This is a genomic window from Salinimicrobium sp. 3283s, from assembly GCF_039602225.1.
In the GTDB taxonomy this organism is placed as follows: Bacteria; Bacteroidota; Bacteroidia; order Flavobacteriales; family Flavobacteriaceae; genus Salinimicrobium; species Salinimicrobium profundisediminis.
In genome coordinates this window covers 2364004-2479346 of the sequence record NZ_CP143631.1, presented here as the reverse complement: position 1 = coordinate 2479346, position 115343 = coordinate 2364004, and the positions used below count along the sequence as shown (strand labels likewise).

Below are 115343 nucleotides of genomic sequence, written 5' to 3'. Positions count from 1 at the left end.
AACGCAACTGCAGAAATTCCTTTTAAAAAGCTGATCTGGTCAATTGCAGTGGGTTGTACACTATTTAAATCACGAGGTACGCCATCCACAAGCACGAGGTACTCGTTCATTCCCCACAAATTACCATGAAAACCAGGAACAAAGGCTTCCATATTTTCAAGTGGGTAAGTAATATAGTTTTTATCAAGTAATTCCGGCAAATTAACATAAGATATACCTCCTAAAAGGTCATCAACGTTTTCTTTTCGATACGCCACCTGAACGAGTTGTTCTACCTCTAGCACTATCTCTTGCAGTCCTGGTGTGGCGGTAACGAATTGGACTTCGTTACCCAAAGTGCTAATAGATAGTTTGGCATTTGGAGATACCTGCAGGGAAAAAATTCCCATGCTATCTGTCTGGGTGGAAATATTATCCTGCTCACTTGTAACAATAGCCCCTTTAACCGGCAAACCTTTTTGTGTTCGGATAAGGGTAGTTAAATCAAGTTTGGTGGCAGTTTGTGCGGAAAGTATCACAGGAAGTAAAACCGTAATAGCGCACAAAACAATTTTTAGTGTTATATGTTTCATTAGTTGGTGTTTCGACGTTAAGATCATTTAATACTTAAGAGTTAGGTCCTATTAATACCACTACCATCCGGGGTTTTGATAAAATTCAGGACAGATACTTACATCAGATACTTTTAAAGGCAACCAGTAATGCCTATCAGTGAAGTCACGTACAAGAATAACTTCTTCCTTAAGATTCACTACACGATTTTCTCGTGGATTTTCATAATCAAAGGATGCAGGTCTATCAAATTCATGGGAAGTTTTAATGGTATAAGGATATTCAGTCAACAATAACCAACGTCTAAGATCATTAAAACGATGTCTTTCAAAAGCTAATTCCACAGCACGTTCACGCCTCAATTCTGGCAAAAAGTCTTCTGCTGAAGCAGTAAATTTGCTATGAACAGGATCTACCCCCGCCCTGTCGCGAATAGTATTAACAGCTTCCAACGCTGTTTTACTAAAATTTGAAGATTTACCCGCGGGAGAACCATACCCTGTTAGGGAAGCCTCTGCATACATAAGGTATATATCTGCCAAACGCATATATGGCACCATAAGGTGAAGAGCATAGCCGTAATCGTACTCCCTATCATATTGATTTGCAGTAAGTGGAATAAATTTTTGGTTTACATAACCTGTTCGGCTTCCAAAATTCACATCTCGATAACTCCCTCCAGTATATAAATTTGCATAACGCACTGCATTTTCATTTACTTCGGGTGGTAATGATCCTTCTACAACCTGCACCCCATCATACAGTATATCATGATAAAATCGTGGATCACGACCTTCCCAGGGATGGGCAGGATCATATCCAGATTCAGGGTCAGCTTGAGTTATATCTTCTGGAAGAGGCATCCCATTCGCCATACCATAAAAACTTACGTAATTTGCCGTAGGTAAAAATTTGATATCCCCTCCTCCTACTACAGAAGGCAGATACTGTTTACTAATACCCCAGTTAGATCCATTTGCTTCAACATAAGGAGATCTAAAAATCGCTTCTGTACCTCCAGGAATAGCCCAGTTTTGGCCGGTAGTATAAAAGTTCTGGCTATATTCATCAAAAGGAAGAAGTGAATATTGGGTTTCGCCATTTTCAACCAGAGATAATAATTCACCAAAGGCAGATGCCGCCCGTTGACTATATTCATTGTTATATGAACGGCTTCCTGTAGACTCATAGTTCATTAAAGGGCTGGCAGCCCAAAGAAGGTTTTTACCCAGGTAACCCAGTGCCATTATTTTGTTAATGCGCAAATCATTCTTTCCTAGTGTACGTCTACCTACAACCGTATTGTCCCAGTTTACAGGCAAAAGATCGGCCGCCCTTCTAAAGTCAATCGCAGCCAATTCTGCAGTCTCATGGTAGCTAAGGCGGGGTTCGCAAATTTGCTCATCTGAAGGCAAGACTTCCTGTATATAAGGAAGACCTCCAAAATACTGGATCAATTGAAAATGAAACCACGCTCTAAAGAACAATAGCTGACCTTCAATTATATCTCTTTCTTCCTGCGTCGCATTTGTCATGAGATCCAAATTGGCAAGACCAATATTAGCTTTCCTAATTCCGTACCATGCAAGTGGCCATAAGCCCTTGTTCATTCTACCTCCAGCTACATTAGTATTGGCTCCATTTTTATCCATCCAGCCAGCTCCCCAGCCATCATGTTCTGCCTGCCAGCCCCAAAAGTTTCCGTCTTCAATTTTCACCCCAAAGTGGAAAGTATTTGCTGCAGATTGAATCTCATCATCTCCCCAATTGAATGAGGTGGTCCAGTAACTTGTAGTAAAGTTGGGAATAGCCATATAAAGCTCTTCAACAAATCCCTGATAGTTCTGGAAATTCTCAAAAGCGGCCTCTTCTGAGACAACCGATTCTGGTGTTCTCTCCAGATAGTCCTCACAGGAAACCATCATGAGCAATCCTATGAAAAAGCTGCTCTTAACAATTGTTTTTATATATGCTTTCATAAAAAACGATTTTAAAATGTAACGTTGAATCCTAGGTTAAACCTTTTAACTGTTGGGTATGCTCCTTGAGAAGCCCAACCTGTTCCCGCAAAGTTCGATTCCCTATCGTCTGGCATATCGGTCCACAGCAAAAGGTTATTACCATTTATATAAACACGAAGGTTTTGAAGACCAAAACTTTTTACCATATCGTGCTGAAAACGATAAGCAATTTCAGCATTCTTTAAACGGAGGTAGGAACCATCGTAGAAATAACGATTCCCAATATTGTATCCAGATACGACTGAATTCCAGCGTGGCATTGGTGTATCAGCATTAGGAGTATCTATTGACCAGTAAGTTCCCTGATCATAAACCCTGTTCGATTGACCAGCAAGGCTGTTGAATACCACCTGGCGGGTAACATTATTTACTCCATAGAACTGGGTAAAGATGCTAAAGCCTTTCCACTCAATCCCTACATTTGTGCTGTAGGTATTTTGAGGAACTCCCGAATATCCAAACGGAGCAGCATCAAAACTATCTATAACCCCATCCCCATTATAGTCAAGGATCTGGTAATTACCCGGAATTTTATTCAAGTTATTAGTATTATGAGTGGTACTCCCATAAAGTTCATCCCAGGTATTGTAGTACCCACTATTGATATGTGTGCGGGCCTGCCCCAGAGCATATCCTGCATCCTTTTGATAATCGGCTAACAATTGCGGATCATCTCTTTCCAGCACCTCATCTTCGGCATGGGTCATGGCAAAGTCTGCCCAAACATTCAACCCATTACTAAAGGTATGGTTCAAACCTAGAGTAATTTCATAACCCTGGGTTCTAACCCTTCCCAGGTTTGCTGCAGGAGCACCTGTACCAAAATAAGAAGGTATTGCTCTGTCACCCGACATTAGGATATCCTCCCGGTCATCTCTAAATATATCTACTGAACCATCTAAAAGACCTTTAAACAATCCAAAATCCATACCCAGGTTATACTTGTATACGGTCTCCCAGCGAACAAATGGGTTCCCTACCTGTTGCTGTATATACCAGGCATAAGGACTCAATTCACCTCCTTCGCCCACTAAACCAAGTTGAGAGTTCCCTCCGTACGCCCATTCATCCATATATAGAAAACGAGCACCTATATTATCATCCCCTACTTCTCCATAAGAGGCCCGTAACTTCAGCATGTCGAGGAAAGAAACAGATTGCATAAATTCTTCTTCAGTAATGGTCCACCCAATACCTCCGGAAGAGAAGAAAGCAAATCTGTATTCAGGAGCGAACTTTTCAGAACCATTGTAGGCTCCGTTATACTCCAGCATATATTTACTCTTATAATTATAGGTCGCCCTAAACACCCAATCTTCCCGATATGCGGGGATTCCGTTACCTCTTGCATCTTTTTGGCGGTTCATAAGTCCCATCAGGTTAAAATTGTGATCGTCTGCAATGGTGTTTGCATAATCCAACTTCAACTGATAGAAAATTTTACGCCATGTCAAATCATTATCTACAGTTCCGGTCGCAGGAGACCATCTTGGTCCAGGGTTATAAAAGTCAATTCCGGTTGTAGAACTAATTCCTTCTGCAAGGGTCACCTCTCCTGTTTCTGGATCAATCCACTTTTGCTGAGCATCGTTGTACAGGTCATTCACCCCTCTCTCATTTTCTATAAAGGTGTTATCAACGGCCAAAGTTCCATTGAACTTCAATCCTTTCAATATCATACCAAGATCCTGGTCCAGTACAAAGGTTGTAGAGATACGGGCAGTAGTTTCTTTCTCTACACCGCTAAGAGAAAGTATGCGCACAGAATTAAGTCCTTTTTGAGCATTTGGAGCATAGTATCCATAATTCCCATCAGAGTATCGCGGCATGAAAAGGGTTGGATCTCCATTATATGCAGCATCCCAGAACGGATACTCGTTACCACCACCCCATGGGCTTTTGCGAACCCCGTAGGTACCACCCAAATCTGTACGAAGTGTGGTTGTAGATGTAAGTTGAAAATCTAAATTACTTCGGAAGTTAAGACGGTTATATTCATAACCTGGATCATACCCCCGGTCATTTTCAAAATCTCTGAATAAATCCCCTTCATTCTGGAAATCGATAGTAGCAAAATATTTAACGAAATCTGTACCTCCACGGATGTTTACGTTAGCATTATAAGACATAGCATAATCCTTAAAGAGGGTCTTTTGCCAATTAACATCAGGATAACGCTCTCTTTCTGCCAGGTTGGCCGGATTACGATATTTATCCCTTATTTCTTCAGGAATCATTTGCCCCCAACTGGCGGGGTTAGTAGAAAGTTCATATTCGATAGCCCTGTTTCTTATACCTATAGCATCATAAGCATCATAGGTACCCGGTAACTTAGAAACCAACTTCATGGTAGAGCTAAAGTTTGCAGTGATTTCAGCCTTACCAGAAAGTCCTCTTTTTGTAGTTACAATAATAACCCCATTAGCCCCTCTGGAACCAAATACAGCAGTAGCCGATGCATCTTTTAAAACAGACATGGATGCAATTGAACTAATCGACATGTTATTAAAAAATTCGGGGCGCTCTACCCCATCCACCAGGATAAGGGGAGAGGTGCCATTCCAGCTATTCTGCCCCCTTATTACAATTTGAGGCGCTTCCCCACCTGGTAGCCCTGTACTGGCCGATGTTATTAACCCCGGCAATGCACCAGTTAGCGCAGAACCAACATCAGACACCCCTCCGGTACGCTCCAAAACTTCACCAGTAGTTTGAGTAACAGCTCCCACTACAGTTTCTTTTCTTTGTGTACCGTAGCCCACAATTACAACTTCTTCAAGCGCATCTTGATCTGGCTCAAGCACCACATTAACAACAGATTGTCCTGCCACTGATTTTTCTACAGTTCCAAACCCCACATAACTAAAAACAAGAACTGCATCTACAGAAGAAACCTCTAATGAGTAATTTCCATCTATATCTGTAGCAGTACCTTTTTCAGGAAACCCTTTTTCAAAAACATTAGCCCCAGGAAGACCAAAACCATCTATAGACGAGGTTACCGTTCCTGTTACAATAGCCTGTTGCTGAATTGGATTCTCCAATCCAACACCAAAACTGTCTACTCTATTGGCCGCTAATAGGGAGCCAGAAAAGAAAAATTTTAAAAATATCCCTAAGAAAATATATCTTATCAGATATGAAAATTTAAATAGATGTAAAGTCATATTGCCAAAGTGTTAATTTATGTTATAATATGAGTCTTTAGAAGTTTCTGCTACAAAACAAATGCACGAAAACGATTGAATTATAGTTTAGAATTAACCTCGATTTATTAGTGTAGATTTTACACTTAGTAAAAGTCATAAAGATTTTTAGATTTTCCAAATTTATTTTCACACAATTTTAACTACATGTAAACAACTAGTACATGAAGAATTGGAGTTATGAGGTTATGATTAAATTCAAATATGATAGAAATGTTAAATAAGTTTTATAATATTGCTTATTAAATACAAACTATGATTCACGATTACAGTTTTGAAGATAAAGTCTTGCTGGCTGTAGATTGTATAATTTTTGGATTTGATGAAGAAGATTTACAAATCCTTTTGATCAAGAGAGATTTTGAACCTGAAAAAGGTAATTGGTCCCTTATGGGAGGATTTCTAAAAAAAGACGAAGATCTTGACCAGGCTGCTAATAGAATTCTTCATCATCTTACCGGAATTAATAATGTCTATATGGAGCAGCTTTACAATTTTAGTAAAGTAAATCGTGATCCCGCAGAAAGAACATTGTCCGTGGCTTACTATGCGCTCATTAATATTGCCGAGCACAGACAGGAGTTAACAGAAAATTATTCGGCAAAATGGTTTAAAATATCCGACTATCCCAGCTTGATTTTTGACCATAACCAAATGGTTCAAAAAGCCATCGCCAGGCTTCGTTACAGAACCTCAACCAACCCTATTGGTTTTGAATTACTTCCTGAAAAATTTACAATGCGTCAATTACAGAAGTTATACGAGACCATCTTAAACGAAAAGTTAGATAAAAGGAATTTTATTAATAAAATCAAATCTTTGGATATTCTGGTGAAATTAAATGAAAAAGATATGGTTTCTTCTCGCAAAGGTTCTTTCCTTTATAAATTTGATGCAAAAAAATATAATGCAAAAGTGGAAGAAGGTTTTTCTTTCAGGTTGTAATAAATCTATTTTCTTTTGTTGTTATCCCTCACTTTAACCAGGCTAGGGTTCTAAAGCTTAACTGGGACTAATTTCAGCACCCTTTGATCTTCAACTTTACAAATCTAATATAAGCGGCTTTTTTGCCTTCTATCCCTAATTACTCAGACAAATACTTCGGAATAAAAGTAACATTTACTCGCTTAATTCAAAATTATCCTTCTAAAATGCCATTTTTGAAAGGTTTTATTTCAGAAAAGTTTATTTTGGTGCAGATTTGATATAAGCTCCGGTGAAATATTATGTAATCATTTTTTTTATGTTCCTGCTCCTCCCCCTCCAGGCACAGGAAAGATCCCTGGTTCAGGGAATCGTGAAAAACAATGATTCGCTGCTTAAAAATGTGCACATCAACAATGTTTCTTCAGGAAAATTTTCTGTTTCGGGGGAGCAGGGGTTGTTTCAGCTAAAGATAAAAACCGGTGATACTTTGGTATTGTCTCATGTAGGAATGAATGACCTTATAAGCTTCATAAAAGCTGAAGACCTTCAGAAGTCACCATTGTTCTTTCAGATGATTGAAAACTCCCAGGAATTAGGAGAAGTAGTAATTGATGAAAATTCAGAAATTAATGCGGTAAGCCTGGGAATCATTCCGAAGAAAATAGAAAAGCTCTCCATGAACGAGAGGAGATTGGAAACAGCCGGCGATTTTAAATTTATTCACCTGCTGGGCCTGCTGGGAGGTTCTTTAGAGATTGATCCTATTCTAAATGCCATTAACGGCCGTACAAAAAAGCTGAAGAGAAATATCAGGATAGAAAAAGAACAGCGAAATATCGCATTTTTGGAGATCCACTACAAACCTTATATGCTGGAGACAATGCAATTGACCAGCGGAGAAGTCACCTTGCTCATCGATTTTGCCTTGGAGAAAAAAGAACTACAAGCCTTGTTGGATGAAAAAAATGATGCTGCTATAAAACTTTTTCTTCACGATTGTTGGTTTCACTTGAGCAAACGAATGGAATCATCTAATTAGCATTTTCCAACAACTATTAAAATTGCTGTTAAACATGGCTAATAGCTGCACTTTTATTGCATTTTTCTAATAAATTTAAGACCCATGATTAACTAGCTGAATAATTTTCTTTCATTTGCTATGCGTGCATAATAAAATTTTCTTAACTTTGAAATTGTATGAAAGAAAAAACCATTGATTACGTTCTTCGCGCGACCTGGATTGCTATTGCTAAAATGTACAATGAAGAGGCCGGAAAAGAAGGAAGTACAATGGCTACAGGCTTTGCTCTTTTGAGTATAGATCCCGAGGAGGGCACCCCTTCTACCTCCCTGGGCCCAAAAATGGGAATGGAAGCCACCAGTTTGTCGCGAACCCTTAGAACCATGGAGGATAAAGGTCTCATAAAGCGGAAGAAAAATCCGGTAGACGGGCGTAGTGTCTTAATTTACCTCACCGATTTTGGAAAAGAGATGCGCGATTATTCTAAGAAAGTGGTACTTACTTTTGACCAGGCGGTAAGAAATGAAATCCCTCAAGAAGATCTCGATAAGTTTATTGAGGTAGCTTCAAAAATCATGGATCTTATTGCCACGCGTAAAATTTACAATGAATCATAAAATCGTTCAGGCGATTATCAAAATAAATAACAACATGAAAAGACGAATCAACAAAGTTGCAATTATAGGTTCGGGGATTATGGGGAGTGGTATTGCCTGCCATTTCGCCAACATTGGCGTAGAGGTGCTACTACTAGATATTGTTCCCCGGGAACTGACCGAAAAAGAAAAAAAACAGGGTCTTACCCTGGAAGACAAACAGGTGAGGAACCGTATTGTTAACACAGCACTGCAGGATGCTTTAAAATCGAAGCCCTCTCCTATTTATCATAAAGACTTTGCCAATCGCATTAAAACCGGAAACCTGGAAGATGATATCTCGAAGGTATCGGAAGTTGACTGGATCATGGAGGTTGTTGTGGAGCGCCTGGATATTAAAAAACAGGTTTTTGACAATCTTGAAAAGCACCGCAAACCGGGAACATTGATCACCTCCAATACTTCAGGAATCCCAATTCAGCAAATGAATGAAGGCCGAAGTGAAGATTTCCAGAAACACTTCTGCGGAACACACTTTTTCAACCCTCCGCGATATTTAAGACTGTTTGAAATTATTCCGGGGCCAGATACTTCCGAAGAAGTTTTGGAATTCCTCAATGAGTATGGAGAGAAATTCCTTGGAAAAACTTCGGTAGTCGCAAAAGACACTCCGGCGTTTATTGGGAACAGGATTGGCACTTACAGTATCATGAGCCTTTTCCACATGGTGAAGGAGCTTGATCTTACTATTGAAGAAGTTGACAAACTTACAGGTCCCGTTATAGGAAGACAAAAATCTGCCACTTTTAGAACTGTAGACCTTGTAGGACTTGACACGCTTAAACATGTTGCTGAAGGCCTGCATAAAGGAGTGCCTACCGATGAAGAGCACGATCTTTTTGCCATGCCCGACTATATTAATACCATGGTCGAGAATGAGTGGTTTGGAAGTAAAAGCGGACAGGGTTTCTACAAAAAGATCAAGAACAAAGACGGTTCAAGTGAAATCCAGTCACTTGACCTTAATACACTTGAGTACCGGGCACAAAAAAAGGCAAATTTTGCTACTCTTGAATTAACGAAAACGATTGATAAAGTTTCAGATAGGTTTAAAGTTCTGGTTGACGGTAAAGACAAAGCCGGGGAGTTCTACCGAAAGAATTTTGCTGCTATTTTCGCCTACGCCTCTAAAAGAATTCCTGAAATCACCGATGAACTCTACAAAATAGATGACGCCATGAAAGCCGGTTATGGCTGGGAACATGGTCCGTTTGAAATTTGGGATGCCATAGGTGTTAAAGAAGGTATGGAAATTATGAAAGCTGAAGGCAAAGAGCCTGCAGCCTGGGTAAACGAAATGCTTGAAAAAGAAAATAAAGGCTTCTATACCGTTAAAGACGGTAATACCTGGTATTACGATATTCCGGCAAAGGAGTACAAAAAGATTCCGGGGCAGGATGCATTTATCATTCTGGATAACATCAGGGAATCCAAAAAAGTATTCAGTAACAGCGGAGTTGTAGTTGAAGATCTTGGCGACGGCATCCTGAATGTGGAATTCCGCAGTAAGATGAATTCGATTGGCGGAGATGTTCTTGACGGACTCAACAAAGCCATTGATCTTGCTGAAAAAGAATACCAGGGGCTGGTTGTCGCCAACACCGGAAAAAACTTTTCTGTAGGAGCTAATATTGGGATGATCTTCATGATGGCTGTGGAGCAGGAATATGATGAGCTTAATATGGCTATAAAATATTTCCAGGACACCATGATGAGAATGCGCTACTCCTCTATTCCAACAGTTGCAGCACCACACGCTATGACTTTGGGTGGTGGATGTGAACTTTCACTACACGCAGATAAAGTTGTCGCTGCAGCCGAGACTTACATCGGACTTGTTGAATTTGGAGTTGGGGTAATTCCCGGCGGTGGAGGTTCCAAGGAAATGACCTTGCGTGCTGCCGATACCTTCCAAAAAGATGATGTGGAGTTGAACCGACTTCGGGAACATTTTCTCACCATTGGTATGGCAAAGGTTTCAACCTCAGCTTACGAAGCTTACGACCTGAATATTCTTCAGAAAGGAAAAGACATTGTGGTAATTAATCCAGATCGCCAGCTGGCAATTGCTAAAAAGCATGCGCTGCTCATGGCAGAGAATGGTTATACCAAACCTGTAAAGAGAACAGATATTAAGGTATTGGGTAAACAAGCACTGGGTGCCTTCTTAGTAGGTACAGACCAGATGTACGCCGGTAAATACATTAGCGAACACGACAAGAAGATCGCCAACAAACTGGCTTACGTAATGGCCGGAGGTGACCTTTCTGAAAACTCTTATGTGAGTGAACAATACCTGCTCGATCTGGAAAGAGAAGCATTCCTTTCTTTAACAGGAGAAAGAAAAACCCTGGAGAGATTGCAGCATATGTTGCAGAAAGGGAAACCGTTGAGAAATTAGTATTGAGTAGTAAATAGAGCTAGTAATGCACAAACTGAGCGACCTTAAGATCTGGAACAAAGCCATGGATGTGGCTGAATTGACATACTTACTTTCAGCTAAATTTCCTTCAGAAGAAAAATTTGGCTTAACAAGTCAAATAAGGCGCAGTGCAATTTCAGTTCCTTCTAATGTTGCCGAAGGAGCTGGTAGATCTACAAAGGGAGAATATAAAAATTTCTTAAGTATTGCTAATGGATCTTCTTATGAACTTCTAACTCAACTCATTTTATCTCATCGACTCAATTTGGTGCCTGAAGAAGATACCAGAGAAGTTATTTCGGAGGTGATTGAAATACAGAAAATGAATTATGCATTGATAAAATCGTTAGAAAAGTGAGTAGTCTCAATACTCACTACTAACTACTAAATACTGAAAAATGAACAAAACAGCTTACATCGTAAAAGGATACCGAACTGCAGTGGGAAAATCGCCGCGGGGGGTATTCCGATTTAAAAGGCCAGATGAATTAGCGGCAGAAACTATCCAGTTTATGATGGATAAGCTGCCCGAATTTGATAAAAAACGCATCGATGACGTGATCGTTGGTAATGCTATGCCCGAAGCCGAACAGGGACTTAACGTAGGGCGTTTTATCTCCCTCATGGGGCTAAACACAGAAGACGTTCCCGGGATGACGGTGAACCGTTACTGCGCCTCAGGTCTCGAAACCATTGCTATTGCAACAGCCAAGATCCAGAGCGGAATGGCTAATTGTATTATTGCAGGTGGTGCAGAAAGCATGAGCTATATCCCAATGGGCGGTTATAAACCAGTTCCCGATTATAAACTGGCTAAAGCCGGAAAGGAAGATTATTACTGGGGAATGGGATTAACTGCGGAAGCAGTTGCTCAAAAATACAAGGTTTCAAGGGAAGACCAGGATGAGTTTGCATTCAACTCTCATCAAAAGGCTCTAAAAGCCCAAAAAGAAGACCGCTTCCAGGATCAGATCGTACCAATCACCGTAGATCAAACTTATGTGGATGAAAATGGTAAAAAACAAACGAAATCTTACACCGTCAATAAAGATGAAGGACCTAGAGCCGATACTTCAAAAGAAGTTTTAGGAAAACTAAGACCTGTTTTTGAAGAAGGTGGTAGTGTGACTGCAGGTAACTCTTCTCAAATGAGTGATGGTGCCGCTTTCGTCATGGTAATGAGCGAAGAAATGGTGAAAGAACTAAACCTGGAGCCGGTGGCAAGACTTGTTAGCTATTCGGCTGTTGGGGTTGAACCAAGGATCATGGGAATTGGACCCGTACATGCCATTCCTAAAGCAGTTAAACAAGCTGGGATTCAACTTAATGACCTTGAGATGATCGAGCTTAACGAAGCTTTTGCATCTCAGTCTTTAGCAGTGATTAGAGAACTTGGACTTGATATGAACCGCATGAACCCTAACGGAGGCGCTATTTCGATGGGTCACCCGTTGGGATGTACAGGAGCCAAACTATCAGTGCAGTTGTTCGATGAAATGCGCAAACGTGACCTGAAGAATAAATACGGAATGGTAACCATGTGCGTAGGTACAGGACAGGGAGCCGCAGGAGTTTTTGAATTTCTGTCGTAAAAAAAGAGACTAGAAACTAGAGTCTAGATACTAGACTTTTCAACTAAAATAAAAACCAGTCTAGACTCTAGGTTCTAGAAGTCTAGGTTCTAAAAAAAACAAAATGAGCACACAAACAGATAGCAACAAAAAAGACCTTCTTCGCGGAGGGCAGTTTCTGGTAAAGGAAACAAAAGCAGAGGATATTTTTACTCCCGAAGATTTTTCGGATGAGCAAAAAATGATGCGCGAATCGGTACAGGAGTTCGTGAATCGGGAAGTAATGCCGAAGAGAGAAGAGTTCGAAAAGAAGAATTACGACCTCACAAAAGAGTTAATGGAAAAGGCCGGGGAAATGGGCTTTTTGGGAGTTTCAGTTCCTGAAGAGTACGACGGCCTGGGAATGGGATTTGTAACTACCATGCTGGTAGTGGATTATATTTCAGGGGCTACGGGATCATTTTCGACTGCTTTTGGAGCCCATTCGGGGATTGGAACGCTTCCAATTACCCTCTATGGTAATGAGGAACAAAAGAAAAAATATCTTCCGAAGCTCGCTACTGGAGAATGGTTTGGGGCCTATGCATTGACCGAGCCGGGAGCTGGTAGTGATGCAAATTCAGGAAAGACAAAAGCAGTTCTTTCTGAAGACGGAAAGTATTACAGCATTACAGGTCAAAAAATGTGGATCTCCAATGCCGGGTTCTGCAATATGATGATCGTCTTCGCACGAATTGAAGATGACAAAAATATCACCGGATTTATCGTGGAATATGATCCTGAAAATCCAAATGGTATTTCTCTTGGGGAAGAGGAAAAGAAACTTGGTATCCACTCCTCCTCTACCCGTCAGGTATTCTTTAATGAGACAAAAGTGCCTGCAGAGAATATGCTTTCAGAAAGAGGAAACGGATTCAAAATTGCCATGAACGCCCTTAACGTGGGCCGTATTAAACTTGCGGGAGCCTGTCTTGACGCCCAGAGAAGATCTATTGATGCTTCAGTAAAATATGCAAATGACCGCGTACAGTTTAAAACTCCTATTTCCCAGTTTGGTGCGATACAGTCTAAACTTGCAGAGATGGCAACTTCAGCTTACGCAGGGGAATCGGCTTCATATCGTGCTGCAAAAGATATTGAAGACAGGATTTCTATCCGCCAGGCCGAAGGAAATTCCCACCAGGAAGCCGAATTGAAAGGGGTTGAAGAATACGCTATTGAATGTTCTATCCTTAAAGTGGCAGCTTCAGAAGATCTTCAGAATTGTACCGATGAAGGTATCCAGATCTTTGGAGGAATGGGCTTCTCGGCCGATGCTCCTATGGAATCTGCCTGGAGAGATGCGCGTATCACCCGTATATATGAGGGTACAAACGAGATCAACCGTATGCTTTGCGTAGGAATGCTCGTAAAAAAAGCTATGAAAGGCCATGTTGATCTTTTAGGGCCTGCTACCAAAGTGGGAGAAGAACTCACTGGAATTCCATCTTTTGACAAACCCGATTTTTCTGAACTTTTTGCTGAAGAAAAAGAAATGGTGAAAAAGCTGAAAAAGGTATTCCTGATGGTTGCCGGTAGTGCAGTTCAAAAATTTGGACCTCAGCTGGAAGATCACCAGCAATTGCTTTTAGCTTCCGCAGATATCCTTATCGAAATATACATGGCAGAATCTACCATTTTAAGGACAGAGAAAAATGTGAACCGCTTTGGTGCCGATACTCAAAAAGAGCAAATTGCGATGGCAAAATTGTACCTGTACCACGCTGTTGACATTATTAATCAAAAAGCCAAAGAAGGAATTGTTTCTTTTGCTGAAGGTGATGAACAAAGAATGATGTTGATGGGGCTAAAAAGATTTACAAAATATGAAAATCAGCCAAACGTCGTAGAATTGCGTAAGGTGATTGCCGATAAAGTAATTGGAGAGAATAAATATCCTTTCTAAATTAATTCTGCATCAATTAAATCTGATCAAGGTCGCCAATGGCGGCCTTTTTCTTTTGTTATTTCTTTAACAGGTTATTTCCTCTTCATTTTATAGCTTGAAAAGAAAGGAAAAACAATCCTATGGGAGACACAACAAGGAACATCCTCATCTTTTTAGTCGCTTTATTGGTTCTTTATTTCCTGGTCCACTTTCTACTGAAGAAACTTGGAAAAGACCCTGCTAATATTCTACCTCACAATATTGCAAGTCGCCTGAAGGTTCCCATGATCGTTCTTTTTCTTGCAGTTGCAATCCAGGCAGGGCTCATAAACAGGGAAATTATAACAGATGAAAATCAGATAGATTTATTCCAGCAAATAAGGTCTATCCTGCTTATTTTCAGTTTCACCTGGTTCATTGTAGTTGCTATAAGAATTGCCAAAAATCAATTTTTAAAACAATTTGATGTCAATACGGCCAATAATCTCCGTGCCCGTAAATTTTACACCCAATTCAATATAATAGAGAGGATAGCCATCTTTGTGGTTGTTCTTTTTGCCCTTGGTATAGCCCTACTCACATTTGATGGAGTAGAAGAAATTGGGGTAAGTATTTTAACTTCTGCGGGGATAGCAGGTATTGTACTGGGGCTTTCAGCTCAAAAAGTATTTGGAACCATATTCGCCGGAATTCAAATAGCCATCGCCCAACCTATACGTATTGATGATGTTGTTATCGTGGAAGGGGAATGGGGGCGTATTGAGGAGATCAAACTCACTTATGTGGTTGTACAAATTTGGGACAAACGCCGGCTGGTACTACCTACAACCTACTTTATTGAAAAACCCTTTCAAAACTGGACCCGTAATTCATCTGACATTTTGGGAACCGTTTATATTTATACCGATTTTGATCTTCCTATTGACAAGTTAAGAGAGGAACAGACGCGGCTTTTAAATGCAACCGATCTTTGGGATCGAAAAGTTGATGTTATTCAGGTGACCGATCTTACTGAAAAAACCATGGAACTAAGGGCATTAATGAGTGCAAAGGATGCTCCTACCGCCTGGGACCTACGGGTGTATGCCAGAGAAAATCTCCTGAAGTTTATTCAGGAAAACTTCCCCGACAGTTTGCCACGTACACGTCTTGAAGTTAAAGAAGAGCGTCCTCGTCAAGAAGGGCCTTCAAATTTGCCTCAGAAGTAATATTCTGAGAAAAATTCATTGCCGTCTCAATCAACGCCAGGTGTGAATATGCCTGCGGAAAATTACCCAAAAGACGCTTAGTTTTAAAATCAAGGTCTTCACTAAACAACCCAAGGTGGTTACTGTAAGAAAGCAATTGATCAAACATTTTCATTGCCTTTTCCTTTTCTCCAATCTTGTAAAGGCTGTTTATAAACCAGAATGTACAAATAGTAAAGGATGACGATGGGGTACCAAAATCATCTTTGTTCTTGTACCTGAATAAAAGTCCGTTATAGCTAAGTTCTCTTTCAGTAGCTTTTACTGTGCTTATGTAGCGTGGATCTTTAGCTTTTATAAATCCGTAGTTCTCCATTAACAAGGTAGAAGCATCTAAGTCTTTAGAACCATAAGATTGGGTGTAAGCCTGCACCTCCTCGTTCCATCCCCGGTGATAAATATCATCATAGATCTCCTGTCTAAGGTTTTTCCACTTTTGATCATTTATCCCATTTCTAAGGATTTCCCCAATTTTTACTGCCCTGTCTACTGCTACCCAACACAGCAATTTGGAGAAGGTAAAATGCCGCTCTTCGGTCCTGAATTCCCAAATACCCTTGTCGGGTTGTTTCCAATGCTCCTCCACAATACGCACAATACCTCTTACAATGGTCCACAACTCTTCGCTGTTCTCCAGAGTAGTCTCAAATCTCAAAAACTGCTGATAAATGACCTCCATTAAAATCCCGTAGATATCATTCTGCTTTTGAATATAAGCTGCATTTCCAACCCTTACTGGCTTGGAGCCTTCATAGCCTTCAAGGTGATCAAGAATATGTTCGGTCAATTCCTTTTCGCCATTGATGCCGTACATAATTTGCAGCTTTTCATTCTTATTGGGAATGAGGTCGATGATAAACTGCAGAAAATGCTCTGCCGATTCCCGGTGGCCCAGGCTTGTCATAACCTTTATAACCATAGAGGCATCCCGAATCCAGCAGAAACGGTAATCCCAGTTACGTACTTCGCCAATAGTTTCAGGTAAAGAAGTTGTCACAGCGGCAAGCACTGCCCCGGTTTTTTGATAGCTCATAGCCTTTAAAACAAGAGCACTGCGATTTACAGCTTCGTCGTAGAAAGGAAATTTGGTGGTAGATTCACTCCAGTTCATCCAATACGTCTTGGTGCGCTGGAATTTCAAATACGCCCTTTCCAGGTTCTGTTCCCTCAGTTTTTCATGATATCCCAGTAAGAAATAGGCATGATCTTCAAGAGTGATTTCCTCGGCATGCAACACCTTATCAAGTTCGAGACTCGTGTAGAGATAAAGGGAGTCGTAAGTGCCCTTTTTGGTGAAACTCTTAAGGTAATAACGGTGGTTCTCGGTAAAGGTTTCCTCCCGGGCATAATCAAGCCGGGGCTGGTAATGCACTTTAACCCTGGGTTTTCCCTTGAGAAGGTGAATATACCTCACCACATCTGGTGGCGTGTAAAAATCTCCGTCGTCTTCCCTGTACCGGGGCATAAAATCGATCACCTCAAACGCTGCAGCTTCCGAAGTAAAAGTGGTACATAGAATATTCGTTTTCCGAAGGTACTTTTGAGTTACAGTATAATCGGGCGACACTTCAAAAGAGAAATGGCCGCCTTTATTCTTGTCGAGCAATTTTGCAAAAACCGAAGCCGAATTAAAGTTGGGCAAACAACACCATTCCAGAGAACCCGATTTCGATATTAATGCGGCACTTTTACAATTGCCTATCAATCCATAATCCAGTGTATCCATTTAGTCTTAAAGTTCTTTTAAAAAGGTAGGGCACTTATTTTAAATTTCGGAAATTTAAGCAAAATGAATAAGATAGAACCCGCTTAAAATTTACTATGGGCAAAACAATAATTATCTCTAATCGCCTACCCTTACAAATAAATATTACCGAAGATGAAAAATTAGAAGTTACACCCAGCGTTGGTGGGCTTGCAACGGGACTTAAGAGTTTTCACCAGGAGGGAGACAGTATATGGATTGGTTGGACCGGACTGGCTGCGGAAGATATTCCGGAAGGTTTGGAAGAAGAAGTAAAATCTGAAGCCAGGAAACAAGCCTGTGTGCCTGTTTCTTTGACCACCGAGGAAATTGAAAAATTTTACTACGGCTTTAGTAACCGCACTATTTGGCCCCTGTTCCATTACTTTATGGAATATACAGAGTTTCAGCCCGAACACTGGGAAGCTTATAAACAAGTGAATGAAAAATATGCCGAAGCTGTTGTTGAACACCTGGATGATGATGATGTAGTGTGGGTGCATGATTACCAGCTCCTGTTGCTACCCGAATACATCAGGAAAAAAAACCCGAAGGTTACCATAGGCTTCTTTAATCATATCCCCTTCCCTTCTTCTGAAGTATTTCGCACCCTGCCCTGGAGGGAAGAAGTGCTGAAAGGAATGCTGGGCGCCGATCTTATAGGTTTTCATACCTACGATTATGAAAGGCACTTTTTGCGCTCTGTAAACCGTATACTTAGGTATGACATCAACTTCAATAGCGTAAATATTGGAAGCCGCATCGTACGGTCCGATTCATTTCCTATGGGTATTGATTATAAGAAGTTCCGCACGGCAGCAAAAGAACATTTTAATCAGCCGCGAAGTGAGAATTCAGATATTCAGAAAAAGCTGGACTACCACAAATACGTTACCCGCAACACCAAGCTTATCCTTTCTATAGACCGCCTCGATTACACCAAGGGTATAGCCAACAGGATAAGAGCCTTTGGTTATTTTCTTGAAAAGTATCCGGAATATCAGGAAAAGGTTAGACTTATCATGCTGGCGGTACCTTCACGGACCAATGTACCGCAATACCAGCTTTTAAAGAGGGAAATTGACGAACTGGTAGGCCGCATCAATGGAAAATTTGCTACTATCAACTGGACACCTATATGGTACTTTTACCGTTCTATGCCCTTTGAAAATCTTATAGATCTTTATACATCCAGTGATGTTGCGCTTATTACCCCAACCCGTGACGGGATGAACCTGGTGGCAAAAGAATATATCGCCACAAGAACAGACCAAACCGGAGTTCTAATTTTAAGTGAAATGGCGGGGGCAGCGCATGAACTCAATGAGGCACTTATCATCAACCCGAATAATTTTGAACAGATTGTAGATACCATTAAAATGGCTCTCGAAATGCCCGAAGAAGAGCAGGTGCGCCGCAACAAGATCCTTCAGAAGAGACTTAAGAGATATAACGTAGAAAAATGGGCCAAAGATTTTATGAAAAGCCTGAAAGAAACCAGAAGTTCCAGAAAAGCTTTTAAGGCAATACAGCTTTCAGAGAACGTAAAAAAAGACCTTTTTGACAAGTATAGTGCAGCCCAGCGCCGCATTTTGTTCCTCGATTATGACGGAACTCTTCGGAAATTTGTAGATAAACCCGAAGAAGCCATGCCCGACCCTGAGCTACTCGAGTTGATTACCCGCCTTGGAGAACAAAAAAACACCCGCGTAGTTCTAATAAGCGGAAGAGATAAAGAAACCCTGGGAACCTGGTGGAAAAATGTTCCTATAGAATTAATTTCTGAACACGGGGTATGGAACCGGCCGGTAAACGAAAAGTGGCAACTCACCGAGAACCTCAACAATAACTGGATGGCCTCGGTAAGGCCGGTGCTGGAAACTTATGTAGACCGCACCCCCGGAACTTTTATCGAAGAGAAAAACTTCTCTCTTGCCTGGCATTACAGAAAAGCAAACCCCGAACTGGGCGAAGTTAGAGCCAATGAACTATCTGCCGTTCTTAAAGACATGATTGCAAATCATGGTCTTACCGTACTACAGGGGAATAAAGTACTTGAAATAAAGAACAGCGGTGTCAATAAAGGCAAGGCAGCCAACAAGCTACTGGTAGAAAAATACGATTTCATATTTGCCATTGGAGATGACTGGACAGACGAATATTTATTCACCGAACTCCCCGATCAAACAGTAAGCGTGAAAGTAGGGCGAAACAAAACTGAAGCAAAATACTACATTGAAGATGTAGATGAAGTACGGGAACTCCTGGAGCAGTTTGTGAGCCTAACACATTAAAAAAGCTCACTTTTTTTGTTAATAATGAGCAAAAATTGTTACTTAATTTAAATCAACCTTAACTGTACGATTTACTGCAAGTCACCTTTATAGACTATATTAGTAGTTGGATATAACACCATTATCAATTTAGAAAAAACTCAACATGAAAACAGGAAAAATTTTAGCAGGCATACTATCAGGAGCCGCAGTTGGTGCCATAGCAGCTTTATTATTTGCACCAAAAAAAGGATCTGAAACCCGTAAAGATATTGCTGACAGAGGTAACGAATACCTTTATGGAGCAAAAAGCAAATACAACGATCTCAGCGATAATCTTTCCCACAGGTATGATTCAGTAAAATCAAAATTAAAAGGAAAGCAGGAAAAGCTTGAGGCAGAAATGAATGGAGACGATAAAATCATCTACTAAGTTTTTCTTAGCACCACTAAGAGGTTGCTTTAAATGCTATAAAAAGTTTGTCTAAAATTGTAAACCTATTCCTATAGGTCTGTTTATCAGAAAAGGGATACAAACCAAATTTAGATAAACGAGAAAGTGGCTTTTAAAACAGCCTCTTTTTTTTGCGCTATTTTCACTATTTTGCTTTTTAGAAATTTAAAAAATTATGTTCAAAAATGCCATTTTTGCCACCTTACTATTTTGCGGTTTATCCACTTATGCTCAAAAAGTAGCCCCGCCACAGGTAGATCTTCGAATCTATGATATCATCGAAGAAGTTTCGGCCGATGAAATTGAAGCCGACATTAGGCGCCTCGCAGGTTTTGGCACCCGGAACACCTTTAGTGACACCGTTTCCAATACCCGCGGTATAGGTGCTGCCCGCCGATTCATAAAATCTGATTTTGAAGAAATTTCCAGAAACTGTAATGAATGTCTTGATGTATTTTATCAAAAAGATTTTGTCACCAAAGAAGGAAATGACCGCGTTCCAAAAGATGCATGGGTGGTAAATGTTGTGGCGGTGCAAAAAGGTTCAAAGTATCCCAATCGGTATATTATCATGAGTGGTGATATAGATTCCCGCGCCAGCAATACGATGGATTTTACCACAGATGCTCCCGGCGCCAATGACAACGCCAGCGGAATGGCAGGAGTTATGGAAGCGGCCCGTGTACTTTCAAAATACAACTTTGACAACAGCATTATCTATTTAGGCTTATCGGGAGAAGAACAGGGGCTTTTTGGCGGCCGCGGATTTGCAAAAATGGCAAAAGATAAAGGCTGGGAAATCATTGGAGTGCTTAACAATGACATGATAGGTAACATTGAAGGAGTAGACGGCGTTATTGACAATCGCACTTTCAGGATCTTTTCTGAACCCGTGCCTCCTACCGAAACCGAACGAGAGCGGAATATGAGGAGGTTCTATGGCGGTGAAGTAGATGGCATTTCCCGTCAACTGGCAAGGTATGTACACCGCACTACCCAAACCTATATGCCCGAAATGAACCCCATGATGGTCTACAGGTTGGATAGGTTTGGCCGTGGCGGGCACCACCGTCCTTTTAACGATCTTGGTTTCCCCGGAATCAGAATAATGGAAGCCCACGAGAATTACACGCAGCAACACCAGGATATACGTACCGAAAATGGCATTGAATATGGAGATGTTATTGAGCACGTAAACTTTGATTATGCTGCTAAACTCACTGCAGTAAATGCAATTACCATTGCCAGCCTTGCCTGGGCTCCTCCTGCCCCAAAAGAGGTCGCTATTGGTGGAATTGTTGAACCTTCTGCAAAATTAAAATGGGAAAAAGTAGCGGGAGACAATGTTGCCGGCTATAAGGTTTACTGGAGAGACACTACTGCGCCACAATGGGAGCATTCAAGATTTGTGGGTGATGTAGACAATTTTACTCTTGAAGGCATTGTGATTGACAACTTCTTCTTTGGCGTCTCAACAGTAGGAAAAAACGGAAATGAAAGCGTGGTGGTATTTCCATCGGCTACTTTCTGATAAAAAATAATGCTCTAAAATGTCATTTTTGAGTAGGGATCACACGATCCCTATTTTTTTTGAATGTGCAATGGCTTTTCCGCTATCGGTAAAATAGCAGGTAGCCACTCCCAAATCTTCAATGTTCTCCAGGACTTCTTTCACCTTTGATTTTTGTTTTTTTGAGGTTTGCCTAATATATATGGCCCTAATGTTCATAGGAAACATTTTGGTGACCCGCTCATAAAGATGAGGGTCCTGCTGGGAATCATCTCCCATTAGCACATACTGAAGCTGAGGATAAAAAGAAATAATGTCTTTTATCTTAATGAATTTATGGTCGTGCCCGCCCCTGCCGGTAAATAGAAAATCCCCAAGACCGGTTTTGATACTCTTTAGTTTAATGACGGCCTTTGGCAGGCCATGTTTCCGGGCAAACTGCAGAATGAATTCGTAGAGGTTCCATTCACTGCTCGAAACATAGAAAAAAGAGTTGAACTGCCCTTCCTCCTGCCCTGCACGGCTCAAAGCCCGGTAATGTGGCACCACATCATCAAAAACTTCCCTGTTATCAATATTCTGGGTCAGTATAACATAGAGTTTCTTGAAAAAATTCTGGGTATGGGAAATCAGAAAAGTATCATCAATATCCGATATAATTCCCAGTTTACTTTTGAAAGGCTTCAGCAGCTCCCCCCGCTCAACCACTCCTTTTTCCCCTATTTTACAGGAAACTGAATACTCGTGCCAGCCGCTCTCTAAAAATTTATTATACGGAAGGTTAAACCTGAAGTAACCGTCATCTGTAGTTTTGGTAACAACTTCCAGCTCTTTAAAATTTAACTGAATAGTGGCATTTTTGATGGGGCTGATGGTAAACATTTTATAAACAGATTTGGCATGTCTGTAACCCCTGCGGTCTATTTCATATTTATCTGGTGCCCACGATTTAAAAACATGGCCGAAGACTACCAATTCCTGATCATTTACATAGCCGCGATAAAGCTTTATGTCTAGCTTCATATTACATTATTTTTAACTGCCATTCCTTCCCAAATTACTTATTTTTGAGCACAAGCTCAATAAAATGGCCGAATTTAGCAGGGTTTTAATGGTTGTTAATCCTATTTCGGGAGGAAAAGACAAATCTGACATTGTTGAAGAAGTAGAAAAGCAGGTGTCGGAGAGAAATCTTGAACTCGAAACTTATTATACTTCCGGAAAAGGGGATAAAGAAGCTTTATTTTCTGTCATTGAAGAGTACGACCCTCAGCGTATAATATCGGTAGGTGGTGACGGTACGATTAAATTGATTGCCGAGCTGCTTACTGATGATTCCATTCCCATTGGGATCTTTCCTGCCGGTTCTGCTAACGGGCTTGCCGAAAACCTCAACCTGGACAGGAATAATGCCGAATTAACCCGCATTGCCCTTGGAGAAAAGTTTAAATTAATAGATGCCATCCTCATCAATGATGAACTATGCCTTCATATTAGTGACATTGGCCTTAATGCAGCTTTAATCAAAAATTATCAGGAAGGAAATATCCGCGGAAAGCTGGGATATCTCATACAGTCTATACCTACTCTAATTAAAAGCGATTTCCCTTTTCAGTTTAATATAGAAGTAGACGGTAAGGAAATATCCCGTAAAGCTGTACTCATCGCTGTGGCCAATGCAAAAAAGTACGGAACAGGATCTAAGATCAACCCAAACGGCAGGTACGACGACGGTAAATTCGAGATCCTCATCTTTAAAGAATTCAACATCCCTCAAATTCTTCAAACCTTCAGGGAAAATGTGGAAATCGATGAAGATTTCCTTGAAATTATCTCAGCAGTAGAGACCCAAATTTACAGCCAGAAAAATATCCCTTTCCAAATTGACGGAGAGTACCGGGGAGACGTTAAAGAAGTAACTGCACGAATCTCTCCCATCAAGATTAAAATTGCAGTTCCGTAAAAATATTTTAATCTATCTTCTTCTACACTGGCATTAATGCAATTAATTTGCTCTTTTAATGCTTAATTAACAATACTTTAGGCTGCCATTAATTAAAATGGCTTTCAAAATCAGTAATTTAGAGATCAATCTAACTAATAAAAAAAGAAGAATTATGGCAGAGATCAAGATCGAAAAGAAAAAACCAATTTGGCCCTGGATCATCCTGGTTCTTGTTATCCTGGCAATCTTATACTTTTTAGTATTTGCCGATGACGACAACGACATGGATGATGTACAAACCGAACAGGTAGAAGAAACCACCTGGGAGGAAGATGCTGAAACCACCACCTGGGATGACCAAACCGACACCACAGGATGGGAAAATACCGGGGACACACTTTCCGGAACAGGAGGAGTATCTGGTTACCTGGCTTACATTGGAGATGAAAGCAAAATGGGTATAGACCATGAATACACCAATAAGGCTATCATTCACCTTATGAATGCAGTACAGGCAAAAGCTGATGAAATGAATTATGACATTAGTGCCGACATGCAGGCTGTAAAACAAGATGCTCAACAAATACAGCAAGATCCTATGGCATTGACCCACGCAGACAAGATAAAAACAGCCGGAACTAAACTGGCAAACATTATCGAAAAGATGCAAAAGGAAAAATATCCAAATCTTTCCGACGATGTTAATGAAGTAAAAACTGCAGCACAAGACATCAATACCTCTACCCCAACCCTGGAACAGAAAGACCAGGTCAAGGAGTTCTTTGATGAGGCAGGTGATGTTTTAAGAAAAATGAGCTAAAAATAAAAAAGAGAGATTATGACAGATAGAAAAGAAAATAAAAAGCATTTATATTACCTCAACGAACTTTCCGATTTTAAAGTGGATAGTGACGATCCCGATGTAAGGGGTTGGCCCGTCAAAGATGTGGACAACAGAGTGGTAGGAAAGGTAGACAACCTCCTGGTAAGCAAAGAAAAAAGGAGAGTAGTGTATCTGGACGTTGAAGTGGATAAAACCATTATTGAAGCTGACCACGATCCTTACGGGAAACCGGCATCTGGCAATGTTCATGAGTTCATAAACAAGGAAGGTGAAAATCACCTCATCCTGCCTATAGGGCTTGCAAGATTAAACGTGGATGACAAGTTTGTATATACAGACAAAATTGACCACCGCACTTTTGCAGAGACCAAGAGGTATGAAAAAGGTTATGACATTGACCGTGATTATGAAATAGTTGTCTTAGAATCTTATAACAGGGATGACAACTATGATCGTGACAATGACAGAACTGTAGATCGCAATAATGATCTGGATGAGGAAAGAAGAAGAATGAGAGAAGGAGATCGCGATAAAGATCATCACGGAGAAGGAAAAATAGCCGGTAGAAGCGGAAGTATTGCTGATAGTGATAGCAGAAGCGTAGACCGCGACCGTGATGCCCTTACAGGCAATGAAAGCGGAAAATACTCCGATCGCCGCTCCAGCGGAACAATTCCTGAAGACGACTCTTTCTATGACAGAGGAGAATTTGATAGAACCAAGTATCGCAGATAGTAAACAGGATCTGTAAGAAAGACCAGGGGCTTTTAAAAAGTTATAAGTATTCCATATCTTAAAGAATCTCGAGAAACCTTTATGGGATCTCCAGTGTACAAATGGAATCCTGAACCGCTTTTTAAAAGCCTTTTTTTAATTTGATTTTTTACCTATGAACTACAAAAAGATAAGCTTCACCAATTCTGACGGTCTGGAGCTTTCAGGTTATCTGGAACTTCCTTTAAACACGCACCCTCACAGCTATGTGCTATTTGCCCATTGTTTTACCTGCAATAAGAATTTCTTTGCGGTAAAGAATATTGCCAGGGCTTTATCGGCTAAAGGTTACGGGGTACTGCGTTTTGATTTTTCGGGTCTTGGTGAAAGTGATGGCGAATTTGCAAATACTACATTTTCAGGAAACGTGGAAGATCTACTGGCAGCTGCCGATTTTCTTGCTTCAGAATATGCAGCCCCCGAGATGCTTATAGGTCATTCCCTTGGCGGGGCAGCAGCGATCTTTGCTGCCAACAAATTGCCTTCTGTGAAAAGTGTAGTTACTATCGGCGCTCCGTCTTCTCCCGTACATGTAAAACATTTGCTGAGATCAAATCTTGATGAGATAGAGAAGAATGGTGTGGCCGAAGTCAACGTAGGCGGCAGAAACTTTACGATTAAGAAAAATTTTCTTGAAGATATTAATACCCATGACCTCAGTCATTTTGCCCGCGATCTCAAAAAGGCCTTTTTGATCATGCATTCTCCTCAAGACACGGTGGTTAATATCAGCAATGCCGAAACCCTTTACAAAAGTGTAAAGCACCCTAAAAGTTTTCTTTCTTTAGACGGTGCAGATCATTTACTTACCAATAATGAAGATTCAAAATATGCGGGAGATGTAATTGCCTCCTGGGCCTCACGATACCTGGAAATCCCTGAAGATAAAGAGCTAAAAACCGACCACCAGGTAGTAGCCAACCTTGGCAAGGAAGGTTTTACCACTCAAATGAGAGCAGGAAGGCACTATTTCACTGCCGATGAACCTAAATCTTTTGGAGGAGAAGATTTTGGCCCTTCTCCCTATCAACTCCTTTCAGCAGGTCTTGCTTCCTGTACTTCTATGACCATCCAAATGTATGCCAGTCGCAAAAAATGGCCTCTGGTTAATGTAGAAACTCATGTAGACCACAAGAAAACTCATGCTGAAGATTGTGAAAACTGTGAAAGAAACACGGCTAAAATTGACATTTTTGAGAGGGAAATTGTTCTTGAAGGTAACCTTGATGAACAGCAGCAACAAAAATTACTGGAAATAGCCGATAAATGTCCGGTCCACCGAAGCCTTTCCAATAAAGTAAATATTACCACCCATCTTAGAAAAATATAACATCAGGGAGATGTATTCTGAAATGTGGGCATAAAGGAAAATCAGAATTTAGTTCAGGAAATACAGGCGTTTTGAGACCTCGGGAAATCTGTTTTTCTATGAAAGAGCAATAGATTTCGGGAGGGAAGCTTTACTGCTCGCAGTGTTAAGCTCTCCTTAAATTTTTGGCTGTCCATTGTCCATATTCTATTTTAGTCGATTGTTACTAACTTAAACTAACTAATATGAAACGTATAGGAATATCTGCAGTTTTGGCAGCAGCTTTAGTGCTCACCAGTTGCAAAAACGAGAATCAAACCGCTGATGAACGTGTTGATGAGCACACCAACCTCACTCAACAAGAAGAAGAGGCAGGACCTGGTGATACCTATGTACAGGATGAGTTAACACTACAAATGGAGCCAAGAAGCGGCAGTAATGTTTCGGGAACCATCACTTTTGTTCAGGAAAACGACGAGGTGACTATGACCGCCGAACTTACAGGTCTTGAAGAAGGAATGCACGCAATTCACCTTCACGAAAACGCCGATTGTTCTGCCGAAGATGGTACCTCTGCAGGAGGTCACTGGAATCCTACATTTGAAGATCATGGAGAATGGGGTGATGCAGGAGGATATCACCGTGGTGATATCGGAAATTTTGATGTAAACTCTAATGGAGAAGGTAGTGTAACTTTCACTACAGATGAATGGTGTATAGGATGTGATGATGAGAAAAAGAATATCTTGAACAAAGCCGTTATCGTTCACGCGGGAGTAGATGATTATACTTCACAGCCCAGCGGAAATGCCGGTACCAGAATAGGTTGCGCAGAGATCAAAATGTAGATCTTTTTTATTCTAAAAAAATAAGAGGCTGTCTTAAACCATTTTAAGACAGCCTCTTTGCATTAAATCAACACTTAAACTTCTATCAATCTTTAAGATCAAAGCGATCAAGACTCATTACCTTATCCCAGGCTTTTACAAAGTCTTTTACGAATTTCTCTTTTGAGTCATTCTGTGCATAAACTTCGGCCAGGGCGCGAAGTTCAGAGTTAGATCCAAAGATAAGATCTACACGGGTTCCCGTCCATTTCACTTCTTTAGTCTTACGGTCGCGACCTTCAAATACTTTTTGAGAATCATCTTTGGCTGCCCAGGTAGTGGTCATGTCAAGTAAGTTCACAAAAAAGTCGTTGGTAAGCTGCCCGGGACGTTTGGTATAAACACCGTGCTGTGACCCGTCATAATTAGCCCCCAGTACTCGCATTCCTCCTACCAGCACAGTCATTTCTGGCGGAGTAAGAGCAAGCAATTGTGCCTTATCTACCAGCATTTCTTCAGCCGAAGTTGAAATATATTCACTTTGCTTCACATAATTTCTGAAACCATCTGCTCTTGGCTCAAGTGGTTCAAAAGCTTCAGCATCTGTCTGCTCTTCTAAAGCATCGGTTCTACCCGGTGCAAAAGGAACACCCACATCATAACCTGCCTCTTTAGCTGCCTTTTTCACAGCAAGATTTCCGGCAAGAACGATAAGATCTGCAAGGGATATCTTTTTATTCCCTTTTTGAGCTTCATTGAATTGCTTCTGAATTTCTTCAAGTTTATTCAACACTTCCTGAAGCTGCGGCGGATTATTAACTTCCCAGTGTCTTTGTGGTGCAAGACGAACACGGGCTCCATTGGCTCCCCCACGCTTATCAGAATTTCTAAACGTAGAAGCCGATGCCCAGGCAGTCGAAACCAATTGAGATATAGTTAATCCTGAAGCGAAGATCTTTTTCTCCAGTTCAGCAATATCTTCACGGTCTATCAATTCGTGATCTACTTTTGGAAGCGGATCCTGCCAAATTAGTTCTTCAGAAGGTACTTCAGGACCAAGATACCTTGAAAGAGGTCCCATATCGCGGTGCGTCAATTTATACCAGGCTCTGGCAAAAGCATCTGCGAACTCCTTCGGGTTTTCATGGAAATGTTTCGAGATCTTGTAATACTCAGGGTCTTCCCGTAAAGCAATATCCGAAGTTAACATGAAGGGTGCATGTTTCTTGTTAGGATCGTGAGCATCGGGGATCACTCCCTCTCCAGCCCCGTCTTTTGGTTTCCATTGCCATGCGCCCCCAGGCCCTCTATAACACTCCCACTCGTAACCAAAGAGGTTATCAAAGAAGTAATTGCTCCATTTGGTAGGAGTTTGTGACCATGCTCCTTCAAGCCCACTTGTGATAGTGCTTCCGGCATTTCCGGTACCAAATTTATTCTTCCAGCCCAATCCCATTTCAGTAATATCTGCACCTGCAGGTTCTGCACCTACATGCTCTACAGGATCGGCTGCCCCGTGGGTTTTTCCGAAGGTATGCCCTCCGGCAATTAGTGCTACGGTCTCATAATCGTTCATTGCCATACGGCCAAAGGTCTCACGAATGTCCTGTGCAGAACCCAGCGGATCTGGATTTCCGTTTGGACCTTCAGGATTCACATAGATGAGCCCCATGTGAGAAGCTGCAAGAGGTTGCTCCAGTTTATTGTCTTTGGCATAGCGTTCTTTATTTCCTACCCATTCTCCTTCAGAACCCCAGTAAATATCTTCTTCAGATTCCCAGATGTCTTCCCGGCCCCCGGCGAAACCAAAAGGCTCCAAGCCCATAGATTCCAGGGCCACATTTCCGGTAAGGATCATAAGATCGGCCCAGGAGATCTTTCTTCCATATTTTTGTTTGATAGGCCACAGTAAAAGACGGGCTTTATCAAGGTTGGCATTATCTGGCCAGCTGTTGAGCGGTGCAAATCTTTGAGAACCCGAACTAGCGCCCCCACGGCCATCACTTATACGATAGGTCCCGGCGCTGTGCCAGGCCATCCTTATAAAAAGTCCGCCGTAATGCCCAAAATCGGCCGGCCACCAGTCCTGCGAATCGGTCATTAATTCGTGCAGGTCCTTTTTTACAGCCTTTAAGTCAAGGCTTTTAAATTCTTTGGCATAATCAAAATCCGCATCCATAGGATCGGAAAGATTGGAGTGCTGTCTTAATATATGTAGGTTTAACATATTTGGCCACCAGTCGCGGTTTGAAGTACCGCTTCCGGCAGTTTTGTCTACCGCCCCCCCAAGGAAAGGACATCTGCTGGATTCGTTCACTTCCCAGGCTTTGTGAGTACCCGGAGAATTACGGTGTTCGTTCTGTGCCATATTTAATGATTTTTAGTTAATATTTGAATATAAAAATACAATAATTTGACCTTATAGCTTTCATGAAACCATTGGAAAAATTGATAATCACACTCAAAAAAATCGATAATTGGACAAAAATTTACCCATAGAAAATAATTATGGTATTTTAAGAAGCTATAGTAAAACACTTTCACTTATTCTTCTATTTAGGTTCCAAAGATGTTTATAAATTTGTCTACTATGACAAGAGCTCTTTTCCTAATTATCTTCAGCCTTACTCCGGCAATTCTTTCTGCACAATTGGTGAACATTGAATCCAAACGCATGCAGACCGACTCAATAAGGTTTACCCTCAACGCCGATTTTTCTTTCAACCACACCAATAATGATGGAGAACAGGTCAATCAAATTGATGCTGCACTTAGCACACAGCTAAAATCGAAAGACCTAAAGAAGATCTATTTTTTCCTGGGCAACTATAAGGTCATAGATTCCGAAGAGGGAAACCTGCAAAATGCCTGGTTCCTTCACGGCAGGTTTAATTATAAGTTGAATGACCTATTAAGATTAGAATCGTTTTTACAGGGGCAGTACAACCAGTTGCTGGTGGTAGAACAACGAAACCTTATAGGAGCAGGACTCCGGTGGAAATGGGTAGATAAAGAACGTTTCACGGGCTATGCTGGGAATAGCTATATGTATGAAGTAGAGTTTAGCGAACAGGCGGGAACCACTAATTATAATCACCGTAACAGCACATATCTCACTTTATCGTACACCCCAAAATCCCAAAAATTTTCTATTGCCAATACTGTTTATTATCAGCCGCTGTACAGAGAACTGGGTGACTACCGAATCCTGGAACAATTCAGGCTTGATGTTCCCCTGTCTTCCTGGCTAAAGGTATTTACTCTTTATAACTATTACTATGACAGTAAAACTCCACTGAAGACCGAAGAATACACCTCAGACCTTAATATTGGGGTAGGGATTGGTTTTTAAAGGCTCTTGCCTCCTTCTACTTAACAATAAAATTCAGCTGGTCTACTCCCGTATTGCCACTCATGCTGTCATAAGCATAAATCAGCAGCTCGTACATTCCCGGCTCCAGTGTAGTTTCCGTAGAAAAAGTACTGGGCTTCTCCCCTGCCTTAAGCTGCAGCTCTTTCACTTCTCTGCCTTCACTGCTTAGCACGGCAGTAATCTCGTATTGATCTGCATCCCAAATGCCGCCGGGAGTAATGGGGCAACCACACATCATCACCACATTTGCTTTAATTTCTACATTTTCGCTGCTTATCCGCTCATGGGTTTGAGGAGAGAGTATATCTACCACAAAACCCGGCACCTCCAGCACAAGCCCATCTCCGGTAATATCTTTGCCGGGCAGCAGCCACAACTGGGTGCTGCTCGTAACCCGCGCCTGCTTCTTGTTGTAGGGTGCAATAGCTTCAACGGTCACAAAAACCGGTGCTTCCAGATTCAATTTCGCCAGGAACCCTGCAGTGTTTTCGTCGGTTAGCCGTTCATGCCTGGAATGGGGCTGCTGCATAATGAGCCGGGTGTCTCCGGTGCTGCCACTGGTCATGCCACTTGCCAGCAGCTCCCCGGTTTCAGCGTTTTTGATAATGATCCTGGCTCCTCCAATCGAGCTTCCAATAAATTTGGCGTCTTTAGACCTCACCCTTACCATCACTTCGGTTTCCTGTGCCTGTAGTGGGGGAATGATCAAAAGAATTCCCAACACCAGTATTAATTTAGAATACAATGTTCCCATTTTGCAGTTTTAATCCTCCTAATTTACATTAACGGGCTGAGATGTAAAAAAATACCAACAGGTTTTGAAGCTTTCCCTTTCGGTTTTAGCAGTATTTAATTTTCTAAGATCCCTGCGGAAAGTTACCTTTCAAAAATGGCATTTTTAGCTCCTCTTTTCCTGCGGAAATTAATCCGAGAAAAGCATCTTCCGAAGCCAATTAAAAAACTGCAATTGCATGTTTAGTGCATCAAATACCTGAAGTTTTCGAAAATCTGAAACCTTTTGCGCCAAAAATGCTCTTGATAGCGAGTAAAATCTTCAAAAAGGTGATTCCTAAGCTTTATTTCTCCGGAAAAATCTGCTTTCAGGATAATTCTACTGACGCCTGATGGGCAGGGAGACCTTCAAAAAATACTATCTTTATATTCTGAATTTCCCATCATGAAAAAGCTCTTTTTCCTCTCCATATTATTAGTATTTATCGCCGCTTGCAGCAAAGATGATGATACTTCTAAAAGTCCGGAACCCACACCTCCCGTTTCAGAAGAGGAGTTGCCGGTAAGGGCGGTTGATATTTCGGCTTTTCCCGAAATCAATGCTGCCGGAACCATTTTTTATAATACAGCAGGTCAAAAAGAGGATTTTTTAGACATTTTAAAGGCATCTGGAGTGAATACGGTGCGGCTTAGATTGTGGATTGATCCTGCCCAGGGACATTCTGGTTTTGAAGAAGTAAAGTTGTTTTCCCAAACCCTTCGGAATAAAGGATTCGCTGTCTGGCTCACCTTACATTACTCCAATACGTGGGCTGATCCGGGAAATCAAACAAAACCTGAAGCCTGGAAAGATCTTTCTTTTGATGCTCTCAAAAAGCAGGTGCATGATTATACCGTCCTGATTTCAGAAGAAATTAAGCCCGAATATATACAGATAGGAAACGAGATCAATTCCGGAATTCTTTTTCCGGAAGGAAATATTTCAAAGCACCCCAACCAGTTTCTGGAGCTTGTAGCAGCAGGAGTAACTGCTGTGCGAGAGACCCATCCCGATTCAAAGATCATCGTCCACTTCGCCGGACTCGACAATGCCGATTGGTTTTTTGGGCAGGTTGCAGGCATCGATTATGATATTATTGGTCTTTCTTACTATCCTATCTGGCACGGCAAAGACCTCGATCTATTAGAGAACAGCATAAATTCTCTGGCTTCAAAGTACAACCGCCAGGTAGTCATTGCAGAAACAGCCTATCCTTTTACCCTCGATTATAATGACTGGACCAACAACATCGTAGGCCTTAACGAGCATTTGATACCGGGATATGCCGCTTCGGCACAGGGACAAAAAGAATATCTTGAAACCATTGTTCAAATGCTGAAAGGATCTGACGCAGCCATCGGATTTTCTTACTGGGGTGCCGAACTCGTCGCCTGGAATGGTGCAGAATCTACACAGGGATCTCCCTGGGAAAATCAGGCCCTATTTGATTTTAACAACAAAGCCCTGCCTGTACTGGAAGTTTTTAATCTTCAATAAATGGTTTAGGCTATATGCTTCAGAAAAACGCCAAACTTTTATTACGATTCGCCTTTTTCATATTTAACCTCCTGATATACAATGAAAATAACAACAGATTAACATTACTTCAGAAGAAAGTGCTCTAAATTAGTGAATACTAACTTTTAAAATTAAAAAGTAATGAGAGTACTTAAGAAAAATCTGTATACAACCCTTCTGGTACTGTTTGCACTTGTTTTAGCAAGCTGCGGATCGGCCAAAAAAACCGGTGATGACCTGGTTACAGATGCCCAGCAGGAAAAAGCCATGATAGAAAGAGAATTTCCAATGATGACCAGTTATTTTGACGAGGCTGCAGGCTATGCAATTTTCCCTAACGTTGGTAAAGGCGCATATATTATTGGAGGAGCTTCGGGGAACGGGGCAGTTTATGAAAACGGAAATCTTGTAGGCTACGCCGATCTAAAACAGGTAGATGTGGGGTTGCAACTGGGAGGAAAAGCTTTTGTAGAAGTCCTCTTTTTTGAGACTGATGAAGCCCTGGAACAATTTAAGGACGGAAGTTACAAACTGGAAGCAAATGCTTCTGCAGTGATCCTGGATAAAGGTTTTTCTGAAGACCTCAACTTCAAAGATGGCGTAGCCGTAGTAACCGTTCCTAAAGGAGGTGCAATGGCCGGAATTTCGGTTGGAGGTCAAAGATTTGAATTTAATCCTGTACAGTAGGAAATATTTTCAGTAGAAATATAAAGCTGCCTCAAAAGTCTTTACACGTCATAATCTCAAAATAAGAAATGGAGCGTGGCGAAAAAAAGGGTTTTTGAGGCAGCTTTTCTTCGTTTAAAAGTATATGATTTGAATAAGTTTACTCCTGAATAAAGCGAGTATTAGCTGCCACTGTCAAGCGCTGCTGTTTGTAACCGCTTTACAGGTAGCTCCCCGTTCTCTATCATTTTCACGGTGTGATCGTATCCCACTTTAATGATCTCTGTAATCTTACTGAAATCTAGAAGGGTATAATTTTGCATTTTTGGAGGATCTATCACCACATCGCACAATTCCATTTCAGGTTTGGTATTTTGGGTGATTCCAAGGTTGATGGCTCGCTCCATTATACTGCGCGGACCCGAAAAATCACTTTTTGGGCCGGCAAAATTAACGTGAGAGCCTATCAAATACCGGCATTTTTCCCTGATAGCCGAGGCAGGAAGATTGCAAAGGAGTCCGCCGTCCACATAGTTTCCCTCTTCCAGGACTATAGGCGCAAAAAAACCGGGAACAGAGCAACTGGCTATGATATAGTCAAACAAGGCTCCACTACTCCGCATTTCCCCACAGCCCTTGTTGAGGTTTGAAAGCGCCAGGTAAAATGGCTTTTTCAGGCTTGAAAAATCATCTTCAGGGATATATTTTTCCAGGGCCACTTTCATTTTTTCCAACTTGTAAAGTCCGGTTCGCCTCCAGGAGAAATTGGTCATTTTTGAGAAAGTCTCTTCAGTAAGGATGGTCTGGATCTTTTCGGGGGAATATCCTGCTGCATAAAGTACCCCCACAACCGCACCCATGCTGGTACCCGAAATGATTTGTGGTTCAATTCCGTGTTCGTGAAGGGCTTTTAACACTCCTACATGCGCATAACCGCGGGCACTACCGCCGCTAAGGGTAATCCCAACTTTGTACTCGTATTTTTTTCTGAAGGGAAAGATTTCCGATAAGTTCAAGCGCTATGTTTTAGGTGGTTCAACGCCTGCAAGATACTATTTTTGATAATTGTTCTTTTGATATAATTAAAAGGTCCTGCCAAATTCTCTTTCAGGAATAAAGACCTGACACCGCTCTTTAAAACTCAATCCAAAAGTTAATACCTGGAAGATTTCAGAAGTAAAAAGATCACCTCCCAAAAATGCCATTTTTGACACCTCGCTAAACTATTGTATGCAAATAAAAAAGCTGTAACTTTAGAATTCTTCCTCTTTAAAGCTGTAAATCACAGATTAATACTGGAATTTTAACCTAAATACGAAGAATAACTGAAGCCCAACTTTATTAAATATAGTTCCCCTGCCTGTTTTCAAACTCTATCCGCGGGTTGGGTACAGATAACTGTTTCCTCATTTCTCCTACTCCTTTCCTCGTGCACGCCTAAGATCGCACCCCAGGAAGCCCCCATTCCTCAACCTGAAGCATTTACAGTTTCAGGAACAGTTCCCGTGCCAGATGAATGGTGGCGCAGTTTTGAAGACCCTGTTCTTGATTCCCTTGTACAACAGGGGCTTCAGGAGAATTTATCACTTGCTGGAAGCTGGCAGGAATACCAGGCTTCTCTCGCAGTTGTAAAAAGGGAAAAATCCTTTCTTTTTCCGCAGATAGATGCCTTTGCAGGAGTTGCAAAAGACAGGGGTCGTGAAAATTTTTCTGAAGATTTACAATTACAAACCGGTCTTGCCGCTTCTTATGAACTCGATCTATGGGGCCGGGTTCGCGCCGGGGTACAGGCTGAAAGGTATACTGCTGAAGCTTTTCTTTACGACTACCGGGCTGCTGCCATGACCATTTCGGCCGGGATTGCCAATACCTGGTACCAACTCCTCACTGCCCGAAAGCAACTGGAGCTTGTAGAAGAACAAATAAATACCAATGAAGATATCGTAAAGCTGATTCGTGCACGGTTTGCGGGTGGCCAGATACGTGCTGTAGACATTCTGCGACAGGAACAGTTGCTGGAAAGCACCCGCGATCAAAAAATTCTTTATGAAACAAATCTCGAATTACTCGAGAATCGCCTCTTGGTTTTGCTGGGTCGCCCTCCGCAGAACGCAACATATTTCCGAAATGAAATGCTTCCCGCCCTGCCACCACTTCCACAGACTGGCCTACCCCTGGAACTCATCCGTCGCCGGCCTGATCTACAGCAGGCTTACAACCTTGTTTTGTCTGCCGACAGGGAGATGGCTTTTGCCGTAAGAAGCAAATTCCCGGTGATCTCTCTTGATGCCAGTGGCAGTTTTCGGGCTGAGGATGTAGGCAACATTTTTGAGAACTGGACCTACAGCCTGGCAGGAAACCTCCTGGCTCCACTTATCTATGGCGGAAGATTATCGGCCGAAGTAGACCGTGCAGAAGCGGTAAAAAATCAGCTACTCTATGAATATGGTCAGGCTGTTCTTATCGCTTTTGAAGAAGTAGAAAATGCGCTGCTTCGGGAAAAGAAGCAAAGAGAAAGACTGGAGGTACTCGAGCGAAGGCTTGAACTGTCTACTAAAACTTCGGGGCAGTTAAGAATAGAGTTTTTGAATGGATTAAGTCCGTATCTTGATGTACTACTTGCACTTGATGAACAACAACAATTAGAAAGAGAAATGCTTGAAGGAGAGCAGGAGCTACTTGAAATACGTATAGGACTATACAGGGCTTTGGCAGGAGCCTTTGAAAATCCACAAGAAACCGACCTTTAAATAAAGTTTATGAGCACCAAAAAGATCGTTCTTATTTGCGCAGGCATCGTAGTCCTGGCCATAGCCGTGACCGCCTTTATATTTATGAGCGAACCCACAGCTCAAAGAGAAGGAGCCACCCGAGAAATGGCAATGCTGGTAAGCGTTACCTGTGCCGAAGCTGGTAATTTTTCCCCCTCGCTGGTCGCTACGGGCACAGTAGAGCCGGTAGAAGATGTGATTATTAGTGCCCGGGTGGGCGGTGAGGTGGTGCGCCGCTCCCCTGCATTTGTACCGGGCCGAACGGTAAAAAAGGGGGAACTGCTGCTACAAATTGACCCTGCAGATTATCGGAATCAGCTTGAGTTACGGCAAAGCGAGTTACTCCAGGCACAAACAGAACTTGATGTTGAAATGGGAAGGCAGGAAGTGGCCCAGCAGGACCTTGACCTGGTAGGTAACCAAACCCTTACGCCACAGGAGCGGTCTCTGGTGTTGCGCCAACCTCAGCTCAACGCTGTAAAGGCAAGGATAAAAGCTGCACAGGCAGCAGTAGATCAGGCAAAACTCGATCTTGCCCGCAGTACCATCCGCGCTCCTTTTGATGCACATATTATTACACAGAATGTGACCACCGGTTCGCAGGTGGCTCCGGGGGAAGATCTTGGTCGCCTTGTGGGCACAGAAAAATACAGGGTAATCTTAAGTATGCCGGTCTCCCGCTTAAGATGGTTGCGATTTCCTGATTCAGAAAATGAGAAAGGCTCTTCAGTGCGCATAAGGAACACCGCTGCATGGCCACCGAACACCTTTAGAACAGGCTATCTTGACAGTCAGGTGGGCGCACTTGATAACCAAACCCGAATGGCGAGAGTTCTTGTGGAAGTTCCCGATCCACTTGCACAAACTACCGCCAAAGGAAAACCGGAACTCATTATAGGCACTTTTGTGGAATCCCTGGTGGAAGCAAACGAAATTACAAACGTAGTGCGGCTTAACAGAGATTATCTGCGTGAGAACAATAAGGTATGGGTTATGGAAGATGGAAAACTCTCAATAAAGGAAGTTGAAGTTCTTTTAACCGATAATCAATATGTTTATATAAGTAAAGGGCTGGAGGGCGGAGAAAAAGTGATCACCACCAATTTAAGTACAGTAGCCGAAGGAGTAGCTGTGCGCACCGAAAGAGATTCAGCTTCCCACAACAACCCAACCCAAAATGACAGTTTAAATTAATGGGCGCAAAAGAGTCAAATACCCGCAAGGAAGGAGTCATTGCTTATATGGCGCGCAACTCTATTGCCGCCAATTTGATGATGGTTCTTCTTATAGCAGGCGGGATTTGGACCATGTTGCAAATTCAGAAGGAGGTTTTTCCGCAGTTTCAGCTCGATTATGTAAATGTGAACGTACAATATCCCGGTGCTGCTCCTGCCGAAGTTGAACAGGGAATCCTGCTACCGGTGGAAGAGGCCATTCGCGGAATACAGGGAATAAAAGAGATCGTCTCCACTGCCAGGGAAGGTTCGGGTCAGGTGGAAATTGAACTTATAGCCGGCAGTGATCGCATGAAGGTCTTTCAGGATATAGACCAGGCGGTAAGCCGCATACGCACCTTCCCAGATGATATTGAACAGCCCCAGGTTAGCCTGCAGCTGCAACAACAGGACGTGATGGAGATCAGCCTTTATGGACAGGTAGACATCTGGACGCTGCGGCAGCTGGGGGAACAACTGCGTAACATCCTGCTGAGTAACCCTAATATCACTCAGGTAGAACTGGGAAATGTGCCCGACTATTTTACTCATATCGAAATTCCGCGGAATAATCTGCGTAAGTACAACCTTACATTAGATCAGGTAGCACAAATTGTAGCCGAATCAAGCGAAGATGTTCCGGCGGGAGCTGTGGAGACCGCTACAGGTGAGATCCTGCTCAGGATGAAGGAAAGAAAGCAATGGGCAGACGAATTCAGAAAAATTGCGATAATAAATTCCGATTCGGGCGCAAAGGTGACCCTGGGGGAGATCGCTACAGTAACAGATGGTTTTGAGGAAACCGGGTTCCATGGCCAGTTTAACAGGGAACCGGCAGTAAGCCTGAGCATTTACCGGGTAGGCGATCAATCTCCTCTTGACATTGCCGACGAGGTATATACGATCCTTGAAGAATATCGCCTCCCGCCCGGAGTGAAATACCGCATTGACAGCAATCGTGCAGAAGATTATAATGAACGCCTCTCCCTGCTCACAGAAAATGGTCTTATGGCAATAGGGATTGTGCTTATCATCCTTACGCTTTTCCTGGAGTACCGTCTCGCCTTTTGGGTAATGATGGGAATGTCTATTTCTTTTATTGGTGGGATTATTTTTCTTCCACTTGTGGGGGTAAGCATCAACATGATCTCCATGTTCGGGTTCCTGGTGGTACTGGGAATAGTGGTCGATGATGCCATTGTTGTGGGTGAGAACGTTTATGAATACCGTAAGAAAGGTCTTAGCCCCATAAATGCAGCAATAGCCGGGACCAAAGATGTCTCCCGCCCGGTGGTTTTCAGTATAGCCACAACCATTATTGCTTTCGTTCCTTTACTGCTCATGCCGGGGGAAACAGGTAAATTCTGGTGGCCGCTTCCGGTAGTTGTGATCGTGATCCTCGCCGTCTCCCTGCTTGAGGCACTTTTCATTCTTCCCTCCCATCTTGGCCATTTAAAAGAGAAGAAACCTAAAGGCTGGGCCTTAAAACTTGAAAACCTGCAGCAAAAATTTGCCAATGCCTTTGACAGGTTTGTACCAAATTATTACCGCCCTCTTCTGGACAAGTCTCTAGAATACCGTTATATCACACTCACAGCTGCCATTGCACTCTTGATCATGGTTGGAGGATATGGCTACAGCGATCACATGGGTATGATCATGATGCCTGAAGTAGCCGCAGACGAGATTGAAGCCGGAGTACGCCTTCCGGAAGGCACCACTACCCAACAAGCAGCAAAAGTAGCAGAACAGATCACCAATTCTACCTTCGAAATGTTTGAAGAATATGATCTCTATGAAGTAGCCGAAGGCGTAAAAACTAATGTAAGGGGGCAGAATTTTATAGATGTTGAGATTGTAATGAAACCGCCTGATGAACGCACTACCACTGCGAAAGAAGTGATTGCCCTTTGGCGGGACAATATTGGAGAGATAGAAGGGGTAGATCAAATAACTTTTGAAGCCGAAAGAGGTCCCGGAGGTTACCAACAGGCCATAAGCGTTGATCTTAGCCATACCAGCATTGATGTGCTGGAAAAAGCCAGTACAGCTTTTTCTGAAAGACTTGAAGCTTTTGAAAACACACGGGACATTAGTGACAACTACAATAAAGGAAAGCAGCAGTTTGATTTTAAACTCCTTCCCGAAGGCCGTAATCTTGGCCTCACCTCCAACGAAGTGGGGCGGCAGGTAAGAGATGCTTTCTACGGTGCGCTTGCTATGAGGCAAATGCGAACTACCAATGAAATAGAAGTGCGCGTAAAATTACCTTTAGAAGAAAGGCGGGATATCCAAAATCTTGAAAACTTCCTCATTAGAACACCTCAGGGCGTAGAAGTACCTTTGCTGGACGTGGTGCGGATTGAACAGGATGAAGCCTTTAGCAGCATCAACAGGCGCGATGGCAGGCGCGTGGTAAGTGTGGGGATGGACGTGGAGCCGGCCAACACAGTGGGCCAGGTGCTGGCAGCAATCCAGAATGAGGTGCTACCTCAGCTAAGGGCTGATTTTCCCGGGCTCACCTGGACCTTTGAAGGTAGCCAGGCCGATATGCGCGAATCTACAAATTCCCTGTGGAGCACCTTTTCGATGGCTATGTTAATTATCTATGTACTTCTGGCTATCGCCTTTAGCAGTTACGCCCAGCCGCTCATCGTTATGGCCGCTATCCCGTTTGGAATAGTAGGTGCCGTGATTGGGCATATTTTACTGGGTTACGACCTTTCACTGGTAAGTCTTATGGGGGTTATCGCTTTGACCGGCGTCGTTGTGAATGACAGCTTGATCATGATAGACTATGCCAATAAAAAGCGGGAAGACTGTTCGGTTTATGAGGCAATTCACGAGGCGGGGCTCAGGCGTTTCAGGCCTATTATACTTACAACACTCACCACCTTTGGAGGTTTGACCCCCATAATCCTGGAGACATCCAGCCAGGCATATTACCTAATTCCAATGGCTATTTCTCTTGGGTTCGGGATCATTTTTGCCACTTCCATCATTTTGTTGATCGTCCCCTGCCTTTATCTAATCTTAGAGGATGCCAAATTATATATGAAACATCGGCGTACCGTAGAGCGGAATATTTCTTCGGAAAATACCTGAAATGCCTGTAAATCTAAAAGCTTCCTTAACAGCCTTAACAGCTCGCCTGAATTTTCTTATCTTTAGGTCTACACTATTGAAACAGAATAACAGATCTCAAAAATGCCATTTTTGGCACCCAATACAGCAGAACCTTCAGCCGGACAAGATGACTAGAATACGCTTCCAAAATCCTATTTTTAAAACGAACTACTTCATTCTCTTCAGTTTAATCTTGAGCCTTCAGTTTTGGCCCGCTACGATGCATGCCCAAATCCCCGGCATGCAATCTGAAACAGAAGAACCGGCAGAGCCGCAATGGCCCGATGACGCTCTTGAACGTCGCACCCCACGAGGTAGTATTGCCGGATTTATCTCGGCCGTAGCCGAAAAAAATTACGAAAAGGCAGGAGAATATTTTAAAGTAGGCGAAGGAGAAGCCGAAGATGCCCGAAGTGCCGAACTGGCCCAGCATCTGGAGATCTTATTGAATCAGGGTGGGCAAATCATGCCGTACTCATGGATTAGCAGAAGTGTGGAAGGAAGAACAGACGATGATTTACCCAATCACCTTGAACGCGTGGGAACCATTGACTCTTCCAGGGAAGATTTTGATCTCCTGCTTGAAAAGGTAGAAGGCCCGGAAGGAGGTCCGCTATGGCTTTTTTCAGACCAAACGATCCAATACATCGAAGAACTCTCTGCACTTGATGAAAACGTACTGCTACTTAACCGAATCATGCCCGACATCCTGGAGCGCTACGAACTCTGGGGAGCGACCGTAGGCCAGTGGCTCGCTATAATTTTGCTCGCAGCTTTCTCTTATGCAGTAGCCTGGCTGCTTACCCATTTCTTTTTATACATCATTCCGCTGGTATGGAAAAGAGCCCGTACCGAACCTACTGCAGGTGTACTAAAAGCCTTTGCACTGCCAGTCAAGCTTTACCTGGCAGTATGGCTCTTCGTAATGCTCTCTACAGAAATAGGCATTTCAATAATTCTGCGGCAGCGGTTTAGCGGAATAACCATTGTAATTGGCCTGCTGGCTTTTCTTATCCTTTTATGGCGCTTATCAGAATTTCTGGGAACATTCAGTACAAATAAAATGAGCTCCCGCGGAAATTTATCGGGAGTCTCTGTTGCACTTTTTCTGAAAAGAGCTGCAAAAATTGCTATTGTAATCTTTGGGATTATCGCCATTCTTGGTGCTATAGGAGTAGATATTACCACAGGACTGGCAGCACTGGGAATAGGTGGTTTAGCCCTTGCACTGGGGGCACAAAAGACCATAGAAAATTTTGTGGGCAGTGTGACCCTTATTACAGACCAGCCTATACGCGTAGGAGATTTTTGTAAGGTAGGTGATACTTTGGGAACTGTAGAGAAAATTGGAATGCGCTCTACCAGGATAAGAACGCTGGATCGCACTCTTATTACCATTCCCAATGGAGAGTTCTCTTCGAGTAAAATTGAAAACTATGCTCATAGAGACCGGTTTTGGTTTCATCCCACTATAGGCCTGCGATACGAAACCACACCCGATCAAATTCGGTATCTTCTTGTAGAGCTCAGGTCTATTCTTTACGCTCACCCCATGGTCACTTCCGATCCTGCCAGGGTAAGATTTACAACTCTGGGAGCCGACTCCATAAATCTTGAGATTTTCACTTATGTAAAGGTGTCTACCTTTGATGAATTTCTGGAAGTTAAGGAAGACCTCCTGCTACGCATTATGGATGTGGTAAACGAAAGCGGTACTGGCTTTGCCTTCCCATCTCAGACTATTTACTTTGGAAAAGATACAGGGCTTTCAAAAGAAAAATCCAAATCGGCTGAAGATAAGGTGCGCCAATGGAAAGAGAAGGGAGACTTACAGCTTCCAAAATTTGATCCTGAACATATTAAAGAGATCGAAGACAAGATCCCGTACCCTCCCGAAGGCTCAGCTGAACAAAGAAATAAAGGCACCGGCACCATTCCGGGGCTATAGTTTCCAAAAAAGGCTTTTTCAGAAGTAATTTTCAGAGACCCCTGCATTAATTTTCAGATTGTGCAGCAGTGGCCTAATATTTGTTAAAATTTAAATATCTTCTATTATCCACTTAAATTTTAACCAAATGAATATCATTTTACTACTCTTTGTCTCCACATTATTGAATATTTCTGTTGAAGCCGAAGTAATTTCCGGAACGGTAACAGATGAGAACAATCGCCCGCTCCCGGGTGTTAATATCACTGTAGAAGGCACTAACACTGTGACCCAAACAAACTTTGATGGTAAATACACTATTAAAGCCGAAGAAGGTGATAAACTGGTCTTTAGCTATATTGGGTATAAAACCGCAAAAATAAAAGTGGGTGACAAAAAAGTAATAGATGTTGCCCTGAAACCCGATTTTACAGCCCTCGAGGAGCAAATAGTAGTAACAGGCATCCAGAACTCACAGTTAAGGATTCGCGGGGTAGCCACCCACCTTCCGCCACAGCGGGAATCTTATAACCAGATTGAAGAAAATATCTTCAAAAGTACAAACACCACTCCCCTCTCCACCTTTTCAATAGATGTAGATAAAGCTTCTTACAGCAACGTGCGTAGAATGATCAATAATGGCCAGAAAGTTCACAAAGATGCAGTGAAAATTGAGGAAATGCTTAACTATTTTAATTACGATTACGCACAACCTGCCGGAGAGCATCCTTTTGCCATACATACGGCTGTAGCAGAAACTCCCTGGAATAGTGACACCCGACTGGTAAAAATAGCGCTACAGGGCAAAACCATCCCATTAGATGATGTGCCTGCATCAAACCTGGTATTTCTCTTAGATGTATCGGGATCAATGAATTCCCAAAATAAACTTCCGCTTTTAAAATCGGCTTTTAAGCTTTTAACCGCTCAATTAAGGGAAGAAGATAAAGTTGCCATAGTAGTTTACGCAGGTGCAGCCGGTGTGGTATTACCCTCAACAAAAGGAAGTGACAAAAAAGCCATTTTTGAGGCTATAGATAATTTATCGGCCGGGGGTTCAACTGCAGGTGGAGAAGGCATTGAATTAGCCTATAAAATTGCACAGGAAAATTTTATTGAAAATGGAAACAATCGCGTGATCCTGGCTACCGATGGAGATTTTAACGTTGGCGCCAGCAGCGACCGCGCCATGGGAGACCTTATCGAAGAAAAAAGGGATACCGGAATTTTCTTAACCGCTCTTGGTTTTGGAATGGGGAACTATCAGGATTCAAAACTGGAAACTCTTGCGCAAAAAGGCAATGGCAATCACGCTTACATAGACACCATGCAGGAAGCTAAAAGAGTGCTGGGAACAGAATTTGGCGGCACCATTTATACTATTGCCAAAGATGTAAAGATACAGGTAGAGTTCAACCCCGCGAAAGTCCAGGCTTATCGCCTAATCGGATATGAGAACAGGCTGCTCAATAACGAAGATTTTAACGACGATAAAAAAGATGCCGGCGAACTGGGCAGCGGCCACACGGTTACTGCACTTTATGAAATCATTCCGGCAGGGGTAAATAGTAAATACCTGAAAGATATTGATGACCTTAAGTACAGCGACAGAAAAATAAAATCTTCTTCGGAAGAATTACTCACAGTGAAATTCAGGTATCAAAAACCTGAAGGTTCCAAAAGCATCCTGATTACCAAATCCCTTAAAGATGAGGTCGAACCTATGGACGCCGATTTCAAATTTGCTTCGGCTGTAGCCCTCTTTGGTATGCAGCTCCGGGAATCTGAATTCACCAATAATGCACCCGAAAGTCTTGTAATTTCTCTTGCCGATGCCGGAAGAGGCGAAGATCCTGAAGGTTATCGTGCAGAATTCATTCGACTTGTAAAAACAGTGAATACAGGGCAAACAATGAATGAAGAGTGAAAAGGAGAGGATCAATAAAGATCATCATCAACTCATTTTATGTACTAATTAATAAAGAGAATGAACAAATGGACTGAAAGCTTATCTTCCTTTATAATTTCACTTAAAATAACAAGCCTTTAAAAATGCCATTTTTAGAAGGTATAAATAAACAACTACAATGAGTTTTCAGGACAATATAAGATTAGGAAATACTAAAGAGTTAGAACGTCAAATTGAAGCCGACCCGGCTTTAGTAAACCTGCGGGATGAAAAGGGCTTTCCTCCTATCATCCTCGCCACCTATTTTGACCAACCCCAAGTTACCCGGCTACTGCTTGAAAAAGGAGCCGAAGTTGATGGCCGCGACGCCGCCGGCAATACTGCTCTTATGGGAGTTTGTTTTAAAGGAAATATGGATATTACCCGCATGTTGATCTCTGAAGGAGCCGATGTTAACGCCCGAAATTCTGGCGGCACCACTCCCCTCATTTTCGCAGCTATGTTTGAACAGCTGGAGGTTACTCAACTTTTATTACAAAACGGGGCCGATAAGACCATGAGGGATGCGCAAGGCAATTTCGCTTACACCTATGCCGAAAAGAAAGAAAATCAAAACCTAATGACGCTACTTAAAGAATAAAAGTTGATGAGCTAAAACACAGCTATCGTTCGGCTCCGTGAATATTAAAGTTTACATAATTCGTTGTTTTTGAGCTCATTTTCTTCTAATTTAGAAGGAAACCAACTAAAATTATGATAGACGAAAAGATTAAGAAAATGGCCCGCACAGGGTTTGTAGCTAAGGGAGTGGTGTATGGAATTATTGGTATTTTAACCTTTAAAGCTGCTTTTGATATGGGCGGCAAAAAAGCGGGACAGCTTCAGGTTCTTGAATTCCTTGAAAAACAAACTTTTGGTAACATTCTGCTTGTTCTAATGGCCCTGGGGCTAGCCTGCTATGCCGCCTGGAGATTTGTACAGGCAATAAAAGATCCCGAGAATATAGGCGATGACAAAAAAGGAACTGCAAAACGAATCGGTTTCTTTTGCAGTGGCCTGCTGTATTTGGGAATAGGAGTACTCGCAGCACTTAAAGCCTTTGGCGCCGGCCGTGGAGGTTCGGGTTCTTCAGGTTCCATGCAAAAATCTTCCTTCCTGGCCAGTGAGACCGGACTTTGGATTATTGGTATTGTAGGAGTAGGAATTATCATTGCCGGAATATTTCAGTTCGTGAAGGCGTATAAGAATGACTATTACAAAAAGTTAGGACTGGCATCTTTGAGTGAGAAGAAAAAGAGGGAAACCGTCAAAAAAACTGCTGAATTTGGCCTTAGTGCCAGGGGTGTTATCCTGGTAATCATCGGATTCTTTGCAATTAAAGCCGCTGTAAATTCCAATCCTTCAGAAATAAAAACTACACAAGAAGCTTTTTCATTCCTTCAGGATTCGGCTTACGGCCCGTGGTTAATGGGTGTGGTAGCTGCTGGCCTGGTTGCATATGCGGCTTACATGTTCCTCATGGCCAGGTACAGAAGGTTTCATGCATAAAATTAGGGGATTTCCCCTATATGTAATGATAACCATTGAGTGATATATTTACCCTACCAATTAATAGGCACGTGATTTTATTAAAGGGTATTTGTAAATTTCTATAAAGAAGAGAGATTGGGGGATCTCTCTTCTTACTTATATACCCTCCTGATCTCTTTGAAAAATATAATCTACAGCCATTTTTGCATGTAAATTAGTACTTTGTAGCAAAGGAAGATCGGTATCTTCATCATTCACGAGGATGGGCAGTTCTGTACATCCCATAATTACAGCCTGAGCCCCTTTTTCCTTTAGTAACTGAATATGATCTAAAAAGAATGACTTTGCAGACTCTGTGAATTTTCCGCGGGTGAGTTCGTGAGCAATATAATAATGTATTTCGTCCATAAAATCATCTTCGGGAACGATGACTTCAATACCAAATTTTTCTTTAAGTCTTTTATGAAGAAAATCTCCTCGCATTGTAGGACGGGTACCTAATAAGCCAAGTTTTGTCAATCCCTTACTGCGCGCTTCAAGCCCTACAGCATCTGCAATATGGAGAATGGGAATAGAAATTTTGTTTTGCACATACTCATAAACTAGGTGAGGTGTGTTGGCACATATCACAATAGCACGGGCTCCGGCGATTTCCAGCTTTCGGGCTATGTGCAGGTAGGTTGTCTTTATTTTATCCACATTGTGTTCCCTCATCAATTCTACATTGAGACTGTAAAGCATAAGGGGTGGGTTTGAATGAGTTCCTGTTCGTTTCCCGGCCATTTCATTAATGAGCCGGTAATAGACTATGGTAGAATGCCAAGAAGTGCCGCCGATTAATCCTAGAGTACGCATGAATGGTAAGTTTTTATAAAGGTACTTATCTACCCTTGGAGCAATGGTGATCAAAATCATTAAAACCCAAAAAAGCATCCCGAAGGATGCTTTTAAGATAATAAGAGAAATCTTAATGAACAGAAATTGGATCTGCATCACCATCGGGATCGCCAGAAGCGTAACCACTGGTCGAGATATTCCCTAATAGCCAAACTCCGGCAGTGTGTGGTGCAGCCATTGATGTTCCGCTGATTGTATTGTAACCTCCACCTTTCCAGGTAGATTTTATACTAACTCCCGGTGCCGCATAATCTACCGGAGGATTACCCCAGTTTGAAAAAGATGCAAATGTATCACTGGAATTGATGGCAGAGATAGTTACCACATTAGAATGATTAACCCGTGCAGGCGATGAATCATTAGCATCTGTGCCTTCATTACCTGCAGCCAGTGCAAACTTAATACCTGCCTGGGCAGCTGCTAGAACAGCATCATCAAGGGCCTGTGAAATTGGGCCTCCCAGACTCATGTTCGCTACATCTCCCGGTTTCCCGTTTGCCGCCACATGATTCACCCCTGCTACAACACCAGAATATGATCCGCTTCCACGGCTGTCAAGTACTTTTACTGGAATAACTGTCGCTCCGGCCGCTACTCCAATAACTCCTACATTATTATCAATTGCAGCAATAGTTCCGGCAACATGTGATCCATGACCATTGCCGTCGTCAAGAGACTGTCCGTCTTTTCCCGAAGTAAAGGCATTGTAACCTCTGGAGGCATCCACATTCAGATCTTCGTGATCAAGATCTATTCCTGTGTCAATTACCCAGGCTACGCCAGAACCGGTATAAGTTACACCACCATTCACACGACTAATTCCGTAAGGCGTTTCCTGAGCAGATGTTCCGCCGTCATCACCTCCCCCGTCTCCGGGGTCGTCACATGGTCCGCCATTGGGTGTGCCGCATGGAGGCGCAAGAGCAACAATTCTATCCTGCTCAACATAGGCAACATCTTTACTTTTGCTCAATTTGAGGGCTGCATCCTTAGACATCTTTAAAGCAACACCCGAAATTGCTGCGCTGTAAACCTGCACAATTTCGGCACCATCAACAGCATTAACCGAAAGGACTTCCTGTGTTTTTTGCTGAATCTGCAAGCTGTTAAGCCGGTGGTCACCTTTCATCTTGCCATTTTCCCTATACACTACAATGTATTGCCCGGGAATAACTTCAGAATAGGATTGAGCCGTCTGGGGCTCTTCTTGAGTGGGTAAATTGGTCGTTTCCTCCTGTGAACACGACACCATTGCGGTTAAAGCTAGAGCAGCCGCAAAACCTGAGTAGTACTTCTTAAAATTCATAAAAATAGTTTGGGTTAATGTTAAAAGATCTTCCGAATCTATATGATTAAATCTTTTAAAAAAAGTATTTAACATCAACTCCTACAGCTTTTTATGAAATTTAACATCGAAAAATCCTGAAAAATATCAGTATAATTATTGTTAATTTTTCTTTACAGCGACTGCTGCTACTGTAACTCCCATAAATGTAAAAGGGCAGAATTTGCACAAATTCTGCCCTTTAAGTAGAATATAAAGTTTGTAAGATTATTCTGTTGTTTCGCCTTCCCAGTTTGAGAATCCTCCAATGAGGTTATATGTATTGCCAAACCCTTTTTGATCCATTATAGCGCAGGCTTGACCACTTCTATTGCCACTTCGGCAGTAGACATAATAATTTTTATCCTTATCTAACTTTTCAATTTCATCGATAAATTCCTGCCCTTTATAGATGTCTATCATTTTAGCTCCCGGGATGTAGCCTTCCTCTATTTCTTCTTCGGTCCTTACATCAAGGATCACAGCTTTATCATCCTGAGCTATTTTCTCTCTCCACTCTTCCTGATTTAATTCTTTCATGATTTTTTCTCATTTAAGTTATGTTCACAAATATAAGAATCACCTGCTCTTTTTTAGCCCCTTTCGATTCGGGGATTGCGTGGAAAGCAGAAAAATTTTCAAAAAATATTTTTTTAGAATAAATTCCCTTCTATATTTGCTATTCAAATGAACCTGATCAACAAAAATAACTGGTGGTGGAAATTCTTACGTCAATCGTCGTGAGCAACACCTCCTGTAATAATATACAAAGGCTTGTCAATCACGACAAGCCTTTTTTTATGCTCATAATTCAGTAAAAACAATGAATATGTACAATCTTACCACTACTTATAAAAAACTTCTGGCAGATACTTTTACTCCGGTAAGTGTTTACCTGCGGCTGCGGGATATCTTCCCCAACAGTCTCTTGCTTGAGAGTAGTGATTACCACGGTAACGAGAACAGCTTTTCCTACATTTGCTGCAACCCTGTAGCAAGCGTAAAGGTTGAAAAAGGGCAGTTTATTGAATCATTTCCCGACGGCACTTCCAATGAAACTCAAATAACTCCCAAATTTGACGTGCCTGCTGCCATTCATGAGTTTTCTCAAAAATTTAAAACCACGGGTCCCGACTTTAATTTTATTAATGAAGGTCTCTTTGGATATATCGCCTATGACGGGGTGCAGTATTTTGAAAAACTTGACCTGTCAAAAAAGAAAGATGATCTTGAGATCCCAGAGATCAATTACTCAGTTTATCAAAACATCATTGCGATCAACCACTTTAACAATGAAGCATATATTTTTGATCACAGTTATTCCGAAAAAAATTACCTCGATCAAATAGAACAGCTTCTAAAAGTAAAGAATTTCGCCTCATATCCTTTTTCTACGGAAGGGGAACCCGCTTCTAACGAGACCGATGAAGGTTACCGCAACATGGTGATAAAAGCAAAGGAACATTGCCACCGTGGGGATGTCTTTCAACTGGTGCTCTCCCGAAGGTTCTCGCAGGGCTTCAAGGGCGATGAATTCAACGTTTATCGAGCCTTACGTAATGTGAATCCTTCGCCATATCTCTTCTATTTTGACTACGGAAGCTTTAAGATCTTCGGAAGTTCGCCCGAAGCACAATTGGTAGTCAAAGAGGGCAAAGCAGAGATCCATCCCATTGCCGGCACCTTTAAACGCACCGGAAATGACGAACAGGATGCAGCCAGTGCTAAAGACCTGGCATCCGATGAAAAGGAAAACGCAGAGCATGTAATGCTGGTTGACCTTGCCCGCAATGATCTTAGCCGAAGCAGCAAAGAAGTAAAAGTGGAAAATTATAAGGAGATCCAGTATTTCTCCCACGTAATTCATTTGGTAAGTAAAGTCACCGGACAAAAAAATGAAGAGGTGAGCACCATGCAGATGGTTGCAGATACTTTCCCTGCAGGAACCTTAAGCGGAGCACCAAAACACAGGGCTATGCAGCTCATAGAGCAATATGAAAATGTGAACCGGGACTTTTATGGGGGCGCCATTGGGTTTATGGACTTCAACGGAAATTTTAATCATGCCATTATCATCAGGTCGTTCCTAAGCAAAAACCACAGGCTCTACTACCAGGCAGGTGCCGGAATAGTATCAGGATCAACTCCCGAAGGTGAACTTCAGGAAGTGTACAACAAAATAGGAGCATTAAAAAAAGCATTGGAGCTGGCTGAAGAAATCTAAGCCTCACCAGACCCCTCCAAACGAGGGAAATAAAAAAAAGAAGAATGGAAAATAAGCAATATAATACCAGCAATTCCCACCCCTCAGGGGAGGGCCAGATGGGGGAGAAAAAAACTCCTTCCGTGTTGGTGATCGACAACTACGATTCCTTCGTCTACAACCTTGTACATTACCTGGAGGAGCTGGATTGTAAAGTCACGGTTCGTAGAAATGATGAACTGGAACTGGAAGAAATTGAGAAATACGACAAGATCCTGCTTTCTCCCGGCCCGGGAATACCAGATGAAGCCGGACTTTTAAAAGAGGTCATCTCTACCTACGCCGCCAAAAAGAGCATTTTTGGAGTGTGTTTGGGTCAGCAGGCCATTGGTGAAGTTTTTGGAGGAAAACTCATCAATCTAAAGCAGGTGCACCATGGGGTAGCTTCAAAAATTAAACTCTGTGTGACCGATGAACCTCTTTACAGCGAATTGGAAAATGAACTGGAAGTTGGCCGTTACCACTCCTGGGTAGTAGACCGGGCACTTCCCGATTGTCTGCAAGCCACTTCTTATGATGAAAACGGGGAAGTAATGTCCCTGCGCCACCGGGATTTTGATGTGCGCGGAGTACAGTTTCACCCCGAGTCGGTTTTGACCCCACAAGGGAAAAAGATGATCGCCAACTGGATCAATAGTCCGGTGAAGAAATCTACGGAAGAAAAGAATGACCAGCAACCTGAAACAATTTAGCAGCATGAAAGACATTTTAAACAGGTTGATCAACCACGAAACTATTTCAAAGGAAGAAGCCAGGAATGTGCTGGTAAACATTTCTGCAGGAAAGTACAATCACAGTCAGATTGCCGCTTTTCTTACCGTCTATATGATGCGCAGCATCACCCTCGAAGAGCTCGAAGGTTTCAGGGATGCCCTACTCGAAATGTGCCTTTCTACAGATCTTGCACAGTATGATCCTATTGATCTCTGCGGAACAGGAGGCGATGGCAAAGACACATTTAATATTTCAACTTTGGCCTCCTTTGTGACGGCAGGTGCCGGTGTAAAGGTTGCAAAACATGGGAATTACGGCGTTTCTTCAGGCTGCGGCAGCTCGAATGTGATGGAGCATTTGGGAATAAAATTCAGTAATGAACAGGATTTCCTGAAGCGCAGTATGGACGAAGCCGGAATTTGTTTTCTTCACGCTGCACTTTTTCACCCGGCCATGAAAAATGTAGCTCCTATACGTAAGGAACTGGGTGTAAAAACATTTTTCAATATGTTGGGACCAATGGTGAATCCCGCATTTCCAAAAAATCAGGTGGTTGGGGTATTCAGTCTTGAACTCGCGAGAATGTACGCCTACCTGTACCAAAAAACTGATAAGAATTTTACCATTTTACACGCCCTTGACGGGTACGACGAGATCTCCCTTACCGGAAATACCAAATTGATCACCAATAACGCCGAAGCCGTTTTACGCCCGGCCGATCTTCAGCTGAAATCGATTAAAGCATCTGAAATTTCGGGAGGGAATACTGTGGAATCGGCGGCAGAAATTTTTATGAACGTGCTTAAAAATCAAGGTACGGCCGCCCAGGAGAATGTGGTTTGCGCCAATGCCGCCGTGGCGATAAACACTGCAAAAAACACGGGCCTCGAAAATGCCTTTTTAGAGGCTAAAGAAAGTCTGCGTTCAGGTCGCGCCCTTACAGCCCTTGAAAAACTTCAGCAATTAAATTAAAGCTTAGCATGAACATACTTGATAAAATAGCAGCAAGAAAAAGAGAAGAAGTAGCATTTTTAAAGGAAGAAGTGCCAGCAGAATCCCTTCAACTCCTGCCCCACTTTAACCGGAAATGTATTTCTTTAAAAGAAAATCTTCAGAATTCTCCTACAGGGATCATTGCAGAATTCAAACGTCGCTCCCCGTCTCACCCCGAGATCAACCTGGAGGCAGATGCTGCGACAGTCACGGCCGGTTATGAAGCTGCAGGCGCTTCGGGCATTTCGGTGCTTACAGACGAAGAATTTTTCGGCGGAAGTCTTGACGATCTTGCCATAGCGCGCGAAACAGTTAAACTCCCATTGCTTCGGAAGGATTTTATGATCGATGAATATCAGATCATTGAAGCAAAAGCCATGGGCGCAGATGTGATCTTATTGATCGCAGCCATCCTGAAGCCTAAGGAGATCAAAAACCTTTCAAAAAAGGCAAAAGACCTGGGTCTCGAAGTGCTGCTGGAAGTACACAATGAAGAGGAGCTCAAAAATGCCATTTTTGACACCGTAGATATGATAGGCGTTAATAACCGCAACCTCAAAACTTTTGAAGTTGACCTGCAAACAAGCAAAGATTTAGCTGAAAAGATTCCTGATAATTTTATTAAGATCTCTGAAAGCGGGATTAGTGAAACTTCAGCAATTACAGAGCTTCAAAAAAGCGGATTTAAGGGCTTTCTTATCGGTGGAAATTTCATGAAGACCGAAGATCCCGGAAAAAGCGCTTCAGAATTTATTCAGAAATTAAAATAGAATCCAATGCACCTGAAACTGAAGATCTGCGGCATGCGGGAGCCCGAAAATGTGAGCAGGATCGCGGCTTTACAACCCGATTACCTGGGACTCATCTTTTTTGAAGGTTCTCCGCGGAATGTTGTTGGTGAAATCTTTCAGGCAGATCAAAAAATAAAGAAAACAGGGGTTTTTGTGAATGCTTCTGAAGAAAACATCCTCGAAAAGATCAAAAAATATCAACTTTCGGCGCTTCAGCTACACGGAGAGGAAAATCCGGAATTTATCACCAACCTGAAGCAGAAGATTTCCGAAGAAATAGAGCTTATTAAGGTATTCGGTGTTAAAGAAGATTTTGATTTTGGGAAGCTGCAGCCTTATGAAGGTGTGGTGGATTTTTTTCTTTTTGACACCCAGGGCAAAAATAAGGGGGGCAACGGGATCAGGTTCAATTGGGAGGTGCTGCAGGATTATCCTTCTACCACTCCATTTTTCCTGAGTGGCGGGATTGGGCCCGGTGATGCTGCCGCAGTAAAAGAACTTTACCATACCTTCCAAAAAAGGCAAAAAGAAGAGCTCTTTTACGGCATTGACGTAAACAGTAAATTTGAAACTGCCCCGGCAGTAAAGGACGCCGAAGCTTTGAAGACCTTCAGGGAACGGCTATACAATTAGAAATTATGAGTTATCAAGTAAACGAAAAAGGATATTACGGAGATTTTGGCGGCGCCTTTATTCCCGAAATGTTGTACCCAAATGTGGAAGAACTCCGTTCCCGCTATTTGAATATCATGCAGGAAGAGAGTTTTCAGAAAGAATTCCGCCAACTGCTGAAGGATTATGTGGGGCGGCCCACCCCGCTTTATTTTGCTAAAAGGTTCAGCGAGAAATATGGTGCCAAAGTATATTTGAAGCGCGAGGATCTTTGCCACACCGGGGCGCATAAAGTGAATAACACTATTGGGCAGATCCTGATGGCAAAGCGCCTGGGTAAAAACCGGATTATTGCTGAAACCGGTGCAGGACAACACGGAGTTGCTACTGCTACTGTTTGCGCCCTCATGGGAATGGAATGTATTGTCTACATGGGGGAAATCGATATTAAAAGACAGGCCCCAAACGTTGCCCGGATGAAGATGCTTGGCGCTACAGTGGTACCCGCGACTTCGGGAAGTAAAACTTTGAAAGACGCTACCAATGAAGCAATCCGGGATTGGATCAATAATCCGGTAGACACGCATTACATCATTGGTTCGGTTGTGGGACCGCATCCTTATCCAGATATGGTAGCCCGTTTCCAGAGTGTTATTTCTGAAGAGGTGAAAAAGCAGCTTCAGGAAAAAGAAGGTCGTGAAGCACCAGATCATGTAGTAGCTTGTGTAGGCGGAGGCAGTAATGCCGCCGGAATTTACTATCACTACCTCGACAATGAGAAAGTAAATATCATTGCAGTGGAAGCCGCCGGAGAAGGCATACTTACCGGAAAAAGTGCTGCAACCTCGGCTCTGGGTCGCGAAGGGATTATTCACGGTAGCAAAACCCTGCTGATGCAAACCGATGACGGACAGATCACAGAACCATATTCCATCTCTGCCGGATTGGATTATCCCGGCGTGGGACCTATGCACGCGAACCTTTTCAGGACCGGCCGCGGGGAATTTATTTCGGTTACCGATAAAGAGGCCATGGCTGCCGGGTTGCAACTTTGTAAGCTGGAAGGCATTATTCCGGCGATTGAAACGGCCCATGCTTTAGCCATTTTTGACAAGAGAAAATTTGAAAAAGATGAAGTGGTTGTTGTGAACTTATCCGGACGTGGAGATAAGGACCTGAATACTTATATTGAACATTTTAATTTGTAAGCTTCGTCATCCTGGCCTCGTTTTAGGATCAATTTGAAACTGAAAACCCTGAGGGTTTGGGACAGCATGACAATAAATAAACCAAACCTAACAGGTTTTGGAAACCTGTTAGGTTTAAATCAGAATAAATGAACCGAATAAAACAAAAACTCCAGGAAGACTCTTCAAAAAAGCTGCTTTCCATCTACTTTACCGCCGGCTATCCTGAACCTGAAGATACAGTTACTATTCTTCAGGAATTGCAAAAAAGCGGTGTAGACATGGTTGAAATTGGTCTCCCATTTAGTGATCCTTTGGCAGATGGGCCGGTAATTCAAAGAAGTTCGGAAGCTGCTTTGAAAAACGGAATGACCACCATTAAACTTTTTGATCAACTGGAGAACATCAGAGAAACGATTGAAATTCCGTTGTTGATCATGGGATATTTTAATCCGATACTTCAGTACGGGGTGGAGAAATTCTGCCGCAAGTGCAGTGAAACAGGTATTGACGGACTTATTATTCCCGATCTTCCGCTGGAAGAGTATCAGCTGCATTATAGAGAGATATTTCAGCAGTACGATCTGCTTCCGGTGTTCCTGATCACGCCTCAAACTTCCGAAGAAAGAATAAGAGAGATTGATGAAGCTTCCGAAGGGTTTATCTATATGGTGAGTACCGCCGCGGTGACCGGAGGAACAGGAGGTTTTGGAGACACGCAAAAGGAGTATTTTACCAGGGTGTCAAAAATGGCATTAAAGAACCCTCTTATTGTAGGATTTGGAATAAAGGATCACGAGAGTTTTGAGCAGGCTACGGCGGTGACGAATGGCGCAATTATTGGCAGTGCTTTTATCAAGCAGCTTACTAACGGAGGCACCTCCGGGATTTCGGATTTTATAAGTTCCATAAGATAATTAACCCTCTTATTAACAAGTATTTAATAGAGCCCGGGTATGAATTTTCGTATCTTGAAGTGAATTCAAAAAACGAAATTATGGGACGTATAGAAGATAAACACGATAAAAGAAAAAGAAGTAGTGATAATGATCCTCTTAGTGGCCAGATAGGAAACCGCGATAGGGAAACGAACGAATTTGATCTTGAAAAAGACAATATCAAAGACCAGCAGAACAAAAAGTAATGGGCAAGGGTGAAAAAAAGACCAAAACCGGTAAGAATCCGCTCAATACCTTCGGAAAGCTGCGACCCAAAAGAGGGAAATTTACCACGAAACCACAGCAAATAAAAGATCCGCTAGAAAAAGAATCCGTTTAGTCCTCAAAAAACTGACGGTATTGCAAGACCCTGAAATCAATTGTATTGAATTCAGGGTCTTGTTTTTTTAAGTGTTTGTACAGCTCCATACTTCCAATAGCCCTGTTCGCAGATCCCGACGGTGCGGTGAGTGATACCGTATTGATTGGCCGCCCATCCAGCAGGAACTGGTGTACCCTGGGCACATCATTGGAAATCACCTTGATCTTAATATCATGATGCTTTAGGAGCTTTCTGAAGAAGAACTCAGGGCCGTTTTTACTGTTTCCGCCGGTAAATAACAACGTATCTATTTCTGGATGTTTCCGAAGGATTCCGATAAGATCCCGCAACTCTACGTGGAGCATTCCGAGGTCTGAGGCGTCTATTTTGTCCCTCCTGCAACTTTCTACCGTATCGCAAATCCCAATCCCCTTACTCGCCAGGAAATCCTTTCGCTGTTTTACGGCTTCGGGAGTATTCTCAAATTTGAGATCCAGATCAAAGATCCTGTCGATGATTTGCCACAACATCCCGTCCCTGCTGCCATAGCAAAAATCCACATCATCTTCTTTTAATTCCCCTGTTGTAAACCGGGGTGGTGGCAAGGTGCCAACAATGAGTTTCGTAGCATTTTCGGGAATAAATGGTTTGTAGGGATGTTGGTGATGAAACAGGTTCAAGGTTTAATGTTTAAGGTTTATCTCACGATCCAGGTTGCAGGTTACAAGTCTGACAAGGTGTTGCGGGTTGCGCAAAAATCAATATTGGAATTTGGTGCTTGAAATTTGGTGCTTTAATCTCAATTCTCAGTACTAACTTCTCAATACTTTTATTGCGTAATAGGCACGGATTGCAAATCCGCGCCATCTATTTCTCAATACTCAGTACTAACTTCTCAATACTATTTAAGCACAACCACCAGATCATCGGCATACACCATGTCTCCTTCTTTGAGCACGATCTTGTCTACTTCTCCCGCAGTATTGGCGGTGATGGTAGTTTCCATTTTCATAGCCTCGATCACAAACAGCGGCTGATTTTTCTCCACTTTTTGCCCCGGCTCCACCTGGATATTTGACAGGGCTCCCTGTAGTGGTGCGCCTACCTGCTTTTTGTCGTTTTTATCGACTTTTTGATGTACTACTTTCTCTACCTTAACAGATCGGTCTTTAACTTCTACTGCCCTGGTTTGGCCATTTACTTTAAAGAAAACTTTTGCCATTCCGTCTTCATCGGTTTCTCCAATAGACAGGAATTCGATAAGCAGCGTTTTACCACGGTCAAGATCTACAATGATCTCTTCTCCGGGTTCCATCCCATAGAAGAAATTCTTTGTAGGCACATTCATTACTTCTCCAAATTCTACATGGTGGTTATAAAAATCTGTAAATACTTTTGGATATAATTTATAGGAAAGGAAATCGGTGATCTCCACGTCCCTGCCCATTCCTTCACTGAAGGTTTTTTCAAATTCGGCAAATTCCTTTTCAAAATCTATGGGTTCCAAATGTGCGTTTGGCCTTTCGGTATAAGGTTTTTCATCCTTGAGGACGATCTTCTGGATCTTTTCAGGAAATCCTCCATGAGGCTGACCAAGATCTCCTCTAAAGAAACTTTTTACTGACTGGGGAAAAGAAATATTTTCTCCTTTTTCAAGCACATCTTCTATTGAAAGATTATTACTAACCAGGTACTGCGCCATATCGCCCACCACTTTTGAGCTGGGTGTAACTTTGATGATGTCGCCAAAAAGGTCATTTACTTTGCTGTACATTTCAGTGATCTCGTGAAAACGATCGGCCAGGCCAAGGCTTTCTGCCTGCGGCTTGAGGTTGGAATATTGTCCACCGGGAATTTCATGCTTATAAACTTCTCCCGAACCTGCCTTTAAGCCAGATTCAAAAGGATAGTAGTAGCGCCTTACAGCCTCCCAGTATTGGGAATATTCATTTAGTTTATCTGTATTAAAAGCCCTTCCGCGGTCATGGAACCTCAACATTTCCACTATAGAGTTGAAGTTTGGTTGCGAGGTAAGGCCCGAGAGACCTCCAAGGGCAACATCAACCACATCTACCCCGGCTTCTATGGCTTTAAGGTAAGTTGCCGCCTGAATGGAGGAGGTGTCATGCGTATGTAAATGGATTGGTACATTAATTCTGGATTTAAGAGCCGATACCAGTTCAAAAGCTGCATCGGGCTTCAGGATACCCGCCATATCTTTGATCCCGATAATATGTGCCCCGGCATTCTCAATATCTTTACCGAGCTGCACGTAATAGTCGAGGTTGTATTTTGTTTGTTTCGGATCCATTAGATCTCCCGTATAGCAGATGGTTCCTTCTGCCAGCCCGTTAGTTTTATTTCTAACATGTTCAATACACGGAGCGATGGATTTCATCCAGTTAAGACTGTCAAAGATTCTGAAGACATCAACTCCATTTTCCCAGGCCTGTTCCACAAATTTCTCAATCAGGTTATCGGGATAGGCCGTGTAGCCCACACCATTAGAACCACGCAAAAGCATTTGCAGGAGCACATTGGGCATTGCCGCGCGAAGCCTTCTTAACCTTTCCCATGGATCCTCTTTCAAGAATCGCATACAAACATCGAAGGTGGCACCTCCCCAAACTTCCATACTGAAAACTTCAGGGTGGTTTCGGGCAAAACCTTCGGCTACTTTTTCCATATCATAGGTACGCATACGCGTAGCCAGCAGACTCTGGTGTGCATCACGCATGGTAGTGTCGGTAAAATGCACCTTCCCATCATGTAAAAGCCAGCGAGAAAACTTTTCGGGACCGTATTCCTTTAGCAAATCTTTAGTGCCCCTTGGATAACCGTTATCCTTAAAAGAGGGAACTGCAGGCTTAATAAATTTCTTCTTTTCAGGGTTTTTCACATCCTCACTTCCATTGATGATCACATCTCCCAGGAACTTTACCATTTTTGTCGCCCGGTTGCGTGTCTTCCTGATCTTGAAAAGATCCGGATTATCTTTAATGAAGTTCACAGTCACATCGCCCTGCCTGAAGGTTTGATGCGACAGGATATTATCGAGGAAACCAATATTGGTCATCACGCCCCTTATCCTAAACTCGGCCAGTGCCCTTCGCATTTTTCGGCAGGCGCCATCAAGAGTACGGCTGCTGGCCGACACTTTCACCAGCATAGAATCAAAGAAAGGAGAAACTTTTACACCCTGGTAAATACTACCGGCATCCAGTCTAATCCCAAAACCTGATGCACTTCTATAAGTGGTGATGGTACCGTAATCTGGTTTAAAATCATTTGTAGGATCTTCGGTAGTGATTCGGCATTGCAAAGCATAACCGCTTATCTTAATAGATTCCTGAGATTCAATTTTGATTTGTTTGTCACTCAGTTTATAGCCACCGGCAATAAAGATCTGCGCCTTAACGAGGTCAATATTCGTAATGATCTCGGTGACGGTGTGCTCCACCTGAATCCTGGGGTTTACTTCAATAAAGAAGATCTCCCCGGTTCTGTCTACCAGGAACTCTACAGTCCCAATATTGTTGTAATCTACGGCCTTACAAAGTTTAACCGCATAATCGTAAAGGTTCTGTTTTACTTTTTCATCAAGCCCCATCGAAGGAGCAAATTCAATTACTTTCTGGTATCTGCGCTGTACAGAACAATCCCTCTCAAACAGGTGCACCAAATTACCATGGTGGTCACCCACAATTTGTATCTCGATATGTTTGGGATCTTCCACGAATTTCTCCAGGAAAACGGTGTCATCGCCAAAAGCATTTTTCGCCTCCCTTTTAGATTCATTAAAGCCACTTTTTAGATCATCTTCTGAGCGTATTACCCGCATACCGCGGCCTCCCCCGCCCGATGCAGCCTTAAGCATGACCGGATATCCAATTTTTTCAGCTTCTTCAAGCGCAATTTCAACTGTAGTAAGGTCTTTTTCATTACTCCGAATAACCGGAATATCATTTGCCACCGCAACTTCCTTGGCTTTTACTTTGTCTCCTAAAGATCTAAGCACAGAAACTTTTGGACCTATAAAAATGATCCCGTTTTCTTCACATTGTTTAGCAAATTCGGCATTTTCAGAAAGAAATCCGTAGCCGGGATGAATAGCATCTACGCCGTTCTTTTTGGCCACCTTTATTATGGCTTCTATATCTAAATAAGGTTTTAAAGGATCTTTATCTGCCCCTATCTGGTAAGATTCATCAGCCTTGTAACGGTGTAGCGAATAGCGATCTTCATAGGTGTAGATCCCTACGGTTCTCAACCCAATCTCTGTACAGGCCCTAAAGATTCGTATGGCTATTTCTCCTCTGTTTGCTACTAAAACCTTTTTAATTTTCATTTTACGAACTTGCTTTTTTATTAATTTTATTTACTTCTGAAGACTCCTCAAAATATGACATTTTTGGAACCTTATGCAGGTTCAGAAATTAAAAAGAAAAAAGCGGTGAGACACCGCTTTTTTAAATACTTTAACAATTCCTGCTGCTGAAGCTATCTGGTAAAAACCGGCTCGTTTTCATTGGTAGTTTCTTCCGCCGAAAATCTATAGCCATCGCCATCAAAAGCTTTGAGCTGGTCAAGTGTCTGGGCTTCAGATTCAATTAGAAATCTGGCCATAGTACCACGGGCTTTTTTAGCAAAAAAACTGATGATCTTTAATTTTCCATTCTTGAAATCTTTAAATACCGGTGAAATGACCTGCACCTTTAGTTTTGAAGCATCTACAGCTTTAAAATACTCCTGACTGGCAAGATTCACAAAAAGTTCATCTTCTTTAAGTTCATTGTTCAAATAACCGGTCACCTTCTCCTGCCATACCTCATAAAGGTTCTTCTTTCGGTTTACCGGCAATGAAGTTCCCATTTCCAGGCGGTACGGCTGAATAAGATCCAGCGGCCTTAAAATTCCGTAGTAACCCGAAAGGATCCGCAGGGAATCCTGCATAAAATCGATTTTTTCAGTAGGAATGGTATAGGCATCAAGCCCCGTATAAACATCTCCGGCAAAGGCGTAGACTGCAGGCCGGGAGTTTTGTTTGTTATGTTCTTTAGAAAATTCCTGATAGCGGCTGTAGTTAAGATCGGCCAGCTTATCGCTAATGCTCATGAGATCGGCGATTTCTTTTTTAGACATGCGCGAAAGCTTCCGGTTGATGCCGGCTGTGGTTTCCAGAAATGAGGGTTGGGTTCCTCTTGTGGTTGGCAGTTTAGATTTGTAGTCGAGGGTTTTGGCGGGCGATACAACTATTTTCATGGAATGCTCTTAAGAAATTTTCTATTACCCCTCAAAAATATCAAATCCCGACAAGATTTCCTGCCGGGATCGTTTATTCCTTTTGATAGGTCTATCAAAAAAGCTTATTCATCAATGAATTCTTTCTGATTTTTAGCATAATTCCTCCATCGCTCTATACAATCCTGCATATCTTGTGGTACAGGAGAATCAAACCTTAGCCACTCGCCTGTTTCAGGATGTTTGAAGCCCAGGGTTTTTGCATGCAGTGCCTGCCGGGGCAGCACTTTAAAGCAGTTGTCTACAAACTGTTTGTATTTTGTGAAGGTTGTACCTTTCAAAATCTTATCACCTCCATAGCGCTCATCATTAAAGAGCGTGTGGCCAATGTGCTTCATGTGAACCCTTATTTGGTGGGTTCTCCCGGTTTCAAGCTGGCAGGAAACCAAAGTCACATATCCCAGCCTTTCCAGGACCTTGAAATGCGTTACCGCCGGTTTTCCTTTATCTTCATCATCTCCCAGATACACCGTATTTTGCAGCCTGTTCTTGGGGTGGCGGCCAATATTACCTTCAACCGTACCTTCATCCTCTTCAACATTTCCCCATACAAGAGCCACATACTCGCGCTCGCTGCTTTTGTCAAAGAACTGCTTTGCCAGTTTGGTCATGGCTTTTTCGGTCTTTGCAATAACGAGAAGTCCGCTGGTATCTTTGTCAATCCTGTGTACAAGGCCTGGGCGCTCATCGCTGTTTTGCGGCAGATTTTCAAAGTGGTAAACCAGCGCGTTAATAAGTGTGCCGCTGTAGTTCCCATGGCCGGGATGCACCACCATACCTGCTGGTTTGTTGACCACAAGCAGGGAATCGTCTTCATATACAATATCCAGCGGAATATCCTCTGGCGTGAGCAGGAATTCGTAAGGCGGATGCTCAAAAAGCACCTGTACCACATCTCCCGGCTTTACCTTATAATTAGATTTTACGGGAACCTCATTCACGTGAATATTGCCTTCTTTAGCCGCAGTTTGAATTTTATTACGAGTGGCTTTTTCGATATAATTCATCAGGAATTTATCTACCCGCAATGGCTGCTGGCCTTTATCGGCTACAAACCTGTGGTGTTCATACAGGTCATCATCGTTCTCTTCGGGTTCGGGGTTATTATTTTCAGAAATCATATTCTTCGTCTTCCAGGTCGTTCAAAATTGGGTCTTGTGCGGTACTATCCTCTTCTTCTTCCATTCCATATCTCCTGGAGCCATCGGCAAGCACAAGGTCAATTTTTGAAGTTTTCATCAGTTTCATTCCCGGTTCCAGCAGTTGGCCTCTGTGACGCATTTCAAGCACCACATCTTTTGCAACATCGGGTTTATAGGTAATCGTTCCTATTTCAAAACCAAGGGAACGCAAGGTTGGCTCTACCTGCCTGCGCGTTCTTCGGATAAGATTTTCAGGAATTTCAACTTTCGTAAATCCTGAAGGATTGAGCGTCAAATAGATCTTTCGGTTCTCCTTCACCTCTTTACCAGGAAGCGGCACCTGATCTATCACCGAATACGGCGGAAAGTCGGGATTATAATTGGCAGAATCCAGAATTTCCCTGCGCAGGTCTAGTTCCGCAAGCTGCTCATCAACCTTATCCAGGGACAAACGTTCCAGGCTGGGTACGGTAATTCTTTGGTCTTGATTTGTAGAATAATCAAGCCATTGAAGTATAATAAAGGCGATCAAAACTACCGCAAATACAGCCAAAACCAATTGAATAAGAAAGGTTTTGCTAAAGAGAAATCGAAAGAAACTCATAGTTTAATTTAAAAGGCAAAGATATAAAATCAGGCGGTTTTGCAGACATTCATTTATTAGTCGCTATTTTTGCTAACGAAAATAATTGGGCGATATTTAATTATGAAGAAAAATGTAGCCATAGCCATGGGCGGCTTCTCCAGCGAATACCGTATATCAATAAACAGCGGTAATGTTGTTTACAAAAATCTTGACCGCAGTAAATACAACCCTTACCGGGTACATATCCTGCAAAAAGAGTGGTTTGTCATTGGAGAAAATGACACACCTTACCCCATAAACCGCAGCAATTTCACCGTCACAATTGATGGGCAGTTAATCACTTTCGACTGTGTTTTTAACACCATTCACGGTACACCTGGTGAAAATGGCCTTTTACAGGCCTATCTCGAGCTGCTCGACATTCCGCAGACTTCCTGCGATTTCTACCAGTCGGCACTCACTTTTAATAAAAGAGACCTTATTAGTGTGCTCAAACCCTTCGGAATAAAAACTGCTGAAAATTATTTTGTAGATAAAGGAGATGAAGTTGATCCCGATGAAATTATTGCCAAAGTTGGTTTGCCGTGCTTTGTGAAAGCTAATAAAGCCGGAAGTAGCTTCGGAATTACCAAAGTGAAATCGCGGGATCAAATTATTCCTGCCACAAAATTTGCTTTTAAGGAAGATAACGAGATCATTATCGAATCATTTCTCGATGGCACCGAAGTTTCGGTTGGAGTGATTACTCACAACGACGAGATTCTCGCGCTGCCAGTCACCGAAATTGTTTCTGAAAATGAGTTTTTTGACTATGAAGCCAAGTACCTCGGAAAATCTCAGGAGATCACCCCTGCCCGAATTTCAGAAGAACAAACGAAAAAAGTTCAGGAAATTGCAAAATTGATCTACCGCAAGCTGAAGATGAAAGGTTTTTCGAGATCTGAATTTATTTTCCACAACAACGAACCACATTTTATTGAAATGAATACTAACCCGGGGCTTAGCGAAGCCAGTATTCTGCCGCAGCAGGCCCAGGCGGCAGGCATTTCTTTAAAAGAGCTTTTTGGCAGCGCTATTGAAACTGCCTTGAAAGCCTAGGTATCCAAAAATGTCTATTTTAGAGTAAATTTTTTCAGCATGAAAACAGCAGTTTTTCCCGGTTCTTTTGATCCCATCACCCTGGGACATGTTGATATCATTAACCGCGGACTCCCACTTTTTGACCAGGTCATCCTGGCAATTGGAACAAATTCAGACAAAAATTATATGTTCTCTCTCGAAGAGCGGGTCAGGTTTTTGGAAGAGACCTATAAAGATGAACCAAAGATCAAGGTGATGACCTACAAAGGCATGACCGTGGATTTTTGCAGGGAACAAAACGCCGGATTCATTTTACGCGGCCTTCGTAATGCCATTGACCTGGAATTTGAAAAGAGCATTGGCCAAACCAACTTTAAAATAAGCGGAGTAGAAACCCTTTTCTTTATCACTTCTTCCGGAAAAAGCCATATTTCCTCAACCGTTGTTCGCGATGTGATTCGCAATGGCGGAGATTATCATTTTATGGTACCAGATGCCGTTTCAAAGGAATAAGGAATATTGTTTATTGAATATTTTATTATTATTTATTTTTTGTGGTTTAAAAGGAATACTGCTTACTATTGATTGATAATTGCTAATTGTTCATTGATTTAAAACTTATATCCAACTGCTAAACCACCGTAAAAATTACGGGGCATTCCGGGATAGAAGTAGCGCGGGGCATTACCGCCAAAACCTACTGCATTTGGTATTACCGAAGCCGCATAATGTTCATCAAGCGCATTGTTCACACCCCCAAAAATTTCCAAATCCCAGTTCTTATTTATGGAAGTATTGATCATTTCCAGTGGTTCCAGGGCGAGTTTGAAATGCAGGAGGTCATAATGACTCCTGAATTCGGTATTTGCATCATTTAAAGGCATTTCCCCTTCAAACTGGTATGTAGTTCGCAGGGTTAAGCCAAAGGAAGTGACAATGTCAAGCCCGGCATTTACAGTTTCCTGCGGCACTGCCGGAAGATCGTTGCCGGAGAAATCTTCTTCCTCATCTATAAATTTGTTAAATTCGAAGGAATTGTATGCTGTATTGACAAAGGTGCGTGCCCGTACATTTGCTGAAACAGGGAAATTGTAATTGAGCAACAATTCTATTCCGTTGTGGTCAGTTTTTCCGGCGTTGCGGCCAATATACCGGTCTTCGGCCACTCGTTCGGCTACTAACAGATTTTCCACCTGGATTGAAAACGCGGCAATTTCAGCATAGAGTCGGTTGTTTAGGAAGTTTCCTTTGAAGCCCAGCTCGTAATTAACTCCGGTTTCGGGTTTGAGGTTAGTATTGATCAAACCTTCCGGAGTAAGTGTTTCGGCTACCGTGGGAGTAGAAAATCCGTGACTTACCGAAGCATATAAATTTTTACCCGGGGTTACTGTGTAAACGGCACCAATCCTGGGTGACAGCACTTCCTTAAAACTGTAGGCTCCACTTTGGTCTACATCGTCTTCCTCATAAAGGTCACTCAGCTCGTAAGAAGTGGCGTTGAGATTTAATCCGGCTTCCAGTCTAAGCCGCGAGGTCACCTCCTGGTTCCATTGAAGAAATATATTATAGTAACGCCTGTCCTGCTCGTTATGGCTCAAATAACTACCGGGCACACTGCCCTTATCTTCAAACTGCTCGTACAGGTTCTCAAAAGTGGCAGTATCATACCACTCGTTATAGAATTCCACGCCAAAGCTCAATTGTGCAGGGGCTCCAAAAATGTCTTTTTCAAGACTGAATTTTGTCCTTGCCCCCAAAGCTGACTGCCCTTCGTTAAGAATGTCAAAAGGCCTTGGCTCATACGCATCTCTAAAACTGCCGTAAACACTGGTGATATTTGATAATTCTTCCGAAAAACGATAGTCATAGGAGAACCCAAGTAGACCTTTGTCGTAAGACTCGTAGCCTTTGGCCGCAGCCCAGGTAAAAGCCGCCGAAGAAGGATTTTTAAGAAAAGTCTCCCGGTTTACCGAACTCGGAATGAATGCTTTTAAGCGCACAAAGTTCCCCAGTACCGACAATTCTCCGTTTTTTCCTGCCAGCACCTGCCCAAAAAGGGTAAAAGAATCCCTGTCATAAGCCGAATTATCACGCCAGCCATCGGTTTCCACATGATTGTAAGTGGCAGTGATGTTGGCCGATTTTGAAGCGTGAGCTGCCCGGGCAGTTCCCCTAAAAAGGCCATAGCTTCCAAAAGTGCCTTTTACATCAGCCTTTGTTCCCTGCTCCATGTCACGGGCAGGAAAAAGAGTGACCACTCCGCCAAGACCTGCGCCATACACACTTGATGTAGGTCCTTTTATAATTTCTATGCGCTCCAGGGCGGCAGGATCGAGGTCGTCTAGCGTCGTTTCTCCTTCGGCGCTGGTTATTGGAATTTCCATAAAATAGGCCTTTACCCGGTTTGTGCTGTACTGAGACCGTGCACCCACCCCGCGAATGCTCATTTTATTGGTGTTTAAAGCCCCCTGGTGCACATTCACGCCCGGCACGGTACTTATATTCTGCATCACATTAGTTTCATCAAACCTTTGCAGCTCTTCTTCGCTTAATACTGAAACCGACGCCGGAGTTTGCAATAATTGCTTCGGAATTATGGTACTTCGCAGCACAACTTCAGACAGGGAACCTTCGGAAGGTGCAAGAACAACAAAAAGATCTTCGGAAGAGCTGGCCAGCAGTATTTTTCGGCCGTATCCGGGAGCTTCAAAAATGAGGTTTACAGGCAATCCTTCCGCAGAAAAATTGAATACGCCTGAAGCATCTGTAAAAACAGCTTCAGAAGATTCACCTGAAGTAATTTTGACATTTTCAAGAGGTTTATTGGTAAAGGCATCAGTTACTTTTCCGCTTATTTGCTGTGCAGAGAGCTTTCCGAAGAAAAATATTGTGAATACCAGGAATAGATATTTTTTCAAGAGTTTCGTTTTAGTTAGTGACCGGGAAGGGGTGTCAAAAATGGCATTTTTGACACCTTTTTCTTCCGAAGAAATGGGCTTTACGAATTTAAGCTTTTTATCATGTTCTGGAAAACCTGCTTTATTCTTAGCAATACTTTATGCTTTTGAAGTTTTTCTTTATGTTTACGGCGGTTAAAATTCCCTGCATGAAAAAAATACTGGTTTTGGCAGTAATTGCCATTGGCCTTAGCTCCTGCGATTTTTCGAACTATATACTGGAGCAGGATTATGATTTCACCACTGTTTTTGAAAAATCGGGAGGAACAGAGACTGCTACCTACCCCGAGATCATTGACTTTTACGAAGATCTTGCCGCGGTGTACCCCAGCATTAATCTGGAGCGCATTGGAGAAACCGATAGTGGCGAACCCCTACACCTGGTGACTTACAGCCTTAACAAATCTTTTGATTTTGAAAGCCTTCGCGAAGACCATAGCATAGTAATGATCAATAACGGCATACACCCGGGCGAGAGCGACGGGATTGATGCCACCATGATGTTATTTAGAGATCTTGCACAAGATTCTATAAGCCTGCCTGAAAACACGGTGATTGCGGCAATCCCGGTGTACAACGTTGGCGGCGCGCTTAACCGCAACTCCTTTTCCCGTACTAACCAGAATGGGCCTAAAGCTTATGGTTTTCGTGGAAATGCAAGAAATTATGACCTCAACCGCGACTTTATAAAAGCCGACACCCGAAACACCCGTAGCTTTTACGAGATCTTTCACAAGGTAGACCCCGATCTTTTTATTGACACCCATGTGAGTAATGGCGCCGATTACCAGTACACCCTTACCCATGTAATTACACAGCACGACCAGATGGGAGGAGCTTTGGGAAATTATATCAAAAAAGATCTAAGGCCCGCCGTTGAAGAGGCCCTGAAGAAAAAAGACTGGGAAATGACTCCTTACGTGAATGTGTTTGGAGATGTGCCCGACAAAGGTTTTACGCAATTTCTTGACACCCCGCGCTACTCGACCGGATATGCTGCCCTTTGGAACACCCCCGGAATAATGCTGGAGACGCACATGCTTAAGCCGTATGACAAGAGGGTTTATGGCTCTTATGAATTTCTACGCTCCATGATAGACATTGCCGATAAAGATACCGAACTTCTTAAAAAACTGAGGGCTCAGGACACCAAAGCCTTTAAGACCAAAAGTACTTATGCTTTTGATTTTAAGGTGGACAGCAGCAAAGTTTCGGAGCTACAATTTAAGGGGTATGAGGCAGAAAGGTTCCCGAGTGAAGTCACCGGATTTGATAGATTAAAATATGACACTACCCGCCCTTTCACCAAAAAAGTAGATTACTATGATAGTTTCACGGCCTCCCGGGAAGTGAAGATACCCCAGGGTTATATTGTGCCGCAGGCGTGGTGGCCAATCCTGGACCTGCTTGAACTAAACAATGTAGAGATGGTTCCTTTTGAAAAAGACACCAGCATGGTAGTAGAAGTCTACAGGATTAAAAACTACGAAACCAGAACTGCACCTTATGAAGGGCATTACCCACATTTTAATGTAGAGGTAGAAAGCAGCAGGAAAAAAGTAAATATTAAACAGGGCGATCTTTTTATTCCTATTGAACAAAAAGCAGCAAAGTACTTGCTGGCAACACTTGAGCCCCAGGCACCGGATTCCTTCTTTAACTGGAATTTCTTTGACAGCATTCTGCAGCAAAAAGAAGGCTTCTCCCCATACGTGTTTGAGGAGGTAGCAAGAGAATTTCTAGACGATTATCCTGAAATTGAAAATGAATTCCTGGCTAAAAAGAAGAACGACCCCGAATTTGCTGCCAACTGGTATGCACAACTGGACTGGATTCACAAGAAGAGTGAGCACTATGAAGTATCACATTTGCGATATCCCGTCTTTAGAGTGAGCCGGTAAAATTTCTTCGGGAAAAAGGAGTTTAATATTGGCGTAAGACTTTTTCAAAGCTTTTTGCGCCTTTTCCATACTTTTCCATTTTACCTTCTCTATACCTTCACTCTCTTCGGCGATGAGTTCGCCGTCATAATCGGTCCTCATTTCATACCAGTAGGTAACTTTAAGCCTGTACCGGCCTTTTCTTTGAAACACGTGATAAGTAGTTTGCAGGAATTTAGAGATTTCGAGGTTTTTCACCCCCGTCTCTTCTTCTACTTCGCGAATAGCCCCTGTCTCTATACTCTCTCTCTTTTCAACTTTCCCTTTGGGTAGATCCCACCGGCCGTTTCTAAAAATAAATAACACCTCATCCTTTTGATTTAGTACAAATCCTCCACCGGCTGTGACTACAGGTAACTTCTTAAAAAGGTGCTTTAGAAGCTTCTCTTTTTTCTGGTGATAAAGATTAACGTAGAGCAATTTTCCCTTGTTGATCTTTTTGATAATCCTTTTTAATTTAACCTCCTTTAACGGAATAGATACATATTTCTCTCCCAAATCCTTTTCTGTTGAGAGAATAATAGGAACATCATTTACAAAAACTTTATACATTTGCAGTATGATTTTAGACAAGGAAACGGCTCGCAAAACTGCTGAGTTATTATTGCAAATTAAGGCAATAAAATTAGATGCACAACAAGGCTTTAAATGGGCCAGCGGTTGGAACTCTCCAATTTACTGTGACAATCGCATCATCTTATCTTATCCTCCCATCCGCAACTTTGTACGGGAACACATGGCCCGCCAGGTAGAACAGCTTTACGGTAAAGCCGATGTTATTGCCGGCGTTGCCACAGGAGCAATAGGAATAGGAATGCTGGTAGCCGAATATCTGAGCCTGCCATTTGCTTATGTGCGCCCCGAAGCAAAATCTCACGGCCGCCAAAACCAGATTGAGGGCAAAGTTGAGGAAGGGCAAACCGTTGTGGTGATTGAAGACCTCATTAGCACCGGTAATAGCAGCTTAAATGCCGTAAAAGCACTACAGGACGCCAACCTTCAAATAAAAGGTATGCTGGCCATCTTTTCTTATGGCTTTGATACTGCAGACCAGAATTTTAAAGATGCGAATATTGAGCTACACACCCTTAGCAACTATGAATATCTATTGGAAGTAGCCCTAAAAACAAATTATATCAATCAAACCGAAAGCGAGCTACTAAAAAGCTGGAGAAATGATCCGGCTAACTGGAAAAAATAAGATATGGAATTACAGAGCGACAAAGTAACAGTACAAAAGAGTCAGCAGGAATTGTTCAATTTCCTTACAGACGTGAACAATTATGAGCAGATCATGCCAGAGAGCAAAGAGAAATTTCAAGTGAAAAGTCAGGACACTTTTGCTTTCGCGTTGAAAGGAATGCCAGAGATCGCACTGCAGATAAAAGAAACCCGCGAGCCAGAAAATATTAAACTGGGTTCTACTTCAGACAAGTTTGATTTTTCTCTTGATGTGGAGATCCAGTCTTTGGGAGACAATCAGAGTGAAGCCCAGTTGTTTTTCCACGGAAAATTCAATACCATGATGGCTATGATGGTAAAAGGACCTTTGAAGAAATTCATTTCGAATTTAGCTGAAAACCTCGCAAAGATCTAATAGCAAAGACTAATTTCTTTTAGGTCGTATTCGGCAACCTCTTCCTCTTCCCCTTTTTGCACCAGGAGCTTACCTGTTGGGCTAACATCGAGGATCATTCCTGTAAAAAGGTTGCCCTTGGGATCTTTAAAGGTAGAGGGAACTAACCTGCGAAAAAGAGCATTTTTATAAGTGTTTAAAATTACTTCGGAGCTTTCTTCGGAAAGTTCCGAAAATCCTTTTTCAAGCTCCGCAAGTACAACATTAAGCACCTCCTCAAGACTGAATTCCTTTCCGGTGGCAGTCTTCATGGAACCGGCCTGGGGCAGATCTTCAAAGTTTTGCTGATTAACGTTTAGCCCAATCCCAATAATAGACCCCGTCACTTTACCTTCAGAAATAATATTTTCAATAAGTATACCCGCCAGTTTTCGATTAGCTGACAAGATGTCGTTTGGCCATTTTATTTTTAATCGTGGCAGGTCAAATTTTTCGAGAGCCGAAATCAGAGCCGTTGCAATAGCGGCACTCAGCACAAACTGATGGGCCGGATCTATATTTGGTCGGGGTAAAAACACCGAAAAAGTGAGGTTTTTACCATCTTCAGCACTCCAGGAAGTACCACGTTGCCCCCTGCCCAGGGTCTGTTTTTTTGCAACCACACAGGTAAGAGGTAAGTGAGGATTTTCTTTTAAAAGCTCTCGCGCAAACGAATTTGTGGAGTTGATGGCACTAACTTTGATAAGGTGCATACGAAGGATAGATAATGCAGGCGTTAAATGTTATGAAAACCAAGGTTCAAAAAACCTTAAAAAGTAATAACTTTGCGCAAAGAAAATAAATTTAATGATAAAAAAAGAAGCTAACAACGATATACTTATAGCACACATAATCAAAGGAATCGAAGAAGTTAAAGGGAATGACATTGATATTCTTGACCTTAGGGAGATAGAAAATACTGTATGTGACTACTTCATCATCTGCAATGGTACCTCAAACACACAGGTAAACGCCATTGTTAATTCCATTCAAAAAACCGTTAGTAAATCGCTTAAAGATAAACCCTGGCATATAGAGGGATCTGATAATGCCGAGTGGGTACTAATGGATTACGTGAGCGTGGTAGTACATGTTTTTCAGAAGCACATTAGAGAGTATTATGACATTGAAAGTCTTTGGGGGGATGCAAAATCCACTTCAATCAATACAAATTATTAAGAGTTAAGAAAGAACGCATGGCCAAAGAGCAACCTAAAAATAAAGAGCCAAAAAAACCAAAGTTTAGCGCATACTGGATTTATGCAGCTATTATCCTGGTGTTTTTGGGGATAAACTTCTTCAGTGATAGTGGGTTTAATGAACCTGCCAAGACCAACCCTGCCGAATTCCTGAACTATTTAGAACAGGGAGACGTAAAGAAAGTGGTTATTGTTAACCGCAATCAGGCAAAAGTATTCCTTACCGAAGAAGCCCAGGCAAAAGAAGTACACCAAAAGGCAGTACAGGATGAGCTATTTCCAGGTGGAGATTCTCCGGCCTATACGTTTGAATTTGGTGACCTTCAAAACCTTGAGGATGACATAAGAGAGGTAAAAGCTGAAAGTAATGTTGACACCCCTGTGGTTTTTGAGACCCATCAAAATGTTTGGGGCGATATATTACTTACCCTGTTGCCATTTATTCTGATTATTGGAATCTGGATCTTCATTATGCGTCGTATGAGCGGTGGAGCCGGTGGCGGTGCAGGCGGACAGATTTTCAACATAGGAAAATCAAAAGCCAAGCTCTTTGATCAAAATACCGACGTTAAAGTTTCTTTTAAAGATGTGGCCGGTCTTGAAGGAGCCAAGGAAGAAGTACAGGAAATTGTAGATTTCCTAAAAACTCCAGATAAATATACCTCCCTGGGAGGAAAAATACCAAAAGGTGCTTTACTTGTAGGACCTCCGGGTACCGGTAAGACCTTGCTTGCAAAAGCTGTGGCAGGAGAAGCCAAAGTTCCTTTTTTCTCACTATCAGGATCCGACTTTGTGGAGATGTTTGTAGGTGTTGGAGCTTCGAGGGTAAGAGACCTGTTTAAACAGGCAAAAGAAAAATCTCCAGCTATTATCTTTATTGATGAGATTGATGCTATAGGACGTGCCCGCGGAAAAAGTAATTTTTCGGGATCTAACGACGAGCGTGAGAACACCTTAAACCAGCTCCTTACAGAAATGGATGGTTTTGGAACGAACACCAATGTAATTGTGTTGGCAGCTACCAACCGTGCCGATGTGCTTGACAAAGCCCTTATGCGCGCCGGAAGGTTTGACAGACAGATCTATGTTGACCTGCCTGATGTTAGGGAGAGAAAAGAAATATTTGAAGTACATCTTCGCCCGCTAAAGAAAGTGGCCGACGAGTTAGATACTGAGTTCATGGCAAAACAGACTCCTGGATTCTCGGGTGCCGATATTGCCAACGTATGTAACGAGGCTGCATTAATTGCTGCACGTAATAGTAAAACCGCTGTTGGAAAACAGGATTTTCTGGATGCAGTAGATCGTATTGTGGGTGGTCTTGAGAAAAAGAACAAGATCATCACTCCAGAGGAGAAGCAAGCCATCGCTTTCCACGAGGCAGGACATGCAACCGTTAGCTGGATACTGGAGCACGCCGCTCCTCTTGTAAAGGTTACCATCGTACCTCGCGGGCAATCGCTTGGAGCTGCATGGTATCTCCCTGAAGAAAGGCTTATTGTGAGACCAGAACAGATGCTTGATGAAATGTGTGCAGCCCTGGGAGGACGGGCAGCCGAAAAGGTAATTTTCAACAAGATCTCTACCGGAGCTCTTAGCGACCTGGAAAAAGTTACCAAACAGGCCCGTGCCATGGTGACCGTGTATGGATTAAATGAAAAGGTAGGAAACCTCACTTATCACGATTCTTCAGGCCAGAGTGAATATAATTTCACCAAGCCTTACAGTGAGAAAACTTCAGAATTAATAGACAAGGAGATCTCAAACCTTATTGAAGAGCAGTATCAAAGAGCTATTAAACTTCTTGAGGACAATAAAGACAAGCTTACCAGGCTGGCCGAGATTCTCCTGGAAAAAGAAGTTATATTCAAAGATAACCTCGAGGAGATCTTCGGAAAAAGGCCTTTTAAGAGCCGTGACGAGATCATGAATGGCAACAGCCAGGAAAAAACTGTGCCTGTACAGGAAGAAACTGTTACCGAAAAAACAATTCCCGGTAGCACACCAGGTTCAGAAACGCAGGACACTTCGACTTCCGAAGGAAAATAATCTACAATCCTATCAGTAAAAAATCTTAACTTATCTTAATCTGTAAGTTAAGATTTTTTACCTTTGGGTGAAATGCTACCTTGAGTAATCAGAAACCTATATGAGTCTATTTAGAAACTTTTTGAACCCTAAATCTAAATCAGACAAAGGTCAGGATAAAGTAGAAAGTTCTGACCGTAGCAAGTATATGCCAGATGTTAAGCTCCCTACCGATGAGCGTTTTATGCTCAATTTCAAAAACAACGGCGGCAAATTTCTTTATTGTGAGAGTAATGAAGAATTGATAGAGACGTTTGAAAACATCATGTTGGAGAATGATTGGTATGAAAAAGAAACTTGTTGTTTTGATCAGAATTTACGGGATAAATTTTCCGACCAGAATTTAGAATTCACTAATTCCGGCGAAGCAGCTTTTTTTCTTAGCACCTGCGAATATCTAATTGCCAATGATGGCTCTATTCTTATATCTTCAAATCAAATTAAAGAGAAGAAGCTTAAAGAATTACCCTATAATTTTGTTATCCTTGCCTCTACCAGCAAGCTCGTTGACGCCATTGGCGAGGGCTTAAGAGGCATTAAGTTTAAAAATAAAGACCGTATTCCTTCAAATATTACCACCATCAAGAATTTTGAGAACAACAAAGAAGGGGATTTCATGAGCTACGGAAGTAGTACAAAAAACCTATATTTGCTGCTTCTGGAAGATCTGTAATATGAAGGAAAATATTATTCGGGGTTTATCGGGGGTCATGTATGTATCCATTCTTGTGGTCTCCATATTTGCATCCGAATTCGCCTTCACCACACTTTTCCTGTTATTTGGTGTTATTTGTCTTCGGGAACTTCAAAGACTTTTACATTTAAAAAGTTTCCTGGGATATTTTCTTCTCATCGGGTTGTTCTATATTTTCAGCTATATGCGCTGGAGCCCATATGGCACTTCCCTCCTCTTGCTCATCACCATATTTGTGAACCTGTTTCTTGTAAAAGATCTTATGCTGGTGAACAAAATTCCCCTTTTTGAGAAGAAAAAGTATGTGATCATCATTTTTTACCTCATAGCTTCACTCATCTTTCTCACACTCATACCCAGCTACACAGGAGATTTCACACCCGAACTGGTAGTTGGTATATTTTCACTTATTTGGATAAACGATACTTTTGCCTATCTTGTAGGTAAGAATTTTGGAAAGAAAAAGCTCTTTGAAAGAATCTCCCCTAAAAAAACAGTCGAAGGTTTTTTGGGAGGATTGGTCTTTAGTGCGATTGCAGCCTATTTGGTATATTTCTTCACCGGCCTTCTAAGCGTCAATGAATGGGTGGGACTGGCAGTGATTTTAAGCATTTTTGGCACCCTTGGAGATCTTATACAGTCAAAGTTTAAAAGACAGGCAGGAGTGAAAGACAGCGGCAGGCTAATGCCCGGTCATGGAGGTTTGTTTGACAGGCTTGACAGCATCATTTTTGCAAGCCCTTTTGTTTATGCCTATTTACAACTAATTAACTATGTTTCATAAAGAAGGATATAAAATAATGGGAACCGCAATGATCTTATTGATCATTGTAAACCTGTTGGCACAAACTTTTATTTTCACCTATTGGATTAGGGTTGTTATCCTTATAGGATCTATCGTGCTTTTCTTCCTGGTTCTTCAGTTTTTCAGGAACCCGAAGAGAAATACCGTGGTTAATACCAAGCACGTTATTGCACCAGTTGATGGAAAAGTGGTGGTCATTGAAGAAGTGTATGAGAAAGAATACTTTAAAGATAAACGCTTAATGGTTTCTGTTTTCATGTCTCCCATCAATGTTCACGTTACGCGGCATCCTATTGGAGGGATTGTAAAATACAGCAAGTACCATCCCGGCAAATATCTCGTGGCCTGGCACCCAAAAGCCAGTGAAGAGAACGAACGCACCACAGTAGTTGTTGAAAATGATAGCACCGGAGAGATCCTTTACCGGCAAATTGCAGGTGCTCTTGCCAAGCGTATAGTAAATTACGCCAAAGAAGGCGAAGAAGTGGTTCAGGGTAGCGATAGCGGATTTATTAAGTTTGGCTCCAGGGTTGACGTATTTCTTCCTCTGGGCACCGAGCTTGAAGTTAAACTGAATCAAAAAGTAAAAGGTGGCATTAGTCTCATTGCAAAAGTTTCCTAATCCCGTAGCCATGACTCCCGAAGAAGTTGACAGGGAATTTTTAAGAGCTTATGAAAAAGCCAGCAGGACTTCCCAGAAGCTCCCTCCCGATCTTATGCTTAAGCTCTACGCCTACTATAAACAGGCTACAAAACATTCCCAGGCATATATCCCTTCGGGGAATAGCGACCTCAAAAATGCCTTTAAACTAAACGCCCTGCTACAGGTAAAGGGATTGACAGTTTTAGAGGCTAAAGAAGCCTACATCCAGCTGGTTGAGGAAAATATCCACGATTAATATTGATCAGGATTTTACTGAAGATTTTAGTTTAAACAATCAGTTTAAGCCACACCTGATTTCAATTAGCAGCAATATCTAAAAAAGCAAAAGCCTCAAAGATTTTGAAAATCTTTGAGGCTTTTGCTTTATATCTGAAATTATAATCTGTCTAAGAAAGCGCCTTTATACTGGCAAGAATTGCTTCAATTTTAGCTTCGGCATCAGCTTTTTTCTGCTTTTCCATATCTACCACTTTTGCAGGTGCCCCACTCACAAACTTTTCGTTAGACAACTTTTTCTCTACCGATTTTAAAAATCCGCGGGTATAGTTCAATTCCTCTTCAAGCTTGGCTTTTTCGGCTTCAACATCAACTGCACCAGTCACAGGAATAAAATATTCATTAGACTTCACCCGGAAAGAAAGAGCTCCTTTTACTTGTTCCTGAGTATAGCCCAAAGATGAGATATTTCCCATTTTCTCAATGATAGGATCAAACGTGCTGCCAAGTTTCTCATTATTGAGTACCTGAAGTTCAATTTGATCTTTGTAAGAAATGTTCTTTTCTTTTCTAATAGTTCTTATCCCCGAAACCACTTCTGAAGCCACTACAAATTCATCTATAAGAGAAGCATCAAATTCCTCATTTTTGGGCCATGAGGAAATGATCAGGGCTTCTTTCTCATTTCGCTGCTTCATTGACTGCCATATTTCTTCTGAAACAAATGGCACGAATGGGTGAAGAACTTTAAGGTTGTTCTCCAGGATCTCTGTAACAGCATCAAAAGTTGCTTTATCCATAGGCTGCCCGTAAGCCGGTTTTACCATCTCAAGGAACCAGGAACAGTAATCATCCCATACCAGCTTATAAGTAGCCATTAAAGCATCACTTATACGGTACTTTTTGTAGTTATCTTCAATCTCGTGCAGGCTCTTCTGAAATTTCGCCCTGTACCATTCCACAGCAATCTTTGCAGCTTCAGGTTGTTCGGCTTTATCTGAAACTTCCCATGAATTTACCAGCTTGAACGAATTCCAAATTTTATTTACAAATGCTGCTCCCTGCTTACATAAATCTTCTTCAAACATAAGATCATTCCCGGCAGGGGAACTCAATAGCATTCCTACCCTCACCCCATCGGCGCCGTAAGCATCTATGAGCCCCAGAGGATCTGGGGAATTACCCAGGGATTTTGACATTTTTCTACGCTGTTTATCGCGCACAATCCCCGTTAGGTAAACATTATTAAAAGGTTTTTTATCTCTGTACTCATATCCGGCAATGATCATACGTGCTACCCAGAAAAAGAGAATCTCGGGCGCCGTTACCAGGTCATTTGTTGGATAATAGTAATTGATCTCCTTATTATCGGGCTCAAGAATCCCGTTAAAGACACTTATTGGCCAAAGCCATGAAGAGAACCAGGTATCAAGAGCATCTTTGTCCTGCTTAAGATTAGAGGCAGTTAATTCATTGTTGCCCGATTTTTCTCTGGCCAGCGTTAAAGCTTCTTCAGGAGATTCGGCTACAACAAAATCTTCGTAGCCCTCTCCATAATAATATGCAGGAATTTGCTGCCCCCAAACCAACTGCCGGCTAATGTTCCAGTCGCGAACATTCTCCATCCAGTGACGGTAAGTATTTACAAATTTTTCGGGTACCAGGTTCACCTCTTTCTCCAGTACGGCATCAAGTGCGGGCCGGGCCAGTTCTTTCATTTTCAGGAACCACTGGTCACTTAGTTTTGGCTCGATCACCGCGCCGGTACGTTCACTGGTGCCCACCTTGTTTAAGTGAGTTTCGGTCTTAACCAGTATACCTTTCTCTTTTAGTTCTTCAACGATCTTTTTTCGTGCCTCAAAACGGTCCATTCCTTCATAATGCATTCCGAAGGAGTTAAGCGTAGCATCATCATGAAATATATCAATCACCTCCAAATTGTGCTTATCTCCAAGCACCTTGTCATTTTCATCGTGCGCTGGGGTCACTTTTAAACACCCCGTTCCAAACTCTATATCAACATATTCATCTTCAATAATAGGGATCACGCGGTCACAAAGCGGAACAATCGCCTTTTTATCTTTTAAATGACTAAACCTTTCATCATTGGGATTAATACACACGGCAGTATCTCCCAGAATAGTTTCGGGCCGGGTAGTAGCAATTGTGAGCGTATCATCTGTACCCTCAATTTTATACTGAAGGTAATACAACTGCCCCTGCTGCTCCTGGTACACCACTTCTTCATCAGAAAGTGTGGTTTTCGCCTGCGGGTCCCAGTTCACCATACGGTAACCTCGGTAAATATGGCCTTTGCGATAAAGGTCGACAAACACTTTTATTACCGAAGCCGACATATCATCGTCCATCGTAAACTTTGTACGGTCCCAGTCACAGGAAGCTCCAAGTTTTTTGAGCTGTTCCAGGATAATCCCGCCATGCTTATTGGTCCATTCCCACGCATGTTCCAGAAATTCTTCTCGTGAAAGTGTATTTTTATCTATTCCTTCTGCCTTTAATTTGGCAACTACCTTGGCTTCTGTAGCAATAGAGGCATGATCTGTCCCCGGCACCCAGCAGGCATTGTAGCCTTGCAGCCGTGCGCGACGGATCAACACATCCTGAATAGTGTTATTGAGCATGTGCCCCATGTGCAGCACCCCAGTAACATTGGGCGGCGGAATTACGATAGTGTACGGTTCTCTTTCGTCAACTTCAGAATGAAAATAATTATTCTTCATCCAGTAATCATACCACTTGGTTTCAACTTCCCGGGCTACGTAATTTGATGCTACAGACATACTTTGGTGCGGTTTTTGGAATATATGGGCAAAAGTAATTATAACTTCAGGATTATAAAAGGCGATGCAGCCGATTGCCTTTTTATTTGCTACAATAAACAGATTAGTAGTATATTTACAATTCTGAAAAAACTAAAAACCATGAAAAAATTAATTGCAATTGCCCTTTTTGTTTTTGCAGGCTACGCTGTACAGGCGCAGGAAACAGCAAAAATTGAATTTAAGTCTGAAGTAATAGACTACGGCGAAATAGAGAAAGGCAGTGATGGCGTTCGCGTTTTTGAATTTAAAAATACCGGAAATGTTGCCCTGGTAATTACAGATGTTACTTCAAGCTGCGGATGTACTATCCCCGAAAAACCAAAAGATCCTATTGCTCCCGGAGAAACCGGGGAGATCAAAGTGAAATATGATACCAAAAGAGTAGGCCCAATTAGAAAAACCATCACCGTTTATTCTAATGCCGATGTGCCTGCCAAATCAATAAAGATCAAAGGAAAAGTTCTGGAATAAAACTTTCCAAAAATGACATTTTGAGGAGGTTGTTTTAAAAGCTACCACTCCGTTTTCTGAAGCATTTCAGGAAGTACCTGTAACAAGATTCAGGTTCACGGAAACAGGCTTTTAAAGCAGCCTCCTTTTATTTTCAGCAGTTTTTTAAGCACAAATTGCCATTTTTGAAGGCTTTGAAGCTCCGCTCCTGCTCCCCATACAAGCTTTTCTGAAAAAGTTTAAATTTCTCTACTTCGGAAGTAAAAAAGGCAGCTTCAAAATACCTTTTTTGGAAGGTAAAGCGCACTTTCATATTCTCTTTTCGCCTGTTTTGCTGAAGTATTTCAGAAGTACCTTATAATTTCAGCTTTAATCTGAAATTTTCAGTTTTTCAAACAACAATACCACTAAGAAATTTAATCTTCATCAAAATTCATTAGCAACTCCTGATGCTTTAAGTTGAATACCCTTCAGAAAGGATAAAAATCAGGAAAAATATTATTCTCAATTTAAAATTTCGCAACTTTGTAAGCCAAAATTTTAGATATGCCACATATTTCTCGTAAAGGGCAGGCTATGCCCGAATCTCCTATAAGAAAATTAGTTCCTTACGCAGAAGCTGCAATAAAAAAGGGCCGTACCATTTATCAGTTGAATATTGGCCAACCCGATATTAAAACTCCTGCAAAAGCACTTGCAGCAGTCAAAAATACCGATATTGAAGTGCTTTCTTACAGCCATTCTGCCGGTTTTGAAAGCTACCGCAACAAACTGGCTAAGTACTACAGGAACCACGACATTGAGATTACAGCTAATGAATTGATCATTACCACCGGCGGATCTGAAGCTTTACTATTTACCATGGGCAGCATTTGTGATGCTGGCGATGAAGTGATCATTCCAGAGCCTTTTTACGCAAACTACAATGGCTTCGCAACAGCATCGGGGGTTACTGTAGTTCCTGTAAAATCGAAAATTGAGGACAGTTTTGCGCTCCCTCCAATTTCTGAATTTGAAAAGCTCATCACTCCCAACACTAAGGCAATTCTTATTTGCAATCCGGGGAACCCAACAGGGTATCTTTACACAAAAGAAGAAATTGATCAACTGGCCGAGATCGTTAAAAAACACAGCCTCTTTATTGTCGCCGATGAAGTGTACCGCGAATTTGCTTACGACGGTGCAAAACATCACTCTATTATGAGCGTACCGGGATTGGAGCAGAATGCGATCATGATAGATTCTGTTTCAAAACGCTACAGCATGTGTGGCGCACGAATTGGATGTGTAGTTTCCAAAAATGCCGATTTTATGGCCACAGCCATGAAGTTTGCACAGGCACGCCTTAGCCCTCCAACCTTTGCTCAAATTGCCAGCGAAGCGGCCCTCGATACTGAACAGGAATATTTTGATGAAGTTATAGAAGAATACACTTCCAGAAGAAATACCCTGGTGCAGGGCCTTGAACAGATTGAAGGAGTAAGAGTAGCCAATCCAAAAGGTGCATTTTATTGTATTGCTGAATTACCTGTCGCCGATGCCGAAGATTTCGCCAAATGGCTCCTGGAAAGCTTTGAAATGGATAATGAAACCATTATGATCGCTCCTGCTGCAGGCTTTTACTCTACGCCAAATACCGGGACTAACCAGGTGAGGATCGCCTACGTTCTTAAAAAGGAAAATCTTATAAGGGCATTAGAGATCCTTAAAGAAGCGCTTAAGCAGTACAAGGGCTAATGAAAATGCAATCGGATATTTCCCTGAAGCCATATAACACCTTCGGAATAGATGTAAAGGCGCGCAATTTCGTAGAAGTAACTTCTGTAGAAGAACTTCGGGAAGTTTTGAAGAACACTTATGCTTCAGAATTATTCATTCTTGGCGGCGGAAGCAATATGTTGCTCACAAAAGATGTTCAGAAAACAGTGGTTTATATAAACCTCAAGGGCATCGAAATTCTTGAGGAAAATGAGAACGACGTACTGGTAAAGGCCATGGCCGGTGAAAACTGGCATGAGTTTGTCCTGTACTGTATTGACCATTCTTTTGGCGGACTCGAAAATCTTTCCCTGATCCCCGGGAAGGTGGGCACTGCTCCAATCCAAAATATTGGCGCGTATGGTGTGGAACTCAAAGACAGCTTTGAAAGCTGCACCGCATTGGACATCCAAACGCTGCAATTAAAGACCTTTACAAAAGAAGAATGCCACTTTGGCTACAGAGATTCTATCTTTAAGAATGAAGCGAAAGGAAAGTACATTATAACAAGTGTTAGCTTCAGGCTTAGTAAGAATAATCATAAACTGAATACTACTTACGGTTCTATAGATCAATTTCTGGAAGATAAAGGTGTAAAAACACCTACAATAGCCAATGTTTCTGAAGCCGTTATAAGCATCCGCCAATCTAAACTGCCTAATCCGAAAGAGTTGGGCAACAGCGGAAGTTTTTTCAAGAATCCTGTAGTTTCAAAAGAAGTTTTACAAAAGCTACAACAGCAATATCCTGAAATCCCCTTTTACGAGGTTGACGGGCAGCAGGTAAAGATCCCTGCAGGCTGGCTCATAGACCACGCTGGCCTTAAAGGCTACCGTGAAGGAGATGCCGGGGTGCATACCAGGCAGGCACTGGTGCTGGTAAACTACGGAAATGCCACAGGCCTGGATATCCTTCAGCTCGCTGAAAAGATCCAGCAGAAGATCTTGGATATGTTCGGGATCGAAATTTCCCCGGAAGTCAATATCATCTAAAATAAAAAGCATCAAAAAAGGGTTCTAAAAATGACATTTTTGGAACCCTTTTTCCTTTTCTGTTAACTACACCCCCTACTCTTCTGGAGTTATAGTCACTGTGTCAATTCCTTCAGGAAGTAATACTTTATCTATAATATAACCAGTACCGTTTTCAATTTCGAAGCTTTCGGTTATGTTAGCTTTTTCACCTGTAGCACCCGTTAGCACAATGTTATCGCCATCAAGGCTAAAGGTGATGTTTTCTCCTTCCAAAGTGGAAAGTATGAGAGTGCCATTCACATTTTCAATTTCCTGTTTCAGTTCTTCCCGTGTAAAATTACCTTTTACTATGTGGTACGGGATGACAGATTCTGGCGTGGTTTCTAAAATGTCATAGCCCTGCTGCCTGTAAACCCTGCTGTAAGCCCTGTTACTTGGCGCAAACACCATGTAAGGCTCGGTTACCAGGTCTAAAGTATCTTCCACATTCCAGGTGTTGAGACCGGTAGCAAACGTACTAAGCTCGGGGTTTCCTTCAATAGCATCTACTGTTGCGTTCCTTTGGCGTAAGTCTTCGACACCTTCTTCAAAATTCTCTTCCTGTACCTCAAGGCTTGCATCATCTGTCTTGGTTTCATTATTCTTACATGCGCTAAACAAGATCATTACAAATCCGCTTAACATCATTATATTTCTAATCTTCATAGTATCAATATTTTCAGGTTTTATTTAATTTAATAAAAAAGCAGTGTAGAGCCGAACAATAAATTATAATCCTGAGTTAAAAATGTCTTCTTCCGAAGCAAGAATTTTTAACCTTCAGTTTCACTTTCACCATTATCCTGACGTTTTTCACCGGGTTGTAACACATTATCAATGATGTGGTAAACCCCGTAGTACTCGTCCATATTTGAAGTCACAATAGCAGCTTTATTGCCCAATACATCTGTAAGTACAATTTTATCACCTTCAAGGGTAGCCCAGAGTTTTTCACCCAAAGCGGTTCTAAACTCGTACCTGTCATTTTTTGAAGCCCTGATCCTTTCCCGAAGATAATCTACGGTCATTTCACCTTCTACCATGTAATAACGCATAAGATCGGCGTTAGACGTGAGACTGTCGGTATCGGGATTAATTTGCCTGGCAGGGATACGGTCATACGCTGCGTTTGAAGGGGCAAAAATGGTATAAATACCTTCCTTTCCTTCAAATTCTTCTTCAAGCCCTGATCTCTGAAATTCTTCAGTAAAAGCAGAAAGCTCATCATTCTCGCGCATTTTGGCCAGCATGTAGCTTCTCGGCATCGGCCGGTCTGAGCTGCTAAGTTCATCTTTCTTTTCTTCCGCAGGGATAATATCAACTTCTGAATCACTTTTATTTTCTTTATCCTGACAGGATGTAAGCCCGGCAAAAAGAAAAATGATCAAAATTATTGGTAATTTGTATCGCATATCGTGGGTTTTTTAAGCTTTACCTGCAATTTATTACCTTATAAATCCATTACCTCTCCCGCGGCACTAAATTTTAGTTAAAATTGTGGTAATGAAGCCTTAAGAAAAAAATCCTATTCCCTTCTTATAGTGGTCATTATTCGTTATTTTTGCACAAAATTCTATTTATGGAACTCATATTAATCACCATAGTACTTTTAGGACTGGCTGTTGCCGGGATTGCCATTAAGATTTGGGGAAAGAAAGATGGAAAATTTAGTGGGACCTGTGCCAGTCAAAGCCCTTTTCTTAACAAGGAAGGAGAAGCCTGCAGTTACTGCGGAAAACTTCCCGATGAAGCAAAAGATTGTGATCAACCTCAACCGGTAAAATAATTCCCACCACATAAATGCTAACCATCCTTATTGCCTTTGTTGTCATTGGCCTAATCAACCTATGTTATTACCTGGGATTTTTCAGGTTTGCCCTTGCCAAAAATGAAAGTCAGCCGGCTTATAAGGAGCTCCCGGTTTCGGTAATTATTTGTGCCAAAAATGAAGCCGAAAACCTGCGGAATTTTCTTCCGGCGATCCTGTCGCAAGACCACCCCGATTTTGAGGTGGTGGTGATCAACGACGCCTCTGTAGACGAGACTCTTGAAGTGCTTGAAGAATTTCAGCAAAGTGACGACAGGGTAAAAATAGTTGACGTTCAAAACAACGAAGCCTTTTGGGCCAACAAAAAATACGCAATTACCTTAGGCATCAAAAAGGCCAAAAAACCTTACCTTTTATTTACTGATGCCGACTGCCGACCCGAAACCAGTGAATGGCTTAAGGAGATGAGCGCCCACTTTGAAGACCAAAAAAGCATTGTGATTGGCTACGGCGGGTATTTTATTGAATCCCGCTCCCTGCTCAATAAACTTATCAGGTTCGAGACGCTTTTTACGGCAATTCAATATTTCTCTTATGCCAGTTGGGGCAAACCTTACATGGGGGTAGGCCGCAATCTCGCCTATACTTCCGAAGAATTTTTTGCCCAGAATGGTTTTGCCACGCATTTACACATTAAATCGGGAGATGACGATCTTTTTGTGAACGGGGCTGCTACTAAAACCAACACCGCCCTTTGTTTTTCACCTGTGGGAATTACCCGCAGCGTCCCAAAATCTACGCTCAAGGCGTGGTTTACCCAAAAAAGGAGGCACGTTTCGGCTGCTTCCCATTACAAAAAAGAACACCGGTTAATGCTGGGCCTCTTCTACACTTCCCAGCTGTTGTTCTGGATCTTCTTTTTTATCCTCTTAAAAAGCCCTTTTTGGCAGGTAGCTTTATTCTTACTGGCGGTAAGATGGATTGTACAGGGAGTGGTATTTTACAACTCGGGCAAGAAGTTTGGAGAAACCGATCTTTTCTGGCTTTTTCCGTTTCTAGAATTGTTCCTGGTTTCGGCGCAATTAGCTATATTTATCTCTAATATTTTTTCAAAACCCACTAATTGGAAATAGAGCCAGACCTCCTTCAGCAACAAATTGAAAAGGCGAAAAAGGGGAAACAAGCAGCCTTTAATTATCTCTTAGACAGGTTTTGGAACGATGTTTACGGCTTTCAGCTTAAGCGCACCCAGAACGAATATGATGCCGAGGATATCACCATTCAGGCTTTTTCAAGAGCCTTCGATAAAATTGACACTTTTGATCCCAAATACACTTTTAAGACCTGGATCATTACTATTTCTAAAAATATTCATGTAGATCTGGTAAGAAAAAAGAACGCTTCTATACGATCTCGCACTACCGACGAAGAAGATGACCGGGTGCACCGCATTCCCGATGAAACGCCCAGTATTGAGGACACCCTAATTACCGAACAAAACCTGGCCCAGCTGCTCATAGACATTAAAAAACTGAAACCGCACTACCAGGAAGTGATCCATCTGCGGCATTTTCAGGAAAAGAGCTATAAAGAAATTGCTGCCCATCTTCAGGAGCCTATCAACAACGTAAAAGTAAAGTTGTTGCGTGCAAAAAAGCTACTGGCCGAGGTCATTGAAAAAAGAACGTCCTAAACGCCATTTTTGAGAAGTTAAGGTGCTTAAAATGCCATTTTCTTCGGAAAATTTTCTGCTGAAGGAGGCAAAAGCAACGCTTATTTAACGTTTGTTTTTAGGCATTCTAGTTGTACCTTTGCCCTCCTATGGAAACACAGCAACTCCCTACACAAAGAACGCCTAAACCGAAGTGGTTAAGGGTAAAATTACCTACCGGAAAAAAATACACCGAGCTTAGAAGTGTGGTAGATAAGTATAACCTTCACACGATTTGCACCTCCGGAAGTTGCCCAAACATGGGAGAATGTTGGGGCGAAGGCACGGCGACCTTTATGATCCTCGGAAACATTTGTACCCGTTCCTGCGGATTTTGCGGCGTAAAAACCGGGAGACCCGAAACCCTGGACTGGGATGAGCCCGAAAAAGTTGCCCGTTCCATAAAGCTGATGAAGATCAAACATGCTGTAATTACCAGCGTAGACCGTGACGACCTTAAAGATATGGGCTCCATTATGTGGGCAGAGACCGTGAGTGCGATTCGCCGCATGAACCCCGACACGACTCTTGAAACCCTGATCCCCGATTTTCAGGGAGTGGAGAGAAATATTGACCGTATCATCAAAGTAAACCCAGAGATTGTTTCGCACAACATGGAGACTGTAAAGAGGCTCACGCGCGAAGTACGTATACAGGCGAAATATGAACGCAGCCTTCAGGTGTTGAAATATTTGAAAGAGCAGGGAGTAAACAGAACAAAATCGGGCATCATGCTTGGTTTGGGTGAGAAAGAAGAAGAAGTGATACAAACCCTGAAAGACCTGCGGGAAGTTGATCTTGACATTGTCACTATTGGCCAGTACCTGCAACCTACAAAACAGCACCTTCCGGTACACGAATTTGTGACTCCAGAGCAGTTTAAAAAGTACGAGACTATTGGGCTTGAAATGGGCTTTAGGCATGTAGAGAGTGGTGCTTTGGTAAGATCTTCGTACAAAGCTCAAAAACATCTTACATAATGGAGGGCGCAAGACCTTCAACCGCATCAAAAGAAAAGATCCGGATTGGGATCAACGGGTTTGGGCGCATAGGCCGAAATCTTTTCAGGCTGCTCTTAGATCGTGAAGACCTGGAAGTAGTGGCAATTAACGACCTGGCTCCTGCCGCCACCCTTGCTCACCTGCTTAAGTACGACAGCATTCACGGTGTACTCAAAAAAGAGGTTTCTTCCAGAGAAGCTTCCGTAGTAATAGACGGAAAAGAGGTACCCGTTTATAATCACGCCCACACAGCCGATATTAACTGGAGCCTTAACCGGGTTGACGTGGTAGTAGAGAGTACCGGGAAGTTCAAGAAAAGGAGTGACCTGGAGCCGCATCTTCAGCAAGGTGTCAAAAAGGTGATTTTGAGCGTGCCTCCCGAAGATGATTCCATAAAAATGGTGGTTTTGGGAGTCAATGAGCATATACTTGACGGCACTGAAGACATTATTTCAAATGCTTCCTGCACTACAAATAATGCCGCGCCTATGTTGAAGATCGTAAATGAACTCGCGGTAGTGAAAAAAGCCTATATCACCACCGTACATTCTTACACCACCGATCAAAGCCTGCATGACCAGCCCCACAAAGATCTGCGGCGTGCCCGTGCCGCCGGCCAGTCTATCGTACCTACCACCACCGGAGCTGCAAAAGCCCTTACCAGGATATTCCCCGGGCTTAGCGATGTTATTGGCGGGTGCGGGATAAGAGTACCGGTAGCCAACGGCAGCCTTACCGATATGACGCTTCATGTAGAAAAGAACACAAGTATCGAAGAAATAAACTCGGCCTTTAAAAAAGCTGCGGCAGGAAGTCTTCATAATATTCTGGAATATACCGAAGATCCTATAGTGTCTATAGATATTAAAGGCAATCCTCACTCTTGTATATTTGATGCACAAATGACTTCGGTAGTGGGAGATACCTTTGTGAAGATCATAGGATGGTATGACAACGAGATTGGTTATTCGAGCCGCCTCATTGATTTAATTTCCCATGTATCAATTAAATAGTTATATTTATCCACAGTTATTTTGTCCCAATGAAGAACTTTACTCTTTTAATGGTGGCATTTCTTTACTTTTCCTTTTCCTATTCCCAGGGAAAAAGCCTACAGGAAGTAGATGAAATAAATACCACTATTGAACAACTGTTGGAAAACGCAGAAGAGTCAATTAACAGTATACATTTTGATCAGGCTCTACGCGAATTAAATACGGCACTTGAACTTTCAAGATCTATAGATCACCCGAGGTTAATTGCACTTTCCAGCAGTATTCTGGCCCACCTCTATTATGTGCGTCATGAAAATGAGCGTGCTGCAACCGAGCTGCAACGGGCTATTTCCATACAGCGGGAAATAGAAGACGAAGAAGGCCTGGCTTATAGCTATCTTAACTTCGGAAAGATCTTTACTGCGAAGAAAATTTTTGATCGTGCCACCGAATATTTTGACCTTGCTGAAGCCCTCTATAAAAAACAGGAAGACACCGAAGGAATTGGAGCTGTAGAGCTCAACCGTGGAATCCTCTACCTCAATACCGCCGAAAGACCACATGCGGCCCTCTCGCTGCTAAATTCAGCCGAAAAAAAATTGCGAATCCAAAACAACGAGTACGAACGTACCAGGGTTCACTACTACAAAGCACGTGCCTACCAGGCTTCAGGACAACTGGCTGAAGCCATGGAGGAAGCTGAAAAAAGTTTGAAGACTGCCCAACACAATAATTTTGCCGGTATGATTCAGCATACCAGACTGGTACAGAGCCAGCTCCAGGAGGAAATGGGAAATTACCAGGAGGCTTTAACGCTGCTTCGTGAGAACAACAAAATACAGGATTCTTTATACAATTTAAATGCTGAAGCCCTTGCCGTAGATGCCAGTGCCCGGTATGGAGTAGATTCTATGAAGAGTACCATGAACGAGTTGACCCGTAAAAAAGAAGAGGCCGAACGCACGCTAAAAGTGAACAAACTCACCACCATTCTTAGTGTGGCTTTGATCACCATCCTCTCTCTTTTAACGCTCTCTCTATATAAGAATAACAATCTTAGGGCCCGGGCAAACGATCTACTGCAAAAAAAGAATTCTGAGTTAATTACTGCCAAAGAAAACGCCGAGAAAGCATCACTGGCCAAAGCCCAGTTCCTCTCAACCATCACCCATGAACTAAGGACTCCTCTTTATGCTGTAACAGGCCTTACTCATTTACTACTGGAAGAAAGCCCTACAGAAAATCAAAAGGAACACCTCAATTCCCTCAAATTTTCAGGGGAATACCTGCTTTCACTTATCAACAACATTCTTGACCTCAACAAGCTGGAAGCTAAAAAAGTGGAAATGCTTGAAAGTTCTTTTAATCTGAAAAAGAGGATTACAGATGTTCTAATTGCCTTAAAGAATTCGGCCGAAGACAAAAAGACCAAACTTCACCTCGAGTTTGATCCCGAAATTCCGAAGAAATTGAAGGGCGATCCGCTTAAGATCTCTCAGATCCTTATCAACCTTATAGGTAATTCTATCAAGTTTACTGAAGATGGTGATATTTGGGTGCGGGTTAAACGTTTAAGGCAGAAGGACAGTAAGGTGCTGCTAAGGTTTGAAGTACAGGATACCGGTGAAGGAATTAGCAAGGAGAAACAAAAAGCCATTTTTGAGAACTTTACACAGGGCTCACTACAAATAAACCGGAAGTTTGGAGGTACCGGGCTGGGGCTTTCAATAGTGAAAAACCTGCTCAATTTAATGGACAGTGAAATTCACCTGGAGAGCGAACTGGGAGAAGGTTCCCTCTTCCATTTTGAACTTAACTTCGAAGCAATGGAACCAGCCAGCCCACAGGATCAAAAAAGTATCGACGAGATTCCCGAGCCCCTATCAAACAATATTATGCACAATAAAAAAATTCTTATTGTAGAAGACAACAAGATCAACCAAATGATCACTCGAAAGATCCTGGAAAAGAACAAGGTGATTTGTGATGTTGCCGACAATGGAACCACTGCCATTACAAAAGTAAAAGACAATGAATTCGATCTTATTCTAATGGATATTCACATGCCTGGTATTAGCGGGATTGAAGCAACCAGAGAAATACGAAAGTTCAACGAAAGCATTCCTATTATTGCTCTTACAGCGGTAACTTTAGAAGAGAGCCTTGATGAATTCTACCTCAACGGCTTTAATGACATTATACCAAAACCTTACAAAACTGAAGAATTCTTTCAGAAAATCAATAAATATTTAAATCAGCAAAAAGCCACAATTTAAAAAAGTGGCACAAGGTTTGAGTACAGGTAGATTCAAGTTATTGAGATATAGTTTGAATTAGCCAAAAAAAGATAAAAGTGAGACTTTACCGGGTCTCACTTTTTTTTATATACTCCAAAACAAGATCTTCAAACGCCTCTTCCCTTTGAAGGAAACAGCTTCGAATAGGCAGATAGAAGATTTTCTCCCTCGAAATCTCATTTTTGAGCCGCATATAATCCTTTTCGGTAGTGAGTATAAATTCCTCATGTTGCAGCTCCCGCAATTCAGCTTCAGTAAAATTGTGATGATCTTTAAACTTTTTATGTTCAAATTTCAGCCCCAGTGCTTCGAGGTGCTCAACCATAGGCTGCGGATTTGCAATCCCGGTTACCAGCGTAAAAGGGTTTTTTTGGAGGTCCTTTAAAGCATAAGATCCGTTTCTGCCCATCACTTTTTCACTATATGCTATAGTTGTAAAGAAAACTTCCTGCCCTGCTGTGGGTTTCAGTTTTTTTACGATCTCCATTTGTTCTTCCACAGAGAGATTTGCAGGGCATTTGGTTACCACAATTACCCTGGCCCTTTTTGCGCCCGATGCAGGTTCTCTCAGGTCACCCGCCGGAAGCACAAAGTCATTCCGGTATAATTTTGAATATGAGGTTAATAAAATATAGAAGCCGGCCTTTACCCTTCGGTGTTGAAAGGCATCATCGAGCAGCACTACTTCAGGCTTTGGTTTTACATTCAGAAGTTCTGCTATTCCATGACTTCGGTTCTCATCTACAGCAACCGCTACTTCAGGAAACTTGTATTTAAACTGCAGGGGTTCATCTCCAACTTCCGAAGCTGTTTCGGTGCCGGTAAGCAGGATATAACCGCTGGTTTTTCTTCTGTATCCGCGGCTAAGGGTGGCCACCCTGTAGTTTACCTTTAGCAGCTGGGTCAAATATTCTACCATGGGAGATTTCCCAGTACCGCCCATACTTAGGTTTCCTACTGCAATAACAGGCAGATCAAAACTGTGAACTGGTAAGATTTCACGGTCGTACAGCTGGTTTCGAACCCGCATTGCAGTACCGTAAAGAATAGAAAAAGGATAAAGAAATTTTCTTGCCGACATGAATGCGAAGGTAATTTTTTTCCTGAAACGTAAAAGATCATTTTCAGCCACTTCAGAAAAAAAGATAGTTAAAATTTGCCATTTTTGACACCCTGGTGCAGCCGACTTTGCCCCTGCTGAAATTAAAATAAATTTAATCTGAAGAGGAAGACTGAATAAGCTAGCCTGGCCAGATAATTTTTATCTTTGACAAACTCAGCAAAAAAGGAAAAATGTTAGTTAAGGAAATAATTAGGGAGTTAGAAAAATTTGCTCCTACCGCTTATGCCGAAGATTTTGACAATGTAGGTCTGCTCACCGGTTCTCCCGGCAGCGAGGTTTCAGGAATTCTTGTAACGCTTGATACACTGGAAACCGTGGTAGACGAAGCCATTGAAAAGAACTGCAATCTTATTGTCGCTTTTCACCCAATAATCTTTTCGGGGCTTAAAAAGCTTACCGGCAGCAATTATGTAGAGCGGGCTATTTTGAAGGCTATTAAAAATGATATTGCGATCTACGCCATCCACACCGCGCTAGACAATAGTTTCAAGGGAGTTAATGATATGATTTGTGAACAACTGGGATTAATTGAGAGGACAATTCTCATCCCCCAGCCCGGTACCATTAAAAAGCTAGTCACATTTGCACCCAAAAAGAATGCTGCAGAAGTTAGAGAGGCATTATTTGCCGCTGGCGCTGGCACAATAGGAAATTATGACCATTGCAGTTTTAATGTAGCCGGCAGCGGATCTTTCAGGGGAAATGAAGCATCCAACCCTGTGATAGGGAGAAAAGGCGAAACCCATTACGAGGAAGAAATGCAGATTGGGGTGACCTTCCCGAAGCATCTTGAAAAGAACATTCTAAATGCCCTTTTTGACAATCATCCTTATGAAGAAGTGGCGTATGAAGTGACGACCCTCGAAAATCCAAATCAGCATATTGGTATGGGAATGACGGGGATATTAAAGGAAGAGATGGAAGAAAAGGCATTTTTGGAACAGGTAAAAAAGACCTTTGGCAGTGGGTGTATCCGCCATTCGGCGTTACTGGGAAAACCCATTAAAAAAGTCGCTGTGCTGGGCGGTAGCGGAAGCTTTGCAATTAACCAGGCCATCGCGGCCGGGGCAGATATTTTTATCACTGCCGATCTCAAGTACCACGACTTCTATAAAGCTGAGCAAAGACTGGTATTGGCTGATGTTGGGCATTACGAAAGCGAACAGTACACAAAAACCCTTTTGACTACTTATCTTAAGAAAAAATTTGCTAATTTTGCAGTCGTTTTATCAAACACAGAAACCAATCCTATCAAGTATTTTTAACTATGGCAAAAAAAACCGATGTTACTGTAGAAGAGAAGTTAAGAGCATTATACGATCTTCAACTTATAGATTCCAGGGTGGATGAAATAAGAAATGTACGAGGTGAACTTCCGCTTGAGGTAGAAGATTTAGAAGATGAAGTAGCAGGCCTTAATACCCGTTTGGAAAAAATGGATGCCGACCTTGAAGTGATCGATCAGGGGATCAATACCAAAAAAGTTTTGATAGAAAATGCGCAGGCATTGATCAAAAAATATAACGAGCAGCAAAAGAATGTACGTAACAACCGGGAATTCAACGCTCTTTCTAAAGAAGTTGAATTTCAGGAACTGGAAATAGAACTTGCCGAAAAGCAAATCAAAGAGTATCGTGCTCAAATAGACCAGAAAAAAGACGTTATTGAGCAAACCAAAGAGCGGTTAGCTGAGCGCCAGAAGCACCTTGACCACAAAAAAGGGGAACTGGATGCCATCCTTGCTGAAACTGAAAAAGAAGAAAAAGCTCTACTGGACAAATCTAAAGAGTATGAGCAGCAAATCGAAGAGCGCCTGGTAAATGCTTACAAGAGAATCCGCAGCAGCGTGAAGAACGGTTTAGCCGTAGTTCCTGTTGAAAGAGGAGCCTCTGGAGGTTCTTTCTTTACCATCCCACCGCAGGTGATCATGGAAATTGCAGGACGCAGAAAGATCATCACCGATGAGCACAGTGGCCGTATTCTTGTTGACGAAGAACTGGCACAGGAAGAAAGACAAAAGATGAATGAGCTTTTCCAAAGCTTCTAAATTTCATCATATCAATTTTAAAAACCCTTCACGCAAGTGAGGGGTTTTTTGTTGATGGAAATCTTAAGTGAAGAATTAAATTATTCCTTGATCTTTAATTTTGAATTTCAATCTTCTACTGCGTTAACATCTGTTTCACAGAAATCTATTTTGGATGGCTTATCTTTAAAGACCAAACCTACAACTATGAAAAAGTTACTTTTCATGCTTATTGCGATGGTGCTTTTTTCCTGTAAAGACAGAAACAACGCTACTTCGGAAACTTCAGAAAGAATAGATACCCAAACAATTTCTGCCGACACCCTGCCGCCCGAAAACCTTCAGAAGGAACGGGACGCCCTGCAAACAGAAAAAGCAACAGCACAGGCATCGGCTTTACCTGCCACAGGATTTTCAGGAAAATATCGAAAGTCAGACAGCGATAAGGGCACAGATTGCAACTGCAACTGTATAGAGGTATCTTATGACAGGCCTACAGAGTGGTGTATAGATAAAGATAAAATGTACATAAGCGCCAGGTGCGAAAAAACTGGGGAAAATACTGCAAACGTCTATTTTATTGCGGCATCAAGAGAAAGTTCTCCCGACAAACCTTTGCCCTGGGACGAATTTGACACCAATACTCCGGTTGCTACCCTCACTTTTCAACCCGATGGCAGCACTGAGCTGGACTGGCTTGGTTTTTCTAAAGATGGGGAAATTATCACAGAATATGCCCTCTACGGAAAAAAATCACTAGAAGGAACCTACACAAAAGAATAGAATATTATGAAATACCTGCTGCTCACTCTTATTTTTAGTCTCACTGCCTGCGGAAATTCTTCGGGAGAAACAGTGACCCTGCCCGAAATTGCCAATGCCGAACCTGTGGAAGCTCCTACCCAGAACGGTCTCAAAAAAGCCTATTTTGCGAGCGGTTGTTTTTGGTGTGTTGAAGCTGTGTTTGAAAGCGTGGTGGGCGTAAAAGAAGCCATCGCGGGATATTCGGGTGGCCATACTGAGAATCCGACCTATGAAGAGAGCAATACAGGCCGTACAGGCCATGCCGAAGCCGTAGAAGTGATCTACGACCCCGAAATCATTGACTTCGAAACCCTTACCGATGTGTATTTTGGATCTATGGATCCTACTCAAAAAAATGGACAGGGGCCCGATATAGGTTCGCAATACCGCTCGATCATCTTTTACCAAAATGCACAACAAAAAAAGATCATTGAACAAAAACTTAAAGAACTGGCAGAACAATATAAAAAGGCCATTGCTGTAGAGGTCTTGCCTTTCCAAAAGTTCTGGAAAGCTGAAGATTACCATCAAAATTACAAGAAGTACAATCCCAATGATCCATATATCCGCAATGTTTCGGTACCAAGAATGAACAGGTTTAAAAATAAATTTCCGCAGCTCCTCAAGGAGAACCAACCTGACTAAGCCTTTAAAAAAGCTAAATTTTGCTTTTCTTTACGCCATCGGAACAAGCCTTCAATAAATGGATATTACCACAGAGAATGTACTCTTAATTGGTTCACTTTTACTTCTTATAAGCATACTGGCAGGAAAAACGTCCTATAAGTTTGGAGTCCCCACGCTTATACTTTTCCTCTCGGTAGGAATCCTGGCAGGATCAGAAGGTATTGGGAAAATTGAATTTGACGATCCTCAACTGGCCCAGTTTATTGGAATTGTTTCTTTGAATTTCATACTCTTTTCGGGGGGGCTTGACACCAACTGGCGCAGTATTAAGCCCATTCTCTGGCACGGTATTTCCCTCTCCACGCTTGGAGTGCTATTTACAGCAGTCTCCCTTGGCACCTTTGTCTGGGCGATTACAGATTTTACTATTTATGAAGGCCTGCTGCTGGGAGCCATTGTATCATCTACAGATGCCGCAGCCGTTTTCTCTATACTGCGATCTAAAAACATGGCCTTAAAAGCAAATATAAGACCCACGCTTGAGCTTGAAAGTGGTAGTAACGACCCTATGGCCTATTTTCTTACTATAGCCTTTTTAGGGCTGGTAGTAAACCAGGATCAAAGCCTGCTTTCTATAATTCCACTTTTCCTTCAGCAAATCCTGATAGGTGCTGCGCTCGGTTTTCTCTTCGGAAAGCTTAGCAAGATCATCATCAATAAGATCACGCTCGATTTTGAAGGCCTTTATCCAGTGCTGGCAGTTGCACTTATGTTCCTGGTGTTTTCGGCTACAGACAGGCTGGGCGGAAACGGATTCCTTGCCGTGTACCTGGCCGGGGTTTATCTGGGAAATCAGGATCTTATTCACAAAAGAACCATTATGCGCTTCTTTGATGGGGTAGCCTGGCTTATGCAGATTGTGCTTTTCCTTACCCTTGGGCTACTTGTTTATCCCAGCGATATTGTGCCTATTGTTGGCCTGGGAATTTTGATTTCGGTATTTCTCATTTTCATTGCGCGGCCCATTGGAGTGATGCTTAGCCTTGCACCTTTTAAGATGAAAATGCGCCGCCGCTGGTATATTTCCTGGGTGGGGCTAAGAGGTGCAGTTCCCATTGTTTTTGCCACTTACCCGCTTTTAGCCGGAATTGAAAAGGCGCACATGATCTTTAATATTGTGTTTTTCGTTTCCCTCACCTCAGTTTTGGTACAGGGAACAACCCTTTCAAAAGTAGCGCACTGGCTACATGTTGCACTTCCAAAAAAGGCAAAAAAGATCTCTCCTGTTGACGCATTTCTTGCTGATGGAACCAAATCTCTAATTAGGGAGATCACCATTCCTTCAGAAAATTTTTCTGTAGGTAAGAGAATTGTAGACCTTCATTTTCCCCGAAATGCCATCATTGCCATGATTTCCCGCAACGGAAAATTCCTTACCCCAAACGGGGCAACTCAAATAGAAGAAGACGACACCCTAATTGTGCTCATGGAAAATCAACGCAACATAGAAGCCGTGTACAACAGCCTGCACCTAAACTATGATCCTGAGACAGAAGACGAAAACAATTTGTAGCATCATTCCTGCCGGGGCATAAAAAAAGAGCACTTAAAAATGCCCTTTTTGAATGGTATGAATGAATGATTTAATCTTCGTCGTCTAGCATAAGGTTAAGAGTAACATCAATATTATCTCGCGTAGCTCTTGAATAAGGACAAATTTCATGTGCTTCGTTGACCAGCTTCTCTCCTGTTTCAACATCCACCCCCGGAATATATGAATCGAGAACTACCGAAAGCTCGAGGTCACCATCCTCTGTGGTTCCCAGTTCTACTGAAGCGGTAACCGAAAAATCGCCGAGGTCTACCTTATGTTTTTTTGCTACAATCTGAAGTGCACTGCCATAACATGCAGAATATCCGGCTGCAAAAAGTTGTTCAGGGTTTGTCTTTTCGGCACCTTTTCCGCCCATAGATTTAGGCATACTTAGGTCCAGATCAAGAATTCCGTCGTCACTTCTCACATTTCCTTCTCTTCCGCCTGTTGTGGTGGCAACACCAGTATACAATGTCTTCATAATGATCTTTTATTTTGTTATTTTAGTAGTTCAATATACAAATAAGATCTCCACCTAAAAACTAATCCCGGTTTGAAAAATAAATCTGCTCTACACGAATCTGAGGGCACTCATCCCTCTTCAGAAGTTAATGCTGTAATGGCAAAAAAGATAAGGGATTCCAGGAGAAAGGAAACCTCCATAGATGAAATCTTCACCCGCCTTAGGGCAGGCGACAAATCGGCTTTAAGCCAGGGAATTACGCTGGTGGAGACTAACCAGCCAAAGCAACAGGAAAAGGCTGCGCAGCTTATCGAAAAATGCCTTCCATACGCCAACAATTCTATAAGGATTGGGATCACCGGTGTGCCGGGAGTTGGAAAAAGCACTTTTATAGAAGCCTTTGGGGTTCACCTGGCTGATGCCGGAAAAAAAGTTGCTGTGCTTGCTGTAGATCCCAGCAGCAGCATTTCGGGCGGAAGTATTCTGGGTGATAAAACCCGTATGGAGACGCTGGTAAATCATGAAAATGCTTTTATAAGGCCTTCGCCATCGGGAGATTCCCTTGGCGGGGTGGCAAAAAAGACACGCGAGACCATCATTCTTTGCGAAGCGGCAGGCTTTGATACGCTGCTTATTGAAACTGTAGGGGTGGGACAAAGTGAAACTACCGTGCACAGTATGACCGATTTCTTTTTACTACTGAAACTTGCCGGGGCCGGAGATGAACTACAGGGTATTAAACGCGGAATCATGGAAATGGCCGATGCTATTGTGATCAATAAAGCCGATGGCGAGAACAGGAAACCTGCCGAAAGAGCCCGTGCAGAATTCAGGAGAGCCCTTCACCTCTATCCCGCCAAAGAAACCGGATGGCAACCCAAGGTGTTGCTCTGTAGTGCCTATTACAAAGAAGGTATTTCTGAAGTGTGGGAACTCATTTCAGACTACGAGCAGAAGCTAAAAGAAAATGGAAACTTCAGCAAAAAGCGACATGAACAGAATAAGTTCTGGCTGCTACAAACCATTAATGAGCACCTTAAAAGCAGGTTCTACAATGAACCCGAGATCAAAATTCTGCTTAAGCAACAGTTAGAAGCGCTAGAAAATAATGAAACCACGCCTTTTGAAGCGGCAGCTTTTCTGCTACAGCGTTACAGGGAATTATGAATAAATTTTTTATACCACTCCACTTGCTGGCGCAAACCTTCTTTTAAGGTAGTTTTGGGTTCATACCCGAGCAATTTTTTGGCCTTTTGAATATTGGCCAAAGTCCTTGACTGGTCTCCCTGCCTTTTTGGCTTTACCTCAAGCTTAATCTTTTTCCCCAGGAGCTGCTCAACCATATCAATTCCCTGCTGGGTTTTGTGCTCATCTACCGCACCCAGGTTGATGATCTCCCCATCCAGAATCTCATGTTTTTGAATTGCTTTAAGGATACCCTCTACAATATCCCCCACGTAAGTAAAACTGCGAAGATGCTTTTCACTCCCTTCAAAAATAGGAAAAACCTCATCGTTCATTCCGCAGGCGATAAGTTTGGTATAAAGCTTTTCGGGTCTTTCACGCGGGCCGTAAACCGAGAACAACCTAAGGGAAGAAGCCTTAAGTTCTTTAGCGCGACTCTTTGCCAGTACCAGTTGTTCTGCCGCAAGTTTTGAAACTCCATACCAGGAAGCCGGCTTTGGAGCGACAGTTTCAGGGAAAGTTGCCTCCAGGCCATAAACTGAAGAAGTTGAGATATTAAAAAAATGCTTCAGGTTTGGATTCTTTTCTGCAAATTCGAGCAAATGCTGTGTAGCGCTCACATTATTGCTAAAATATTCATCAAAAGTACTTTCAGAAGAAATGCCGGGCTGGGCTGCGAAGTGCAGGATAAAATCGAAATCTGAAGGCAAAAGCTTATAATCACCGGTCTCCCGAAGATCCATTTTTATCACCTCAATACCTATTTCATAGAGAGATTCCGTATTAATTTTTTTCAAGGAGACATCATAGTAATCAGAAAAGTTATCTACTCCAACGACCTCATAACCTTCTTGTTGTAAACGTTCTGCAGTGTGAGATCCTATAAAACCTGCAGCACCCGTTACCAGTATTTTCATTCTCAAAAAAATTTTCTCCCTAATTATTCCAGGTATTTTACCTCTGCAAAGAAACAAATATTATTTCAAAGAGACTTCTTCCCCATCTACCTCACAGGAAATGTAATATTATTACCTTTGCGCCGCATACCTCATATTTAATGAAATACGAATTTACCATTCTGGTCCCTCTGTACAACGAAGAGCCAAATTTGCTTAGAGTAGAGCAGGAACTGGATCTCTATATTAAAAAGGCACCGGTTAAGACCTGCGTGCTTTTTATCAACGATGGCTCTACAGACAATAGTCTGCAGCTTGTACAGGAGATTTCCCGCCGAAATGAAGCCTTTAAATTTATTTCTTTTGATCGCAATTATGGATTGAGTTCGGCTATCAAAGCAGGGTTTGATCATGCAGATACTCCTCTCATAGGTTATATAGATTCTGACCTGCAAACAGATCCCGAGGATTTTAACCTGCTCCTGCAGCACATTGGTGAATATGACCTGGTGACGGGGATGCGCACCAATAGAAAAGATTCGGTAAAAAAGAACCTGTCTTCCCTGATCGCTAACGGCATAAGACGCAGTTTTACCCAGGATGGGATGGATGACACCGGTTGCCCCCTCAAAGTGATCAAGGCCGATTATGCAAAGCGAATCCCTATGTTCAAAGGGTTGCACCGATTTTTACCTGCCATGGTTTTACTGCAAAATGGAAGGGTAAAACAGGTTCCTGTAAGGCACTATGCACGTATAGCCGGAAAAGCAAAATTCCACCTCCTTAACCGGTTGGCAGGCCCTCTTGTAGATTGTTTTGCTTTTTTGTGGATGAAAAGAAGTTACATCAACTACAAAGTAGCTGAAAAAAATGAATAGCTGGCTGGTCTACAGCATTGGGTTTACAGCGCAGATCCTGTTCTCAACCCGGCTCCTGCTACAGTGGATTGCTTCTGAAAAACAAAAAAAGGTGCTTACCCCTGCCCGTTTCTGGAAGGTTTCACTCTTTGCCTCTTTTTTGCTTTTTGTTTATGGCTACCTCCGAAGTGATTTCTCAATTATGCTGGGGCAGGCTCTTACCTATTTTATCTATATAAGAAACATGCAGCTGCAGGGAGAATGGAAAAAAATGGCAAAATGGTTACGCCTTTTCCTCTACTTCTTTCCGGTGTTACTGTTTATGTATTCATACAACAACAACACTTATGATATAGAGAAGTTGCTCTACAACGAAAATATCCCACTGTGGCTATTGGTGCTGGGGTCTTCGGCACAGGTAATCTTTACTCTTAGATTTGTATATCAATGGGCTTATTCTGAAAAGGTTAAAGAATCTGTTTTGCCTTTGGGATTTTGGCTGCTCAGCTTTTCGGGTTCAGTCCTTATCCTTATCTATGCGGTTCTTCGAAAAGATCCCGTACTTTTTGTTGGCCACATAGTGGGCAGCGTAATCTATGTTAGAAATATGGTTTTAATAAGGAGAGAACATGACTAAAAATCAGCAATACCTGCTTTACATCCTGCTTGTATGGGCATTGATCTTCGTGGTGCACCTTGATGTTATTTACATTAATATCATGGAAGCCCGTAATTTTATTACTGCCCGCGAAATGGTGACCAACGATAACTGGATTCTCACTACGCTCAATGCAGAAGCCCGATATGAAAAACCCCCTTTACCCACCTGGCTTACGGCCATAAGTGGAATACTCTTTGGCTTTACCAGTGTATTTGGGCTGCGCCTGCCGGCGGCACTGGTCACCTTGCTGCTGCTGTACACCTTCTACAGGTTATTGCCAAAACTTGAAGTTAGCCTAAAACAATCCTTTTTAGCCACTTTGATTCTCGCCAGCTCATTCTACATAATATTTATGGGCCGCAACGGGCAATGGGATATTTTCACCCATTCTTTTATGCTCGTAGCCATATACTTTCTATGGAATTTTTTCGGCAGTGAAAAAAACCTTCTCAAAAATGCCATTTTTGGAGGGATATTTCTGGGCTTCTCCATAATGAGCAAAGGCCCTGTTTCCCTTTACGCGCTGCTCCTACCATTTCTAATTGCCTATGCAAGTGTTTATAAATTTAAAGGTTTTAAAGAAAAGTGGAAATCTTTCTTAGTTCTCCTGGTTTTGGCCCTGGGAATTGGCGGCTGGTGGTTTATTTATGTAAGGCTGGCTGATCCTGTTGCTTTTATAGAAATTACCTCCCGGGAAGCCACCCGCTGGACGAATTACAATGTGCGGCCTTTTTATTATTACTGGAGCTTTGTTGTTCAAAGCGGCATTTGGACCATCCCTGCCTTTGTTGCCCTCTTATATCCATATTTAAAGAACAGAGTCGCAAATAAAAAAGCTTACAAATTTGCCCTTTTCTGGACCCTTGCAGCCGTTGTCCTTTTGTCAATTATCCCCGAAAAGAAGTCCCGATACCTCCTGCCGGTGCTTATCCCCATGGCTCTCAATACCAGTTTTTATATAGAATACCTTTTCAGAAGGTTTAAAGACCTTTCAAAAAAGGAGGGCTATGTTGTGTACTTTAATCACGGACTCATCGCTGTAATTGGCCTGGCTTTCCCCATTGCAGGATATTTTATGCTGGAGCTTGAAGGGCACTGGTTTTGGTATATTTCGGCTTCGGTGATACTGCTTGGGCTGGCCGTAGCTTTATTGTACTTCCTGAAAAAGAGGAAATATCCTTATGTCTTTTTTCTGACAATAGCCTTTATGTGCGGAATTATGAGCTTCGCCTTTCCGCTTTCAGATGCTTTTCTGAAAAACCCTGACTTCAGAAATTTTGATGAACTTCAGAAGTTTGCTGAAGCTGAAGAATTTCAGGTGTATGAATATGTTTCAGAAACTCCTGAAATTATATGGGAATATGGAGAACCAATTCCGAAGTTACACGCTGACGAGCTACGTTTACCCGAAGCAGACAGATTTGGTATTATACTTCAGGAAAAAGATTCGGCTTTTATAGATACTCTAAAAAGGGATTTTAGAGTGCTGTCTTCCAGGAGATATGACCTCAACTATGTAAGCCCCGAAGCCTCTACGTACAAAAGCAGGCTTATTAGGATGTTTTACCTGCTGGAGCGTCGCCGGGAGTAAAAAACCTACGCCCCAGGAACAGGAACAAACGATAGAAGGCATATCCAATTACAATCCCAAAGAACCAGCCGGTAAGCACATCGCCGGGATAATGCACCCCAAGATAAATGCGGCTGTAGGAAACCAGCAATCCCCAGAAAATAAGTACCGGAAAGATGTGCTTCCAGTAACTTTTAAGGATCATCCCTAAATAAACCACCAGGGCTGCCGAACTCGCCGCATGCGCAGAAAAATACCCAAACCTGCCACATCTCACAGCAACAAAGCGGGAATATTCCATAATACCTGCCTGCCTGCAAGGCCGGGGGCGTTCAAAATAGTGTTTAAAAAGGTTTGCAAGTTGATCTGTACAGGTGATCACTAATGCGACAAGCACCAGGGAAAGCAAAGTTTTCTTCCACCCTAAAGCCCTGTAAAGGAAAAACACCAGCAGTGCGTAAAATGGAATGGAAGCCCATTTATTGGTAATAAAATTCCAGAAATTATCCCAGGCAGGTTCGCCAAGATTGTTGAGAAATAGGAAAAGTTCGTGATCTAGTTCTACCAATTGCTCCATAGGCTATTCATCATATCTCGAAATTTCGCGATCATAAAAGTCGTTAGCCTGTTGAATGAGGCCTTCGGCTTCAGAAGCGAGTTCCTTTTCATCGGAGGCATCAAAATCTTCCAGCCACTCTACTTCATCGTCTTCAAGATTTAATATAAAACGCGGAAATTCAGTATGAATTATAAAAATAGCGTCGGGATAATCGGTATTATCACCTAAGAGGAATTTTGGAAAATCCATAGTTATTCAGATATTTTTTGTTTCTCCGGCTCGTTCGCAACAGCCGAAAAAAGTAATTTTTTGCTCAAAGAATTAAATCGAAGATACAACATAAAAGCAGATGCGCTAAGCCCGGCGAGTAATCCGAACCAAATTCCCATACTGCCAAGGCTGGTTTCCTTTCCCAAATACCAGGACACGGGGAAACCGATGATCCAATAAGCAATGAAGCAAATTACGGTGGGAAATTTGACATCCTGCAAGCCCCTTAAAGCGCCCAGGATCACCACCTGCAAACCATCACTTAACTGAAATAGTGCGGCTACGACTAAAAGTTGTGCTGCAAGTAAAATCACTTCTGCATTATCTATGTACAGCGTGGGCAGCCAATCTTTAAGAAGTATAAAACCTACGGCAAACACTGCTTCAATGAAAAAGACCAGTAAAAATGTGGATAATGCTATACGCCGAAGGTCGTGATAATTTGCTTTTCCCTTTTGATTCCCCACCCTGATTGTGGCGGTAACCCCAAGACCTACTGCGACCATAAAGGTCATAGAGGCAAGGTTGAGCGCAATCTGATTTGCCGCCTGCGGATTTGTTCCCAGGGTACCGGCTAGAAAAACTGTTGCCGTGAAGATAGCCACTTCAAAGAGCATTTGCAGGGCCGTGGGAAAACCAAGGGCAAATAACCTCTTAAAAATGTCAATTTTGAGGAGGCCTTTCCGGGACCAGACAAAATACTGCCGGAATTTTTTCTTCCTTCTTAAGATCTCCCAGATAAACCAGATCATAAAAAACCTTGAGATCAAAGTTCCCATGGCCGCACCTTCCAGTTCAAGGCGCGGAAAGATCCAGATTCCATAAATCAGCAAATAATTGAATACAATATTCACCACATTGGCTATCAAGGTAGCATACATGGCATACCGGGTTTGAGACAGGCCGTCGGCAAACTGCTTATAGGCCTGAAACAGCATAAGCGGGATCATAGAAAAAGCCACAATCTCGAGATATGGTATTGCCAGGTCTACCACTTCGGGTGGCTGGTCAAGATGATAAAGTATTGGTTTTGCCAGCAGGAGCAGGAGAAAAAGAAAAATCCCATTGATCCCACACATGATAATACCGTGGTGAAAATAGCTTTTTCCGGTCTCGATATCTCCCGCCCCATCAGCTTCAGCAATGAGTGGCGTGATGGCAAAAGAAAACCCGATTCCAAGGGAAAGCGCTATAAAGACGAGGCTGTTGCCCAGTGAAACCGCTGCGAGAGGTGCAGCACCCAGCCGGCCAACCATAATATTATCGGCCAGCCCAACCATCACATGTCCCAGCTGGCCCAGCATTACGGGATAGGCAATGTTTAAATTCTTTCCAAATTCTTTTGTGTAGGCAGTAAGTTGCACCCTTATAGTTTAAGGCTGCAAAGATAGAAAGTTTAGTTACCAGACAGCGTTAGCCGACCATACTTTTATTTAGGGATTTCGGGATCGTTCTTAATATCGTCAAATCCGTATTTATCTACAAGATAAACCAGGGAAGCCATAGTGGCCGCTCCAAGTTCAAGTTCGCGTTTATTCACCGATTCAAAAGTATCGGTAGCTGCGTGATGGTGATCAAAGTACCTCTGAGAATCGGGCCTTAGTCCTGCCAGCACCGTGCTTTCATTCCTGAGGGGGCCAATATCTGCCCCGCTGCCTCCTCTTGCAAAATAGTGAATAAGATAAGGTTCAAAAAGGGGTTTCCAGGATTCAATTTTTTCAAATTGTGAATCTCGTGCATCAAATGAAAAACCACGGGGTGTAAACCCGCCAGAGTCACTTTCAAGCGCAAAAATGTGGTTTTCACCATTCTGTTTGGCTACTTCGGCATATTTATTTCCACCTCTTAGGCCGTTTTCTTCATTCATGAACAGCACCACCCGAATAGTTCTCTTAGGCCGAACTCCTGCTTCCTTAAAGAGCCTTAAAACTTCCATTGACTGCACCACCCCGGCACCATCATCATGAGCTCCGTCGCCTACATCCCATGAATCGAGATGCCCTCCAACTACGATGTACTCATCTGGGCGTTCACTGCCTTTTATTTCACCAATAACATTGTAAGACTCTACATCTTCAAAATTACGGCAGTTCATTTTATAGTAAAAATCGAGATCTTTATTCAGCTTTAGCAAGCTGCTAAGGTATTCGGCATCTTTAGTACTTATTGCAGCTGCAGGAATCCTTTTACTGTTGGGCAGGTCTCCATAACTCATTGAGCCTGTGTGAGGATAATCATCTATTTTATGAGAAAGCGATCGCACAATTACTCCTACCGCACCATATTTTGCAGCCTCGGCCGCACCAGAATAGCGTTGATCTACACAACCCCCGTAGGCTTCAAAAGTATGAATGAGATCGGCTCGCATAGGCCGGTTATAAAAAACAATCTTCCCTTCAATTTGTTCTTTTCCATATCTCGCCAAATCTTCAATACCCTGCACTTCAATCACTTTAGCTCTAAGACCTGTATCGGGAGTAGCGACAGACCCGCCCAGAGCAAGTATATTTACTGTATTTGAAGGAGAACCGGGAGATTGGATATAGGCATATTCGGGATTACCGCGCGTCCACTTAGGAACCATCACCGGCTGTAACCACACCCGGTCAAGTCCCAGCTTTTCAAGTTCGGCTTTAGTGTAATCTACAGCGCGCTGTGCATTCACAGAACCAGATAACCGGCCTCCAATCTTGTTGGACAGGTGATCTAACCATGCGTAGCCCTGTCCCTGAAGCAGAGCCACATCATAAAGTTTGCGAATATAGAGAGAATCTGCTTCGGAATTGGACTGCGCTCCTGCATTTAAAGCCAGAAGTAGAATAAGGAAAAACGGAATTTTTTTCATAAGATTTTTACTGATCAAAAAACAAATGTAAAAAACCATTCCAAAACAGCTTCAAAATGAAAATATAATTAAGATTAATCTCTGAAGCTGTTTTCTTCGAGATTGAATTTTATTCTTCCGAAGAAGCCAAACTCAAGTCATTTTTCTATCTTTCGGAAAAATTTAACGTCCTTGAACAAGCAGAAAATAATAGACAACGTCTCTACTCTTTTACAGGAAGTCCCTACCTCAATGGAGATCGTTAAAGACGATAACAAACGGGAAAAGAGATTTCACTACCTGGCAACTTACATGGTAGAAAAGGCCATTGAAAAAGATGCGCTTATTACCTCTCCCGATGAAAAAGGCATAGCTATTCTTTTCAAGACAAACAGCAGTGACAAGAATTTCTGGAAAGATCTTATTATGGATCTCAAGCTGGCCATTAATGTGACCGGCATTAAAAAAGGACTTGCCGCAATGAAAGTGCAGAAGTATGTAAAATCTCAGCGGCCAAAAGAAGGAGATTACCTCTACTGCTGGTTCTGGGGAATATTGAGTGATGCCCGGGGAAGTGATGATGCAAAAATAGCGTATGACATGAAAAATAAATTTTATGCCATTGCGCAGGAACTACAACTTCCTATTTATGCTGAAACCAGAATAAAACGTATAAGCCTGGCTTACCGCCGGTATGGCTTTGAATTATTCAATGAATGGGATCACCCTAGTGGAGATAAGATGTACTTCTTAAAATATACTCCTCCTCCAAAAGATAATTCACAAAACTAGAGCTTCCCGGCTCCTGAATTTTTTTAATTAAAATTTTATGAACTCAGGGGCACAGAGAGCTCTGCCTTTAACCCTTTTCCTGAAGTGTCAAAAATGGCATTTCCTTTAATGGTTTTTAGCCGCTCCTTCAGGTTTTTAATGCCATTCCCGTTTTCGAGGATTGATGCATCTACCCCTACTCCATTATCAGAATAACTGATCTTAAGACATTTTTCTTCCGTAGAGAAAATAAGGGCTATGAGTTTGGCTTTGCTGTGTTTTCTCATATTCACCATCATTTCCTGAAGAACGCGATACACCACTATTTTCGTTTCACGGCTTAAGTTGCGCCAGTTGATGGTGTTCTCTCCACGTACAATTAATCGGGTTCCGGTTGGTACTGCACCAGAGAGCATGTTGAGCAGACCCGATAAATATTCTTCTCCTGTTGCAATCTCACTGTTTTCACGGGAAAAATCGCGGGTGCGCTGGTAAATATCCTCCAGCCGGTCTACCACCACTGCAGGGGCCACCGGTTCAATAGAACTCATTACATGGTAGATGTCATTTGCGAGTTCATCATGGATTCTCTTTGAGATCCTGCTTTCGGTAAGATATATTTGCTTTATTTTTTCCCTTTTTCCGCGCTGCCTCACGTTATAAAAAAATGTTCCGGAAATTATTAAGATCAAAAGGGCAGCAAGAGAACTAATGATATTGCGGGTTCGCATTTTCTCTGTTTGCAAATGCTGCGTTACATTTTCAGCTTTTAAAAGGTGGATTTGTTGCTCCTTTTTCTCTTCGTCAAATCTTATTTTTGCGAATTGGAACCTCAACCTGGTATCAGCTTCTTCAAGACTGTCGTTAAGAAAAAGGAACCTGTCTATATATGCCTCTCTAGTTTTCCCTTCAGTTAGCGGAATGAGCCTTTTTAGAGCATCAACCTGCGCTGTGGGATACGAAAGCTGAATGGCCTTATCGTAATATTTTTCGGCATAATATTTTGCTTTGCCGCTGTTAATATTCCTGAAGTAATCTGAAAGGTGAAAATAACTTGCTATTAAACCTGAATGGTCATTTATTTCCAGCCTTTTCTGCATCACCTCTGTAAGAACGGCCTCTGCGTTGGTAGTAGAATCCTGTAACCACTTTGTATACGCATGATTTTCACGATATCTCAATCGTGAAAGTTCGTCGATCTCATCAGATTTTAAAATTTCTTCAAAGATCTCAATTGCTTCAGAATAGTCTTGTTGATCTTTATGTAAGAGAGCAATATTGTGAAGATAGCTGATACTGTCCTCCCTATCTACAGCGTACCTTAAGGCCTGCTTGTACTCTTTGAGCGCTTCAGAAAAAAGCCTTTGAGTACCATAGGATAACCCCAGTACATTATATGCAGAACTCACATAATTCGCGTCCCTGGTATGGTCCAGATATTTTATAGCTTCGGTAGCAGTTTCCTGGCTTCCCACAATATCTCCTAAGCCAAGCTGCGCGTTAGCCATGTCAAGAGACCGCCTGCCTGCCATGCTTGTATCGCCATATTTAAGGTACAGGTTACGGGAATAAAAGGCATTTCTGAATTGTTCTTCAGGATTATTATTTCTGAAAATCTGGGATTTCCTGAAATAGCCTTTAGCTTCATAAAACAAATCACCCTGAAACCGTGCCGTTGTGATAAGGCTATCTATCCAGAACGGAACACTATCCATTTCGCCCAGGCGAAGAAATGCAAACACCTTCCCATCCAGCAGCGCTACCAGCGAGGTATCTTTTTTATCTGTAACGGCATCAAGGCCTTTATTGTAGAATTCAAGCTTCTTATGAGGATCTGAAGTATCCAGCCCCATTAGATAAAAATGGCCAGCGCTACCCGGTGCGGGCCGGGGCTCCTCCTCTTTCCTGTCTTCCTCCCCACAACCATTAAAGGCAGAGAAGCAAAGAATGAGTAAGAGACTGAAGATCTGCGCTTTTTTCATAACACAAACATAGTAAAAAGCATTAACAGAAGTTTAAGATTTACCCGAAAAACCTCATCATCCTTTCTAAAAAAGAAAATTTGTACCAGGCCATTAACTTTATCCTACTGGAATATCAATCTTACCGATTTCCTCTGATTTACCACAGTTTACACGAGTTTTAAATTTAGCTTCCCCTCTCAGAAAACTTTCCCGCACCAGCCTTTCCCCTTCTCTTTTTTACCCGCCCTCACAAAAAATTCAGGCATCTATAAATCATTCTAAAGAAGAAGTTAAACACCTGATTTTTATGATTTTAAATCAAAACGTTTATTAAATTTAAGCTACGGCTACTGGGGGTTATGTAGCTTTCTGTCCAAACTCAACAAGGGGCAGAATTTAAAAAAAAAAGATCATGGACACAGAAAAAAAATTCGAAACAGGGAAGTCATCCACCCTGCCAAAAAAACCAGGAGTGACAACTAAGGAATCAAGAAGAAGAGACTGGGGCTATACAGACCAATATCGCCGTATGATGCAAAGAGACTCACGAAAAAGAACTGAGTCTAAAGAGGAAAAATAATTCTTCACTTCTCTTGTAGAAAAAGCAGCAGTATGGTTTTTGGAGCAGGCATTTCTGAGCCAGGACCTAACCCTACTATTTAAAAATTCACTTAAACTCAGCTTCCGTTGAACTGGAAAGTTTCGGAAGGTGCAGAAAGAATCCCTGATTTTTGAACTACCAGAAATAATAAAGGGTAAGAATTCCGAAGAATCTTACCCTTTATTATTGAATTCAAAAGAAGTTGCTATACGATTTCTGCAGACAGGCCTTCTTCTAGAAGTTTTCCGCAGCGCGGCTCCAAATCTTTGTATGTTCCGGTTTTAACAGTACACTTACCTTTGTAATGCACCAGGAGAGAACACTGTTCGGCCTGCTCAGGTGTATGCTCGCACACAACAATAAGCGTTTCTATTACATGATCAAACGTATTGTAATCGTCATTATACAGGACGATCTCATAAAGTTTTGATTCTTTTGTTTCAACTTTCTTTTTTTCAAGAACTTCTTCTTGTGCACTCATAGTCAGACATTTTCATTTGAAAAAACAGGCTTAAAGATAAGAATTTCTTTTCAGTTTTTATGCTTTGTAAATTTTAAAGCGACCCAGTCTTCCCGTTCTTTATAATCATTGTATTCCATCCCGTACTTTTCACATTCCTTTTTGATCACGGGAATATCTTTTGAATAGAATCCGCTGAGATAGAGTTCCCCGCCCTCATTAAGGCTATTATTGTAGGTTCCCATATCCTCAAGCAAGATATTCCTGTTGATATTGGCAATGATCACATCATAGTGACGACCCTGCAGTAGCTCTGCCCCGCCTTCAAAAGTTTCGATTTTGTGGCAGTCATTTCGCTCCACATTCTCCAGCGTATTCTGGTAACACCAATTGTCTATATCAATGGCATCAAGCTGAGAGGCACCACGTTTTTCGGCTACAACAGCCAATACTCCGGTGCCGCAACCCATATCCAAAACTTTTTTTTCCTGCAGGTCCTGCTCTAAAATAAATTCTATCATCATGTGAGTAGTAGCATGATGCCCGGTTCCAAATGACATTTTAGGCTCAATCACAATGTCATACTTCACATCTGGCTTGGGGTGAAACGGAGCTCTTACCCCACATTGGTCATTAACAACAATGGGGTGAAAATTCTTTTCCCACTCAATATTCCAGTTTACCTGTTCAATTTCTGTCTGGGTAAAGGAAATATCGAATTCATTAGACTGGAGTATGTGTATTCCCGCCATTGACTCTGCATCATATTCCTCTTTAGGAATGTAAGCAGTAATTCCGTCTTCATTCTCTACAAAGCTTTCAAAGCCTGCCATGCCCAGTTCGGCAATAAGGATCTCTGATGCCGGCTGTAGAGGTTCAATTAAAAATTTAAACTCCAGATAATTCATACTATTCTCTTATTAAAAAGCCTCTACAATCGCTAAGAAGTCTTCGGCTTTAAGGCTCGCACCTCCAATTAGGCCACCGTCCACATCTTCTTTAGCAAATATCTCCTGCGCATTTCCGGGCTTTACGCTGCCTCCATAAAGAATTGCAACATTATTAGCCAGTTCACTTCCAAACTTTTCAGCAATGGTTTTTCTGATAAAAGCATGCATTTCCTGTGCTTGTTCTGGAGAAGCAGTTTCTCCGGTTCCAATTGCCCAAACAGGTTCGTAGGCGATCACTATCTTGTTCCACTGCCCTTCAGAAACATGAAAAATGCCTTTTTCCAACTGACTTTTCACAACGTCAAAATGTTTTTCAGCTTTACGTTCATTCAGTTCCTCTCCGCAGCAAAAGATCACTTCCATATCATTTTCAAGAGCGGTATCAACTTTCTTTGCAAGCAGTGCATCTGTTTCTTTAAAAATGGCACGACGCTCGCTATGTCCAAGAATAACGGTTTTCACACCAATGCTGGTAAGCATAGACGCAGATACCTCGCCGGTATAAGCCCCATCACTATTCTCATTCATGTTTTGTGCAGCAACATCTATAGATGAATCTCTCAAAGATTCAAATGCGTGGTGTAGATTTGTGAAAGAAGGCGCCACGATAACGCGCACATCCTGATCTTTTTTATATGATTTTTTGATGTTTGACAGCAAATCTTCGGTTTGCGCCAAATCATTGTTCATTTTCCAGTTTCCGGCAACTATTTTGTCTCTCATAATGGTTGTTTTAGGGGTAAATAAGTATTTGTAATTAATAGATTGGCCGAAATTTTTCTCATTGCCCGGCCTGAACTACAAATATAACATTGCCACGGCTAAGAACCTGCGGAAAAACGAGAAAAAGCATAAAAATAAGGTGTCAAAAATGCCTTTTTTGGCCCTCTTTTTTCTACGGAAGCAATTCGGAATATTTCGAATGAACTAACTTCGGAAAATAAATACTTCAGAAAATACCCTTCAAAAATGCCATTTTTGGAACCCTCTAAAACTGAAGTTTTTCAGCATCACTCCAGTGCAGCTTTTCTACAATAGTTCCTTTGTGAAGCTTCACCAGGCCGGGATTGCTCCGGATTATTGTTTTAAGTGCAGTTTCATCGCTGAAATACCAGTCAAGATCAAGATTGTATTTCTCATTTATTTGCTCCTTGAGCTCCTCCCCTGAAGCCGAAAGGCCTATCACCCTGTAGCCATTGCTGCGGGCACGCTCTACTACTGCATCGAGCTGCTGTAAGCCGGGGGCTTCGCTGCGCCTAAGACTGTAAGCCACAACCATAAGCAGTTTATCTTCAGCCAGAAGGGAAGAAATATGGTTTTCGCCGTCTTTTTCAATAGAAAAATCGTGAATTGGCGGCTCATAACCTTTTTGCACGAGCTGGGTTTCTACCTCGAGAAACTCCCCGTCCACATTGGGATAAGATCCCTGAGTTGTAAAAACCTTCTCTTCGCCGTTTACGCGGAACTTCCAGTTATAATCATAAACCGCCTGGGGCGCACCCTGCGGTACGGTCATGGCCTGGGCAATATTTGTACCTTCCTTATAAGCCCTGAAATCGAAGACTGGCAGGTGCATCAAAACATAATAGGCAAAAATGAAACACAGCATAAAACTCAAAAACACGATCCATCTATGAGATGCCCGGGCAAAATAGTGTGTAAGGTACTTCCTGTTGAAAAACAGGATAAGAATAAGCACCAGCAGTATCATATCCTTATAAAATGACTGCCAGGGCGTGAGAGGAATTGCATCGCCAAAGCAACCACAATCGGTCACCTTATTGTAGTAGGCGGAGTAAAAAGTGAGAAAGCCAAAGAAGATCACCATAAGCAGCAGTGCCCAGGTAGTAAATTTTGGCAGGTAGCCAATGAGCAGCATAATGCCCAGTACAAGTTCAAATACCACCACCAGAATGGCGATGATAAGTGCAAAGGGCGCTAAAAATTCAAGATCGAGTACCGAAGGGCTAAAATACTCTTCCAGTTTGAATGAAAAACCTATAGGGTCATTCAGCTTTACAAATCCGGAGAAAATGAACAAGAGTCCGACTATCCAACGGGAAACCTCTACCAGAATTTTCATAGTATATTGCTTAAGTTTGGCTTAATTCGCTTTTTTCATGAATGTGTATAAGGGCAAAAACTGCGTAGTTGATCATGTCTTCATAATTTGCTGCTATGCCTTCGCTCACGAGTGTTTTACCTTTATTATCTTCAATTTGTTTAATGCGAAGCACTTTTTGAAGAATAAGATCGGTAAAAGAACTTACCCGCATATCGCGCCAGGCTTCGCCATAATCGTGATTTTTATTTTCCATGAGCTGCTTTGTACGGGCGGTAGTGCGCACATAAAGCTCCTCGACCTCCTCATTTGAAAGATCGGGCTGGAGGGCAACTCCTTTTTCAAGCTGAATCAAAGCCATCACCGAATAATTGATGATGCCAATAAACTCTGGCACCTCACCTTCATCTACTTTACGCACTTCATTTTCCTGAAGCCCCCGAATTCGCTGTGCTTTTATAAAAATTTGATCTGTAAGGGAAGGAAGCCTTAAAATACGCCATGCACAGCCATAATCTTTCATTTTTTTAAGGAAGAGACTGCGGCATTCGGCGATCACAGCATCATATTGGGCGGAAGTATCCTTCATAGAAACGGGTAATTTGTGTAAATTTCGCTGATTTTATTCTATTCGTCAAAGTTAATTTTTCCAACCAAAAAACAGCAATTTTTAAGATGTATATCAACTGTAAAGGCCGCCTTATAGATCTCTCTGTTCCAAAAGTTATGGGAATCCTCAACATTACTCCCGATTCGTTCTATGATGGAGGACGCCGCACAAGCCTCGAGGAACACCTGGCACAGACAGAGAAAATGCTGCTTGAGGGAGCCGATTTCATAGATATAGGTTCCTATAGCAGCAGGCCCGGCGCCGAAGATATTTCGGAGGAAGAAGAACTTCAGCGAATACTTCCGGTAGTAGAAGCCCTGGTAGAGAAATTTCCAGACATTATTATTTCTATAGATACCTTCCGAAGTGAAGTGGCTCGACAAAGTGTTGAAGCCGGAGCAGCCATTATCAACGATATTTCCGCAGGAAACCTTGACGATAAAATGATGGAAACGGTAGCGCAACTACAGGTACCTTATATCATGATGCACATGAGAGGTAATCCTAAAACCATGAAAGACCTGAACCAGTACGAAGATCTTACTCAGGACGTTCTCTCATATTTTTCTGAAAAAATTGACCTGGCGAGACAGCTGGGCATCAATGACCTAATTATAGATCCGGGGTTCGGATTTTCTAAGAATGTAACACAGAATTTTGAATTACTGTCTCATCTGGAATTATTCGAAAACCTGAATTTGCCGCTTTTATCTGGCCTCTCCCGGAAATCACTTATCTACAAAACTTTTAATACCACACCCCAAGAAGCCCTTAACGGCACTACTGTTCTCAACACAGTATCTTTGATGAAAGGAGCTCACATTCTTAGGGTGCATGACGTAAAAGAAGCGGTAGAATGTGTGAAATTGATTGAGCGGCTGAAAAACTAGTTTATAATTTTTTACATTTACCAAAAAGCACGCCCACTTGGACTTTCTCGATCTACGTATTCTCGATATTGTTGATATCATTTTTATTGCAGCCTTGCTGTACTACATCTACAAGTTGGTTAAGGGCACGGTAGCCGTCAATATTTTTATTGGAATTGTGATCATTTACTTTGTTGGCAAACTCACCCAATTGCTGCGCATGGAAATGCTTAGCAGTGTATTGGGGGAATTTATCGGCGTGGGAATGTTTGCCCTTATCGTGGTTTTTCAGCAGGAGATCAGGAAATTCCTGCTCATGATTGGCTCTACAAACTTTGCCAGAAGAAGGCGCTTTTTACAAACTTTAAAGCTGATCAAGGACGACCTCGAAACGCCCAATGATGTTGAGGCAATTGTAAAAGCCTGTGAAAACATGGGAAAAACAAACACCGGGGCTCTAATTGTGATACAGAGAAATACCAGCCTGGACTTTATAAAACAAAGCGGGGACCCCATGAAGATCCTGGTCAACCAGCCCATAATTGAATCTATTTTTTACAAGAATAGTATTCTACATGACGGGGCTTTGGTCATTGAAGACAATTACATTACCGCTACAAGGGTGATTCTACCCGTTTCAAATGACCGCACCATACCACTACGATTCGGATTAAGACACCGAGCAGCTGTTGGTATTACTGAAAAAACAGATGCCCTGGCCCTGGTAGTAAGTGAAGAAACAGGACAGATCTCTTATATCAAGGATGGTGAGTTTGTGATGTACGAAGATCGCGAAGACCTCATCCAGAAATTAAAGGCAGACCTTGTTTAAAGGCTTTGTTCTTCCTGCATAAATTGCACCTCATACAGGTTCTTGTAGTATCCATTTTCTTTCTTTAACAGTTGAGCATGAGTGCCCATCTCCACTATTTTCCCGGCATCCATTACCAGGATCTTATCGGCTTTTTTCACTGTAGCCAGCCTGTGGGCAATCACGATGGAAGTACGGCCCTGGGTGATCTTTAACGTAGCATCCTGTATGAGTTGTTCGCTATAAGAATCGACTGAAGAAGTAGCCTCATCCAGCACCAGAATACTCGGGTTGCTCACGTAGGCTCTCAAAAATGCGATTAATTGACGTTGACCTGAAGAGAGCATTACCCCGCGCTCCTTCACATTATAATCATACCCCCCCGGAAGACTGGCAATAAAATTGTCGACACCAATATCTTTGGCTGCCTGTATTACCGTTTCCTTTGTAATATTGGGATCGTTTAGGGTGATATTGTTAAGGATGGTATCAGCAAAAAGAAAAACATCCTGCAGTACAATCGCGATTTCCCCTCTAAGGGATTTCAGGGTCATATCCTTAACATCTATACCATCGATAAGAATGT

The 115343-nt window shown here is 42.3% G+C and carries 105 protein-coding genes (2 of these 105 only partly in view); 69 read left to right on the top strand and 36 right to left on the bottom strand.

What is annotated here, in order from left to right:
- The 3 genes in view from VS868_RS11035 to VS868_RS11025 are tightly spaced (at most 60 nt apart) and all read right to left on the bottom strand, a layout consistent with a single transcriptional unit that may run on beyond the window.
- Positions 1–572, bottom strand: partial view of a SusC/RagA family TonB-linked outer membrane protein gene (locus VS868_RS11035; protein WP_345597455.1) — the 5' end (the start) only. The gene continues 2443 nt to the left of window position 1, outside the view; 572 of the gene's 3015 nt are visible here — the first part of the coding sequence; it begins with the start codon at positions 570–572; the stop codon falls past the left edge of the window.
- 60 nt (positions 573–632) lie between these two features.
- Positions 633–2531: a RagB/SusD family nutrient uptake outer membrane protein gene (locus VS868_RS11030; protein ID WP_345597453.1), complete on the bottom strand. Its 1899-nt coding sequence runs from the start codon at positions 2529–2531 to the stop codon at positions 633–635.
- 11 nt (positions 2532–2542) lie between these two features.
- Positions 2543–5617 (bottom strand): SusC/RagA family TonB-linked outer membrane protein, encoded by a 3075-nt coding sequence (locus VS868_RS11025; RefSeq protein WP_345597451.1) that lies wholly within the window; start codon positions 5615–5617, stop codon positions 2543–2545.
- Positions 5618–6034: 417 nt separating this feature from the next.
- Here VS868_RS11025 and VS868_RS11020 point away from each other — a divergent pair, with 417 nt between their 5' ends.
- The 8 genes from VS868_RS11020 (at position 6035) to VS868_RS10985 (ending at position 15511) form a co-directional block, all read left to right on the top strand.
- The gene (locus VS868_RS11020; protein WP_345597449.1) at positions 6035–6724 is read left to right on the top strand and encodes an NUDIX domain-containing protein; all 690 of its coding nucleotides are present in this window, start codon (positions 6035–6037) and stop codon (positions 6722–6724) included.
- Positions 6725–7022: 298 nt separating this feature from the next.
- On the top strand, positions 7023–7745 hold the full coding sequence (locus VS868_RS11015; protein ID WP_345597447.1) for a hypothetical protein: 723 nt from the start codon (positions 7023–7025) through the stop codon (positions 7743–7745).
- A 158-nt stretch (positions 7746–7903) separates the two neighbouring features.
- Positions 7904–8344: a MarR family transcriptional regulator gene (locus tag VS868_RS11010; RefSeq protein ID WP_265162799.1), complete on the top strand. Its 441-nt coding sequence runs from the start codon at positions 7904–7906 to the stop codon at positions 8342–8344.
- 34 nt (positions 8345–8378) lie between these two features.
- Positions 8379–10784, top strand: a complete 2406-nt coding sequence (locus VS868_RS11005; RefSeq protein ID WP_266067828.1) for a 3-hydroxyacyl-CoA dehydrogenase/enoyl-CoA hydratase family protein — start codon at positions 8379–8381, stop codon at positions 10782–10784.
- 25 nt (positions 10785–10809) lie between these two features.
- Positions 10810–11163, top strand: coding sequence for a four helix bundle protein (locus VS868_RS11000; protein ID WP_266067829.1), 354 nt, complete (start codon positions 10810–10812; stop codon positions 11161–11163).
- A gap of 40 nt (positions 11164–11203) precedes the next feature.
- Positions 11204–12397 (top strand): acetyl-CoA C-acyltransferase, encoded by a 1194-nt coding sequence (locus tag VS868_RS10995; RefSeq protein WP_345597442.1) that lies wholly within the window; start codon positions 11204–11206, stop codon positions 12395–12397.
- Positions 12398–12500: 103 nt separating this feature from the next.
- Positions 12501–14321, top strand: a complete 1821-nt coding sequence (locus VS868_RS10990; protein ID WP_345597440.1) for an acyl-CoA dehydrogenase family protein — start codon at positions 12501–12503, stop codon at positions 14319–14321.
- A 122-nt stretch (positions 14322–14443) separates the two neighbouring features.
- On the top strand, positions 14444–15511 hold the full coding sequence (locus tag VS868_RS10985; RefSeq protein WP_345597437.1) for a mechanosensitive ion channel domain-containing protein: 1068 nt from the start codon (positions 14444–14446) through the stop codon (positions 15509–15511).
- On the opposite strand, the gene VS868_RS10980 is transcribed toward VS868_RS10985, so the two are convergent.
- Entirely contained in the window at positions 15459–17276 is a 1818-nt protein-coding gene (locus VS868_RS10980; RefSeq protein ID WP_345597435.1) for a glycoside hydrolase family 15 protein, read from the bottom strand. The two genes, VS868_RS10985 and VS868_RS10980, sit on opposite strands and share 53 nt — an antisense overlap.
- A 95-nt stretch (positions 17277–17371) precedes the next feature.
- Between VS868_RS10980 and VS868_RS10975 the strand changes: the two genes are divergently transcribed.
- The 3 genes from VS868_RS10975 to VS868_RS10965 all read left to right on the top strand — a co-directional run bounded on the left by VS868_RS10975 (position 17372) and on the right by VS868_RS10965 (position 21552).
- Positions 17372–19588, top strand: a complete 2217-nt coding sequence (locus VS868_RS10975; protein ID WP_345597433.1) for a bifunctional alpha,alpha-trehalose-phosphate synthase (UDP-forming)/trehalose-phosphatase — start codon at positions 17372–17374, stop codon at positions 19586–19588.
- Between the two features lie 145 nt (positions 19589–19733).
- Positions 19734–20000 carry a YtxH domain-containing protein gene (locus VS868_RS10970; RefSeq protein ID WP_266067835.1) on the top strand — a complete coding sequence of 89 codons (267 nt, stop codon included), beginning with the start codon at positions 19734–19736 and terminating at the stop codon, positions 19998–20000.
- A gap of 196 nt (positions 20001–20196) precedes the next feature.
- Positions 20197–21552: a M28 family peptidase gene (locus VS868_RS10965; RefSeq protein WP_345597430.1), complete on the top strand. Its 1356-nt coding sequence runs from the start codon at positions 20197–20199 to the stop codon at positions 21550–21552.
- A gap of 39 nt (positions 21553–21591) precedes the next feature.
- Here VS868_RS10965 and VS868_RS10960 read toward each other — a convergent pair whose 3' ends face one another.
- Positions 21592–22554: an App1 family protein gene (locus tag VS868_RS10960; RefSeq protein ID WP_345597428.1), complete on the bottom strand. Its 963-nt coding sequence runs from the start codon at positions 22552–22554 to the stop codon at positions 21592–21594.
- Positions 22555–22618: 64 nt separating this feature from the next.
- Here VS868_RS10960 and VS868_RS10955 point away from each other — a divergent pair, with 64 nt between their 5' ends.
- From VS868_RS10955 to VS868_RS10935, 5 genes are all read left to right on the top strand, one after another.
- Positions 22619–23494 (top strand): YegS/Rv2252/BmrU family lipid kinase, encoded by an 876-nt coding sequence (locus tag VS868_RS10955; RefSeq protein ID WP_345597426.1) that lies wholly within the window; start codon positions 22619–22621, stop codon positions 23492–23494.
- Positions 23495–23648: 154 nt separating this feature from the next.
- Complete coding sequence (locus tag VS868_RS10950; RefSeq protein WP_345597424.1) at positions 23649–24296, top strand: hypothetical protein; 648 nt, start codon at positions 23649–23651, stop codon at positions 24294–24296.
- A gap of 18 nt (positions 24297–24314) precedes the next feature.
- On the top strand, positions 24315–25055 hold the full coding sequence (locus VS868_RS10945) for a hypothetical protein (protein ID WP_345597422.1): 741 nt from the start codon (positions 24315–24317) through the stop codon (positions 25053–25055).
- Positions 25056–25209: 154 nt separating this feature from the next.
- The gene (locus tag VS868_RS10940) at positions 25210–26424 is read left to right on the top strand and encodes a bifunctional alpha/beta hydrolase/OsmC family protein (protein ID WP_266067841.1); all 1215 of its coding nucleotides are present in this window, start codon (positions 25210–25212) and stop codon (positions 26422–26424) included.
- 224 nt (positions 26425–26648) lie between these two features.
- Complete coding sequence (locus VS868_RS10935; RefSeq protein ID WP_266067842.1) at positions 26649–27251, top strand: superoxide dismutase family protein; 603 nt, start codon at positions 26649–26651, stop codon at positions 27249–27251.
- Between the two features lie 85 nt (positions 27252–27336).
- Here VS868_RS10935 and katG read toward each other — a convergent pair whose 3' ends face one another.
- Positions 27337–29598, bottom strand: a complete 2262-nt coding sequence (katG, locus tag VS868_RS10930) for a catalase/peroxidase HPI (RefSeq protein WP_266067843.1) — start codon at positions 29596–29598, stop codon at positions 27337–27339.
- 222 nt (positions 29599–29820) lie between these two features.
- On the opposite strand from katG, the gene VS868_RS10925 reads away from it, so the two are divergent.
- On the top strand, positions 29821–30582 hold the full coding sequence (locus VS868_RS10925) for a DUF481 domain-containing protein (protein WP_266067844.1): 762 nt from the start codon (positions 29821–29823) through the stop codon (positions 30580–30582).
- A 16-nt stretch (positions 30583–30598) separates the two neighbouring features.
- Here the strand turns inward: VS868_RS10925 and VS868_RS10920 are convergent, their stop codons facing one another.
- Positions 30599–31357, bottom strand: coding sequence for a hypothetical protein (locus VS868_RS10920; RefSeq protein WP_266067845.1), 759 nt, complete (start codon positions 31355–31357; stop codon positions 30599–30601).
- 423 nt (positions 31358–31780) lie between these two features.
- On the opposite strand from VS868_RS10920, the gene VS868_RS10915 reads away from it, so the two are divergent.
- Both VS868_RS10915 and VS868_RS10910 read left to right on the top strand, forming a co-directional pair.
- The gene (locus VS868_RS10915; protein ID WP_345597417.1) at positions 31781–32872 is read left to right on the top strand and encodes a glycosyl hydrolase 53 family protein; all 1092 of its coding nucleotides are present in this window, start codon (positions 31781–31783) and stop codon (positions 32870–32872) included.
- 162 nt (positions 32873–33034) lie between these two features.
- The gene (locus VS868_RS10910; protein WP_266067847.1) at positions 33035–33580 is read left to right on the top strand and encodes a lipid-binding SYLF domain-containing protein; all 546 of its coding nucleotides are present in this window, start codon (positions 33035–33037) and stop codon (positions 33578–33580) included.
- 161 nt (positions 33581–33741) lie between these two features.
- On the opposite strand, the gene VS868_RS10905 is transcribed toward VS868_RS10910, so the two are convergent.
- On the bottom strand, positions 33742–34575 hold the full coding sequence (locus tag VS868_RS10905; protein WP_266067848.1) for a patatin-like phospholipase family protein: 834 nt from the start codon (positions 34573–34575) through the stop codon (positions 33742–33744).
- A 378-nt stretch (positions 34576–34953) separates the two neighbouring features.
- Between VS868_RS10905 and VS868_RS10900 the strand changes: the two genes are divergently transcribed.
- The 7 genes from VS868_RS10900 (at position 34954) to VS868_RS10870 (ending at position 46054) form a co-directional block, all read left to right on the top strand.
- Positions 34954–36309, top strand: coding sequence for an efflux transporter outer membrane subunit (locus tag VS868_RS10900; protein ID WP_345599830.1), 1356 nt, complete (start codon positions 34954–34956; stop codon positions 36307–36309).
- Positions 36310–36318: 9 nt separating this feature from the next.
- The gene (locus VS868_RS10895; protein ID WP_345597414.1) at positions 36319–37524 is read left to right on the top strand and encodes an efflux RND transporter periplasmic adaptor subunit; all 1206 of its coding nucleotides are present in this window, start codon (positions 36319–36321) and stop codon (positions 37522–37524) included.
- Positions 37524–40649, top strand: a complete 3126-nt coding sequence (locus tag VS868_RS10890) for an efflux RND transporter permease subunit (protein ID WP_345597412.1) — start codon at positions 37524–37526, stop codon at positions 40647–40649. The genes VS868_RS10895 and VS868_RS10890 overlap by 1 nt, the downstream gene beginning before the upstream one ends.
- 262 nt (positions 40650–40911) lie before the next feature.
- Entirely contained in the window at positions 40912–42618 is a 1707-nt protein-coding gene (locus tag VS868_RS10885) for a mechanosensitive ion channel family protein (protein WP_266067851.1), read from the top strand.
- 127 nt (positions 42619–42745) lie between these two features.
- The gene (locus VS868_RS10880) at positions 42746–44524 is read left to right on the top strand and encodes a von Willebrand factor type A domain-containing protein (RefSeq protein ID WP_345597409.1); all 1779 of its coding nucleotides are present in this window, start codon (positions 42746–42748) and stop codon (positions 44522–44524) included.
- A gap of 160 nt (positions 44525–44684) precedes the next feature.
- Positions 44685–45146, top strand: a complete 462-nt coding sequence (locus tag VS868_RS10875) for an ankyrin repeat domain-containing protein (protein WP_266067853.1) — start codon at positions 44685–44687, stop codon at positions 45144–45146.
- A gap of 113 nt (positions 45147–45259) precedes the next feature.
- Positions 45260–46054 carry a DUF1206 domain-containing protein gene (locus tag VS868_RS10870; RefSeq protein WP_345597406.1) on the top strand — a complete coding sequence of 265 codons (795 nt, stop codon included), beginning with the start codon at positions 45260–45262 and terminating at the stop codon, positions 46052–46054.
- 138 nt (positions 46055–46192) lie between these two features.
- Here the strand turns inward: VS868_RS10870 and VS868_RS10865 are convergent, their stop codons facing one another.
- The 3 genes from VS868_RS10865 to VS868_RS10855 form a co-directional block, all read right to left on the bottom strand.
- Positions 46193–46891, bottom strand: coding sequence for an amino acid racemase (locus tag VS868_RS10865; protein ID WP_345597404.1), 699 nt, complete (start codon positions 46889–46891; stop codon positions 46193–46195).
- Positions 46892–47003: 112 nt separating this feature from the next.
- A complete protein-coding gene (locus VS868_RS10860; RefSeq protein ID WP_345597402.1) occupies positions 47004–48239 on the bottom strand; it encodes a S8 family serine peptidase in 1236 nt (411 codons plus the stop codon).
- Between the two features lie 246 nt (positions 48240–48485).
- Complete coding sequence (locus VS868_RS10855) at positions 48486–48797, bottom strand: rhodanese-like domain-containing protein (RefSeq protein ID WP_266067857.1); 312 nt, start codon at positions 48795–48797, stop codon at positions 48486–48488.
- Positions 48798–49086: 289 nt separating this feature from the next.
- Between VS868_RS10855 and VS868_RS10850 the strand changes: the two genes are divergently transcribed.
- The 9 genes from VS868_RS10850 to VS868_RS10810 all read left to right on the top strand — a co-directional run bounded on the left by VS868_RS10850 (position 49087) and on the right by VS868_RS10810 (position 56095).
- Positions 49087–50481 (top strand): anthranilate synthase component I family protein, encoded by a 1395-nt coding sequence (locus VS868_RS10850; RefSeq protein ID WP_345597398.1) that lies wholly within the window; start codon positions 49087–49089, stop codon positions 50479–50481.
- A 98-nt stretch (positions 50482–50579) separates the two neighbouring features.
- Complete coding sequence (locus tag VS868_RS10845; protein ID WP_266067923.1) at positions 50580–51212, top strand: aminodeoxychorismate/anthranilate synthase component II; 633 nt, start codon at positions 50580–50582, stop codon at positions 51210–51212.
- A 4-nt stretch (positions 51213–51216) separates the two neighbouring features.
- A complete protein-coding gene (gene trpD, locus VS868_RS10840; protein ID WP_266067859.1) occupies positions 51217–52206 on the top strand; it encodes an anthranilate phosphoribosyltransferase in 990 nt (329 codons plus the stop codon).
- An 8-nt stretch (positions 52207–52214) separates the two neighbouring features.
- Positions 52215–52997: an indole-3-glycerol phosphate synthase TrpC gene (gene trpC / locus VS868_RS10835; protein WP_345597395.1), complete on the top strand. Its 783-nt coding sequence runs from the start codon at positions 52215–52217 to the stop codon at positions 52995–52997.
- A gap of 6 nt (positions 52998–53003) precedes the next feature.
- The gene (locus VS868_RS10830) at positions 53004–53651 is read left to right on the top strand and encodes a phosphoribosylanthranilate isomerase (protein ID WP_345597393.1); all 648 of its coding nucleotides are present in this window, start codon (positions 53004–53006) and stop codon (positions 53649–53651) included.
- 5 nt (positions 53652–53656) lie between these two features.
- Positions 53657–54838, top strand: coding sequence for a tryptophan synthase subunit beta (gene trpB / locus VS868_RS10825; RefSeq protein WP_345597391.1), 1182 nt, complete (start codon positions 53657–53659; stop codon positions 54836–54838).
- Positions 54839–54966: 128 nt separating this feature from the next.
- A complete protein-coding gene (gene trpA, locus VS868_RS10820) occupies positions 54967–55734 on the top strand; it encodes a tryptophan synthase subunit alpha (RefSeq protein ID WP_345597389.1) in 768 nt (255 codons plus the stop codon).
- Between the two features lie 80 nt (positions 55735–55814).
- On the top strand, positions 55815–55961 hold the full coding sequence (locus VS868_RS10815; protein ID WP_266067864.1) for a hypothetical protein: 147 nt from the start codon (positions 55815–55817) through the stop codon (positions 55959–55961).
- Positions 55961–56095, top strand: a complete 135-nt coding sequence (locus tag VS868_RS10810) for a 30S ribosomal protein THX (RefSeq protein ID WP_345597387.1) — start codon at positions 55961–55963, stop codon at positions 56093–56095. Before VS868_RS10815 ends, VS868_RS10810 begins: the two co-directional genes overlap by 1 nt.
- Here VS868_RS10810 and VS868_RS10805 read toward each other — a convergent pair.
- The 5 genes from VS868_RS10805 to VS868_RS10785 all read right to left on the bottom strand — a co-directional run bounded on the left by VS868_RS10805 (position 56092) and on the right by VS868_RS10785 (position 63124).
- A complete protein-coding gene (locus VS868_RS10805; RefSeq protein WP_266067924.1) occupies positions 56092–56751 on the bottom strand; it encodes a uracil-DNA glycosylase family protein in 660 nt (219 codons plus the stop codon). The genes VS868_RS10810 and VS868_RS10805 overlap by 4 nt on opposite strands.
- A 227-nt stretch (positions 56752–56978) precedes the next feature.
- Positions 56979–60425: a pyruvate carboxylase gene (locus VS868_RS10800; protein WP_266067866.1), complete on the bottom strand. Its 3447-nt coding sequence runs from the start codon at positions 60423–60425 to the stop codon at positions 56979–56981.
- A 152-nt stretch (positions 60426–60577) separates the two neighbouring features.
- The gene (yaaA, locus tag VS868_RS10795) at positions 60578–61339 is read right to left on the bottom strand and encodes a peroxide stress protein YaaA (RefSeq protein WP_345597386.1); all 762 of its coding nucleotides are present in this window, start codon (positions 61337–61339) and stop codon (positions 60578–60580) included.
- A 104-nt stretch (positions 61340–61443) separates the two neighbouring features.
- Positions 61444–62499, bottom strand: a complete 1056-nt coding sequence (locus VS868_RS10790; RefSeq protein WP_345597384.1) for an RluA family pseudouridine synthase — start codon at positions 62497–62499, stop codon at positions 61444–61446.
- A complete protein-coding gene (locus tag VS868_RS10785; RefSeq protein ID WP_345597382.1) occupies positions 62489–63124 on the bottom strand; it encodes a PASTA domain-containing protein in 636 nt (211 codons plus the stop codon). Before VS868_RS10785 ends, VS868_RS10790 begins: the two co-directional genes overlap by 11 nt.
- Positions 63125–63226: 102 nt before the next feature.
- On the opposite strand from VS868_RS10785, the gene VS868_RS10780 reads away from it, so the two are divergent.
- On the top strand, positions 63227–64204 hold the full coding sequence (locus tag VS868_RS10780; protein WP_345597380.1) for a D-alanine--D-alanine ligase: 978 nt from the start codon (positions 63227–63229) through the stop codon (positions 64202–64204).
- Positions 64205–64243: 39 nt separating this feature from the next.
- Positions 64244–64699 (top strand): pantetheine-phosphate adenylyltransferase, encoded by a 456-nt coding sequence (gene coaD / locus VS868_RS10775; RefSeq protein ID WP_345597378.1) that lies wholly within the window; start codon positions 64244–64246, stop codon positions 64697–64699.
- Positions 64700–64797: 98 nt separating this feature from the next.
- Here coaD and VS868_RS10770 read toward each other — a convergent pair whose 3' ends face one another.
- Positions 64798–67104 (bottom strand): TonB-dependent receptor, encoded by a 2307-nt coding sequence (locus VS868_RS10770; protein ID WP_345597376.1) that lies wholly within the window; start codon positions 67102–67104, stop codon positions 64798–64800.
- A 40-nt stretch (positions 67105–67144) separates the two neighbouring features.
- Here VS868_RS10770 and VS868_RS10765 point away from each other — a divergent pair, with 40 nt between their 5' ends.
- Together VS868_RS10765 and VS868_RS10760 are read left to right on the top strand one after the other, a co-directional pair.
- Positions 67145–67282, top strand: a complete 138-nt coding sequence (locus VS868_RS10765) for a hypothetical protein (RefSeq protein WP_345597374.1) — start codon at positions 67145–67147, stop codon at positions 67280–67282.
- A gap of 10 nt (positions 67283–67292) precedes the next feature.
- Positions 67293–69044, top strand: a complete 1752-nt coding sequence (locus tag VS868_RS10760; protein ID WP_345597372.1) for a M14 family metallopeptidase — start codon at positions 67293–67295, stop codon at positions 69042–69044.
- Here VS868_RS10760 and VS868_RS10755 read toward each other — a convergent pair.
- Positions 69006–69635: an NUDIX domain-containing protein gene (locus VS868_RS10755; RefSeq protein ID WP_345597370.1), complete on the bottom strand. Its 630-nt coding sequence runs from the start codon at positions 69633–69635 to the stop codon at positions 69006–69008. The two genes, VS868_RS10760 and VS868_RS10755, sit on opposite strands and share 39 nt — an antisense overlap.
- A 7-nt stretch (positions 69636–69642) precedes the next feature.
- On the opposite strand from VS868_RS10755, the gene pyrE reads away from it, so the two are divergent.
- Both pyrE and VS868_RS10745 read left to right on the top strand, forming a co-directional pair.
- Complete coding sequence (gene pyrE, locus VS868_RS10750) at positions 69643–70284, top strand: orotate phosphoribosyltransferase (RefSeq protein ID WP_266067875.1); 642 nt, start codon at positions 69643–69645, stop codon at positions 70282–70284.
- 3 nt (positions 70285–70287) lie between these two features.
- Positions 70288–70680: an SRPBCC family protein gene (locus VS868_RS10745; protein ID WP_266067876.1), complete on the top strand. Its 393-nt coding sequence runs from the start codon at positions 70288–70290 to the stop codon at positions 70678–70680.
- Here VS868_RS10745 and VS868_RS10740 read toward each other — a convergent pair.
- Complete coding sequence (locus VS868_RS10740) at positions 70677–71411, bottom strand: biotin--[acetyl-CoA-carboxylase] ligase (RefSeq protein ID WP_266067877.1); 735 nt, start codon at positions 71409–71411, stop codon at positions 70677–70679. The genes VS868_RS10745 and VS868_RS10740 overlap by 4 nt on opposite strands.
- A 94-nt stretch (positions 71412–71505) precedes the next feature.
- Between VS868_RS10740 and rsfS the strand changes: the two genes are divergently transcribed.
- From rsfS to VS868_RS10710, 6 genes are all read left to right on the top strand, one after another.
- The gene (rsfS, locus tag VS868_RS10735) at positions 71506–71877 is read left to right on the top strand and encodes a ribosome silencing factor (RefSeq protein ID WP_266067878.1); all 372 of its coding nucleotides are present in this window, start codon (positions 71506–71508) and stop codon (positions 71875–71877) included.
- A gap of 17 nt (positions 71878–71894) precedes the next feature.
- A complete protein-coding gene (ftsH, locus tag VS868_RS10730) occupies positions 71895–73946 on the top strand; it encodes an ATP-dependent zinc metalloprotease FtsH (protein WP_345597365.1) in 2052 nt (683 codons plus the stop codon).
- Between the two features lie 100 nt (positions 73947–74046).
- Complete coding sequence (locus VS868_RS10725; RefSeq protein ID WP_266067880.1) at positions 74047–74658, top strand: LUD domain-containing protein; 612 nt, start codon at positions 74047–74049, stop codon at positions 74656–74658.
- Position 74659: 1 nt separating this feature from the next.
- Entirely contained in the window at positions 74660–75463 is an 804-nt protein-coding gene (locus VS868_RS10720) for a phosphatidate cytidylyltransferase (RefSeq protein WP_266067881.1), read from the top strand.
- Positions 75453–76106 carry a phosphatidylserine decarboxylase family protein gene (locus VS868_RS10715; protein ID WP_266067882.1) on the top strand — a complete coding sequence of 218 codons (654 nt, stop codon included), beginning with the start codon at positions 75453–75455 and terminating at the stop codon, positions 76104–76106. Before VS868_RS10720 ends, VS868_RS10715 begins: the two co-directional genes overlap by 11 nt.
- Complete coding sequence (locus tag VS868_RS10710) at positions 76075–76383, top strand: acyl-CoA-binding protein (RefSeq protein ID WP_345597361.1); 309 nt, start codon at positions 76075–76077, stop codon at positions 76381–76383. Before VS868_RS10715 ends, VS868_RS10710 begins: the two co-directional genes overlap by 32 nt.
- A 151-nt stretch (positions 76384–76534) precedes the next feature.
- Here VS868_RS10710 and VS868_RS10705 read toward each other — a convergent pair whose 3' ends face one another.
- Complete coding sequence (locus tag VS868_RS10705) at positions 76535–79165, bottom strand: valine--tRNA ligase (RefSeq protein ID WP_345597359.1); 2631 nt, start codon at positions 79163–79165, stop codon at positions 76535–76537.
- A 141-nt stretch (positions 79166–79306) separates the two neighbouring features.
- Here VS868_RS10705 and VS868_RS10700 point away from each other — a divergent pair, with 141 nt between their 5' ends.
- The 3 genes from VS868_RS10700 (at position 79307) to murB (ending at position 82407) form a co-directional block, all read left to right on the top strand.
- Positions 79307–79678 carry a DUF1573 domain-containing protein gene (locus VS868_RS10700; protein WP_266067884.1) on the top strand — a complete coding sequence of 124 codons (372 nt, stop codon included), beginning with the start codon at positions 79307–79309 and terminating at the stop codon, positions 79676–79678.
- Between the two features lie 525 nt (positions 79679–80203).
- Positions 80204–81394: a pyridoxal phosphate-dependent aminotransferase gene (locus VS868_RS10695; protein WP_266067885.1), complete on the top strand. Its 1191-nt coding sequence runs from the start codon at positions 80204–80206 to the stop codon at positions 81392–81394.
- Positions 81394–82407 carry a UDP-N-acetylmuramate dehydrogenase gene (murB, locus tag VS868_RS10690; RefSeq protein ID WP_345597356.1) on the top strand — a complete coding sequence of 338 codons (1014 nt, stop codon included), beginning with the start codon at positions 81394–81396 and terminating at the stop codon, positions 82405–82407. Before VS868_RS10695 ends, murB begins: the two co-directional genes overlap by 1 nt.
- A 75-nt stretch (positions 82408–82482) precedes the next feature.
- Here murB and VS868_RS10685 read toward each other — a convergent pair whose 3' ends face one another.
- Both VS868_RS10685 and VS868_RS10680 read right to left on the bottom strand, forming a co-directional pair.
- Positions 82483–83094: a fasciclin domain-containing protein gene (locus VS868_RS10685; RefSeq protein WP_266067887.1), complete on the bottom strand. Its 612-nt coding sequence runs from the start codon at positions 83092–83094 to the stop codon at positions 82483–82485.
- Between the two features lie 107 nt (positions 83095–83201).
- Entirely contained in the window at positions 83202–83840 is a 639-nt protein-coding gene (locus tag VS868_RS10680) for a fasciclin domain-containing protein (RefSeq protein WP_345597352.1), read from the bottom strand.
- A 167-nt stretch (positions 83841–84007) separates the two neighbouring features.
- Here VS868_RS10680 and VS868_RS10675 point away from each other — a divergent pair, with 167 nt between their 5' ends.
- The 6 genes from VS868_RS10675 to VS868_RS10650 all read left to right on the top strand — a co-directional run bounded on the left by VS868_RS10675 (position 84008) and on the right by VS868_RS10650 (position 90179).
- Positions 84008–84214, top strand: coding sequence for a membrane or secreted protein (locus tag VS868_RS10675; protein ID WP_266067889.1), 207 nt, complete (start codon positions 84008–84010; stop codon positions 84212–84214).
- A gap of 14 nt (positions 84215–84228) precedes the next feature.
- Positions 84229–85329, top strand: a complete 1101-nt coding sequence (locus VS868_RS10670; RefSeq protein ID WP_266067890.1) for a glycosyltransferase — start codon at positions 84229–84231, stop codon at positions 85327–85329.
- The gene (locus VS868_RS10665; RefSeq protein WP_345597349.1) at positions 85320–85889 is read left to right on the top strand and encodes a sigma-70 family RNA polymerase sigma factor; all 570 of its coding nucleotides are present in this window, start codon (positions 85320–85322) and stop codon (positions 85887–85889) included. Before VS868_RS10670 ends, VS868_RS10665 begins: the two co-directional genes overlap by 10 nt.
- Before the next feature lie 128 nt (positions 85890–86017).
- Positions 86018–86887 carry a lipoyl synthase gene (gene lipA, locus VS868_RS10660; RefSeq protein ID WP_345597347.1) on the top strand — a complete coding sequence of 290 codons (870 nt, stop codon included), beginning with the start codon at positions 86018–86020 and terminating at the stop codon, positions 86885–86887.
- Positions 86887–87921 carry a type I glyceraldehyde-3-phosphate dehydrogenase gene (gene gap / locus VS868_RS10655; RefSeq protein ID WP_345597345.1) on the top strand — a complete coding sequence of 345 codons (1035 nt, stop codon included), beginning with the start codon at positions 86887–86889 and terminating at the stop codon, positions 87919–87921. The genes lipA and gap overlap by 1 nt, the downstream gene beginning before the upstream one ends.
- 29 nt (positions 87922–87950) lie before the next feature.
- Positions 87951–90179, top strand: coding sequence for a response regulator (locus VS868_RS10650; RefSeq protein WP_345597343.1), 2229 nt, complete (start codon positions 87951–87953; stop codon positions 90177–90179).
- An 85-nt stretch (positions 90180–90264) separates the two neighbouring features.
- On the opposite strand, the gene lpxK is transcribed toward VS868_RS10650, so the two are convergent.
- Positions 90265–91281 carry a tetraacyldisaccharide 4'-kinase gene (gene lpxK, locus VS868_RS10645; protein WP_345597341.1) on the bottom strand — a complete coding sequence of 339 codons (1017 nt, stop codon included), beginning with the start codon at positions 91279–91281 and terminating at the stop codon, positions 90265–90267.
- A 212-nt stretch (positions 91282–91493) separates the two neighbouring features.
- Between lpxK and VS868_RS10640 the strand changes: the two genes are divergently transcribed.
- The 5 genes from VS868_RS10640 to VS868_RS10620 all read left to right on the top strand — a co-directional run bounded on the left by VS868_RS10640 (position 91494) and on the right by VS868_RS10620 (position 96353).
- On the top strand, positions 91494–92588 hold the full coding sequence (locus VS868_RS10640; protein ID WP_266067896.1) for a Nif3-like dinuclear metal center hexameric protein: 1095 nt from the start codon (positions 91494–91496) through the stop codon (positions 92586–92588).
- 2 nt (positions 92589–92590) lie between these two features.
- Positions 92591–93370 carry a C4-type zinc ribbon domain-containing protein gene (locus tag VS868_RS10635; protein WP_266067897.1) on the top strand — a complete coding sequence of 260 codons (780 nt, stop codon included), beginning with the start codon at positions 92591–92593 and terminating at the stop codon, positions 93368–93370.
- Positions 93371–93556: 186 nt separating this feature from the next.
- Positions 93557–94132 (top strand): hypothetical protein, encoded by a 576-nt coding sequence (locus VS868_RS10630; RefSeq protein ID WP_345597337.1) that lies wholly within the window; start codon positions 93557–93559, stop codon positions 94130–94132.
- A 6-nt stretch (positions 94133–94138) separates the two neighbouring features.
- Positions 94139–94798: a peptide-methionine (S)-S-oxide reductase MsrA gene (msrA, locus tag VS868_RS10625; RefSeq protein WP_266067899.1), complete on the top strand. Its 660-nt coding sequence runs from the start codon at positions 94139–94141 to the stop codon at positions 94796–94798.
- 58 nt (positions 94799–94856) lie between these two features.
- Positions 94857–96353 (top strand): potassium/proton antiporter, encoded by a 1497-nt coding sequence (locus tag VS868_RS10620; protein WP_266067900.1) that lies wholly within the window; start codon positions 94857–94859, stop codon positions 96351–96353.
- Between the two features lie 70 nt (positions 96354–96423).
- On the opposite strand, the gene VS868_RS10615 is transcribed toward VS868_RS10620, so the two are convergent.
- Positions 96424–96855 carry an organic hydroperoxide resistance protein gene (locus tag VS868_RS10615; RefSeq protein WP_266067901.1) on the bottom strand — a complete coding sequence of 144 codons (432 nt, stop codon included), beginning with the start codon at positions 96853–96855 and terminating at the stop codon, positions 96424–96426.
- A gap of 72 nt (positions 96856–96927) precedes the next feature.
- On the opposite strand from VS868_RS10615, the gene meaB reads away from it, so the two are divergent.
- The gene (gene meaB, locus VS868_RS10610; protein WP_345597332.1) at positions 96928–98004 is read left to right on the top strand and encodes a methylmalonyl Co-A mutase-associated GTPase MeaB; all 1077 of its coding nucleotides are present in this window, start codon (positions 96928–96930) and stop codon (positions 98002–98004) included.
- Here meaB and VS868_RS10605 read toward each other — a convergent pair.
- On the bottom strand, positions 97989–98939 hold the full coding sequence (locus VS868_RS10605; protein ID WP_345597330.1) for an NAD-dependent epimerase/dehydratase family protein: 951 nt from the start codon (positions 98937–98939) through the stop codon (positions 97989–97991). The genes meaB and VS868_RS10605 overlap by 16 nt on opposite strands.
- A 140-nt stretch (positions 98940–99079) precedes the next feature.
- Here VS868_RS10605 and VS868_RS10600 point away from each other — a divergent pair, with 140 nt between their 5' ends.
- Genes VS868_RS10600 through VS868_RS10590 form a run of 3 tightly spaced genes read left to right on the top strand, consistent with a single transcriptional unit; the run spans position 99080 to position 102027 of the window.
- Positions 99080–99796 (top strand): glycosyltransferase, encoded by a 717-nt coding sequence (locus VS868_RS10600; protein ID WP_266067905.1) that lies wholly within the window; start codon positions 99080–99082, stop codon positions 99794–99796.
- Positions 99789–100412 (top strand): lipid-A-disaccharide synthase N-terminal domain-containing protein, encoded by a 624-nt coding sequence (locus tag VS868_RS10595; RefSeq protein ID WP_266067906.1) that lies wholly within the window; start codon positions 99789–99791, stop codon positions 100410–100412. Before VS868_RS10600 ends, VS868_RS10595 begins: the two co-directional genes overlap by 8 nt.
- The gene (locus VS868_RS10590; protein WP_345597326.1) at positions 100405–102027 is read left to right on the top strand and encodes a phospholipid carrier-dependent glycosyltransferase; all 1623 of its coding nucleotides are present in this window, start codon (positions 100405–100407) and stop codon (positions 102025–102027) included. The genes VS868_RS10595 and VS868_RS10590 overlap by 8 nt, the downstream gene beginning before the upstream one ends.
- Here VS868_RS10590 and VS868_RS10585 read toward each other — a convergent pair.
- The 4 genes from VS868_RS10585 to VS868_RS10570 form a co-directional block, all read right to left on the bottom strand.
- On the bottom strand, positions 101990–102583 hold the full coding sequence (locus VS868_RS10585) for a phosphatase PAP2 family protein (protein ID WP_345597324.1): 594 nt from the start codon (positions 102581–102583) through the stop codon (positions 101990–101992). The genes VS868_RS10590 and VS868_RS10585 overlap by 38 nt on opposite strands.
- Before the next feature lie 3 nt (positions 102584–102586).
- Entirely contained in the window at positions 102587–102814 is a 228-nt protein-coding gene (locus VS868_RS10580) for a hypothetical protein (RefSeq protein WP_266067909.1), read from the bottom strand.
- 2 nt (positions 102815–102816) lie between these two features.
- Positions 102817–104199: an MATE family efflux transporter gene (locus tag VS868_RS10575; protein WP_266067910.1), complete on the bottom strand. Its 1383-nt coding sequence runs from the start codon at positions 104197–104199 to the stop codon at positions 102817–102819.
- A 65-nt stretch (positions 104200–104264) separates the two neighbouring features.
- Complete coding sequence (locus tag VS868_RS10570) at positions 104265–105680, bottom strand: M20/M25/M40 family metallo-hydrolase (RefSeq protein ID WP_345597320.1); 1416 nt, start codon at positions 105678–105680, stop codon at positions 104265–104267.
- A 171-nt stretch (positions 105681–105851) separates the two neighbouring features.
- Between VS868_RS10570 and VS868_RS10565 the strand changes: the two genes are divergently transcribed.
- Complete coding sequence (locus VS868_RS10565) at positions 105852–106451, top strand: hypothetical protein (RefSeq protein ID WP_266067912.1); 600 nt, start codon at positions 105852–105854, stop codon at positions 106449–106451.
- A gap of 35 nt (positions 106452–106486) precedes the next feature.
- On the opposite strand, the gene VS868_RS10560 is transcribed toward VS868_RS10565, so the two are convergent.
- Entirely contained in the window at positions 106487–108412 is a 1926-nt protein-coding gene (locus tag VS868_RS10560) for a tetratricopeptide repeat-containing sensor histidine kinase (protein ID WP_266067913.1), read from the bottom strand.
- A 394-nt stretch (positions 108413–108806) separates the two neighbouring features.
- Here VS868_RS10560 and VS868_RS10555 point away from each other — a divergent pair, with 394 nt between their 5' ends.
- Positions 108807–108974 carry a hypothetical protein gene (locus VS868_RS10555; protein WP_266067914.1) on the top strand — a complete coding sequence of 56 codons (168 nt, stop codon included), beginning with the start codon at positions 108807–108809 and terminating at the stop codon, positions 108972–108974.
- A gap of 226 nt (positions 108975–109200) precedes the next feature.
- Here VS868_RS10555 and VS868_RS10550 read toward each other — a convergent pair whose 3' ends face one another.
- The 5 genes from VS868_RS10550 to VS868_RS10530 form a co-directional block, all read right to left on the bottom strand.
- Positions 109201–109476, bottom strand: a complete 276-nt coding sequence (locus VS868_RS10550) for an ATP-dependent Clp protease adaptor ClpS (RefSeq protein ID WP_266067915.1) — start codon at positions 109474–109476, stop codon at positions 109201–109203.
- 50 nt (positions 109477–109526) lie between these two features.
- Positions 109527–110363, bottom strand: coding sequence for a 50S ribosomal protein L11 methyltransferase (gene prmA / locus VS868_RS10545; protein WP_345597316.1), 837 nt, complete (start codon positions 110361–110363; stop codon positions 109527–109529).
- Positions 110364–110375: 12 nt separating this feature from the next.
- Positions 110376–111128 carry a triose-phosphate isomerase gene (gene tpiA, locus VS868_RS10540; RefSeq protein ID WP_345597314.1) on the bottom strand — a complete coding sequence of 251 codons (753 nt, stop codon included), beginning with the start codon at positions 111126–111128 and terminating at the stop codon, positions 110376–110378.
- A gap of 265 nt (positions 111129–111393) precedes the next feature.
- The gene (locus tag VS868_RS10535; protein WP_345597313.1) at positions 111394–112488 is read right to left on the bottom strand and encodes a BT_3928 family protein; all 1095 of its coding nucleotides are present in this window, start codon (positions 112486–112488) and stop codon (positions 111394–111396) included.
- A 10-nt stretch (positions 112489–112498) separates the two neighbouring features.
- Positions 112499–113056: a DUF1599 domain-containing protein gene (locus tag VS868_RS10530; RefSeq protein WP_266071056.1), complete on the bottom strand. Its 558-nt coding sequence runs from the start codon at positions 113054–113056 to the stop codon at positions 112499–112501.
- A gap of 86 nt (positions 113057–113142) precedes the next feature.
- Between VS868_RS10530 and folP the strand changes: the two genes are divergently transcribed.
- Together folP and cdaA are read left to right on the top strand one after the other, a co-directional pair.
- A complete protein-coding gene (folP, locus tag VS868_RS10525; protein ID WP_266071058.1) occupies positions 113143–113967 on the top strand; it encodes a dihydropteroate synthase in 825 nt (274 codons plus the stop codon).
- 37 nt (positions 113968–114004) lie between these two features.
- Positions 114005–114778 (top strand): diadenylate cyclase CdaA, encoded by a 774-nt coding sequence (gene cdaA / locus VS868_RS10520; RefSeq protein WP_266071059.1) that lies wholly within the window; start codon positions 114005–114007, stop codon positions 114776–114778.
- On the opposite strand, the gene VS868_RS10515 is transcribed toward cdaA, so the two are convergent.
- Positions 114775–115343 carry the 3' portion of an ABC transporter ATP-binding protein gene (locus tag VS868_RS10515; RefSeq protein ID WP_266071060.1) on the bottom strand. The gene runs 1204 nt beyond the window's last position, so the window shows 569 of its 1773 coding nt (coding positions 1205–1773); the start codon falls outside the window, past its right edge — the gene reads right to left on this strand; its stop codon occupies positions 114775–114777. The two genes, cdaA and VS868_RS10515, sit on opposite strands and share 4 nt — an antisense overlap.

Coding starts and splice junctions, on each gene's coding strand:
- VS868_RS11000 (WP_266067829.1), top strand. CDS start 10,810: ATGCACAAACTGAGCGACCTTAAGATCTGGAACAAAGCCATGGATGTG.
- trpC (WP_345597395.1), top strand. CDS start 52,215: ATGAACATACTTGATAAAATAGCAGCAAGAAAAAGAGAAGAAGTAGCA.
- VS868_RS10965 (WP_345597430.1), top strand. CDS start 20,197: ATGTTCAAAAATGCCATTTTTGCCACCTTACTATTTTGCGGTTTATCC.
- VS868_RS10535 (WP_345597313.1), bottom strand. CDS start 112,488: ATGAAAATTCTGGTAGAGGTTTCCCGTTGGATAGTCGGACTCTTGTTC.
- lipA (WP_345597347.1), top strand. CDS start 86,018: ATGGAAACACAGCAACTCCCTACACAAAGAACGCCTAAACCGAAGTGG.
- VS868_RS10765 (WP_345597374.1), top strand. CDS start 67,145: ATGGCATTTTTGACACCTTTTTCTTCCGAAGAAATGGGCTTTACGAAT.
- VS868_RS10675 (WP_266067889.1), top strand. CDS start 84,008: ATGGAACTCATATTAATCACCATAGTACTTTTAGGACTGGCTGTTGCC.
- yaaA (WP_345597386.1), bottom strand. CDS start 61,339: ATGAAAATAGTTGTATCGCCCGCCAAAACCCTCGACTACAAATCTAAA.
- VS868_RS11020 (WP_345597449.1), top strand. CDS start 6,035: ATGATTCACGATTACAGTTTTGAAGATAAAGTCTTGCTGGCTGTAGAT.
- katG (WP_266067843.1), bottom strand. CDS start 29,598: ATGGCACAGAACGAACACCGTAATTCTCCGGGTACTCACAAAGCCTGG.
- VS868_RS10970 (WP_266067835.1), top strand. CDS start 19,734: ATGAAAACAGGAAAAATTTTAGCAGGCATACTATCAGGAGCCGCAGTT.
- VS868_RS10950 (WP_345597424.1), top strand. CDS start 23,649: ATGGCAGAGATCAAGATCGAAAAGAAAAAACCAATTTGGCCCTGGATC.
- VS868_RS10865 (WP_345597404.1), bottom strand. CDS start 46,891: ATGCGTACTCTAGGATTAATCGGCGGCACTTCTTGGCATTCTACCATA.
- ftsH (WP_345597365.1), top strand. CDS start 71,895: ATGGCCAAAGAGCAACCTAAAAATAAAGAGCCAAAAAAACCAAAGTTT.
- VS868_RS10590 (WP_345597326.1), top strand. CDS start 100,405: ATGACTAAAAATCAGCAATACCTGCTTTACATCCTGCTTGTATGGGCA.
- VS868_RS10915 (WP_345597417.1), top strand. CDS start 31,781: ATGAAAAAGCTCTTTTTCCTCTCCATATTATTAGTATTTATCGCCGCT.
- coaD (WP_345597378.1), top strand. CDS start 64,244: ATGAAAACAGCAGTTTTTCCCGGTTCTTTTGATCCCATCACCCTGGGA.
- VS868_RS10620 (WP_266067900.1), top strand. CDS start 94,857: ATGGATATTACCACAGAGAATGTACTCTTAATTGGTTCACTTTTACTT.
- lpxK (WP_345597341.1), bottom strand. CDS start 91,281: ATGTCGGCAAGAAAATTTCTTTATCCTTTTTCTATTCTTTACGGTACT.
- VS868_RS10850 (WP_345597398.1), top strand. CDS start 49,087: ATGTACAATCTTACCACTACTTATAAAAAACTTCTGGCAGATACTTTT.
- VS868_RS10855 (WP_266067857.1), bottom strand. CDS start 48,797: ATGAAAGAATTAAATCAGGAAGAGTGGAGAGAGAAAATAGCTCAGGAT.
- folP (WP_266071058.1), top strand. CDS start 113,143: ATGTATATCAACTGTAAAGGCCGCCTTATAGATCTCTCTGTTCCAAAA.
- VS868_RS10925 (WP_266067844.1), top strand. CDS start 29,821: ATGACAAGAGCTCTTTTCCTAATTATCTTCAGCCTTACTCCGGCAATT.
- VS868_RS10995 (WP_345597442.1), top strand. CDS start 11,204: ATGAACAAAACAGCTTACATCGTAAAAGGATACCGAACTGCAGTGGGA.
- VS868_RS10705 (WP_345597359.1), bottom strand. CDS start 79,165: ATGTCTGTAGCATCAAATTACGTAGCCCGGGAAGTTGAAACCAAGTGG.
- VS868_RS10580 (WP_266067909.1), bottom strand. CDS start 102,814: ATGGATTTTCCAAAATTCCTCTTAGGTGATAATACCGATTATCCCGAC.
- VS868_RS10780 (WP_345597380.1), top strand. CDS start 63,227: ATGAAGAAAAATGTAGCCATAGCCATGGGCGGCTTCTCCAGCGAATAC.
- pyrE (WP_266067875.1), top strand. CDS start 69,643: ATGATTTTAGACAAGGAAACGGCTCGCAAAACTGCTGAGTTATTATTG.
- VS868_RS10685 (WP_266067887.1), bottom strand. CDS start 83,094: ATGAAGATTAGAAATATAATGATGTTAAGCGGATTTGTAATGATCTTG.
- VS868_RS10860 (WP_345597402.1), bottom strand. CDS start 48,239: ATGAATTTTAAGAAGTACTACTCAGGTTTTGCGGCTGCTCTAGCTTTA.
- VS868_RS10720 (WP_266067881.1), top strand. CDS start 74,660: ATGAAGGAAAATATTATTCGGGGTTTATCGGGGGTCATGTATGTATCC.
- VS868_RS10920 (WP_266067845.1), bottom strand. CDS start 31,357: ATGGGAACATTGTATTCTAAATTAATACTGGTGTTGGGAATTCTTTTG.
- VS868_RS10615 (WP_266067901.1), bottom strand. CDS start 96,855: ATGAAGACATTGTATACTGGTGTTGCCACCACAACAGGCGGAAGAGAA.
- VS868_RS10785 (WP_345597382.1), bottom strand. CDS start 63,124: ATGAGTTTCTTTCGATTTCTCTTTAGCAAAACCTTTCTTATTCAATTG.
- VS868_RS10530 (WP_266071056.1), bottom strand. CDS start 113,056: ATGAAGGATACTTCCGCCCAATATGATGCTGTGATCGCCGAATGCCGC.
- VS868_RS10760 (WP_345597372.1), top strand. CDS start 67,293: ATGAAAAAAATACTGGTTTTGGCAGTAATTGCCATTGGCCTTAGCTCC.
- VS868_RS10885 (WP_266067851.1), top strand. CDS start 40,912: ATGCAATCTGAAACAGAAGAACCGGCAGAGCCGCAATGGCCCGATGAC.
- VS868_RS10555 (WP_266067914.1), top strand. CDS start 108,807: ATGGACACAGAAAAAAAATTCGAAACAGGGAAGTCATCCACCCTGCCA.
- trpD (WP_266067859.1), top strand. CDS start 51,217: ATGAAAGACATTTTAAACAGGTTGATCAACCACGAAACTATTTCAAAG.
- VS868_RS10640 (WP_266067896.1), top strand. CDS start 91,494: ATGTTAGTTAAGGAAATAATTAGGGAGTTAGAAAAATTTGCTCCTACC.
- VS868_RS10605 (WP_345597330.1), bottom strand. CDS start 98,939: ATGAAAATACTGGTAACGGGTGCTGCAGGTTTTATAGGATCTCACACT.
- trpA (WP_345597389.1), top strand. CDS start 54,967: ATGAACCGAATAAAACAAAAACTCCAGGAAGACTCTTCAAAAAAGCTG.
- VS868_RS10955 (WP_345597426.1), top strand. CDS start 22,619: ATGGCCGAATTTAGCAGGGTTTTAATGGTTGTTAATCCTATTTCGGGA.
- murB (WP_345597356.1), top strand. CDS start 81,394: ATGAAAATGCAATCGGATATTTCCCTGAAGCCATATAACACCTTCGGA.
- VS868_RS10740 (WP_266067877.1), bottom strand. CDS start 71,411: ATGCACCTTATCAAAGTTAGTGCCATCAACTCCACAAATTCGTTTGCG.
- VS868_RS10695 (WP_266067885.1), top strand. CDS start 80,204: ATGCCACATATTTCTCGTAAAGGGCAGGCTATGCCCGAATCTCCTATA.
- VS868_RS10560 (WP_266067913.1), bottom strand. CDS start 108,412: ATGAAAAAAGCGCAGATCTTCAGTCTCTTACTCATTCTTTGCTTCTCT.
- VS868_RS10815 (WP_266067864.1), top strand. CDS start 55,815: ATGGGACGTATAGAAGATAAACACGATAAAAGAAAAAGAAGTAGTGAT.
- VS868_RS10990 (WP_345597440.1), top strand. CDS start 12,501: ATGAGCACACAAACAGATAGCAACAAAAAAGACCTTCTTCGCGGAGGG.
- VS868_RS10940 (WP_266067841.1), top strand. CDS start 25,210: ATGAACTACAAAAAGATAAGCTTCACCAATTCTGACGGTCTGGAGCTT.
- VS868_RS11015 (WP_345597447.1), top strand. CDS start 7,023: ATGTTCCTGCTCCTCCCCCTCCAGGCACAGGAAAGATCCCTGGTTCAG.
- VS868_RS10715 (WP_266067882.1), top strand. CDS start 75,453: ATGTTTCATAAAGAAGGATATAAAATAATGGGAACCGCAATGATCTTA.
- VS868_RS10935 (WP_266067842.1), top strand. CDS start 26,649: ATGAAACGTATAGGAATATCTGCAGTTTTGGCAGCAGCTTTAGTGCTC.
- VS868_RS10880 (WP_345597409.1), top strand. CDS start 42,746: ATGAATATCATTTTACTACTCTTTGTCTCCACATTATTGAATATTTCT.
- VS868_RS10635 (WP_266067897.1), top strand. CDS start 92,591: ATGGCAAAAAAAACCGATGTTACTGTAGAAGAGAAGTTAAGAGCATTA.
- VS868_RS10800 (WP_266067866.1), bottom strand. CDS start 60,425: ATGAAAATTAAAAAGGTTTTAGTAGCAAACAGAGGAGAAATAGCCATA.
- VS868_RS10960 (WP_345597428.1), bottom strand. CDS start 22,554: ATGAAGCTAGACATAAAGCTTTATCGCGGCTATGTAAATGATCAGGAA.
- VS868_RS10600 (WP_266067905.1), top strand. CDS start 99,080: ATGAAATACGAATTTACCATTCTGGTCCCTCTGTACAACGAAGAGCCA.
- VS868_RS10670 (WP_266067890.1), top strand. CDS start 84,229: ATGCTAACCATCCTTATTGCCTTTGTTGTCATTGGCCTAATCAACCTA.
- VS868_RS10745 (WP_266067876.1), top strand. CDS start 70,288: ATGGAATTACAGAGCGACAAAGTAACAGTACAAAAGAGTCAGCAGGAA.
- VS868_RS10700 (WP_266067884.1), top strand. CDS start 79,307: ATGAAAAAATTAATTGCAATTGCCCTTTTTGTTTTTGCAGGCTACGCT.
- VS868_RS10595 (WP_266067906.1), top strand. CDS start 99,789: ATGAATAGCTGGCTGGTCTACAGCATTGGGTTTACAGCGCAGATCCTG.
- VS868_RS10945 (WP_345597422.1), top strand. CDS start 24,315: ATGACAGATAGAAAAGAAAATAAAAAGCATTTATATTACCTCAACGAA.
- VS868_RS10585 (WP_345597324.1), bottom strand. CDS start 102,583: ATGGAGCAATTGGTAGAACTAGATCACGAACTTTTCCTATTTCTCAAC.
- VS868_RS10910 (WP_266067847.1), top strand. CDS start 33,035: ATGAGAGTACTTAAGAAAAATCTGTATACAACCCTTCTGGTACTGTTT.
- VS868_RS10680 (WP_345597352.1), bottom strand. CDS start 83,840: ATGCGATACAAATTACCAATAATTTTGATCATTTTTCTTTTTGCCGGG.
- prmA (WP_345597316.1), bottom strand. CDS start 110,363: ATGAATTATCTGGAGTTTAAATTTTTAATTGAACCTCTACAGCCGGCA.
- VS868_RS10810 (WP_345597387.1), top strand. CDS start 55,961: ATGGGCAAGGGTGAAAAAAAGACCAAAACCGGTAAGAATCCGCTCAAT.
- VS868_RS10550 (WP_266067915.1), bottom strand. CDS start 109,476: ATGAGTGCACAAGAAGAAGTTCTTGAAAAAAAGAAAGTTGAAACAAAA.
- VS868_RS10975 (WP_345597433.1), top strand. CDS start 17,372: ATGGGCAAAACAATAATTATCTCTAATCGCCTACCCTTACAAATAAAT.
- VS868_RS10980 (WP_345597435.1), bottom strand. CDS start 17,276: ATGGATACACTGGATTATGGATTGATAGGCAATTGTAAAAGTGCCGCA.
- VS868_RS10985 (WP_345597437.1), top strand. CDS start 14,444: ATGGGAGACACAACAAGGAACATCCTCATCTTTTTAGTCGCTTTATTG.
- gap (WP_345597345.1), top strand. CDS start 86,887: ATGGAGGGCGCAAGACCTTCAACCGCATCAAAAGAAAAGATCCGGATT.
- tpiA (WP_345597314.1), bottom strand. CDS start 111,128: ATGAGAGACAAAATAGTTGCCGGAAACTGGAAAATGAACAATGATTTG.
- rsfS (WP_266067878.1), top strand. CDS start 71,506: ATGATAAAAAAAGAAGCTAACAACGATATACTTATAGCACACATAATC.
- VS868_RS11005 (WP_266067828.1), top strand. CDS start 8,379: ATGAAAAGACGAATCAACAAAGTTGCAATTATAGGTTCGGGGATTATG.
- VS868_RS10870 (WP_345597406.1), top strand. CDS start 45,260: ATGATAGACGAAAAGATTAAGAAAATGGCCCGCACAGGGTTTGTAGCT.
- VS868_RS10830 (WP_345597393.1), top strand. CDS start 53,004: ATGCACCTGAAACTGAAGATCTGCGGCATGCGGGAGCCCGAAAATGTG.
- msrA (WP_266067899.1), top strand. CDS start 94,139: ATGAAATACCTGCTGCTCACTCTTATTTTTAGTCTCACTGCCTGCGGA.
- VS868_RS10845 (WP_266067923.1), top strand. CDS start 50,580: ATGGGGGAGAAAAAAACTCCTTCCGTGTTGGTGATCGACAACTACGAT.
- VS868_RS10725 (WP_266067880.1), top strand. CDS start 74,047: ATGAGTCTATTTAGAAACTTTTTGAACCCTAAATCTAAATCAGACAAA.
- VS868_RS10890 (WP_345597412.1), top strand. CDS start 37,524: ATGGGCGCAAAAGAGTCAAATACCCGCAAGGAAGGAGTCATTGCTTAT.
- VS868_RS10570 (WP_345597320.1), bottom strand. CDS start 105,680: ATGAAAAAAATTCCGTTTTTCCTTATTCTACTTCTGGCTTTAAATGCA.
- VS868_RS10790 (WP_345597384.1), bottom strand. CDS start 62,499: ATGATTTCTGAAAATAATAACCCCGAACCCGAAGAGAACGATGATGAC.
- VS868_RS10650 (WP_345597343.1), top strand. CDS start 87,951: ATGAAGAACTTTACTCTTTTAATGGTGGCATTTCTTTACTTTTCCTTT.
- VS868_RS11010 (WP_265162799.1), top strand. CDS start 7,904: ATGAAAGAAAAAACCATTGATTACGTTCTTCGCGCGACCTGGATTGCT.
- VS868_RS10755 (WP_345597370.1), bottom strand. CDS start 69,635: ATGTATAAAGTTTTTGTAAATGATGTTCCTATTATTCTCTCAACAGAA.
- VS868_RS10630 (WP_345597337.1), top strand. CDS start 93,557: ATGAAAAAGTTACTTTTCATGCTTATTGCGATGGTGCTTTTTTCCTGT.
- VS868_RS10875 (WP_266067853.1), top strand. CDS start 44,685: ATGAGTTTTCAGGACAATATAAGATTAGGAAATACTAAAGAGTTAGAA.
- VS868_RS11030 (WP_345597453.1), bottom strand. CDS start 2,531: ATGAAAGCATATATAAAAACAATTGTTAAGAGCAGCTTTTTCATAGGA.
- trpB (WP_345597391.1), top strand. CDS start 53,657: ATGAGTTATCAAGTAAACGAAAAAGGATATTACGGAGATTTTGGCGGC.
- VS868_RS10895 (WP_345597414.1), top strand. CDS start 36,319: ATGAGCACCAAAAAGATCGTTCTTATTTGCGCAGGCATCGTAGTCCTG.